We start from the raw sequence: 115,343 nt of genomic DNA on the forward strand, positions 1-115,343 counted from the left end.
GCACGTTGCGGGCGTCGTTGCCGTTTTCAAAGCCCTGGGTGGTGTAGAGGGTATAGTTTTGCACCATGCCAACTGCCACCGGCAGCGACAGCTGCAGGTTCTGGGTGACCGAGGAGTCGTCGCCGGCGGTAGACTGCAGCGCTTTGTCGACCGAGCTGACCTTGTTGGCGGCGGTCTTGACCGGCAGGTAGCCGGAGGAGACCGAGAACTCCAGATTGCGCTGGCTATCTGTAAACTATTTCAAAAACACGGTGCAGGCGTACTCGGTGGCCTCGTCGGATTTGGTGACCACCATGCCCGCCCCCTGCTGGACCGCGTATTTTTCACCGCCGGCAAACACCGGCGGCTCGAGGACCATAGCGTCGATGGGGTAGCTCTCGGTGTCGCTGGTGACCACCTGGCCGGGGAAGTAGGCGGCGCCGGAGGTGGAGCCCACCAGAGCGATGAGGTCGCCGGTCTTGGCGTCGTCGGAGCGAAAACGCCCCTTGGCGGCAAAATAACCGTGCACATAGGGGACATAGTAGCCGTCCCACAGCTTTTTGAGCACCTCTTTATCCAGGTCGAGCTTTACATTGCCGTTTTTGACCGAAAACAGCTCACAGCCCAGCTGTCTGGCGCCGATGAGCATGTAATTGGCCATTGCGTCGCGGCCAAAAAAGGCTTTGCCGCCGGAGTAGTCGTAGTACTTTTCGGCCACTTCGCACAGGCCCTCGACGGTGGAGAGCTGATCGACGGTGACCCCGGTGGCAGCCGAGAATTTGTCCCAATCGGTCTTGTTGAGCATCATCAGCTCGGTGGACTTGGCGGTGGGGAAGATCTTGAGCGGGTCGCCTTTGCCAAAGCGCCCCTCCTGGATGTAGGAGGCGACGTACTCATCGAGCTCGTCGCCGGTCAGGTACGGGTCGAGATCGGCCACCAGGCCCAGCTGGTCGATGGCGTAAGCGGTGTCGGTGTAGGCGGCGAAGATGTCGGGCACCTCGTCGGCGCCCACCTTTTTGTTGGCCGCATCGGTAACTTTTTGCATCAGGTCGTTGACGTTGCCCTGACTGACGGCATTGACGACGATGCCTTTCTCCTGGCCGACGGTCTCGTTGAATTCGGCCACCAGATCGTCGAAGGCGATTTTCTGCGGGCCGTTGTAGTAGTGCCAGATCTCGATCGAGACCGGCTTTTGCGGGTCGAGCAGTTTGTCGTACTTGCTGGAGGATTTGCCGTCTTTGCCGGTACAGCCGGTAAAGAGCATGACGCCGGCCAGAGCCAGAGCGGTCAACTTTTTCAGAGGTTTAAACATAAAAACCTCTCCTTTCGCAATAGACGACGGCCCACTGGCCGCCGCCAAAATATACCATGCGGTATCTATTAGACATTATGCCACAAAAATTTGCAAATTCCAAACAGAAAAATGCGAGAATCTGCTGACTTGTGACAGAGTTTTACAGGTAAAACTATTTGCTTTGCCAAGAGAGCGGTACTTTTCTACAAGTGGAGACGGCGCCGCAGCTCGGAGAGCATCTTCTCGCCCTCGAACACTGCCAGCGCAGTGAGGCTGAGCACGCTGCCGCCGGCGCACAGCAGGCTGGGCCAGCGCACACTGACCCAACCCAGAGCCAGGCTCAGGATGGGCAGGATGCCAAAGCCGCCGCAGACACACAGGTAGATGAGATAGTCGCTGATGGGCAGACGGATGACTTTGGCCACCACGGCCATGGCCGCCATAGCCAGCAGGCAGATAAAGGGGATAACGAAGGTAATGGACCAGGCCCGCCAGCCGGTACACAGATCCCACACCAGGGCCAGCAGCCCCAGCAGGATGACCTGATTGAGGATGCCCCGGGGCGGGTTGCGGCGGCGGTGCACCGCATCGGCCAAACTGATCCACAGACAGCCGGCGCCGCCGGCCACGAAGAACGACCACAGGCCGCTTTGGGGCAACAGGTAGTTGATGCCAAAGCACACCACCACCGCCGCCACGGTACAAAACACCAGCAGCCTGTAAAACAGATTGTACTTTTTATAGACCATGGGTACCGCCGGAAAGGCGCTGCGGTGTGCCGGTGCGCCCGGTTGCGGCGCGGTAGATACCGGGCCCTGACACAGCGGGCAGTGGGCGGCGTCGTCGGGCAGGTGGACCTTGCAGGCCTGACAGTAGCGCATCACGGGACCTCCTTTTCAGGGCCGGTGGGGGATGGGGGCAGCAGCCAGCTTTCGGGGGTGGAGCAGTCGAGCTGCACGGCGGCCCCCATGCCGGTGAGGATGCGGAAAAAATTTTTCTCGATCTCGGTGCTGGCAAAAGGGGAGGTAAAGCTGGCGGTGAGCGCGTCGCCGCAGGAGCACAGGCACACCTGTACCTTTTCGGTGCTGACGAACACCGAGAACAGGCGCACATAGGGCTGCAGCGCCGGCGGCAGCTTGACTTTGCCCACGTTGGAGATAGCCACCGTGTTTTTTTGACCGCTGGCCCAGCCGGCCAGGTGCAGGACCGGGTCTTTGAGCGAGAGCGGCACCAGCTTGATAAAGGGGTTGCGCTCCAGCGCGCCAAAGCTGTCCATGCGCTGTTCCAGCTTTTCACGGGTGAGCTCGCGGGCAAAGTCGGCCTTCAGGCTGGCGATGATGGCCGCGAGCTGGTCGCTGCCGTGCAGAAAGTCGTACCCCACGTTGATGACCCCGAAAAAGTTGCGGGCCGACTGGCTGTGGAAATACTGGCGCAGGTTGACCGGAACGCTGGCCACCACCGGCTTTTTGAGCGCCTTTTGCGGGATCTCCCAGCTGGTGGCCTGCAAAAATACGGCGGTGAGAAAGATGGTGAGCGTGCAGTCGTACTGGTGGGCGAGATCGAGCAGCTGCCGCACCGAGAGTACGCCTTCGGTGACCCGTATGCGGTTCTCGGCCAGGCGGGAACCGGATATCTGGCAGGCGTTGGGCTCTTTTTGGCGGGGGTGACGCCGGCCGCTGTAGTACTTGTAAAAGCTGTCGTCCATGCGCTGGGCCATCGAGGCGTCGTAGGGGATGGCTGCCCGCCCGTGGGGAAAGTCTTCCGGGTGGCGCAGGGCCAGATAGTGGCTGACCAGCAGCTGCAGCATGTTCATGGCACCGGTGCCGTCGGTCAGAGCGTGGTAGATCTCGAGATTGATGCGGCAGCGGTAGTAGGTCACCGCAAAGAGCAGATTTTTTTGCCCCTTGATATAGAGCGGCTGGCAGGGGGCGGCCAGCTCGGGCTGGACGGTGGCGGGCAGATCGCTCTGTTCGAAATAGTACCAGAAGAGCCCCCGTTTGAGCACCGCCCGGTACAGGGGAAAGCTCTCGAGCGTCGCCTCCAGCGCCGGCTGCAGGAGCACCGGGTCGACCGGTTCGGTGAGCTCGCAGCAGAAGCGAAACACCTTGGTATCGCGCTTGGTGCTGTTGGAGGGAAAGATCTTGGCGGCGTTATCCAGACGCTGCCAGCCGTTATTTTTTTTTAAAGACAAGTGCAGTTCACCTCGCAGAGATAGAGATGCGGTGTTACAGCGCCCCGGTATCGGAGAGGAACTCGCCGATGATGCGGTAGCAGTCTTTGACCATGGCAAAGCCCAACGGGAGCGAGAAAAAGCCGTGCAGTGCATCGGGGATGCGCTCGGTGCGCACCCGGGCGCCGAACTGGCTGAGCTTTTGCCCGTAGGCCTCCCCCTCATCGCGCAGAGGGTCGTATTCGGCGGTGATGATGAGCGTGTCGGGCTGGCGGCTCAGATCGCCGCACAAAAGCGGGGCAAAATAGGGGTTTTGAAAGTCGCCTGGCCGCCCGGCGTACAGCTGCAGGTAGTCGTCGACCCGCTTGGAGGTGAGCAGGTAGTCCTGCCCGTTTTCGCGGGTGGAGGCAAACGGAGAGCCCGCCCCGTGGGTGGGGTAGGTGGCCGGGTAGATGAGGATCTGCCGGCGGGGCAAAAACTCGCGCCGGTCGCGGGCCAGCAAGCTGACCGCCGCCGCCAGATTGCCGCCGGCGCTGTCGCCCACCAGCACGATCTCGTCGGGGCTGGTATCGAACAGGCTGTCGTCTAAAAAGATCTCGCGGGTGACCTGATAGCAGTCTTCCAGCCCGGCGGGGAAGGGGTACTCCGGCGCCAGGCGGTAGTCTACCGACACCACGATACAGTTGGTGAGCTGACACATGTCGCGGCAGACCCGGTCGTAACTGTCGATGTTGCCGGTGACCCAGCCGCCGCCGTGGAAAAACACCAGCACCCGGTGGCGGCCCACGGTGCGGGGGGTGAAGATGCGCACCGGTACCTGGTGGTCGCCGGCAAAGACCTGGTGGTCCCAGCTGGTGTAATAGGGGCTGGGCACCTTGAGCTTGGGCAGGCTCTTGAGCTGCCGCTCGATCTTATAGCTCTTTTTGATGTCGATATCGGGGTAAGACAGCGCCTTGAGCGCCGCCATCAGCACTTTGTTGATCGCCACGTGTTCTCCCTATACATACGTTATATATACGTCGTTTGGGTGCGCCGAGCTCTGTTCATGTCTCGGCGTACAGTGTATCGAGCCCGACCGGCGCGTGGTAGAGCGCCTGGATGCGGGCGGGGTCGCAGGTCTGCCCCAGTATCCACATCAGCTTGGTCACGGTGGCCTCCAGCGTCATGTCGTAGGATTCGAGCAGACCCAGCTGCCGCTTGGCCAGATGCCCCACCTGGTACACGGCCATATCGCTGCCCTCATAGGGGACCTGGGTGGTCATCACCACCGTTTTGCCCCGGCCGGTGAGCTGGGTGAGCGCAGCGGTGAAGTCGCAGCTGGGGTCGGCCGGCAGACCGCCGACGCCAAAGCTCTCGATGATGATGGCGTCGCAGCTGTCGGCCATGGCCAAAAGCAGCTGTGGGCCCATGCCGGGGATGAGTTTAAATAGGCCCACCCGGCAGCTGAGCTGGTTATAGAACACCGGCCCGCCATCGGGCACCGGCACGGTGAAAAAGCGGGTGATGCGGCCGTCTTGGATGGTGGCCAGGTAGGGGTAATTGATGCTGGAAAAGGCATTATAGCTCTTGGTGCGCTCTTTGCGGGCGCGGGTGCCCAGGATCACCTTGCCGTCGAAGACGATGACCACCCCGTGGGAGCGGCTGCTGCTGGCATAGCGCAGGCTGTCGAGCAGGTTGGTGCGGGCGTCGGTCACGTCGAGATCGATGGGCTTTTGGGCGCCGGTGACCACGATGGGTTTGGGGCTTTTTTGGATGAGATAGCTCAGTGCGGCGGCGGTATAGGCCATCGTGTCGGTGCCGTGGCAGACGACGAAGCCGTCGTAGCGCTGGTAGTGCTCGCGGATGGCGCCCACGATCTGCAGCCAGTGGTGCGGCTGCATGTTGGTGCTGTCGAGGTTTAATAGCGGCAGCGTGTCTACCCGGCAAAATTCGCGGTGGGCAGGGACGTAGCCCAGCAGGTCATCTGGCCCTATCTGCGGGGCCAGCCCCTGACTGGTCTTGACCGAGGCGATGGTGCCGCCGGTGGAGATGAGCAGGATGTTGCGCAAGATACCCCTCTTTTCTGTATACATACTGTGCCCATTGTAACACATTTGTCGGCGGCTGCAAACGGCGAAAAAGGTCAGCAAAAAGGCGGGGGCGGCCGTGACCGTCCCCGCCCGGTAGAGCGGGGGGCGCCCGAGGGGAGAAAAAGGGCACCGAAAAAGGGGCTTGAGCTGAGCGGCAAACGCCGGGAAACTAGTGTTTTTGGTACACCCACCGGCCCTCTTTGCAGGTGGCCAGCACCTGCAGGCGGCGCAGTTCATCGCCGGGCAGCTGCAGCGGGTCTTGGCTGAGGATGACCATATCGGCCAGTTTGCCCGGGGCCAGCGTGCCTTTTTGGCGCTCCTCAAAATACTGGTAGGCGGCGTTTTTGGTGATGCCCTCCAGCGCCTGGTAGGTGCTGAGCTTTTGGTCGGGGCCCAGCACGACGCCGGCACGGGTGGTGCGGTTGACCGCGCACCACAGGGTGTCTATCATGTCCGGCGGCAGCACCGGGGTATCCTGGTGAAAGGTGTAGACGACCCCGTTTTCGATGGCCGAGACGGCGGGGCTGATATGCCCGGCGCGGGCGGGCCCCAGGTTTTTCAGGTGCACGTCGCCCCAGTAATAGGTGTGGGCGGTGAAAAACGAGGCGATCATGCCCAGCGGGGCCATTTGGGCCAGCTGGTCGTCGCGCACCGTCTGGGCGTGGATCATCACCGGGCGGGTGGGGCAGGACTTTTGCCCCAGCACGGCCTGGAAGGCCTCGATATACTGCTGGGAGGCGGCGTCGCCGTTGCAGTGGCACAGCAGCTGACGGCCGTCGTCGAGACTTTTTTGCACCAGCCGGCGCACCTGCTCGTCGGTGTGGATGGGGTAGCCGCAGTAGTGCCCGTCCCCGCCCAGATAAGGGGCCGACAGCCAGGCGGTGCGGCCCTGGGGAGAGCCGTCTAAAAAGATCTTGTACCCGCCCAGGCGCAGGTGGTGGCGGTAGCCGCCGCTATAGGTGGGGGTCTGGGCCAATAAGTCGGGGAAATTTGCCAGGTCTACATAGCCCACCACGTCCAGTTTGAGCTGCTGCCTTTCGGCCAGCAGGCGCAGCAGCGCCAGTTCTTTTTGGCCGGTCATGCCGTCCTGGGCGGTGGTGATGCCGTTTTGCAGGTAGATCTCCTGCCCGCGCAGCAGGCTGCCCACCAGCAGGTCTGCCGCGGGCGGGGGGACGGCGGCGCCGGCGGCGGTAAAGGCGCGCTCCTCCATATAGCCGCTGAGCTGGCCGTCGGCGGTGCGCCCGTAGAGACCGCCTTCGGGGTCGGGTGTGGCGGCGGTGAGACCCATGGCGGCCAGCGCGGCGGAGTTGGCGGCCCCCATATGCCCGGAGGCGTGGGAGATGAGGACGGGCACTGTGTACGAGACCTGATCGAGCAGCTGACGGGTGGGGTGGGCCGCGCCCGGCAGCAGATTGTTGTCGTAGCCGAAGCCCACCACCCAGCCGCCGTCGGCCGGCGGGTGCTGCTGCAGAAAACGGCGCAGCCGATCGACGATCTCGCCGGGGCTGGTGCTGCCGGTCAGGTCGCAGGAGGTGAGGGCTGTGCCCAGCGTGGTGAAGTGGCTGTGGGGGTCGATAAAGCCGGGCAGCAGGCAGTGGCCCTGCAGGTCGATCTGCCGACAGTCGCCGGCGAGGACCGTGAGCTCCTCCAGACTGCCGACGGCCAATATCTTGCCGCCCTGCTCCAGCAGCGCCTGGCGGGGGACCGGGTCTTCCATCGTGAGGATCGGCCCGCCGAAATACAGTGTTTTTGTCGTGTTCTCTCTCAATCTGCTCACCTTTTTCTCGTCTTGGCAGGGGCAGCTCTGCGCCGCCTGTCGCCTGTTGCCTGTTGCATTTGTGAACTGGCCGGGGAGGCGCACCTTGCCCCCGGCGGTAGGGGATAACGGTCTACTGGCAGTTTCGCCGCTGAAAAAAGAGCGTATGCAACTGCCCGATAAATATAGTATACTATAATCATGCCGCCAAAAAAGCGGCGAAATGTGAACAGTGAACAGTGGACAAAACACCGGCGGGGGCAAACGCCGCCGGCGGAGCATAAAAGGAGCGACCCCATGATGAAGACCCGCGACCTGCCCGGCGTGCAGCTGAGCAAAAAAGGCACCCAGTGGGTGCAAAACGGTCACCCCTGGGTGTACGAGACCGAGGTGACCGCCACCACCGGCAGCTGTGTGGACGGTGAGCTGGCCGATGTATTCTCGGCCAAAGGCAGCTATTTGGGCACCGGATTTTATAACAGCCACTCGAAGATCAGGGTGCGCATCGTCTCGCGCAACCGCAACGACACCTTTGACGACGCCTTTTGGGCCCGGCGGCTGCGCTACTGCTGGGAGTACCGAAAGACGGTGATGGGGCACCAGGCGAGCTGCTGCCGGCTGATTTTTGGGGAGGCCGACCAGTTCCCCGGACTGACGATAGACCGCTTTGGCGACGTGCTGGTGTGTCAGGTGCTGAGTTTGGGTATCGAGCGCATCAAGCACCGGCTGCTGCCGCTGCTGGTGGAGGTGCTGCGCCAGGATGGACAGGTCATCCACGCGGTGTACGAGCGGGACGACGTGGCCATTCGCCAGTTGGAGGGGATGGAGCAAAAGACCGGCTACTTTCCCATCGACGGGGAGGTGCGGCCGCCGGATGACCGGGTGCAGATCGTGGAGAATGGGCTGCACTACACGGTGGATATTGCCGGCGGACAAAAGACCGGCTTTTTTTTAGACCAGAAGTTTAACCGCCAGGCGGTGGCCCGCTACGCAGCCGGCAAGCGGGTGCTGGACTGCTTTACCCACACCGGCTCGTTTGGCATGAACGCGGCCATGGGCGGGGCCTGCCACGTGACCTCGGTGGATATATCGCAGCAGGCAGTGGAGATGGCCAGAGAGAACGTGCATCAAAACGGGCTGGATGAGCGGGTGGACCTGGTGTGCGCCAACGTGTTTGACCTGCTCACCGAGCTGAGCGCCGTCAAGTGCCGCGACTACGATTTTGTGATCCTCGACCCGCCGGCGTTTACCAAGTCGCGCGCCACGGTAAAGCAGGCCTACCGGGGGTATAAGGATATCAACCTGCGGGCCATGAAGCTGCTGCCCCGGGGCGGATACCTGGCCACCTGCTCCTGTTCGCATTTTATGGGGGAGGGGCTGTTTCGCAAGATGCTCACCGAGGCTGCCCGCGACGCCGGGGTGAGCCTGCGACAGATCGAGTGCCGCCAGCAGTCGCCCGACCACCCCATCCTCTACGGGGTGCCGGAGACCGATTACCTGAAGTTCTTTATTTTCCAGGTGGTGTGAGCAGTGGGCGCGCCCCGAAGTGCCGGCCGGCCCAGCTGTTGTGACGGGGGTCGACCGGCGCTTGCTTTTTGAGCATATACTACAAAAAAATGCGGTGCAGCAGGGGGAAAATGCCGGTATTGCGCGCGGTATCTTTTCGGCGACCGGGGTGCAGTGGTATAGTAGAGATATGATAGGCATTTAAACTGCTAAACCAAAAAGAGGAGACTGTACATATGGACAAGATCGAACAAAAGATCATCGAGACCATCGAGCAGAACCGCGAGAAGATCGTGGAGTTCGGGCGGGACATCTGGCACCACGCCGAGCTGGGCTACCGCGAGTTCCGCACGGCAGAGAAATTTAACGCCCTGCTCAAAGAGCTGGGGATGCAGGTGGACGAGGAGCTGGCCATCACCGGCGCCAAGGGCTACTTAAAACCCAAGGGAAGCGAGGGCCCCACCGTGGCGGTCATCGGCGAGCTGGACGCGCTGCCCATCGCCAATCACAAGGACACCAACCCCGAGACCGGCGCCGCCCACTGCTGCGGCCACCACGCCCAGCTGACGGCCACCATCGGCGCGGCGCTGGCGCTGAGCGTGCCGGAGGTAAAAGAGGCGCTGGGGGGCAATGTGGTGTTCATGTCGGCCCCGTCGGAGGAGTTTGTGGACATCGACTACAAAAACGGCCTGCGCAAAGAGGGAAAAGCCCGCTACGGCGGCGGCAAATGCGAGCTCATCCGCATTGGCGCCTTTGAGGATATCGACGTGGCGCTGGGCCACCACAGCGATACCGACAATTCGAATGATGCCATCATCATGAACTGCTCGTCGAACGTGTTCGTCAACAAGACGGTGAAATTTAAGGGCAGAAAGGCCCATGCCGCCGGTTTCCCCCACAAAGGCGTAGACGCGCTCAACGCCGCCGAGCTGGCGCTGCACGGTATCGCCCTGCAGCGGGAGAGCTTCCGCGACGCCGACACGGTGCGCTGCCACGGCTATTACCTGAAAGGCGGCGACGCGGTGAACATCATCGCCGACGACGTGGTGCTGGAGTACTGCGTGCGCGCCAAGACCATGGAGGCAGTTATCGACGCCAACGCCAAGGTGGACCGCTGCTTTAAGGCCGGGGCCATCGCCACCGGCTGCGGGGTGGAGATCGAGACGCTGCCGGGCTACTTCTCGACCCAGCCCTGCCCGGACGTGTCGGCGCTGGAGGCGGCGCTGGCTGCTGCCGGCGAGAAAAAACCGCTGCGGGTAAAAGAGGTGCCGGCCAGCGCACATATCACCGGCTCCACCGATTTTGGCGATGTATCGGCCATCATGCCGCTGATCCAGTTTTACACCACCGGCCTGACCGGTGAGCTGCACAACAACAATGTGGAAGTGGTGGATGAGGATATCGCCTACATTTTGCCGGCCAAGCTGTTTGCCCTGACTGCCTACCACCTGCTCAAAGACGGCGCTGCCGGCGCCAAGCACCTGGTGGACATCTATGAGCCCAAGCTGACCCGCGAGACCTATGTGGATTACATGGAGAAGATGCTGGGCACCACCACCGTGGAGATGGACCCGCTGCCGATCTTAGAGGATTAGTTTTTACATCTGCAAGACACATAGAAGATAAATAGAGCGCCCCGACCAGCTGCTGGTCGGGGCGCTTTTATCGTGGGCAAAATATGTGGTGGGCAGCGGCATTTGTTGCCAGGGGCGCGGTCTTAGCGCGGGGGACCGCCGATCTCGCCCAGCAGGGCGGCGCTGCCCCAGCGGTAGAGGCGGCACTTATCGCCGATGGGAGAACCGGCGGGCAGCTGGTGGGGCGGCAGCTCTCGCGAGAGGTAGCGCTGGGTACAGCCGATGAGATCGTCCAGCACGCCGGCCGAGACGGGACAGCTGCCGTGGGCGGGGAGGACGGTATCGAAGCTGCCGGCCAGGTGATACAGCCGCTGCAGGCTGGACAGGTAGCGCCCCGGCTCGCGCCCGGGGCCGAAGAGATAGACCGGCTCGGTCTGCAGGGTGTCGCCGCTGATGAGAAAGCGCTTCTGGCGCTCGAGCAGAGCGATGCTGCCGGGTGTGTGTCCGGGCAGGTGGAGGACTTGAAAGCGATATTTACCGGCGGTGAGCGTATCCCCGTCTGACAGGAACGTCACGGTGAGCGACCGGGTAGACACACGGCTCTGAAAGCGGGGCAGGTCGCCGCGGTGTAAGAGGACCCGCTGGAAAGCGGCTGTGCCGCCGATATGATCGGGGTCGGCGTGGGTATGCACCACGGTGACCGGCAGCGGGGTGACCGCGCGCACCGCGGCGGCAATATCACCGCGGCCAAAACCGGTGTCGATGAGCAGTGCCCGCCGGGTATCGATGAGCAAAAAGCAGCGCACCCCCGGCTCTTGCAGCACAAAAAAGTCGTCGTACAGTTGGGTGATGGCAAAGCCGCCAACAGTCACCGAGAACACCTCCCAGTAAAGACAGTGACCGGCCGATGTCCGCCGGCCCGACGGGGGCAGACATCGGCGTCGCAAACAGCCGTTTATACAGTTTTATTATAGGCGCTTGGGGGCGTGGGCACAAGCGTTGGCGACTATATAGGGAGCGGCCGCCCGGCAAAAAAGACATAAAAAGAGCCGCCCCGTATGGCGGGGGCGGCCCGAAAGCGTTTTTTTGACAGGCAGGTGCTGCTACAGCACCCCGGGATGGAGCAGTTTGCCAAAAAAGTTGGCGATATGTACCAGCAGGCCGTAGGTGCCCAGCGTGGTGAACAGCCCGGACAGGATGACCCCGCCAAACAGTGCCCACAGGCTCTGCCGCCGGTCGAGCCCGGCCAGGTTGGCGATGAGACAGCCGGCCCAGATGCCGATGCCGGTAAAGGGCAGGGAGGTGATGAGCAGCAGTGCCAGCCAGCCGTGCTTGGCGAAAAATTGTTGATGGCTGTCTAAAAACTGGTCGATCTTGCGCATGGGACCGCTAAAAAAGCGGGAGTTGTGGGCCCAGACGCGTATTTTTTCGCCGCTGCCCAGCAAGAACGGCACCGGCAGGATGGCGCTGGCGCTGCTGGTAAAAAACGACAGATACCACTTTAGGTTCATCGTGGCGCCCAGCATGATAGAGCCCTTGTTCTCGCAAAACGGCGTCAGCGACACCAGAAATACAAACAGGTTGCGCCCCAGCGTACCCAGGCCCGAGACCAGCGATTCCACCATTGCACACACGCCTCCATCTACATCCGCGACCGCAGGTTGCTGCCGACTGGACAGGCTGCTGATCGTCGATGCATCATTATAGCACTTGTGCCGATATTTGTAAAGAAAAACTGTACAGGCCTCACAGTTTGTGACCAGCCTACAGACCAGCCTATAGACCGGCCTGCAGACTGGCCAGCTCGTCGGCCATCTGCTGCAAAAGGCGGGTGTGCGCCTCGGCCCCGTCTTCGGGCGGCCGAGTGTTTAAGAGAGTCTCGGCCCGGGCCAGGGGCTCGGCCCAGCTCTCGGGCTGGGGAGAGACGGCTCGCAGCGCCTTATAGCGCTCCTGCAGGGCAAAGTAGGCGTTCATCAGCTGGTGCTCGCGGCCGATCTCGCCGGCCAGGCGGCAGAGCGGCCAGCGCTGGTTTTGGGGCGTGACCACCGCCTTGAGGTCGACTTGCAGGTCGTGCTCGCGCATGGCCTGCAGCAGTTTGTCCATCCGCGGGCGCTCGAGCCCCTGCATCAGCATGAGCGGGGCGGCAGGCGGCACGGCGTCGTCGCCGGTGACTGCCACGCCGGGGGCGCCGGTGAACACCTGGGCCACTGTGCGGCCGAAATCATCGGCAGTGAGCTGCCGGCAGCTGATGCGCAGGCTCTGCAGCAGGCGGGGCAGTGGAGCGCCGGCAAAATCGTCGGCGCCGGTGTCGGGCAGATATAAAAGTACCAGTTCTCGCTGTGTTCTCGCACGCATAGGGTATCCCTCCACTTATCGATCTCTGCCTATCAGTATGCACCAAAAAAACCGGCGGTACAAGCCCGGGCGCCCAAAGCAGCACACTTTTTTTGACCGGGCGGCAGTTCTCGCGCCGGGGGAGATCACTGCCTGCCGCCCGCACGGGCGATACCGGCTTTTGGTGAGCCGGGGCGCGGCGGAGAGATATGCCCGACGGCACGAAAAAAGCGCAGCAATCGCTGCGCCGGAAGGTATGGGGAGCAGTGGGCCGGTGCTAATCGGCAAAGTCGTCGCCGGTGAGCAAAAACAGATTATACTGATACAGCCGCTGGGGATCCTGCAAAAAATTGTCGCGGATGCGCTGGGCCTGGGCCTTGGTGGGGGCAAAGATGGAGACGGCGAATAAATCGGTGCCGATATCCAGCACGCTGCAGCGCACCACATACCCGTCGGACACCTTGAGGATGCGCACATCGGTCTCGCTCTGGCGGCGCAAGAGCTCCATCTGCCGGCCCAGCAGCTCCTCGGCCTTTTCGCGCACCGAGAGCGGCACCTGGGCGGCCAGGAGCTCGGCCGAGTCGCGGGCGCCTTGGCCGAGCAGCAGCAGATCGCCCTGGACGCGCAGCTGCCCGCCATCGATGAGCGCACCGATGGCCGAGGTGAGCTCGAAGTAGTTGGCGATCCCCTCGACGGTGAGACTGTCGACCAGCAGCTTTTGCGGCACGCCGGTGGGGTGCTGGCCGCACAGGTGGCACAAGAGCACCTTGATCTCGGTGGTGGTGGTGAGTCCGCCGGGTTCGGTCCCGTGGATAAATGCACTGTTTTCCATGAAAGCATGGCTCCTTTGCTACGATAGTGCGGTGGGGGCGCTGGCGGTCACACCACCGAGCCCCGGCGCTTTTTCATCAGCCGCGCCAGCAAGAGCAGGCAGATGATGGCCAAAAAGCCGATAGAGAGCAGGATCTTGTAGCCCCAGTCCATGCCCAGGGCGGTGTTTACTTTGCCCATGCCCAGCTGCAAGAGACTGCTGACCATGGGGCAAATGGCCAGGATGGCCCCCGAGGCCACCCCCGAGTCGTCGCCGAACACCCGCAGTGCAGCGGCGATGAGGGTGGGCCAGAGCAGCGCCAGCGGCAGCCCCGAGATGGGGATGAGCCACACCCCGCTGCCGCCGATGATGAATGCGGCGGCGTGGATGAGCAGCGCGGCCACCACACAGCAGACCAGCGTGCGGATGTAGCCGACCTTTTCGATAAGGGAGCCCAGCAGCAGTCGTGAGGCTGAAAACAGCAAAAAGAACAGAGACAGGAAGGTGGCGCCGGTGGTGGTGGGATCGAACCCGTGCACATCTTGCAGGTAGAAGATGCCCCAGGAGGAGGGGGCCATCTCGATCATGGAGATAAAGCCCAGCGACAGCCCGAACAGCCAGACCATCGGCTCGCGCAGGGCCCCTTTGAGGGTCATGGCCGCTTTGGGCGGCGGCGCATCTTCACTGTTGACCGGCGGCGGTGGGGCGGCGGGCATTTTTAAAAAAAGCAGTGCGGCAAAGCTACCGAGCATCAGGGCCAGGATCACTAAAAACACCTGCCGCCAGCCCATACCCAGCGTCTGCATACAGAGCCTGGAAAACATGGGGCCAATGGTGGAGCCCAGCCCGTAAAAGCCGTGGAAGAGATTCATCATCACCGCCAGCTTGCCGGCGAAAATGACCGCCGACATAGCGTTGGAGCCCACGTTGTAAAAGCTGTAGCCCACCCGGTAGATCATAAACGACAGCGTGACGAACAGGAAACTGGGCGAAAAAAAGACCGAGACCATACAGGCGGCCATGAGCAGAAAGCTGGCGAGCACAGTGGCTTTGGGCCCGCGGCGGCCGACGAACATGCTGCCGCAAAAAGCCGCCCCCACCGAAGTGAGCGAGGTGAAGAACATGAACATGCCCTGCGCGCTGTAGTCGGTGCCGAACTCGGCTTTCATTAGGGGCATGGTGACGCTGCGCACGCTGTCTACCATGCCTAAAAAGCCCATCGAGATAAAGAGCAGGGCGACGAGCCCTACCCGATGCCACTTGCTTTTTGCCATATGTGATCCTCTCTCAAAAGCGGGCGGCCGCCCCGATCGCCGCAGGGGGCAGGCGCCCGGACCGACCCGCTCGCGCCGCGCGAAAGGGGTAAAAAACAGTCGAACGAACTATTTTCTATAGTACGATAGAAAACAGCAAAAGTAAAGATGGCAAATGCGTACAAAAAGCGGCAGACCTATCGGTGAGAATGCACGTGTCGGAAAAGGGACGGCGGCGGGCCCGGCAGCGCGGGAGAAAACCGCTTTTGGGGGACAGCGCCGACTGACCGATATACCATAAATTGGAAGTGCTTTGTGCGCAGAAGCAGCCGGATGAAGGAGGGGTCGGCTGGTTGACTGCTGCGGGGCGGCCCGGGCACGACACGGCAAGAGATGAGCAGATGGCTCAGGCGAGCCGGGGGTGCTATGTGTGCCAGGTGGGTCGGGTAGGTCGAGTGGGCGGGCGATCATCTAGAAAGACGGGTACAGCAGTTTGGCGGGGGAGAGAAAGCCCCGTTAAATAAAGACGGCCGAAAGCGACTGTGCGGCCTACGGAGAGCCGGACGGGGGAATACTGAATACCGGCGGACTGGTGGGACCGGGTCGCGCAGATCGGTGCTGGGCGGGGGCAGACGGTATGTATGCCAATAGCTGAGGATGGCAGAGCGAACAGCGAGCAGAGACGAAAAAGGAGGGAGCTTGTACCTTTTTGGCGGGTATAAAAAGGGCAGAACGGCGGACCTGCTGCCCATTTTTATAAAAGAGAAAAAGAACGGTCAAAACTGGGTGTGTACCTGCTTGAGACAGCCGGCGGGGGAGTAGCAGAACTGATCCATGTGGCTGCCGGTAAAATAGTAGCGCAATTTTTCCCGCGGGGCGGGTGCGGGGGAGAGCGTATCGATGATGATGAGTTTGATCTTCATCTTCTCGGGGATGATGCTCTTGATGTATACCGATACCCGGTCGCCCACCTGCACGTCGTCTTTGAGCTCGGCCAGACCGGCCAGATTGGGCCGCAGCTCGACGAATACGCCGTAGTTCTCGATCGAGCGCACCGTGCCGAATACCGTGTCGCCGGCGGAAAAATCGGCGGCGTTTTGCTCCCAGCTGCCCAGGAGCTCTTTGTGGGAGAGCGTGATGCGGCCCAGCTGGTCGCGGCCGGTGACCACCACCCGGATGTGCTGGCCGGGGTAAAAGCGATCTTTGGGGTGGGAGATGCGCGAGACCGAGATGCAGTCGATGGGCAGCAGCGAGACGATGCCGCAGCCGATATCGACGAACACGCCGAACGGCTCGAAGTGGGTGATGACGGCGTCGATGACGTCGCCGGGGACCAGCGCATCTAAAAACTCCTGCTGACAGCGCAGCTGTACCTGCCGCCGCGAGAGCAGCGCCCGGTACTGGCCGCCGGTAGTTTTTTGCAGCTCGGTGACGGCAAAGCAGACGCTGCGCCCCACCCGGGTGATGACCGATATCTCCCGCACGCGGCCGCAGTCGGCGCCGATGGCGCTCTCGGCGAAGGGCAGCACCCCCTGCGCGGCCCCCAGATCTAAAAGCAGGTTGTAGGCGCTGTCGCATTTGAGCACCGGGCCCTCGAAGATGGCGCCGGTATCGATGGCGTCGGTGATTTGGGAGAGGGAGGAAAAGGTGCCGACCTCGCGGGCGCCGGGCGTTCCCTCCGGTGAAAATCTATCCAATTTTTTCCCTCCTTGTAATTTTACTCTGACGTTGATGGCTCAAAAAAGGCGCCCACAGCGCCCGCCACGCGTTTAATCTATCTGTATGTGGGCGGCGGCTGCATTATGCGGCGCGGCGCCGGCGCCAGCGGCGGCAAAAGCGGGGCCCTGCCGGTTGCGCTGCGGCCAAAAAGCGGGTATAATATACCAGTTAGGCGGCCTGTTTTTGGCAGGTGCCGCCCAAGAGAGCATTGCCTTTGGGCAGAAAGGGGCAGTATAGGCGTGGACGTACAAGTGGGCGACAAGCTCATCATGAAAAAAAACCACCCCTGTGGCTGTAACGAGTTTTGGGTCCGCCGGGTGGGCATGGATTTTAAGATCGAGTGTGCCGGCTGCGGCCATCTGGTGATGGTACCCCGGGCCAAGGTTGAAAAGAACATCAAAAAGATCCTGCGGGAAGAGAGCCAGGACCACGAGTACTAGCTGCCGGCAACAGGTGGTGGCCCCACCTGTTGCCGCCCGCGAGAAGAGGGCCGGGCAGAGACTATGAGCCCCCGCCCGGCCGCGATATACGAGATGATCTTTACTGTGAGGAGACCCGGATGTTTGATAAATTAGAGGCCGCCCAGGAGCGGTATGAACAGATAAACGAGATGCTGATGGACCCGGCGGTCATCGGCGACCAGGACCGCTACCGCGACCTGATGAAAGAGTACAAAAACCTGACCCCAATCGTGGAGAAGTTCAAGGAGTACACCGCCGCCAAAAACGACCAGGAAGAGGCGCGGACCATGCTGGACGAGGGGGGGCTGGACGCCGACTTTAAAGAGATGGTGCAGGAGCAGCTGGAGGACGCCAAGGCGCGGCTGGCGGTGCTGTCGGAAGAGCTGCGGGTGCTGCTTTTACCCCGCGACCCCAACGACGACAAAAACGTCATCATCGAGATACGGGGCGGCGCCGGCGGCGACGAGGCGGCGCTGTTTGCCGGCAGCCTGTACCGCATGTATACCATGTACGCCGAGAGCCGCGGCTGGAAGACCGAGATCTTGTCGCAGAGCGAGACCGAGCTGGGCGGTTTTAAAGAGGTGAGCTTTCTCATCACCGGTGATGGGGCGTTTTCGCGCTTTAAATACGAGAGCGGCGTGCACCGGGTGCAGCGGGTGCCGGAGACCGAGACCCAGGGCCGCATCCACACCTCGACGGTGACGGTGGCGGTGCTGCCCGAGGCCGAGGAGGTGGACATCGATATAAACCCCACCGACCTGCAGATCGACACCTACCGCGCCAGCGGCGCCGGCGGCCAGCACGTAAACAAGACCGAGTCGGCCATCCGCATCACCCACCTGCCCACCGGGCTGGTGGTGGAGTGTCAGGACGAGCGCAGCCAGTTTAAAAATAAGGATAAGGCTATGAAGGTGCTGCGCTCGCGGCTGCTGGAGCAAAAGCAGCGCGCCCAGGAGGACGAGATCGCCGCCGAGCGCCGCAGCCAGGTGGGCACCGGCGACCGCTCGGAGCGCATCCGCACCTACAACTTCCCCCAGGGGCGGGTGACCGATCACCGCATCGGCCTGACGCTGTACAAGTTAGACAGCATTTTAAACGGTTCGCTGGATGAGCTGACCGACGCCCTGATCACCTACGACCAGGCCGAGAAGCTGAAATCTGCCGGTTGAGCGTGCAGACAGCGTGCATATAATAAAGAAGGCAGAGAGCTATGCAGCAAAAACACACGGTACATTTTACCGTAAACGACATAAGTACCGACCGGGCCGATCTCGAGGCTGCCGCTGACCTGCTGGCCGCCGGAGGGCTGGTGGCCATCCCCACCGAGACGGTGTACGGGCTGGGGGCCAGCATCTATTTTGACGATGCGGTGCGGGGCATTTTTGCCGCCAAGGGCCGTCCCCAGGACAACCCGCTCATCGTCCATGTGGACACGGTGGAGATGGCCAAAACGCTGTATGATGGCTGGCCGGCAGCGGCCCAGAAACTGGCCGACGCCTTTTGGCCCGGCCCGCTGACCATCATCTACAAAAAGAGCGATAGAGTCTCGTCCATCGTGAGCGGGGGGCTTTCCACGGTGGCGGTGCGCATGCCGGTGCACCCGGTGGCCCACGCGCTCATCAGCCTGTCGGGCCAACCCATCGCCGCGCCTTCGGCCAACCTGTCGGGTTCGCCCAGCCCCACCACCGCCCGCCACGTAGTGGTCGATTTAGAGGGCCGGGTGGACGGGATCGTCTTGTCGGGCGACTGCCAGGTGGGGGTGGAGTCGACGGTGGTATCCATCGATGGGCCGCGGCCCTGCCTGCTGCGGCCCGGCGCGGTGACCCCCCAGCAGCTGCGGCAGGTGCTGGGGGAGATCGATATCTCGCCGGCGGTGCTGTCGGCCCTAAAAGAGGGGCAGACGGCCCAGTCGCCGGGCATGAAGTATAAGCACTACGCCCCCAAGGCGCAGGTGTACATTTTAGCGGGCGGCTTTGACAGCTACTGCGACTTTGTGGCCGCCCACGCCGGTCCCGGCGTGTTTGCGCTGTGTTTTTCCGGCGAGGAGCAGCGGCTGCCGGTCCCCTGTGTGACCTATGGCGCGCAGGACGACCCCGACAGCCAGGCGGCGCGGCTGTTTACCGCCCTGCGGGAGCTGGACGAGCGCGGCGCTAAAACGGTATACGCCCGCGCCCCGCAAAAGGACGGCGTGTCGCTGGCGGTGTATAACCGGCTGCTGCGGGCGGCGGCTTTTCGGGTGCAGCAGCTTGGCTAGCGCCGGGCGGGCGGTCATCGGCCTGACCGGGCCCACCGGGGCGGGCAAGTCTACCTTGGCGGCGCATCTGCGGTCGGTCGGCTGCGCGGTGATCGACTGCGACCGCTTTGCCAGGCAGGTGATGGACGGCGACCCGGACTGCGTAGCGGCTATAGACGCTGCTTTTCCCGGCTGCGTGCAGGGGGGCGCCATTGACCGGCGGGCGCTGGGGGCCAAGGTGTTTGCCGACCCGGCGGCGCTGGCGGTGCTGGACAGCATCGTCAACCCGCGCATCGTGGCAGCGCTGCGGGCCGAGGTGGAGCGCGCCGATAAAGCGCTGTTTTTAGACGGCGCGACGCTGATCCAGAGCGGGGCAGTGGACCTGTGCGACCGGCTGCTGGTGCTGCTGGCGCCGGCTGGGACCCGCACCGGGCGCATTGCCGGGCGCGACGGGCTCACCGATACGGCGGCCGGCCAGCGAGTGGCCAGCCAGCCGGATGATCTCTACTACCTGCGCGCGGCCGACTTTGCCCTGTATAACGGCGGGACTCCGCGGCAGCTCTGTGCCGCCGCCGACGCGCTGCTGGCAGAGATACTGCCCGGCGGGTGCCGGTAAAAGACCTGCTTTTGTGCCGCACGGGCGGCTTTACACTGATTATAAATCGAGAGAACGCCCCATCATCTATGACAGAGGAGGTACCAGACATGAACGAGATGACAAATGGCCAGCTGTTGGCCAAAGAACTGCTGATACAGGAGAAAAATTGCGGTGAGGTGCTCAGCCAGGAAGAGCTGTACCAGGCCGACTTGTTCTGCGAGAGGTACAAAGACTTTTTGGATGTGGCCAAGACCGAGCGGGAGGCGGCCACCGCCGCGGTGGCGCTGCTGGCGGAAAACGGCTACCAGTCGTTCGTGCGGGGCGGCAGCTACGCCCCCGGCGACAAGGTGTATTTGTGCAACCGGGGCAAGGCGGTCATTGCGGCCACCATCGGCCGCCAGCCCCTGAACATGGGGGTACACATCGCCGCGGCGCACATCGACTCGCCCCGGCTGGACTTAAAGCCCCGGCCGCTCTATGAGTCGAGTGAGCTGGCGCTGTTCAAGACCCACTACTACGGCGGCATTAAAAAGTACCAGTGGACCGCTATCCCGCTGGCATTGCACGGCGTGATCGTGAAGGCCGGCGGCGAGGTGGTGCGGGTGAATATCGGCGAGCAGGAGGGGGACCCCATCTTCTGCGTCACCGACCTGCTGCCCCACCTGGCCGGCGAGCAACTCAAGCGCAACCTCAACGAGGGGATCAAGGGCGAGGAGCTCAATATCCTCATCGGCAGCCGCCCCTTTAAAGACGACAAGGCAGCGGAGAAGGTGAAGCTCAACATCATGCAGCTGCTGGCCCAGAAATACGGCGTAAAAGAGGCGGATTTTCTCTCGGCCGAGCTGGAGATGGTGCCGGCCTGGAAAGCCCGCGATGTGGGTTTTGACCGCAGCATGATCGGCGCTTACGGCCACGATGACCGGGTGTGCGCCTACACCGCTCTGCGGGCCGAGATAGACGCCAAAGACCCCACGTATACCACGGTGACCATTTTGGCCGACAAGGAAGAGGTGGGCAGCGACGGCAACACCGGCCTAAACTCCTCCTACCTGCGCTACTTTATTCAGGACCTGGCCGCCTGCTTTGGCCTGACCGGCCGCGAGGTGCTCTCGGCCTCTAAGTGCCTGTCGGCCGACGTGAACGCCGCCTTTGACCCCACCTTCCCCGACGTCAACGAGCCGCTGAACACCGCCTATATCGGCCGCGGGGTGGTGGTGACCAAGTACACCGGCGCCCGCGGTAAGGGGGGCACCTCCGACGCCTCGGCCGAATTTGTGGCCACTGTGCGGGATATGCTGGATAAAGACGAAGTGGTGTGGCAGATGGGCGAATTGGGCAAGGTGGACGCCGGCGGCGGCGGAACGGTGGCCATGTATATCGCCAACCTCAATGTGGACGTGGTAGATGTTGGGGTGCCGGTGCTGTCGATGCACGCGCCGCTGGAAGTGGTCGCTAAGACCGACGTGTATATGGCCTACCGGGCGTTTGAGTCGTTCTTTAAATAGAGGATAAGCGTACGCAGTCTGCCGCTGACCGGCCCGGTGTGTGTGACCGAGCGGGGCGAGGCGGGACCGCGACAAGAGAATAGAAGCAAAAAATGCGCTGTACACTGTACTGGATACTGGGTATTGGGCGCATTTTTTGTGGCGTGGCCGCCGACAGGATCTGACAGAGTCCGGCGGCGATAAGAGGAGGAGACCTTTTGAAGAAAAAAGCGAGTATCCCGCTGTTTTTGGCGCTGTTTAGCATATTGACCGCCTGTTCTAACTTTATCCATCCGGTGACTCCGGCTATGTTCCAGAGTTTGGGATATCCCGACTACATGTTCGGGGTGGCGTTTGCCGCCATGAGCTTTTCAAACTTTCTATTCTGCCCGGTATGGGGCGCCTTGGGTGACCGTATCGGCCATCTGAAGGTATTTGCCATCACCGGGGTGGGATATGCGCTGGCCCAGCTGCTGTTTGGCGTTGCCGATACGATACCGTTCACCATCGCCGCCCGGGTGATCGCCGGCGTGTTTGGCGGCGGCTGGCTGGTGGCGGCTATGGCCTACATCGTCAACAACAGCCCGGCGCACAAGCTGGCGTCGTACATGTCGGTATTTGCGGCGGTGAGCTCGGTGTCGATCGCCATCGGCTACCTGCTGGGCGGGGTCATCGGCCAGGCGTCGCTGTTTTGGGATTTTGCCTCGCAGGTCATCGGCATTATCGTCATCGCCCTGATCACGCTGCTGGTGGTGGGCGAAAAGCTGCCCGCGCCCGACCCGCAAAAGCCGCAGCAGAGCTTTAACCCCTTTAAGGCGTTTGGCTCGATGGCGGTGGGCATGACCAAACCGTTGGGCGTGTTTTTGCTGGCGGTGTTTTTTGCCAACTTTGCCACCTTCAATTACGATAACTCCTTTAACTACTACATCAAGGCAGAGCTGGGCTTTCCCCCGTCGTATAACGGCATCATCAAGGCGGTCATCGGCATTATCGGCCTGCTCATCAACCTGACGGTGAACGTGTGGCTGGCCAAAAAGACCGATATGCGCCGCAGTATCATCCCGGTATTTGGGCTGTGTACCGCCACGCTGATCGCGGTGTGCCTGGTCAGTGGCGACGCGGTGTTCATCGCCGCCAACGTGGTGTTTTACCTGTTCAACGTGATGTACATACCTATGCAGCAGACGCTGGTGACCAGCGACACCACCGCCGGCAAGACCAGCGGCGAGCTGTCGGGCATCTTCAACGCCGTCAAAGCGGTGGGCATGATCGGCGGATCGCTGTTTGCCGGGTTCATCTACACGGTGGACAGCAAGCTGCCGTTTTGGTTTGCGGCGCTTTCGTTTGGGCTGGCGGCGCTGGTGAGCGCAGTGAGCTACCGGGCGTATCGAGCTGTAGAGGGCGAGAAGGCCGAGCAACCGGTGCGGTGAGCCGTCTGTACCCATAGCACCGTAATACAGCCGAGCAGCTGGTGCACCGATAAAATGCGGGCATATAGATAGATGGTGTAGTGCCGCCCAGCCGGATGCCGGTAGTGGTGTGGACAGCCGACTGGACGCGGCGTGCCGATTGGCTTGTAAAGATCTGGAGCGGCACCGGAAGAAACTAAAAAATACGGCGAGATATTGCCTTTAAAGGGGCGGTCTGCGGTGGCGGACCGCTCTTTTTTATGGAAAAAACGGCATAGATAAGCGGTTTGCGGGCAGGCTAGTGAGGGGAGAGACAGACCGGGAAAATATTTGTAAAAAAGTGTTGACAACCTCTATACCGTTTGCTATAATAACATTCGTCGGGTGAGACCGGCGGACAAAACACGGGGCGTTAGCGCAGCTGGAAGCGCACCACACTGGCAGTGTGGGGGTCAGGGGTTCAAATCCCCTACGCTCCACCATAAAGAGACCGCATGAACATTGTGTTTATGTGGTTTTTATTTTTGCTTTGAACACACTTTTTAGCATACCTTTGGAATGAAAAGAGCGGCCCACTGTATTTGCGGGTCGCTCTTTTTTATTTTAGAATATCCTGAAAGACGATATCGAGATGACCCGCCGCCTTTTGCAGTTCGCCGTCGATCTGATGGCCATGTACTCCACAGGTATCCATGCTCTCACTGTGCACTATAGCCGATTTGAGCAACTTCTCCGGCACCTTGCTTTGGGTGTATGAGACGAAGCACATGCCGTAACGCGTACAGACCGCATGTAGGCCTGTGTTGCCTGTAATCGGTCTGCCATGTACGGTACATGCTCTTTTCGCCGCCCAGAGCCGCTGTTGGGGGAGGAGAATACTCATTTTGTGACGATGCTTAAAGACTTTATCAAGGCGGCTTGATCATCTCCTATACCTGGCGGTTTTTTGTCGCCAGATAAAAGGATCTATCCGCATTTGTGTTTAAACCACTGTGATCTCACCGCCCGCATTGATCGACCGGCTGATTTTCATGATAGCACCTTTTCTGTCTCGCTTATCCAACCCGTACATTTCACCCGCACCCGTCACCCGGGCGCATACCGGTCAACACTTGGAAGCGCCATGCATGGGGATATAGCGGCATTTATTTGGTCGCCCATACCCCCCGATACGGTCTTCTGTATACAAGATTTCAAGGCATTTGGCGGCAAGATCTTGCGGGTGCCAACAGGGGCGCCATCAGGGCTTTCTATTTTTGGATGTCCCACACGGTATCCGTTATGCCCGGCGCATTTGCAGAAAGCCGTTATGGACCTCGTATATTGGCTAAAGTTTTTTTAGATAGCCCCGCCTATATTGTGCGTCTACACATTGCGGCCATAATCTGTCTGTAACGGACAAAACCTCTTTATGGTGTCCCTAACACGGGGGGCAGGTAACAGCGCCCCACCTGCTCGTTTTTTTGGAGTTGGCAGTTTACTTCTGGCGGGTGTCGCCTTTCGATCTTTGCGGGGTATTAGGTGCAGATTTGCTCTACCGGCAGGCCTATCGTTTCGACGTGCCCGCTTCTTTACTTAGTTTGAGGGGCGGGGGTTATTTTGCGCGATCTGTATCTTTACCCCAAATATAGGAGTATAGTAGACTTGTGGGTAGTTAACGCTACTTACATCTCCTCGGGCCAGTCATCGGATGCAGCTGTTGGCTGACCTTTTTTCCATCAAATTTAGCGGGTGATCATGGCTGGTGGCTTTTTTAATAAATGGCTGCGTGACGTTGAATAGCTCGGTGAGCCCCCACGGTGCTACGACACCGGACCGAATAGCGATATCGAAATTCTCTTTGGCACCAGTTGGGCACTAGATGGGCTCTGGGCATTTGATAGCCCACCGATCTGCTTACACCTCGTGCCTTTCGATCGGGTCAAAAAAATTCCCATTTGCTTTTTATCAACAAAGACGCCGTCTTGTCAGAGTCGAAAAGAACATAACTTGTTTTAGTACGTACTTTATTCTGAAACTCTGTTTTTGGTAGATGCCGATCAAGAAGTACACCAAAACTGCTTATCATCCCCCTTAAATAACGAGTCTCTACCATTGATCTGAACGCTCTCGGGTATTTAGAGAACGATTTCAGGGAGTAAACCAAAAGCTCCGGCTGTCATTGAGAAAAGAGGTGGGCCCATGTCAACGACTAAAGAGCTATCTAAAATGCTTAGCGAGTACAGGAGCGCCCACGATTTAAGTCAGGTAGAGGTGGCAAAATTATGCGGCATATCTGCAGAGTAGTATCAGAGGATAGAAATACCCAGTAAAATCTAAAGTGGAATAGTCTCTGATTGCTGTTTTGCTGGTGCGAAGTATAAGCACACAGAGAATACCTGTTATGTTCGCACCGGTGTTTTACCTGTTTTGCCGCGCAGATCTACTGCATGGGTAATGGATATGTTGACAACATACGGCGATATGGCTACAATAAATATAAGCAGTCGGCTATCTTTTGGCAGTGATTGCTGTCACCACCCGTGTGGGTGGTGTGGATTGAAATCTTAGAAGCATTTACCCGAATGGCTGGGTCGTTTTGTCACCACCCGTGTGGGTGGTGTGGATTGAAATACCGGTACACTCGGATAATCGAAAAAATCCGTGGTCACCACCCGTGTGGGTGGTGTGGATTGAAATGGCTACATAGTAGGCCAACTGGCTGCGGTAGTATGTCACCACCCGTGTGGGTGGTGTGGATTGAAATGCCAGTACATAGGGGACGATGAGTATGAGAGAAGTGTCACCACCCGTGTGGGTGGTGTGGATTGAAATACCACTGTCGTACCCATGCCGCAACCAGTGTTCGTCACCACCCGTGTGGGTGGTGTGGATTGAAATCTCGCGACCCTGTTTTAAAAAGCATAGCAGCCACGTCACCACCCGTGTGGGTGGTGTGGATTGAAATAATGTTAATGAAATGTGGCTACGGACCGGAATGGGGTCACCACCCGTGTGGGTGGTGTGGATTGAAATAAGACAAATTGTCTTATTATTTAGACAGCAAGACAGTCACCACCCGTGTGGGTGGTGTGGATTGAAATAATTTCTACGATTCGTACACCCTGCTTATGAGCGGTCACCACCCGTGTGGGTGGTGTGGATTGAAATACTAAATCCACCCCCTTGATCGTCATAATTCCCGTGTCACCACCCGTGTGGGTGGTGTGGATTTGTAATATGTGTGTTATATCCACGCTTGTCAAGAGGTCTTGTCAAAGTGATGTTGCTCTGACTGGTTTTGAGCGTATAGAGATCGCTTTGGTAAGCTGTTTTTAAAGTGGGGCTTGTCTGTGTATTCATCATTGCTCGGGGCCAGATCCTCTACATTTCACTGGGAATAACCGCATAGGCGATGGCCTATGCGGCCTTTTGCTTTTATCGGGACTTTTTCACCTGCTATAAAAGAGCAGTCTGCGGTCAGACTGCTCTTTTTTGTGGCGCTCGATACAGCAGGATGTTCGCGGTGGGCGGTGGGAAGGTGAGGCAGGTGAGACGGGTGTGCACAAAATGTAGAGGAGATGGACGGGGGTGGGCGGCATGCTGCCGGCTGGTGGGGCGACCGGGCGTACGGGGGATGAGATATGGGAATGATCGGCTTTGCCCACTGTATGAGTTGAGCCCGGGAGCTGGGGGTGGTGGAGGGGCGGCAAAAACCCGAAAAGTATGCTTTACAGCGGTGGTATAATGGTAACAAAAACCATCAGACAAAAATGGAGGAAAGATCTATGTCCTATATCACCGAGGGGTTAAAGCCCGAGCTGGCCCTGCGCTACTTTGAGGATCTCTGTGCGATCCCACACAATTCTGGCGACGAGGCGGCAGTAGTTTCTTATCTGCAGCAGTTTGCCGAAGAGCACGGGCTGTGGTGCCGAGTGGATGAGGCGCGCAATGTGGTGATAAAAAAGCCGGCCACGCCTGGATATGAAAACAGCCCCACCGTTATGCTGCAGGGACATACAGACATGGTATGTGTGAAGCTGCCCGGCGTGGAGCACGACTTTGCCAAAGACCCGCTGACTTTACAGCTGAAAGACGGGGTGCTCACCGCGAGCGGCACCACGCTGGGCGCTGACGACGGCACGGCGGTGGCCCACATGTTGGCCCTGCTGAGCGACGACAGCTACGAGCACCCGGCGCTGGAGTGCGTATTTACCTCGATGGAGGAGATCGGCCTGATCGGTGCGATGAAGCTGGATACCGGCGATCTGCAGGCCCAGTATCTCATCGCTATGGACAGCGGCGCCGGCCGCGAAGACGTGACCACTGTATCCTGTGCCGGCGGGCTGGTGCTGGATATTCGCCGGCAGCCCCAGTGGGAGCCGGTAGACGGCGGCCTTTTGACGCTGACGATCGAGGGCCTGCTGGGCGGGCACTCGGCTATGGCTATCGACCGGCAGCGGGGCAACGCGATCAAGCTGATGGGCCGTATTTTACACGATATGGCGGCGGTGAGCCCACTGCGCATCGCGTCGCTGCGGGGCGGCTCGAAGATGAATGCTATCGCCGCCGACGCGGTGGCGGTGGTGTGTGCCGAGGACCCGGCAGCCGCCGGTGCGGCGGCCCGGGCGACTGCGGCGGCGATAAAAGAGGAGCTCTCGGCCAGCGACGCCGGTTTTACCTTTACCTGCACGGACGGCGGCGGGGAGCAGAAGGCGCTGACTGCGGGCTGCACGGCGGCGCTCATCGACCTTTTGTACCTGCTGCCCGACGGAGTGCGCGCCATGAGCATGGATATGCCCGGGCTGGTAGTGGCTTCCTCTAACGTGGGCGTACTGACGGTGGGCGAAGACGAGATACTGGTGCGCGACTTTGTGCGCAGCGCCGAGGACAGTTTGCGCGATCTTATCGGCGGCGAGATAGACCGGCTCTGCGCGCTGCTGGGCTTTGCGGTGACGGTAGACGCCAAATTCTCGGGCTGGAAATTCGACCCCAACTCGCGGCTGCGGGCGCTGGCTACCGACCTGTACCAGCGCACCTTTGCGCGGCAGATGGAGCTAAACGCCGTGCACGGCGGGATGGAGATCGGTGAATTCAAGGCCAAGATGCCCCACCTGGATATCGTGTCGTTTGCCCCCGATTGCGGCAACCCCCACACGCCGGAGGAGTACCTGAACATCCAGTCGTTTGACAACATCTACCGCTTTTTGCAGCTGCTGCTGACGGAGATCGCCCACCAGCATTAAAAGACCTGTCTACTGAAAAAACCGCCAAACTTTTAAGGGGCGGTTTGTGCCGGGTGCCATAAAAGAGGACGGATGTCCGCAATCGGTGCAAAGTAGATTGACAAGCCAAACTGCCTGTGAGTACAATGTAGCTGTATGAGGTGAAAAAACGGGAGCGCTGCGCTCTCGACAATAGAATTTGGGAGGTAAAAACAGTATGTCTATGTTTAAATCTCTGGATGGCAAAAAGCTGGCCATCGGTCTGGTCCATTTAAAACCCCTGCCCGGTACACCGCTGTACCAGGAAGGTGACCTGGAACTGTCGATCGAGAAGGCGCTCAAAGACACGGAAGCGCTGATCAAAGGCGGCGCCGACGGCTGCCTGGTGCAGTCGGTCGACAAGATCTACCCCTCCACCGACGATACCGATTACGCCCGGGTGGCGGGTATCGCACTGGTCACCAATGAGGTGCGCAAGCTGGCCGGCCCCGACTTTAAGATCGGCATCCAGCTGATGTGGAACTGCATCACCCCGTCGCTGGCGGTGGCCAAGGTCTGTAAGGCCGACTTTACCCGCTGCACCGCCATGCTGGGCACCACTTCCTCGAACTTTGGCACCATCGAGGCCAACCCCATGAAAGTACAGAGCTACCGCCGCTACATCGGCGCGCAGGATGTGGATATGATCGCCGAGATCTCGGGTTATCACTTCCACGCCGGCGAGTACGACAAGGGCCACATCCAGACTTTGGCTCAGAGCGCCATGACCGTGGGCGCCGATGCGGTGGAGATCATGAGCCGCGACGAGGAACTCAACAACCGCATGGTGGAGGATATCAAGGCTCTGCCGGGCAACATTCCAGTGGTATTGGGCGGCGGCACCAACCTGGAGAACGTAAAACGCCGTATGAAATACGCTGACGCGGCGCTGGTGGGCGCCTGCTTTGAGGGCAACAACTGGGGCGGCAACATCGACCCCGAGATCGTCAAGGAGTATGTGGGCCTGCTGCGCTCTATCTAGAGAGCGGGCGGCACAGTGCAGGGCGGGTCGAGAGGCCGGTCGTGCGCGGCGCCACAGAGCGTACAAGTAAAGAGGGGCACGGCTGTTTATGAGGGGCAGCTGTGCCCCTTTTTTATAGGGCGGATGTTTGGCGCGTCGGCCCAGGCGGCTGGGAGCACCGGACTGAATGGGCGGGAGAGCAGTGGCGGCAGTGGCGGTTTGTGGGGCAGGGGCCGCTGCCGGCCGTTTATTGCCTGACGGGGTGCAGTGCTGGAAAACGGGCCGGTATGGGCAGCAGCGGCGGATTGCGGGCGATAGGGTCGGCGGGGAGGACGGCGAGCAGGTCTGGGAGGTCGCTATGCGCAGGGGGCGCGGCAAAGCGGGCTGTTTGGTGAGGGGCGCGGGGATAGAGGTGTGCCGGGCGCTGATTGATCTGAGGAAGTGCTGGCGGGGAGCTGTGCCGATGGGGTGCGGGCTGTTTAGCTGGTAGCTGACCGGGCCGGTGGCGGGTAGCCGGGCGGCGGTTTGCGGGGCGGGGGCCGCTGCCGGCAGTTTGTTGCCTGCCGGGGTGCAGCGCTGGAAAACGGGCCGGTATGGGCGGCAGCGGCGGATTGCGGGCGATAGGGTCGGCGGGGAGGACGGCGAGCAGGTCTGGGAGGTCGCTATGCGCAGGGGGCGCGGCAAAGCGGGCTGTTCGGTGAGACCGCGGGGATGAAGGTGTGCCGGGGCAGCGCATGGGGCCTGGAAATAGGGCCGTTTGGCGCAGTATGATCGTATATATTACCGCTGATCGCCGCAAAAATAGCGCGGCGACACGGCAACAGGAGAGGAGCAGAGAGATGAGAGAGATCACCGTGCGGGCCGCACAGAGGAGAGATGCGGCTGAGTTGGCAGCGCTCAACCGGGCGTTTAACGGGGCGACAGGCACCTGCGGGGCCGACGAGATGGCGGCGCTGCTGGAAGAGCCGGCAGAACAGGTATTGGTGGCGGTGGTAGACGGTGCAGTGGCTGGCTTTATCTGCGGGCATGTATGGCGCTCTATCTGCTACTCCGATATACAGGGGGAGATAAAGGAGCTGTATATCGGCAGCGATTACCGGCGGCTGGGGTTGGGGCAGCGGCTGATGGCGGCTATGGAGCAGTATTTGCGGGGGCGGGGCGTGCGGGCAGTGACCCTGTTTACCGGGCTGCAAAACACGGCGGCACAGGCTTTTTACGAGCGCTGTGGGTATACCGACCAGCAGCAGATGGAGTACGAAAAAAAGCTGTAGGACCAGCCGCTGCCAAAGATGGAGGGAATACGGGCCAATTATGGACCGGTGCACCGCGCCGGCAGCACAGAGGCGGGACCGGCAGAGCAGCCGCGGTGGAGATAAGAAAGCTTGTGCCGGAGCGGGAACACCAGACCGCCAGACGGCATAACGGCTACTGGTACCGCGGCGGCCGGCAGCTTGAGCAGGTCGCGTTGGAGACGGCGGCACATCGGAAGATTTGGCGGCAAAATTGACGGACGTATTTTGTTGTTGTGGCCCTCTGCACCGCCGAAACTGCCGCTTTGTTTTGAATGGGCGAAAAGATAAATGCAGGGCGCGGCGTGAGCTGCGCCTTTTTTGCGGTGGGGTGGCAGCGCCGGTGAGGTTATTGGGGGATGGCGCGATCTGACGGCGATGGGGGAATAAAGGATATAGACGCGTAGGGGATATATGGCAGACCGGCGAAAAGACGGCAGCTTTGGGCGGGTATAGCAGTCTCTGGGCCCGGTGATGAGACGGAGGATGATCGGAGGGTTTGGAAGCTGCCTGTTCTTATTTGTGGCGGTGAAAAAGAGATCTGGGTTTGGCGGTGGCGCAGTGGAAAAATGGCCGGCGGTGGCTGATGGCGGGGACAAGAGCGGCGTTTTTTATTCTCCGCCCCCAATATTCTGGCTTACATGTATGATAAAAAGGGGAGATGTGTTTCGAGGTGGCCGGCGGTGTTGCTGCTTGGCGGCGCGGTGTGAGGGGTGACCGACGCAGTCTGGAGAGTGGGGGGATAAACTGCGGGCGGGGCAGCGGTGCGCCTTGGCGCAGCAGGCGGCGGAGTAGAGTTGCAGGGAGGTAAAAGCAGGGGCGGCGGGGAGACAAAAAAGGCGCCCGGCAGGTGGTGCCGGGCGCCTTTTGGTGTGTGCAAAACAGGTTCGATCAGTTGCTGATAAGGCCCATGACGAAGATGATGCCGATGAGTATCGGCGCCACCCAGCGAATGAGAAAGCTGTACGCCCGCCGGATGGCAAAGCGTTTGCCGCAGCGCTCTACCTCGCTGGTGACGTTGCCGACGCCCCAGATGTGGCCCACAAAGATACAGGTGGCCAGAGCCGCCAGCGGCATGAGGATCTTGTCGGTCAAAAAGCCCATCGCGTCGAACAGGTTCATGCCGCCGATGGTAAAGTCGGCGAGCGGGCCCATAGACAGGCTGGCAAAGACCCCGATGGCCGCCATGATACCGCCCATCACCAGCGTGGCGGTGCGGCGCTTCCAGTGGAAGGTGTCGATGAAGAACGAGGCCACCACCTCCAGCAGGGCGATAGCGCTGGTGAGCGCGGCGATGAACACCAGGAAGAAAAAGGCCAGCCCGAATATGCGCCCCAGGGGCATAGAGTCGAACACTGCCGGCAGCGTTTTAAAGATGAGGCCCGGGCCGCCGGTGGGCTCCATGCCAAAGCTGAACACCGCCGGCATGATGGCCATGCCCGAGAGCAGCGCCATGAGCGTATCCAGCCCCACCACGGTGCAGGTATCCTTGGTGATGTTGGTATCCTTTTTTAAATAGCTGCCGTAGGTGATGGCGATGCCCAGCCCCAGGCTGAGACTGAAGAACACCTGGCCCATGGCCAGCACCACGGCGTTTATGAGCGCCTTGGGGTCGGACAGCAGCGAGGTGTCGGGCACAAAGAGAAAGCGCAGGCCTGCGAAGGCGCCGGGGAGCGTGACCGCGCGCCCCACCCCCCCGATGAGCAGCACGAACAGCAGCGGCAGCAGCCTTTTGCTGCGGGTCTCGATGCTTTTTTGCCCCCCGCCGATGACCACCAGCACCGCCACGGCCATAAACAGCAGGTGCCACACCACCGGCTGCACCGGCGAAGCGACAAAGGTGTCGAAAGCGGCGGGGGCACTGACGCTGGCGCCGGGGAGATAGCTGCCGATGTACTTCATGACCCAGCCGCCCACCACGCTGTAGTAGGAGAGAATGATGAAGGCGCAGCTGATCTCGATCACGCCGACGAAGGACCACTTTTTGTTGATGCTGCGAAAGGCGCCGATGGCATTGAGCTGTGTGTTGCGGCCGACGGCCATCTCGGACAGCATGATGGGGATGCCCAGGATCAGGGCGAACACCAGGTAGAACACGATGAACAGGCCGCCGCCGGAGATGCCCGCCACGTAGGGGAACTTCCAGAGATTGCCCAGACCGATGGCCGACCCGGCGGCGGCCATGATGAAGCCCAGTGAGCCGGTGAAGTGGCCCCGGCTTGGTTTTTTCTTGTTGTCCATGATCGATAACACTCCTCTTTTGTTGGCGGTGCGACCGGCCCCGGCTGCCCATAGGGGGCGTTGGCGGCCGGTGCTGGTCGCTGCTGCTGATACTGTTTTTTTGATGCTGGCGGAATGTGCGGGGCAGTGCCGGCTGGGGCGCGCCAGAGATACACAAAAAATGGGCCTGCCCCCACGCGGTGTGCGAAGGGACAGGCCCAAGTAGCCTGCGGTACCACCCAACTTGGCGCGCGGCGGCGCGCCCAACTCGGCGGGATGCGGTGCATCCCCGGCGGATAACGGTGCCTGCCGGGAGGTGCTAGTGGGGGCAGAGGCCCGGTTCACATCTCCACTCAGGGGCGACGGCGGCCCACTCCGCCGGACGCCGTGCTCTCACCTGCTCACGGCTCTCTGTAGGGGCGGAAAAAAGGGGGCGCTCTCCCCGTCGGCGTTTTGCCAGCGGTATTTGCCGCCGGCCCGGTGCAGCAGCCCGCCCGGGCCGGCGAGATAGCCCCTATTATAGCAAGATGGGGGAGAATTTGTCAAATAGCGGTGCCGCCGGCGGCGGGCGGCGCAGATTTCCCGGGAAATTATGGAGGGGCGCGCCGGCCGGGGGGCGTGACCGGGGCTATCCAGCGCGGGGCGCATATGGGGGACACGGACGGGCCCCGGGCAGCTGCCGGGCTTTGCGGCAGTGGGGGCTGTGGTTGTGGTTGGGGCTGGAGTTGGGGCGGTGCTGCTTGTCAGAACGGGGCAAAAAAGGTATAATCTACTCCATGGACAGGCGGCACAAGGCAAAAAGTGACACTGCTGCCGGGAAAGGAATTTTAGATGATGGAAAAGATAAGAAAGCTCTTGCGATCTGACCGGCTGTGGGAGCTGTTTCGCTTTGGCGTGACCGGCGGCCTGAGCTTTGTGGTGGATTACGGCATCATGATCGCACTGACCGAGCTGGCCGGGGTGCACTACCTGCTGTCTTCCGGCATCAGCTTTACGGTGTCGGTGGTGGTAAACTACCTGCTGTGCGTGCTGTGGGTGTTTAAGACCGACAAAAAGCAGTCGGCCAAGGCGGTCATCGTGTTCGTTGGCTCCAGCATCGTGGGGCTGGGGCTCAACCAGCTCATCATGTGGCTGCTGGTGGATATCGGCCACATCATGTACCAGCTGTCAAAGATCGCCGCCACCGCCATCGTTATGGTGTGGAACTACATCGCCAAGCGCAAAGCGGTGGAGATGTGAGCGCTGCCGCACCTTTTTAAAAGAGACTTAGAGTTCCCGGCGGGGCGGGGGCACATACGGGCTGGCCCGGTGGGGCGCTGCTCGGGCGCTGCCGCGGGGCGGCGAGCCGGACGGAGCACAGGCGCTGCGCTGCCCGCCGGCAGCAGAGAAGGACCGCCCGCAAAAAGTATCGCCGGGCACGACACAGGAGGGGCATACCATGACTACACTGATAAAAAACGGCATCGTCATCACCGAGGACCCCGAGGATCGGGTATTTTTAAAGGGCTGGGTGCGCATCGACGGCGACCGGATCACCGGCCTGGGGGAGGGGGACCCCGGCGATGCGGTGACTGCCGACCGGGTGATAGACGCCACCGGCAAAGCGGTGCTGCCGGGCATCGTGGACGTGCACACCCATGTGTGCGGCTCGCTTTTTAAGGGCATGACCGAGGACCCGGAGGGGGCCTTTTACGGTCTGGCGCTGCCCATGGAGCGGCTGCTGACCCCCGAGAGCACCTACACCCTGAGCATGCTGGGCGCCGCCGAGTGCTTAAAGGGCGGGGTGACCTGCATAAACGACATCTACCACTACATGCGCGACACCGCCCGCGCCATCGACGAGATCGGCATGCGCGGTGTGCTGGCCCATAAGATCATCGAGACTGACCTGTCGACCATCCAGTATCACGACTACACCCGCATCCCCAAAGAGGGGGCGGCCCGGGTGGAGGAGAACTGCCGCCTCATCGAGGAGTACCACGGCAAAGACGGGCGCATCTTCTGCCGCTTTGGCCCCCACGCCACCGACACCGTATCGATAGAGCTGGCCCGTAAGATCGTGGAGCTGGGCCACCACTACCAGGTGGGCTTTCACATCCACGTGGCCCAGAAGGTGCAGGAGGTGAACTTTTTAAAGGAGACCTACGGTCTGACCCCGGTGGAGTACCTGTGCGAGACCGGGCTGATGGGGGAGGACCTGGTGGCCGCCCACTGCACCTACATCACCGACCGCGACATCCAGCTGCTAAAAGAGGGCGGGGCCACCATGGCTCACTGCGCCGAGATGTACGGCAAGCGCGGCAGCTTTCCCCCCATGGAGAAGATCTATGGGAGCGGGGTGCGGCTGGCCTACGGCACCGACTGGGTGACCATGGACCCCTGGACCAGCATGCGCATCGCGGTGATGGCCGCCCGCATGGCCGGCTGCAAGCTGGATGATCCCAGCGCCCACACCGCACTGCGGCTGTCGACCATCGTGCCGGCCAAGTCGCTGGGGCTGGGCGACCGCATCGGCTCGCTGGAGGTTGGCAAGCAGGCGGATATCCTGCTTTTGGATATGCAGAGCCCCAACCTGACCCCGGTGTTCGACGACCCGGTGGCCACCATCGTCTACAATGCCAACCGCCACGACGTGCACACGGTGCTGGTGGCCGGCAAGGTGCTGGTGGAGGACCGGCAGCTCAAGACGGTGGACGAGGCCCAGGTGCTGGCTGAGGGCCAGCGGGCGGCCACCGCCATCTACCGCGACTATAGGGCCGGAAAATAGCGGCCGGCCCGGCATCCGTTACCCGTTTGCAGAGGAGGACCCACGATGAAAAAGCTGATGAAAGAATTTAAGGAATTTGCCCTGCGGGGCAACGTGGTGGACCTGGCCGTTGGCGTGATCATCGGCGCCGCCTTTCAGGGCATCGTCAAGTCGCTGACCGACGACATCATCTCGCCGCTCATCGGCCTGTTTGCCAAGACCGATTTCAGCGACCTGAAGGTGGCGGTGCTGGGGGTGGACATCCGCTACGGCGCCTTTGTCACCGCGGTGATCAACTTCGTCATCATGGCCTTTTTGATCTTTTTGCTGGTAAAAGGCATGAACCGGCTGGCCGGACTGGGCAAAAAGAAAGAGTCGGCGCCGCCCCCGAAGGAAAAGCGGCGCTGCCCGTTTTGCTTTGGCGAGCTGGACGACCGGGCCACCCGCTGCCCCCACTGCACCTCGCAGCTGGCCGGGCCTGAGCCGGGACCCGAGACAGAGCCCGACCAGCAGGCCGACCCGGCGGTATAGCCGTTTTGCGGGGCCGGCCGGCAAGAGACGGCAGGATAGAGGAGAGGTGCGGCGGCACCTCTCTTTTTTTGCGACTTTATGTGACAAAAAGCGGTGCGGCTGGGGAAACGTACCGGTTTTAAACGGCGCCTATTTGCAGATACTAGAGGTAAATAACTGCAAATGGGTGATGACGTGAGAGAGATCGAGCCAAGAGTAAAAAAGAAGACGAGAGACGACGTAAAGGTCTTTTTGATCGGCTGCGTGGGCTACAGCGCGCTGGAGATCTTGTGGCGGGGCTTTACCCACTGGAGCATGGCCCTGACCGGCGGCGGGTGCATGGTGGCCATCTATGAGCTGAACTGCCGCCATCCCCAGCTGCCGCTTTGGAAGAAGTGCCTGGCCGGGGACGGCATTATCACCGCCGCCGAGCTGGCAGTGGGCTGTGTGGTGAACCTGTGGATGGATTGGCACGTGTGGGACTACTCGGACCTGCCGCTCAATTTTTTGGGGCAGATCAGTTTGCTGTATTCCTGCCTGTGGTTTTTGCTGTGTATGCCCCTGTGCGGCATGAGCCGCAAGCTGCAGCAGGTTTTTGCCGGCGCCCGCGGCGGACGGCAGGCGGCGTCGCGGCTGGAGGGGCAGAGCCATTCGTAACAGCGGGTGGGTGACCGGCAGATGGGGCGCGGCCCCGCGTACATAAGAGCGCCGGACCGGGTTTGGCGGGGCGGCAGGAGCGGGCGGAAACACGCGGTGTGAACGGCCGGCGGACGGACCGCAACTTTTTATAAAAATGGGGCTTGCATTTTCTGGGAGATATGCTATAATAACACTTGTCGATAGCGAGGGGCTAGCGCCCGGCAGCTTATTTTTTTGACACTTGGGGTTTTAGCTCAGTTGGTAGAGCGCTGCGTTCGCATCGCAGAGGTCAGGGGTTCGACTCCCCTAAGCTCCACCACATTTTCCTGGAGGCGTAGCTCAGCTGGTTAGAGTGTTCGGTTCACATCCGAAAGGTCGTGGGTTCGAGTCCCTCCGTCTCCACCAAAAACACTGCACAGACAAACCGTCTGTGCAGTGTTTTTTTGTTGTGATCCACTTCATAGCCTGCTATTTTCTTTGGGTGAGATCTGGTCGTGGGCGGCCGCCGATCTTTGCGCGCCGTGAGCGGGTCATCTGTTCACGCCGCGCTCCAGGGTCTGTTTGGGCGGAGGTTTTCGCTGCGGCCAGCTAGGTGTTGGTGCGCAAGCCGCTGCCGGTATCGATGGTCTGTGGCTGCTGTGTCTGAGGTCCAGAGGGACAAGAGAGCTGGCAGCTGGCCTATCGACAGCTATTATAGAGGTGCAGAGCATGCGTATGGGTGTGCAATATGAGCGCACGGAGGACTGCCGCTGCCTTCGCACCTGCTTTTTATTATATCGTATTTGTGGTGGAGACCTGCCGCATGAGTTCTCGACATGTCGATACCGGGCGGCGACATAGCTGCAGTGTTTACAAACGAGCGGCTGTTTTTTAGCCGTGATCGCGGTCACCGTTCGAGCGGGTGGTGTGGGCCGAAAGGACTGTTGGCTCTGCCAGCGGTCTTTTTGTCTGTTAAAGTGAGGTCTGACATGGGCGGCGTGGGGGTGCTGGAACTGCCTGCCGCGGCCGATGGGCGGTGGTGTAAACTGCTGCGGATAGCGGTGAACGTTATGGGCGGGCTCTCGGCGGGAAATACATCTTTCGGGAGGCGCGGCGCTGCGGCGCACCGGGGCGGTGGGCAGCGCTTTTTTGATAGCGCGGGAAGGACCGGCGTGGTTTTGGACTCTGTTTGGGGGCTTATTACAGGGAACTGCGGGTGGGGGACATGTTCGGTACAGGGCGGGCTGTGTGCACGTGCAGACGCTGTCAACTGGCTTTTTCAGGTACTGCTCGAGCAGGCTTTTGGTGGGCGGGGGCGCCGTTTTATGTATGGCCCGACCCTGGCGCCCGGCAGTCGGCAAAGGCGGCGGGGGCACAGTGGGCAGAGAGCCGCCGACAGCGCCGGCGGGTTTGCCGCCGGGGCGGGACTGGGGGCGCAGTTTGGCGCGGCGGAGCGGCAGCGGCCCTCTGTGCTGCGCACCCGATTGACAAACTGCTGTGCGGGGCGATAAGATAGAAGAAGCGAATACATACAGGAGACATCTTACAGGCCGCGGCGCCGGGCTCCGACCGGGGACGGCGGGCGGCGAAAAAGGAGACGTGTGTTATGAGACAGTATGACCTGGACGAGATCATCGACCGCAAAGGGACTTTTTGCTCGAAGTGGGAGTTTATGCCCGGAGACGACCCCTCTGCGCTGCCCCTGTGGGTGGCGGACATGGATTTTGCCTGTGCCGCCCCCATCATCGAGGCGCTGCACGCGCGCATCGCCCGCAAGATCTTCGGCTACCCCGTGTACAACACCCCCGCCTATAAAGAGGCGGTCACCGGCTGGTTTCGGCGCCGCCACGGCTGGGAGGTAAAGGCTGACGACGTGTTTTTCTCGCCCGGGGTGGTGCCGGCCATCTGCTACCTGATCCAGGCGCTGTCACAGGTGGGGGACGGCATTGTCATCCAGCGGCCGGTCTACTACCCGTTCACCAACAGCATCGTAGGCAACGGCCGCAAAGTGGTCAACAACCCCCTGCGGTACGAAAACGGCCGCTACACCATGGACTATGCCGACCTGGATAAAAAGCTGGCCGACCCCGGCGTGAAGGGGATGATCCTCTGCAGCCCGCACAACCCGGTGGGCCGGGTGTGGTCGCTCGACGAGCTCAAAAAAGTGGTGGAGATCGCCAAGAAGTACGACAAGTGGATCATCTCGGACGAGATCCATTTCGATCTGGTGCGAAAAGGGATCGAACACACCCCGCTGCTCAAGGCTTGCCCCGAGTACAGAGACCGCATCGTCGTCTGCACCGCCCCCAGCAAGACCTTTAACCTGGCCGGTATGCAGCTGTCGAACATCGTGATCGAGAACCCCGAGTATCAGAAAAAGTGGCTGCACGTCATCGGCGACCAGAACTCGGTGGGCTTTGCCAACCCGTTTGGCATCACCGCCATGATCGCCGCCTACAACGAGAGCGAGGACTGGCTGGACCAGGTGAACGCCTATATCGACGGCAACATTGCCATGTGCAGAGAATTTGTGGCCGAACACCTGCCCCGGGCCACGATGGTGGACTGTGAGGGAACCTACCTGGTGTGGCTGGACCTGCGGGCCTACTGTGCGGACAAAGAGGAGCTGGAGGAGATGATGCTCCGCCGCGCCAAAGTGGCCCTGGATGAGGGCTACATGTTCGGCGAGGAAGGCATCGGATTTGAGCGCATCAATGTGGCTTGCCCGCGTTCGATCGTTCGGCAGTGCCTGGAGCGGATGGCCCAGGTGCTGGAGGGAAAATAGAGAAGAGTTACCTCTGTGCGGCGAGAGCCGGGCAGCCGGGGAGACCGGCCGCCCGGCTCTTTTTTTACCGCCGGCCGGGCTGTGGAGCAGATGGAGGTGGTAGGAGAGCGGAGAGAACGGCTGCGGGACGGCGGCCTTATGCCGGTAGATGACCAGCGGCGGCATGGGTTGAGCATGGGTTGGGCATGGGTTGGGCATGGGTTGGGCATGAACCAGGCGTGTAGTGGAGAAGATGCCGCCGCGGAGTGGGAGCGGTGTGAGACCTGCCGCCGGCTGAGGGGGGCGCGGCGGGGGCGATCTGCGGAAAAGCGGGGCGCATTGAGCGCGGAAAGGCGGGACTACAGGCGCCTATAAGAGGCAGCCGGCGGTATACGGGGGAAGCGGCCGTTGGGGCTGCCGCTGTGATCGCGACCTCCGCCGCTGTTGACGAAACTGCGGCTTTGGGTGTTGGTGGGGCGGGGTTTGACTGTGTGCCCGAGATAAGCGGGAGCTATATAGAGCGCGGCGGGGCGGGCGGTAGAGCACTGTGTTGGGGAGAGGTGGCCGGCTGTGGCTGCGCAGTCTTGTTGTAGCTTTCGACGCTGTTTGAGACCCGGGGTGAAGATGGGGAGCGCACCGGAGTTGCCCAAGGCCCGGCGGCGGGAGCATCTCGTAACAGAAGACGGAGCGCGGGAGCGGGGCGACCAGCTGTAGGGGCGCGCGGACAGCGGCGCCACGGCAGGCGCATGGTGAAAAGGTGGGATATAGTGGACTTGGCGGAGAGGCGTTCTTTTTTTGGGCGTTCTGCCCGGCGGCGGTTTGGCGCTGAGCAGGCAGAGCGCGGTGGTCGCCAGGGATCTGAGGGAGAAGATCTTGCGGGCAGCGGGAGGAGCAGTGTTTTTTAGATGTAACATAATGTGTATGTTTACTTAATAATTCTGGTATATATGTGCGCGCAAATTTGAGATAGAAAGAGGATCATAGAAAAAACAGCCGAATGAAATAGCGTTTGCTAACTTCGTATCAAAAAGAATACGATAGGACCTTGATGGCGGACATATAAGACATAAAATCTCTACATAGGAGGGATTTTATGGAAATTTTAGAAGCGTTTATCCGCCAGATGCGCGAGCATCGAGAGGCCCGACACTGGACTCAGGAAAGAGCAGCTTTTGAGTGTGCTGTTTCGGTGGAACACTACAAAAAAGTGGAGCGGGGCGTATCGACGCCCAGCTTGACCATCGCCGTGCGCATGGCCAGAGTGCTGGATATCGATCTAAACGCGCTCAAAAAATTAAAAGATGACAAGAGTGAAGAGACGCGATAGCCGGCTGTCGCGGTCGTAGGGCTGCCGGCCGGTACCGGCGGCGCCAGCGGCGATGCGTAGAGCGCAGAGCGGCGGGGCGAGAAAGCCCTGCCGCCGGCACAGTAGAGCTGCAGGGGGCTACCCACTACCCGGCACTGCGTGGAGCGGGGTGAGGTGGCCTGTTTGGCATACAGAGATATAACTTACTGGCAGGTCCTTTTGCCCGGCAGATCAAGGGGGCCGGCTGCCCATACTTTAAAAAGAGCGGAATATATGCAGCATGCATGCTGCGGCTGCCTGTCGCAGTTTAGCTGCCACCCTTGATGTGTCCGAAACGGATGAGCGCATTTTTACTGATAGTACAGCATTTGATCGGCGGCAGAAAATCTGCCCTGAACAGAGAAAATAGCGATTGGTGGTGAGCGCGGTGACAGATATACGAGAGCTGTTTTTACCAAATAGGACGTGCGACAGCAGGGATGAGCTACTGCGGTGTAAAATCGTCCCCCATGTTTCCCCCATGCCCCCACCGCCATAATGAGCACGGCGTGCGAAGGCGGCGACCACCCAATAAAAAAGCCCCCGGCTGTTTCACTGTGAAACAGCCGGGGGCTTTTTTTGCGGTATGCGGCGGGCGCGGCGCTACCGGTCCGGCTCGCGCTCCTGTTCTTGTTGGAGTTCCTGCTCCTGCTGGAGCTTTTGGCGCATAAAGCGGGCCATGTTTAAGAGCACCTCTTTGTCGTGGGCGGTGAGCTGGCGGCTCTCGTGCAAAAAGGCGTAGGTGAAGTCGTCCAGGGTGACGTCGCCGTCGGCGGGCGCGGCGGCGACATCGGGCCCGGTCTTGCCCAGCAGGTAGTCGGTGGTGACGCCAAAGTAGTCCGACAGTTTGGACAGCGTCTCGGCCGAGGGGAGCACCTCCAGACCTTCCTCCCACTTTTTCTTCCAGTTGGAGACCGCCGACTTGGGCACCCCGGCCTGCACCCCCACCGCCGACGGCTTTACCCCCGCCTGCTGGCACAACTGTACGTATCGGTCATAAAACATGGCAGCACACCTCGTAAAACTGGCAAAACAGAGAAGTTCTAAATATAAAACGAAAACCACTTGAATAGTTCTATAAAATGAACTATCATAGAGATACAGAGTTCATCAAAATGAACTTCTGACAACACCGGCGCGGACGAGCTCCGGCGCTGACACACAAATACAGTATAACACACCCAAAGCGTTAGTTCAATATACTGAACAGAGAGGGAAGAGCGATGCCGGCACAGTGGACGGGGGACGTGGTGCGGCGCATGCATCTGGCTGGCGTGCGCAGAAAGGAGCTGGCCCGGGCGCTGGGCTACAGCCAGGAGTATTTGGGGAAGATCCTAAACGGCCGCCGGGCGCCCCGCGGCGCGCAGCAGACCATCGAGCGGGCGCTGGATGCGCTGCTGGCCGGGCGCGGCGGTCTCGGCGCGGCAGAGGGGGCAGAGAGGGGAGAGAGACATGCTTGATCGGGTAGTGGGCGCCTTGGCGCTGGCGGGACTGGTGGCGGCGATACGGCTGTGTGCCAGCCAAACGCTGCCGCCGGCCCAGGCGCTGTTTTTGGGCCTTGTTAGCCTGGCGGGGCTGGTGGTGGCGGTGGAACACCGCTGGTACTGCCGCCTGCTGGGGCGGCAAAAACGGCGGCCGGCAAAGAGAGACCGGCCCATGATGTGAATTTTTGAGGAGGAGGTAAGGCGAAGTGGAGGAGCGCACAGCGGTGCTGTTAGAGCGCATTTTACTGATGAGCGACCTGCTGGCCGACCGGGTGCTGGCCGACCGGCCCTGCTGCGTGCTGGTGGATACCATCCAGGACGCAGCCCGAGAGATCCAGCTGGTGCAGGAAGACGGCGATGTGTGACCTCTGCCGCCGCAGCCCCTGCCACCCGCGCTGCCCCGGGTCTGGCGCGCGCTACTGCCCGCCCCGGTGCGCGGTGTGCGGCGAGCCGGCCAGCCAGCTGCAGGGCGGCACCGCCTACTGCGGCGTGTGCGGCGACTGGGCGGTGTACCGCGCCGCCGGCCGGTGCGACCGGGACGACTACCTGCACCACTGCGGGGCGCAGTACCGCTCGTTTGCGGCGGCGCGGGGAGAGGACTGCCGCGGCACAGCCGCCCAGGCGGCTTTTATAGAGGGGGACCTGGACGACTTTGCCCGCTGGATGTACCAAAACGGCCGGGCACAGCCGCCGCAGCGTTTCGAGTAAAAAAGTGAGAGACCCACAAAACAGGAGGATAAGACCTATGGCAGAGTGCAAAAGAACGCCCTGGAGCGACGCCCAGCTGGAACAGCGGTTGCGGGAATGTGTGGCGGAGATGCAGCTGGAGCGGATGCCCAGCTGCAGAGAGCTCAACGCGCATACCGGCAGCGGCGGGTTTTCGGCGCGGCTGGTGGCGGCGGGCGGGATGTACAGCTGGGCCCGGCGGCTGGGGCTGCCGCTGAAACAGAGCGCCACCGAGATCGGCCGGCAGGGGGAGGAGTACGCCGCGCTGTGGCTGCAGGCGCGGGGCTACACGGTGGAGCGAATGAGCGCCCGCCACCCCTACGACCTGCTCATCGACCGGGCGGTAAAGGCAGACGTGAAGTTTGCCCACCTGGGCGGCCGCCGACAGACGGGGAGGTATTCCTTTGAGCTGCGCAAGATATACCCCACCTGCGACATCTATCTGCTGGTGACCGAGGCCGAGGAGGGCTGCCGGGCAGTGTATGTGCTGCCGGCCCAAAACGCCATGCACCGCATGCTGAGCATGGGGTCGATCACCAGTAAATATCAAAAATACCGGGGCCGCACCGACATTATCGACCGTCTGCTGCGCGCCTTTGCCGAAGTGGGGTGAAAAGATGCCGAACCGCATCATTAAAGAGAGCATCTGTACCAGCGACACCGTCGACGAGCTGAACTGGTTCGAGGAAGTGGTGTTTTACCGCCTGATGGTCAACTGCGACGACTACGGGCGCATGGACGGGCGGCCGGCCATCATCAAGAGCCGGCTGTTCCCGCTAAAAAGCAGCGTGACCGAACACAGCGTGTGCGAGGCGCTCGAGCGGCTGGCGGCGGTGGGCCTGGTGCTCATGTACGCCTGCAGTGGCCGACCGTACCTGCAGCTGGTGACCTGGGAGCGGCACCAGCGCATCCGCAACCAAAAGAGCAAGTACCCCGCCCCCGGCGCGGCGCCGTCGGCCCCCGGCGAGCTGCGGACCACTGACAGCGGCTGTCAGCCGACGGCGGTCGGCTGCGGGCCCAATCCAATCCGGATCTAAATCCGAATCCGAATCTAAATCTAAATCTAAATCCATATCCGAATCCGGATCTCTATCCAATGCCGAGGGGGAGAGCGGAGCGGATGCGTGCAGCTGTGCGGCAGAGGAGGCGGGGTTTGCGCAGTTTTGGCAGATCTACCCCAAACAGCACGATGAGGCGGGAGCGCGGCGGGCATGGGCCAGACTGGCGCCGGATGCGGCGCTGACCGCCCGCATTTTGGCAGCGGTGCGCCGCCAGAGCCACAGCAAACAGTGGACCAAGGAGGACGGCCTGTATGTGCCCCACCCGGTGCGATACTTGGACGAGCAGCGCTTTAAGAGCGTGCGGCTGCCCGCCAGCGGCAGCTTTGACGCCGCAGTGCTGGATGACTGGGAGAACCGCTATCCGCTGCCCGCCGCCCCGCAGGAGCAGGTCGGGGCTGCCGGCAGCTGACCCGGCGGCCGGGGCGTGGAAGAGCGGGGCAGCAAAACAGCGGGTAACGGACGCGGTATTTGGCCGGTGCGTTGCCCCGGCGGCGCAGCGCTTGGGACTTGTGCCGCGCAGATGAGCGGAGCTCTGCGGCGGTGGTATGGCCGTGTTGTGGTGGGGCTGTTGTGGGGCTGTGGTGGCTGCACCTGTTGAGCGGGCCGAGCTGCAGCCGCTGGGCCTGCGGTGCTGTTGGACTGTTGTGCTGTTGCGGCGCGGGCAGCGCAATGAACGCAGAGCAGCCCGACGGCTGGGGCGATAGCGGTGGAAAGATTTAGAGGAAAGGTGCTTGGCTTTACAGCGGCTGCCCGGTGCAGTGCGGCGGGAGTGGATAACGGGGGAGGTCTGCGGTGTGGGTGAGCCGGCAACAGGGCTATCTGCGGGGTGTCGCGATGCGGCGCGGCGCTATTGGGCGACCGGCCTGTACACCCAAAGCGGTGGCGCTGGAAGGTGGGGTCTACCGTGCGGGGGCCGCATAGGGCCATTTTGGAGATATGCAGGCCGCGGCAGTCGACCTGGCCGGCCGGGCACACAGCAGGCGGTAGTTGGGCTGTGGTTGGGCAGTAGTTGGGCTATGGTTGGGTAGTGATTGGGTTGTGGTGGACGGTCGCGGCGGGGGTGACCGGGTCAGCACGGACAGCGGGCAGTCGGGCAGGACTGAACGGGGCTGCTCGGGGTGGGACCTTCGGTCAAAAGCGGACGCAAAGCTGGTGCGGCCCGATGTGGCTCGGTGCTGTCTGGTGCTGTTTGGTGCGACCCAATGCGGCCCGGCGCCCCGACTGGCTGTGAACGGCGATGCGGGGCATGTGGCTGGGCGGCGGTGCGGCAGCTGGTGGGGCTTTGCGGGCACCTGGTGGGGCTGTACCGGGTGGACACGGCGTGTGCTGTCTCTGGCGGGGCTTGGCTGGCCTTTGGGCGGCCCGGGTGCGGTGGTGGAGCGGCGACACATGCAGGCAACAGGTCGCCACCGCGTGTAGCCGGGGCAGTAGGTAGCGGCTAGAGGACAGAGGAGAGAGAACAGCGCGGTGCGAGCAGCGGGGGCAGGCGGGGTGCAGCGCGGCTCGGTGCTGTCTGGTGCTGTCTGGTGCGACCCAATGCGGCCCGGCGGCCCGACTGGCCATGAGCGGCGATGCGGGGCATGTGGCTGAGCGGCGGCGCGGCACCTGGTGGGGCTGTACCGGGTGGACACGGCGTGTGCTGTCTCTGGCGGGTCTTGGCGGGACCTCGGCGGCCCGGGCGCGGTGGTGGAGCGGCGATACATGCAGGCAACAGGTCGCCACCGCGTGTAGCCGGGGCAGGAGGTAGCGGGTAGAGGACAGAGGAGAGAGAACAGCGCGGTGCGAGCAGCGGGGGCAGGCGGGGTGCAGCGCGGCCCGGTGATGTCTGGTGCTGTTTGGTGCGACCCAATGCGGCCCGGCGCCCCGACTGGCTGTGAACGGCGATGCGAGGCATGCGGCTGGGCGGCGGCGCGGCACCTTGTGGGCTTTGCGGGCACCTGGTGGGGCTGTATCGGGTGGACACGGCGTGTGCCGTCTCTGGCGGGTCTTGGCGGGACCTCGGCGGCCCGGGCGCGGTGGTGGAGCGGCGATACATGCAGGCAACAGGTCACCACCGCGTGTAGCCGGGGCAGGAGGTAGCGGGTAGAGGACAGAGGAGAGAGAACAGCGCGGTGCGAGCAGCGGGGGCAGGCGGGGTGCAGTGTGGCTCGGTGCGGCCCGGTGTGGCTCAGTGCTGTTTGGTGCGACCCAATGCAGCCCAGTGCTCCGACTGGCTGTGAACGGCGATGCGGGGCATGTGGCTGGGTGGCGGTACCTGACGAGCGGTGTCTGTAAGAGCGGACCGCCCTGCGCCAGCTTGGGGGGCGGGCGGCAGCGGTGCGGTGTGATACCGGCCGCACAGTGTACAGTGGCAGACGTATGGACAGGCAGCCAAGCTACATGGCCCGATCTAGCGGCGGTTATTGTGCGCGCCATGAGCGATAAGCAGTGAGCAGTGAACAGCGGACCGACGCAGCGGGATGGAGCTGCGCACCGGCGGCGTCCAGGCGCCGAAACCTGCGGGATACAGACACGGGCCGCAGGCGCTCTCCGTCAGGACCAGGCAGAGGTCGGCCGGCTGGCCGACTGGCTGCGCCGCCACCGCACGGCATAGAGCGGTACAGAGAAGTGCCGAACAGATACCGGCGCCGCCGATGCACAGCGCCCGAAAACAGCTGTAAAGGGATAAGACTTGTAAGGTGAGAGATGTATACCGGGGCCGGGCGGGCAGGCACCACCGCGACCCGGCCGAGAAACAGAGGGGGAGCATATGTTGCGTTTACAGGAGCTGCTACAGATACACCGCACCCGGGCGGCGGCGGGAAACGCCACCGAGCGCCGGGTGGCTCTGGAGACCATTCGCGCGCTGGAGGAGCTGCGCGCCTATCGGCAAAAAGAGCCGCCGGGGGCCCACCTTGCTCGCTGAATTGGCGGCGCTGGTGCTGGCGGCGGCCGCGGCGGCACTGCCCCCGGCCGGCAGCTTTACCGTGTACGCCTACTGCACCGAGCGCTACCCCCACATCTGCGGCGGCAGCGCTTACACCTATTCCGGCGAGCCGGTACAGGCCGGGCACACGGTAGCGGTGGACCCCGCGGTGATCCCGCTGGGCAGTTGGCTGTATATCGAGGGGCTGGGCTGGCGGCAGGCGGCCGATACCGGCAGCGCCATAGACGGCCGCCGGCTGGACCTGGCGGTGTGCACACACGAGGAGGCCCTGACCTGGGGCGTACAGCACCGGCAGGTGTGGATATGGGAGGGAGATACATGTTTACAGCGGCCGACCAATTGAGCCAGCTGCCCCATCTGCGGCGGGAGATCGGGCAGCTGCAGCGGCGCATCGAGACGCTCAGAGACCAGGCGGTGTACACCGCCGACCGGGTGCAGAGCTCGCAGCGGCAGTTTCCCTACCGGGCGGGCACCGTGCGCATAGTGGGGCTGGATATGCAGCACAGCGAGAGCCGCCGCTACCAGCAGCAGATCGCCGGGCTGTTGGCGGTGCTGCGCCAGCGCCAGCGGCGGCTGCTGCAGCTGGCCGCGGCGCTGGAAAAACAGATCGCCGCGCTGCCCGACAGCCGACACCGGCAGGTGCTCACACTGCGCTTTATCGAGGGGCTGACCGCAGCCCAGACGGCCCAGGTGATGGACTACAGCCACCGGCAGGTCGACCGGCTGCAAAAGGAGGCCGCCGCCCAGCTGCGCCGGTAGCGCGGCCGCAGACACGGCGCAGATCGCCGCGGGGACCTGATGCGTGATGAGACGTGGGCGCAGCCACCTGCCGGGCGGGCTGTTGGGCCGCCATCTGTGCCGCCGTGTGCGCCGGCGGCGCGCGGAGCAACGGCCGGGTCCCTTTACAGCCAGTGTTTTCCCCCTGTGCCGCCAACAGGGCCTGGACCGCCGGCCCGGCCCATCCCCCAGGGGCGCTGACCATCTGGTAAAAGAGTTGCCCGATACCCGACCGCTGTAGGCTGAGCGCTGTTTTTTATGGTATCGGTGCGGCAGTGCGGGTGTAAGCAGTGCCGCGCCAAACCGCAAATGGGGCGTCGGCGGCCACTGCGGCTACGCTGCCGCCATTTTGTCCGCCGGGCATGTTATAGATGCTGTTTTGTCAGCGGCAGGAGATATCTTTTGCCTGCGCGGCGGCCGGACCGGGGCCTGTGCACGCTTTGGCGTAGGGGGAAGCTGCGGCGGGGCTGCTGCAGCTGTTTTAGCAGCTCGCACTGGGCGCAGGTGTCGGCGATCGCCGCCGACGAGAAACAGGCGCAGGGCCAACAGATACAGGGCAAAAGCGCCGATCTCCTGTGCGTCCCGCCGCAAAAGGCGCCTGTTTTGGTGCGGCACAAAACAGCCGGGGCTGCAGGAGGGGAATACCGGCTCTAAAAATAGAGACCGCGGCCGCGGCCAAGCCCGCAGTGTGTCCCCACCGCCAGCCACCAGCCACCAGCCACCGGCCACCGCGGCCTGATGGTTGCCCCGCGTTTAAGAGAGAGGAGGACCTGTATGGATTTTGACCCCCAATTTTGGGTGCAGATACTCATCTACGCCGTGTCGTTCGGCGTGGTGTACGGGCAGATCACCACCCGTATCAAGTATCTCGAGCAAAAAGTGGACAAGCACAACGAGGTGGTGGAGCGCATGGCGATGGCCGAGCGCGACATCAAGAGCGCCCACCGCCGCATCGACGAGATGAGGGAGGAATTGCCGTGAAGATCAACTGGAGAGTACGGCTCAAAAATCCGGTGTTTTGGGCGCAACTGGCGGCGGCTATCGTGCTGCCTATCCTGGCCTATCTGGGCCTCGCCTGGGGCGATATGACCAGCTGGGCGGCGCTGGGCGGCATTTTGGTGCAGGCGGTAAAAAACCCGGTGATCCTGGTGTCGGTGGTGGTGTCGGTGTGGGGCATTGTAAACGACCCCACCACCGCCGGCCTGGGCGACAGCAAAAAGGCGCTGGGTTACCAGCGCCCCAAACAGGAGGAACAGTGATATGGCTCAGCAGCTCATCCAACCGGTAAACGATATGACCGTTACCGCCAGCTACCGGTGGGGCGGGGCCTACCGCGCCCGCTTTGGCAGCGACCACTACGGCCAAGACGTGGTGGGCAGTTCCACCGTGTACGCCCAGGGCAGCGGCCGGGTGCTGTTTGCCGGCTGTGACCGTGTGTGCGGCTACGTGGTGGGCATCCTCTACGACGAGGTGCAAAACCACTTTGACGGCGGCAGCTGCCCGGTGGTGGGGCGCTACTTTCACCTGGCCGGCGTGCAGGTGCAGCCCGGCCAGCGGGTAGACAAAGATACCGTCATCGGCATCATGGGCAGCACCGGCGCGCTGACCACCGGCCGGCACCTGCACATCGAGCTGGACCGCGACACCGCCTACCCGGCCTACACCCCCACCCTGACCGGCGATTCGAACATCCTAAAGGCCGGACTGCGCGGTACGAAAGACACCACCCTCGACCCCATGCGCCTGACCCACTGCAAGACCTCTGGTCCTGATAACCAGCGCTGCGCGGTGGGGGACGGTATCGCCTGGGTCGACCCCCGCGACGGCGCTATCCCCCGCATTCAGTAGCGGGGGAGCGGGCCGATAAGTAAATGAGGTAGATAAGCAGCAGAGGAACGTATTTAGAGGACGTTCCTCTGCTGTTATGTGTATATGTTGTAGGCGTATTTAATAAAAAAGTGATAAAACATTGATTTTTATTAAGATATTTGCTATGATCAAATGCGAGGAACAAATTGTATAAAATAACATTACTTAGAATGGAGAATTGTCATGCCGATCATGTTGACCTTTTCACGTGCTGTATATCAGTATAGGAAAGCACATCATTTATCACAGGAAAAAATGGCCGAGCGATGTGGTATATCTGTTGCACACTATAAAAGATTTGAAAAAGGGGAGACAAATGTAGGACTGGATATCGCACTGCGTATTGCTGAAGTATCGGAGGTCCGCCTGGATGGGCTGAATAAGAGAGAAGTAGGGACGATAGAGACGTGATTTTATTTGACGTCTCGGCTACGTTGTGTGTATAGTGTAAGGTACAGTACCGATAGCGCATATCGCAATATTTTTTGACGCCTGGTAAAAAAGGCGTACTGGATTGAAATGAAGTTCTGTTTTTTTAGAGACCCGTGTCGCCGGGTTCGTCGCCCCCGTATAGGCGGCGTGGATTTTTGGCTATCGGTACAACAAAACAGGGCGGTCACTGCAGTGACCGCCCTGTTTTGTTGTCTCTACGCCCGTCCACCAAGTCTGCCTGGCAGCAGCATCTGCCCGGCTCGTACCTGACAGCCGCCACCCCGCCCGGGAATAGCTGGGCGGGGCCTTTTGCGGTGCGGCGGCTGGGGGAGCCGGTGCCCGGGGCCGCGACACGCCCGGCTGGGGCACCTTCTGCCGCTGTTTTAGAGCCCGGTCGCCGCCCCTTACCGCCCGCATCTCTGCCCCGCAAAGAGGGCCTGCCCGCCGCCGCTCAAAAAAAGGCGGGCCGCCCCGCCGGGCAGCTCGCCGCAGATCGCCGAGGGATATAGGGGCCGGAGCTCATACCCGCCAGCGGTTGCCGCAGGTCTGGCACACGGCGTAACCGCGGGTGACCGACCGCTGGCCCCGCAGCAGGCAAAACAGCGCGATCCAGCCGACGATGGGGATAAACAGTAAAATGATATACAGCAGCACCGTAAAACAGCCCCGCCGCCGTGTCTCGGCCACCGCCTGCACCTGTACGTTTAAACTGCCGCACCGCCCACACTGCATAAAAAAGCCTCCCGGTAACAGGCTGCCGCCGCCCCGGCGCCCACAGCCCACTAAAGATCATATCTCTATCATACAGGATATGCCCGCCCGGCGCAACCGGTCCCGTCCGCCCGTCAAACGATCCCTCCCACCCCCACACACCACACACCGCCCCGCCGCTCTGTCCCGCCCCGGTGTATGCCGCCCCGCTGCCGCTGGATTAGGCACTGCCGCCGCGGCAGAGCACATCAGCAGCACCAGTAGCACGGGCGCTGCTGGTCTCAACTAGACGAAAATAGAGAGTCTCAGCCGTCCCGATGATCGGTGGGGGCAGATGATTCGGTTTCAGTGTGTGGGTATCGGTGCATATGGCGGGTGAGGCAGTCATGTCGCTACCTATCCGCACCGGTCAGTGCCAAAGCGGGCAACAGCAGCGGTCTCTTATCGGCGGGGGAGGAGCATAGCGAGCCGTCACCCGTTCGGCGCAGACGGTACCCCACCTTTGCCCCCACAAGCAGCTATGGCAGCAGTGTCCGCCCGATTATCGGAAGCTGCTCCGGGCGCTCTGGTCGTCATGGCGGTGTGCCCATCCGGGGCGGTGGGCTATCCCTCTGCACCGCCCCAGCACCTCGCTCCCCCAAAGGTGACGGCCGGCTTATCGCACTGCCTGGTAGTCGCCTGCGCCCCGCTGCGGCGTTAAACCGCCCCACTGCTCATAGGGCTGCTTGTCCACTTTTTGCCCGCCTGGACGATATGCCTGCAGATCGCGATCGTGCTCGTGCTGTGAAAGAGTTACAGAACATTGACAAATGTATACAAAATAGTAAAAAATGTTCTGTATTACTGTCAGATATGTTAGGATGTTTCTTGTAAGAGTACAGACTATATAGCAGAGAATGTAAATTTTCGACAGAAGCCTTGCCGGGTGCTGTGCCCCATGTTTGCCCCGGAAACAGTTTTACAGTGGCGGCCCGGCGAAGTCGCAGAGAGGAAGGTGCAGCTGCCATGACCAGAGGTAAGAAGATACGACAGCGGGTGTTACAGGAGATCAAAAAGGCGGTGGTGGGCAAAGAGGAGATCGTCGATAAGATCCTCATGGCCATGACCGCCGGCGGCCATGTGCTGCTCGACGATATCCCCGGCGTGGGCAAAACTACCATGGCTCTGGCTTTTTCGCGGGCGCTGTCGCTGGAGTATAAGCGCCTGCAGTTCACCCCCGATGTGACCCCGTCTGATGTGACCGGGTTTATGATGTATAACAGAGCTACCAGCCGGTTCGAGTACAATCCCGGGGCTATCCTCTGCAACCTGTTTTTGGCCGACGAGATCAATCGCACCAGCGCCAAGACCCAATCGGCGCTGCTGGAAGTGATGGAGGAGGGCCGGTTCACCATCGAGGGAGAGACTCGCCAGGTGCCGCAGCCCTTCACTGTTATCGCCACCCAGAATCCCATCGGCTCTATCGGCACCCAACAGCTGCCCGAGAGCCAGCTCGACCGCTTTATGATCTGCCTGTCCATGGGGTATCCGGCCTTAGAAGAAGAGTCGCTCATCATGAAACAGCGCCACACGCAAAATCCGCTGGATACGATCTGCCCCGTGCTCACGCAGCAGGATATCCTCACCATGCGCGCCGAGGCGGCCGCCACCGCAGTGCACGATGCGGTGTATGACTATGTCTCGGCCCTGGCCGCCAAGACCCGCGCCTGCGAGATGGTCTCTCTGGGTATCTCGCCCCGCGGCTCGATGGCCCTGATCCGCATGGCCAAGGCCCGTGCCTACTTGGATGGGCGCGCCTTTGTCATCCCCGACGACGTGCAGGGCTGCCTGTTCGATGTGGGCTGTCACCGTCTGCTGTTGGGCACTAAGGCCAAAGTGGGGGGGATCACCGCCCGCCAGGTATTGCAGGATATCTTAAAGCAGGTCGAGGTGCCGCAGATCAGCGAAGAGCTGCTGGGTGACGAACCGACAGATCGAGGTGAAAAAGCATGCGCAAAAGCCGCATCTTATACGGGATAGTCTGCCTGGGGGCACTGGTGTTCGCCGGCGTTTACTGGGATTACCTGTCTTTTCTCATTTTTGTCAGCTGTCTGTTGCTGCCGCTGTTTTTGTACCTGCAGCTGCGGCTGACAGCAAAAAAGGTGGCGGTGGAGCTGCAAGTCTCGCCGCCGGCACTGCCCAAAAAAGACCCGCTGCAGCTCACTTTTGCAGTGCACAACCGCTCTTTTATACCGGTGGCCCAGCTGCGCATCGACTACCAGCTGCGAAATGTGCTCTACCCACAGGTCACCGGCCATCGGGTATATCTGCTGGCGCCGGGCAAAAATACCCAGCGGGTGACGGTGAACATGCGTCCCCAGCATATGGGCACGCACCAGATAACGGTGCAGCGGGTGCTGCTCTACGATTTTTTGCACCTGTTCTGTGTGGCCGTACCCTGCAAAAATGACAGCTGTACCGTTGCCGTACAGCCCCGCTTTTTAAACAGCAGTCTGCAGCTGAGCGACCAGCACTACTACCGAGCCGACGAGAGCGAGCTGTTTTCCCCCACCCGGGTGGGCAGCGACCCGTCCGAGATCCTGCGGCTGCGGCCCTACCAGCCCGGCGACCGTCTCAGCCGTATCCACTGGAAATTGTCGGCCAAAGAAGGGGAGCTGGTCGTCAAAGACCCCAGCCAGCCCATCCATAGCGAGACGTATATACTGCTGGAGCTGTACGCCCCCTGGGGCCGGCAAAAAGCGGATATCGACGGGGTGGTGGAGTCGGCCTGCATGCTCTCAATGCTGTTTTTAAAAGAGGGGGTGCCCCACACCGTATTCTGGTATGACCGCCCCCAAAAAGCGCTGCTGCACCAGCCGGTCGCCGACATGACCGACCTGTACCTGCTGGTCGAAAAACTGCTCGGCACCAGCCCTTACGGCGACGACGTGCAGGCCCTGAGAGCGTACAGAGACCAGTTCGCAGCCGTATTTGCCCCCTGTGGCCGAGTGCTCTATGTCACCTCCCGGCTGCAGCAGCGGGATATCGATCGCCTGGGCGCGCCGCACCGGCGCAAGATGACCGCCTTTTTGGTGGGGGATTTCAGCCGCCAGAGCATACCCGATCTCGGGCGTGACGAGCTGCCGCTCCACTTTGTCGACAGCCAAGACCCGGCGGCCGCCTTTAACGAGATGATTTTATAGACCGGGGACAGGAGGGGTCCGCCTTGAAACACCCGATCAGTTTGCCATCCTGGCTTAAAAAACGCCTGTCGCACCGGGCCGCCCCCCAAGACCGGGCCCCGCTGCTGCAAAACGAGGATTTCGTGCTGGATGAAGAGCCCTGCGACATCAGTGAGAAAAAGCTGCCCCGGTGGCGCTTTTTCATGGCGCTGGCGCTGTATCTGTACTGTGCGGCCAGCTTTCTGTGCACCTTTTTTTCACTTTACGATATCGCCGACTGGCGTCTGCCGCCGCAGTGGCTGGCCGCCGCCACCGCCGGGGCAGCGCTGCCGTTTTGCCTGCCGGTGGTGCGCCGCCACCCCCACATCACCGGCGCAGTGGTGATACTGGCCGCTGGCGGCGCCACCTGGTATTTTGGTGCCGGCACCCAGACGGCCCGCTGGGGCCTGTATGCCATAGTCAACGATGTGATCGACCGCATCAATCTCTCTACCACCCGCTTTATAGCTCCGCTGCGGCTGCCGGCCCAGCACGACACGCTGGAAAACATCCACGTCTGCCTGTTCTACCTGCTCGCGCTCTGCCTGCTGTTTACCGCCTTTGCGGTGCTGTGTCGGCCCAATATCTTTTTCTTTGCGCTGCCCACCGGCGCCTGCCTGATGGTGGGTATGTCTTACGATATGCAGCCCAACTACATCGCCTTCGTGGCGCTGATCATCGGCTGGGTCCTGGTGGGCTTTTTGCAGATCTCGGTGCACGGCAGCCGCCGCCGCGCCCAGTTTTGCACGCGCCTAAAAAAGGGCGGCACCTATTCTTCGCTGTTTGTCAGCCGCTTTGTGCAGGAGGAGGTCCGCTACGGGGCGGGTCTTACCTGCTGTGTGTTTCTCACGGCGCTGTTTGCGCTCTCGGTGGTGGCCGGCCTGGCGGTGTTCTCGCCGCCGGTGTACCAGAGCGCCCCGGTGCTGGCAGTTCGGCAGCGGCTGGGCAAAGCGCTGGTGCCCAGAAAGGCGGGCCAGCGGGCCTGCGACCTGTATAATGGCCAGGTGGCCATGACCACCAGTTATACCTCTATGCTGTACATGCAGGAGCCGCGCGACCTGCGGCTGCGCGCGGCCAATACGGGGCAGACACAATACTTCAAGGGCTTTGTGGGCGCCGCGTACCTGGGTGACCGGTGGCAGAGCTTGGCCGAGGACCGCGCTGCCAGCGAGGGCCGTCAGTTTTCGAGCAGCGGCCGCCACGTGCAGAACATCCCCGCCGACTACCTGGCCCTAAACGGCCCGGTCATCAAAAACCCGGCACTCGATACCGTGTACCGCGGCCAGACCGATATTTTGCTGCTGGACGTGATGGAATTGGCTACCCGCCGCTTTACCTATATCCCGTACCACGCCAGCTACCGCGACACCACTACCCTCGATATGGGCCGCGACAAGATCACCGGTGAAAACGTGTATATCGACGTGCCCACCGAGGTGGACCCAGACGCCACCATGTTTCCCCGCACCGACCGCTACGCCGGCAGCTACTCTTTTGATTACTGGGCCACGCCGTCGCTGCTAGACTGCGATATGCTGGGCCCGCTGCAGGCGGCGGCAGAGCAAAATAGCAGTGCTGCGGTACTGCTGGCAGACGAGAGCTGCTACCGCGATTTCGTATACGACTACTACACCCGCCTGCCCGAAAACAGCCTCTGGCAGATCCGGTCCACTTACACCCCGCAGGCGCGCCAGCAGGCCGGCAGTCTCTCTGGCTTTGTGGAGCGGGTACGCGCCGATCTGGCGGCTACCGCCACCTTTTCGCTCATTGAAAATCCGCGCCCGCCCCAGGGGCAGGATTATATCGAGCACTTTTTATACACGACCAAACAGGGACATTCCGCCCATTTTGCCTCGGCGGCCACCGCCATGTTTCGCGCTGCTGGTATCCCCGCCCGCTATGTAGAGGGCTATCGAGCTGACCCCGACGACCTGCAGGCCGGCACCGCCGACTTTGTCACCCAGCTCGCCGCCGCCGACGGCAGTCAACTGCCGGCACAGGGCTACACCTGCACGCTCACCGAAAAAAATCACCACGCCTGGGTAGAACTCTATATCGATGGTTTTGGCTGGGTACCGGTAGAGGTGTCGCCGGGTTTTGTGCAAAAGACCGATTTTGATCCCTCGCTGTACACGGGCCAGCCACTGACCGTCAAAGAGAGCGCCGGCACTCAGCCTCAACAGGTACAGCAGCAGGCCGAGAGCGCCGCCGGCCCCAGCATCGGCCAGGCACTCAAAAAATACGGCACCTTCTCCTCCCGGGTGTATAACCTCAGCTTTCTAACCATCGGCTGGGCGCTCATCTATCTGCTGGTGCTGGCGCTGGCCTGCTGGCTGCTGTATCTGGGCCTGCGCCGCTATGTGCGGCTGCACCGGGAAAAACGGTGCTTTTACACCGGCGATGCCCGCCGCGACGCGGTGGCTCTGTACCGCTACACCCGCCGGGTACTGGCCTGCGCGGGGGTACAGGTGGCGGCTGGGGCCTCCTACCAGGCCTACTACCAGGCGCTGGCCCGGGCGCTGCCGCCCCAGAGTGACCGCCAGCGGGAGGATTTTGCCCAGCTGCTGCAGCGGGTGCTGGCCGTTGGCTTTGGCGCACAGCCGCTCACCGCTCAACAGATGGCCGACTGCCTGGAAAAGACCCAGGGCCTCGTCGAAGCGCTGTATCGCACATTGGGCCCCATCAGGCGACTGCGGCTGCGCCTCATACAGGCGCTGTGGTAAAAAGGGGGGAAGTACCGTGAAAAAACTGCTGGCTGTGCTGCTGGCACTGGGGGTGGCGGCCGGCCTTCTCAACGGCTGCAGCGAAACCCACAGCATCGGCTGGGTACCGCCGCACATCACCACCTCGCTCGAGCAGCGCACCCCACTGCTCATCGATAGCGACGGCAATATAGCCGACTTTTATGCTCTGGGCTATGTACACACCTGCGACAAGCTCGACCTGCGGGCCATCACCGTCACCCACGGGGTAGTCGGCCTGGAACAGGCGGGGGTCAACCTGCTCTCGGCGGCTGATCTCTACGAATTTTCCTGCCCGGTGGCCCTGGGGGAGAGGCGGCCGCTCGACCAGTATGCGGTGCTGCAGGATGGGGCCGACGGCGAAAATGGACTGGGCGAAGTGGTGCTGCCTACTCCCGCCAAAGATCTTGACCCCCGCCCCGCCTGGCAGGTGATGTACGAGATAGCCAAAGAGGAAGGAGGGCGGCTGCAGATCGTGTGTATGGGACCTCTTACCAACGTGGCCAAGGCCCTCGACACCTACCCCGACTTTGCCCACTTGGTGGCCGGTATCACCACCACTGCCGGCTTTGGCAATTACGACCAGATGCCCGAGCGCGACGGCTGGATCACCGCCTCTATCATGCGCGGCGAGCCGGACCTCTTTAACGATCAGGCCGCTTTTACAAAGGTGCTCGGCAGCGGTATCCCCATCACCAGTATCGGCGCCTCGGGCGCCGAGCAGTACCGGCTCGGTTACGTCCCGCAAAAGGGAAAAAAGAACTCGCTGGATTCCTGGCTGTCCCCCGACAGCGTCTACAGCGACGTGTTTCGCCTGGTGCGCCAGCAGTATAAGGCTTCGGGCAAGTACCGCGACCGGGCCACGTTCCCCAGCGTGATGGCCCTGCTCAGCCTGATCGATGACCGGCTGCTCACCTACCAGACGCTGCATATCCAGCAGATCGCGTTCGATATGGGCAGCGTGGCGGTGCAGCGCGCCTACAGCGGCGAAAATGCCATGGGCAGCGTGCGCCGCGTCACCGGCTTTGCCGACTATCGGGGCTACGACGACGCATTTTTCTACATGCCCCGCTACTACCGCAAGTACAAATAGGAGGCCCCACCATGAAACTGCTCAAAAAGCCGCACTCGCCCCGACGGGTGCTCATCCAGTGTATCGCGGTCGCCTTGGCGCTGGGCGCTATGCTGGCCGGCGGTGCCTGGCTGGCAGTACAAAAGGTGCGCGCTGTGCCCGAATACGCCTCCAGCGCCGGTGTGCTGCACGTAGAAGGGGTGTTTGTATCGCCTCGGGGCCGGGCTTATGCCGTGGTGCGGCGCAGCTACCAAAACCCGTTTTTACAGAGCTTTGACGAGATGGAACTGGCCTCTATGCAGCTGGAGGCGGCCGACAGCCAGCTCACTGCCACCGCCTGGGTGGAGGGGGTCCCGTTCACCGCCTCCAGCGCCGGCTACCCCACCTTTTACAGCGGTCAAAACGGGGTGTTTCACACCTATTACACGCTGGCTTTTAAGGAGCAGCTGCCCCCCGGCGCCACCGAGGTGCAGTTGGCCATAGACGGCCATCGCCAAAAGCCGTTTGCCCTGCAGCGGCTGCAGACTCGGCAGGCGGTGAACAAGAGCTGGCAGTTGCCCGACGGCGCAGTCCAGGTGTCGGCCTGGTCGCTGAGCGACGAACGCCGCGAGATACTGGTGTACTGCCAGAGCGACAGCGCCGCTGAGCTGCCCAGCCCCAGTCTCAGCCGGGTACAGCTGGGCGGAGAGGACACGAGCCGCCAAGCGGTGTATGAGCAGGTGCTCGAGAGCGGGCCCGACTACACTCTGGTGCTCTACCGACAACAGCTAAAAAAGACCAGCCGCGCGCCGTTTGAGCACTATCCCGAAATCGGCGACCTGGTCTATCAGGGGCTCGAGTTCTCGTACTACCTGGACCCCCCGGCCCAGATCGAGTTTCCCATCCTGCGCGAGCAGGGCAGACAGGTATCGCTGGAGCGCCAGCTGGACCTCTCACCCACGCTGAGCGCCACTGGCCTGGGCGCGGTGCGCAACGAGCAGGGCTTTTTCTTCACCCTGCACCTGCCGGCGCTGTCGGAGCACCTGAGCCTGTGCACGCTGGAGTACCGGGCCCCCGGCAAAAAAAGCACCGAGAAGCTGGACTTCAGCGACCCGCTGCTGGACCTGCACCAGTCAGATGTGGCGATCTCCTGCGCCGTCGAGCGGGATAAAGAGACCAGCATTATCGAGATCCACCGCCTCTCTTACTTCTATCCGGTCATCGGCTGGGCATTCCGTCCGGATACCTGATATCCGCCGACACCGTTCGCCCCGTTTTTACACCGTTTATGGATGGACACTTCTTATAGAATATGGTACACTGATAAGGCTTTTGGGCGGCCGCCATACGGCGGTGCGCCCGCTGCCGCCCCCGGCGAGGCGCCCGTCTCAAACAGGCCCCAATAAGGCCCAAACAAGGCCCGCCCGCGCGGCGGCAGCACCTGTTTTAAGCTGTATACCGCCGCTGTCTGCCGGTCTCGGGCCATCTTTTGGCCCGGCCGGCCCCGGCGGCTTTTTACCCGCATAAAGTCACAAAAAAGAGGTGCCCCATGAACGAAAAAGAGATCGCCGAGATCCGCCGCCGCTTTCGGCCCGAAAAGTCCAACATCAGCCACATCCGCGGCTGCTACGTCAACGAGAAGCGGGAGGTCATCTCCCAGTTTGACCAGCCGCTGTCGATGATGAGCGAGGAGGACGCCGAGAAGATCCTCTCCATCCTCAAAAAAACGCTGTCGGGCACGCTGGGCAAAAACCTGATGGATATCGAGTTCATGACCCAGCAGGTGCTAGACGGCCCCGAGCACAAGCAGCTCATGACCCTGCGCAGCAGCGCGCTCAAAGACGAAGAGGCGGTGCAGGCCTTTTTCGACACCGCCATCCAGTCGCTGGATATCGAGGGCAACTACCTCATCATGCTGGCCTACGACGTGTACGACGTGCCGTACCGCTCCGCCGACGGCCAGCGGCTGGAAGACGCCGCCTCCGACACCTTCTCCTACATACTGTGCAGCGTGTGCCCGGTAAAGCTGACCAAGCCCGCGCTGAGCTACTACGTGCAGGACAGCCAGTTCCACAGCCGCGAGCCCGACTGGGTGCTCGCCGCGCCCGAACTGGGCTTTATGTTCCCCGCCTTCGACGACCGCAGCGCCAACATCTACAGCGCGCTCTACTATACCCGCAGCGCCGCCGAGGTGCACGACGGTTTTGTCGACGCGGTGTTCTGCTGCCAGCCGCCTATGCCCGCCGCCGCCCAAAAAGAGACCTTTGGCGCCGTGCTGGGCGAGACGCTGGCCGAGGACTGCAGCTTTGAGGTGGTGCAGGCGGTGAGCGACGAGCTGTGCCAGATGATCGAGACCCACAAGGTGAACAAAGAGGAGGAGCCGCTGCGCATCTCCAAATACACCGTCAAGCGGGTGCTGGAGGGCTGTGGTCTGCCGCCCGAGCGCACCCAGGCCTTTGTGCAGCAGTACGACGAGGCGTTTGGCAAAGACGCCGACCTGAGTCCCAAAAACATCGTCGACGTCAAGCAGTTCGAGATCCGCACCCCCAACGTGGTGGTGCGCACCGCCCCTGCCTGCAGCCACCTGGTCGAGACCCGGGTGATCGACGGCAGCAAATATATCCTCATCCGCGCCGAGGACGGGGTGGAGGTAAACGGCGTCAACATCACCCTACATGGCGGCCCCGCCGAGCAGTGACCGGCAGCCGCCCCCCAAAAAAGGAGGACCGGCCATGATCTTATCCGACAGAACCATCCGCCAGCTGCTGCGGCAAAAAACGCTGGGCATCCAGCCGCTCGACGACGGCCAGATACAGCCGGCCAGCGTCGACATCCGCCTGGGCGACACCTACAGCATCGCCGAGGAGACCAGCGCCGGCATCGTCTACCTCGACAGCGAGGTGCGCTACCGCACCATCCGCGCCCAGAGCTACCTGCTGCTGCCGGGCCAGTTCGTGCTGGCCACCACCATGGAGTACTTTCGCCTGCCAAACGATCTCACCGCCTTTGTAGAGGGCCGCAGCTCCATCGGCCGGCTGGGCCTGTTCATCCAAAACGCCGGCTGGGTCGACCCCGGCTTTGAGGGCGAGATCACGCTGGAGCTGTATAACGCCAGCCGCAGCGCCATCGAGCTGCGCGCCGGCCGCCGGGTGGGGCAGCTGGTGTTCGCCCGCATGGACGCCCCCGCCCAAAACCCCTACCGCGGCAAGTATCAGGGCCAGCGGGGGGCCACCGGCTCCCGCATCGCGCAGGATCTGGAGCTGCAAAAGTAGTACTGCCCCAAAATTTCCCAAAACTGCTCAAAAACTGCCCGCGAACTGCCAAAACTCGCTCAAAACCGCTCAAAACCGCCCCCAAACTCTCCTCGATCTGTCCTCAAATCGCCCCTAAATTGTCCCCCTCAACTGGCGCCGCCCGATTATTTTGGGCGGCGCATATCTTTTCCCCCCCGATCGTGGTACTATGAAAAAAAGGGCTGCCGTACGGCACCGGCCCGGCGCACCCGCCGAGCGCGGCCGGCTCCCGGGGGAGGGGCGCGCAATGAAACACAAAAAGAGCATGCTGCTGCGGACCAATCTGCTGGTCTGCCTGGTCATTCTGGTGGGGTTCGCCGTCACCGCGGCGCTCAGCTACCGCACCAACTACGGCGCCTCGATCCAGCACATCGAGCAGGTCTCCGACCTGACCAGCGAGGATATCTACCACCAGCTCTCCACCGCCTTTACCAAGCCGGTGCACGTGTCGCTGACTATGGCTGGCGACCGCCTGCTGCAAGATTTTTTGACCCGGGAGCCCGATCACCTGCAAGACCCCGCCTTTACCGAGACGCTGCGCCGCTACCTCGACGCCTACCGCCAAAAATACAGCTACGACTCGGTGTTTTTAGTCTCCACCGCCACCGGCCGCTACTATAACTTTGAGGGCCTCGACCGGGTGCTGGCGCCCGGCGACCCCGAGAACGACTGGTACTACCAGCTGCTGGCAAGCGGCGACGACTACGCCATGAACGTCGACAACGACGAGGCCGCCCAAAACGAGATCACGGTGTTCGTGAACTGCAAGATCAGCGACGGGCAGGGCCAGGTGCTGGGCATCGTGGGGGTGGGGGTGCGCATCGAGGGGCTGCAGGCGCTGCTGCGCAGCTACCAGGAGACCTTTGGCGTCAGCGCCTACCTGATCGACGACAGCGGCGACATCCAGCTCTCCACCGCCTATACCGGCTACCAGAAGCAGTCGTTTTTTGCCCTCTGTCCCTACAGCGCCGGCGTGCGGCGGCAGCTGCTCGGCTGGCGCGAGGAAGGGGAGGCCCTCAGCCTGTGGAGCGATACGAAAACAGACCGCGACTACCTGGTCGCCCGCTACCTGCCCGAGCTGAGCTGGCACCTGGTGGTGCAGCGCAACACCGGCTCGCTCATGCAGGGCCTGCAGCGGCAGGTGGGGCAGACGGCGGCCATCATCGCGGTGATCATCGGCCTTATCCTGCTGGTCATTACGCTGGTGATACGCAGCTACAACCGCCGCATCGTCGAGCTGCTGCAAAAAAACGAGCAGGAGCGGCGCTCGGTGTTCCAAAAGGCCACCGAGCAGCTGTTTGAAAACATCTACGAGCTGGATATCACCGGCGACCGCCCGGCCAACCAGGCCACCGCCGACTACTTTGCCAGCCTGGGCGCGCCGGCGGGCACCCCCTTCAGCCAGGCGCTGCGCATCGTGACCCAAAAGCAGATCAAAGAGGAGTTCAGACAGGGCTATATCGACACCTTTTCGCCGCAAAACGTGCTGGACTGCTACCGCGCCGGCCGCGACACGCTGCAGTACGAGTTCATGATCTCCACCGGCGGCGACTACTACTGGATGCGCATCACCGCCCGCCTCATCGAAAACCCCGGCGACGGCGCGGTGCACATGCTCACCTACCGCCAGAATATCGACGCCGAAAAGCGCCGCCAGCGCCGCATGCAGCGGCTGGCCCACACCGACGAGATGACCGGCCTGTACACCAAGACCGCCACCCAGCACGAGATGCAGCAGCGGCTGGCCCGCAGTGCCGACGGCCCCTTTGGCTTTTTCATCCTCGATATCGACAACTTTAAAAACGCCAACGACAGCTTGGGCCACGAGTTCGGCGATACCGTCATCCAGAGCTTCGCCCATAAGCTGGTGGAGCACTTTGGCCCCGAGGCGGTGGTGGGCCGTATCGGCGGCGACGAGTTCGCCGCGCTGGTGCCAAACTGCGACTATCAGCGGGCGGTCCAGCTGGCCGGCGAGCTGGTGCAGGCGCTCAGCTATCAGCACCGCACCGCCAGCGGCAGCTGGCAGGTGTCGGCCAGCGTGGGGGTGTCGCTGGCCCCGGCCGACGGCAGCGACTTTTTAAGACTCTACCGCCGGGCCGACGCCGCCCTCTATGAGGTCAAAAAGCAGGGCAAATGCGGCTTTGCTCTCACCGGAGAGCCGCCGGCATAGCCGCCACCCATAAAAGAGCAGAGCAGGGGACCGCCTGATCGAGTAAGGTCCCCCTGCTCTGCTCTTTTGCGGACCGGGGCAGACCAAGACAGACCGGGGCAGGGGCCCGTATGCCTGTGTAGGGTGTAGGGCCTGTATAGAGCTTGTATAGAGCTGTATGGGGTCATATGGGCTATATGACCTGGGTGGTCGGGCGCGGTCTTATACGCGACCTCGACGGTCCGCCGCGCGATCTCACCGGCCGCGCGAGCGGCGGCAGACGAGCCGCCTGCCCGCCGGGAGAAGCGGCAAAACAGGGGGCGCTGCCGGCGGACAGCGCCGCCGACTTCCACTGTTCACCGCCCACCGCCCACCGCCATCACCGGCGCCCCCACAGAATGAGCCGCCGCACAAAAAGTTCCATCACCGCAAGCATGGTCCGCGGCCGGCGCCGCTTTGGCCGCCTTTCGGCCACCGCCGCCCAACCGCCGACCGGCCGCCGAGCAGCGTTTGCCGCCGCATCTAACCGCGTGCAGCCCGCCGCCGCTGTTATTCGGATAAAATTTCTCTAATTCTCTTGACAAAACAAACTGTAACCAGTATGATTACAGTAATGAAAAAAAGGAGGTGTGCCCCATGCAGCAGGTAAAGATCGCCGCTGTGGTGCTGCTTGCCGCGCTGGTACTGTGCAGCTGCGGCGCCGGCAGCCAGCCGTCCGCCGGCGGCAGCGCCCCGGACGGCCAGAGCTCGAGCGGCGAGAGCGCCCAACCCGCCGGCACCTATCAAAAGATCACCCCCCAGCAGGGCCGGGAGATGATCGACGCCGGCGGCGTCACGCTGGTCGACGTGCGCACCGCCGGGGAGTACGCCCAGGGCCACATCCCCGGGGCGATCCTGGTCCCAAACGACATTATCGCCAGCCGCCCGCCCGAAAAGCTGCCCGACAAGTCGGCCCCCATCATCCTCTACTGCCGCAGCGGGTCGCGCAGCAAACAGGCGGCCGACAAGCTGCTGGCCATCGGCTACCGGCAGGTATACGATATGGGCGGCATCATCGACTGGCCCTACGACACCGTCACCGGGGGCGAGAGCGCCCCCCAGTAAATACTGCAAACAGCGAGGTATCAGCACTTTGAACGGAGATCTCTCACTGGCCGTACACGCGCTGGTGTTTTTAGACCACAAAAACTGCACCCAGTCCAGCGAGCAGCTGGCCCAAAACATCTGCACCCATCCGGTGCGGGTGCGGCGGGTGCTGGCCAAGCTGGCCCGCGCCGGGCTGGTGCGCACCCGTGAGGGCGGCGCGGGCGGCTACCTGCTGGCCCGCCCGGCCGCCGACATAACGCTCTGCCAGGTGGCGGCGGCGCTGTCGGTACGCTTTGTCGAGGTCAGCTGGCGCAGCGGCGACGTGGATATGGACTGTCTGGTCGCCTCGGGCATGGGCGCCGTCATGGACGGCATCTACCGCGAGCTCGACGAGCTGTGCCAAAAGCGGCTGCAGAGCATCGCCATCGGCGACCTCACCGCACAGATATTCGGCGGCCCCGCCGCCTGACGAACAGAAAGAAGGCTTTTCTTTTGAAACGATACGACGATATCATCATCGGCTTTGGCAAAGGCGGCAAAACGCTGGCCGGCGCGCTGGCCGGGTCCGGCCGCCGGGTGGCGCTCATCGAGCAGTCTGCGCAGATGTACGGCGGCACCTGCATCAACGTGGCCTGCATCCCCAGCAAATCGCTGGAGCACAGCGCCCGCATGTCCGCCGCCCAGGGCGGCAGTTTTGCCGACCGGGCCGCCCGCTACGCGCAGGCCGTCGCCAAAAAGCGCCGGCTCACCGCGGCGCTGCGGCAAAAAAATCTGGCCAAGCTCCAATCCGCCGGGGTCGAGGTGATCCTGGGCCGGGCCGCCTTCACCGGCCCCCAAACGCTGTCGGTGGCGCTGCCCGACGGCGGCACCCAGCAGCTGCAGGGCGGCCACATCTTTATAAATACCGGCGCCCAGCCCAACCTGCCCGCCATCCCCGGGCTAAAAGAGAGCCGCTATACCTACACCAGCCAAACGCTGATGGAGCTGGATGCGCTGCCGGCCGAGCTGGTCATCATCGGCGGCGGCTACATCGGGCTGGAGTTCGCCTCCTACTACCAGAATTTCGGCGCCCGGGTCACGGTGGTGCAGAACACCGGCGACTTTATGCCCCGCGAGGACGCCGAGGTGGCCGCCGCCGTGCGCCAGAGCCTGCAGGACCGCGGCGTACAGCTGCTGTTTGGCGCCCAGGTGCAGCGGGTGGAGGACGGCCCCGACGCCGCCACCGTGTACCTGCAGCAGGCCGGCGAGCGCCGTGCGCTCAGCGCCCAGGCAGTGCTGGTGGCCGTGGGCCGCCACCCCAACACCGAGGGCCTTGGCTGCGAGCGGGCCGGGGTGGCCCTCACCGACCGCGGCGCCGTACAGGTAGACGAGCAGCTGCGCACCACCGCCCCCGGCGTTTGGGCCATGGGCGATGTGGCCGGCGGCCTGCAATTCACCTACATCTCACTGGATGACAGCCGCATCGTGAAGTCGCAGCTGCTGGGCGACGGCGGCCGCACCACCCAAAACCGCGGCGCCGTGCCCTACAGCGTGTTTTTAGACCCGCCCATGGCCCGGGTGGGTCTCACCGAGCAAGAGGCCAAAGACCGGGGCCTGTCTGTGCAGGTGGCCCGGCTGCCGGTGGCGGCCATCCCCAAAGCCCAGGTCCTGGGCCAGACTACCGGCCTGTTCAAGGTGGTCATCGAGGCCGCCAGCGGCCGCATTCTGGGCGCGCACCTGTTCGGGGCCGAAGCCCACGAGCTGATAAACATCTTTAAGCTGGCTATCGATATCGGCGTGCCGTACACGGTGCTGCGCGACAATATCTACACCCACCCCACCATGGCCGAAGGCATCGGCGACCTGCTGGCCGCCGTCCGGTAGATGCCACCTCGGCAGCACCTGCACCCGGCGGGGGCAATTTGGAGCAGTTTAGGATAGTTTAGGGCAGTTTGAGGCGGTGTGATACCGCTCTATATCCGCCGGCACAAAATGTAACAGCCCGCGCCCCGCCCCAGCTGCCTGCCGGTGCGGGGCGCGGTGTGTGCCGCCCTTAAAACAGCGCCGCCACCGGCTGAAAAGGCCCACCGCCCGGTGATATCAAAAAAGGAGAGAAGAGACAACGCGGTGGATATCTATCAGCAGATCAAAGAGGAGTGCCTGCGCTCCACCGAGACTAGCCCTATAAAGCATCTCTGCCAGATGATGCAAAAGGACTATGTGCATATGCACGGCCCCGAGCACCACGTCCTCGACGGCGCCTGCTTTTTGTCGGCGCTGCACAGCGCGGGGGTGGATTTCGATCTCGATGCGGCGCTGGACGAGATGATCCGCCGCGGCCGGCAGATGCCCGGGGCCACCTGCGGGCAGTGGGGCGTCTGCGGCTCGGCGTCCTCGGTCGGCGCGGCGCTCTCCATCCTGCACGGCACCGGTCCGCTCAGCAGTGACCAGTACTACAGCGACAATCTCAGCTTTGTCTCGCAGGCGCTGCAGGCGATCGCCGCAGTAGGGGGGCCCCGCTGCTGTAAGCGCAACGCCTTTTTGTCGCTGTCGGTGGCGATCGACTTTGTCGACCGGCAGTACGGCATCAAGCTGCCCAAAAGTAAGCCCCGCTGCACCTTTTCGCCCCAAAACCAGCAGTGTCTCGGCGCCGACTGCCCCTTTTTTGGGGGGTGAACCGCCGGGCCACCGCCCACTTACGCCGCCGCCCACTGCCGCATAACAAAGGCCCCCGGTCTCTGCCGGGGGCCTTATTTTGCGCTGTGGGCCGTGGCTGCGTCTGTCCTGTGCCGGGCGGCATCGGGAGCCGCCGCCCGGCATAGTCAGGCGCTTTTTGCCCGCGCCCACCTGCTATAGGCCCCAGCCGCCGCGCCCGAATAGCCCGTTTACTCCGCACCTCCCTATAGAGACAGCTTTTCTGTGCTCTCCCAGCTCTCACCACCCAGACTGCCCGCCCGCCGCCGCGCTGGGCAGGGGAGGGCCGCTGCTACGCCGTCTGTCACCCACCGGCACCCCCGCCGCGCCCACCTGGCCCTACCGCCGCGCCTGGATGACCCACCTATCCCGCACCTCCCCACAGACGGCTTCTCCGCGCTCTCCCAGCTCCCGCCGTCCAGACTGCCCACCCTCCGCCCCCCAAAACAGCAAAAGAGAGCAGCGCGCGGTAACTGCTACCGCGCGCCGCGCGCTCTCTCTATTTTGCCGGGCGCCGGCCCGCCCGCAGGGGACACAGGCCGAAAATACGCCGCTCTTTAGCCGATGTACGCCTTGCCGCCCATGTACATGCGCAGCGGCTCGGGGATGGCGATGCGCCCGTCTTGCTGGGGCAAACAGCCCGGCCCGCTGTCTTTCTAGCTGATTAGCTGGCGCCCCCGCGGCGGCCATCTTCACACCTCACTACAAAAAGCGGCGCGCAGAGCAGTTCTGCACGCCGCTTTTCTATTTTTGCCCACCGGGCCCGCCCGGAGCAGGTTTAGAGCATGCTTAGAGCGCGTTTCGGGTTTGTCTCAGGCATGTTTTGATCGCGTTTGAAACGCGCTGAAAGTATGGCCGGAACCCACCGGCCCGCCAGCACGTTAGCCCACCGGCCCGCCAGCCCACCGGCGCTCAGCGCTCGGCCCCGACAGGCTCCGTTTTTGCACCGGACCTTTTAGCCGATGTACGCCTTGCCGCCCATGTACATGCGCAGCGGCTCGGGGATGGCGATGCGGCCGTCGGCCTGCAGGTTGTTTTCCAAAAAGGCGATGAGCATGCGCGGCGGCGCCACCACCGTGTTGTTCAGGGTGTGGGCGAAGTAGTTGCCGCCCTCCTTGCGCTTTACGCGAATGCCCAGCCGGCGGGCTTGGGCGTCGCCCAGGTTGGAGCAGCTGCCCACCTCGAAGTACTTTTTCTGGCGGGGGGACCAGGCCTCCACATCGATGCTCTTGACCTTTAAGTCGGCCAGATCGCCCGAGCAGCACTCCAGCGTGCGCACCGGGATATCCATCGAGCGGAAGAAGTCCACCGTGTTCTGGTACAGCTTTTTAAACCAGTCGGCGCTGTCCTCGGGGCGGCACACCACCACCATCTCCTGCTTTTCAAACTGGTGGATGCGGTACACCCCCCGCTCCTCGATGCCGTGGGCCCCCACCTCTTTGCGGAAGCAGGGCGAGTAGCTGGTCAGCGCCTGGGGCAGCTGGTCCTCGGTGAGCATGGTGTCGATGAATTTGCCGATCATCGAGTGCTCGCTGGTGCCGATGAGGTACAGGTCTTCGCCCTCGATCTTGTACATCATGTTTTCCATCTCGCTAAAGCTCATCACGCCGGTGACCACATTGCTGCGGATCATGTAGGGGGGGATGTAGTAGGTAAAGCCGCGGTCGATCATAAAGTCGCGGGCGTACGACAAAATGGCCGAGTGCAGCCGGGCGATGTCGCCGCACAGGTAGTAAAAGCCGTTGCCGCTGGTCTTGCGGGCGCTGTCCAGGTCGATGCCGCTCAGCCGCTCCATGATATCCACATGGTAGGGGACCTCAAAATCGGGCACCGCCGGCTCGCCAAAGCGCTCCACCTCCACGTTCTCGCTGTCGTCTTTGCCAATGGGCACCGACTCGTCGATGATCTGGGGGATCACCAGCATCCGCTGGCGGATCTGGGCGCTCAGCTCGGTCTCTTTTTCGTCCAGCTCAGCCAGCTCTTTGGCGATGGCGGCCACCTGAGCCTTGGTGGCCTCGGCCTCCTCTTTTTTGCCCTGACCCATCAGCGCGCCGATCTGCTTGCTGATGGAGTTGCGCTGGCTGCGCAGCTCGTCACAGCGCGATTTTACCGTGCGAAATTCCCGGTCCAGCGCCACCACTTCGTCCACCAGCACCAGCTTTTCATCCTGAAATTTTTTCTTGATGTTCTCCTTCACCAGTTCCGGGTCGGTGCGCAACAGTTTGATATCCAGCATCGTATCTGCCTCCTCAATATACTTCTGGGCGGGGCGGAAAACGCTCTTTTGCGCGCTGCGGGCCACAAAAAAAGCCTCCCACCCCTGTTTTTACACATGGGACGGAAGACGTTCCGCGTTGCCACCCAAATTGCCGGCAGTCACTTTGCCGGCCACTCGTCTGGTACGATAGAGGGTACCGTCCTTCGGCTCGTCGCCGAGAGCTCCGGGAGCGGACCGGCCCGCCCCTCTCTGCCGGCTCTCAGCTGCCGCCGGTTCTCTGTAAAAGAGGGGAGTAACGCGTACAGGCCATCTTTCCCATCGTCGCCCAGTCGGCACGGCAGACCGCGCCGCGCCACATAACATGTTTTTATTATAACCACTTTTGCGCCCACATGCAAGTAAAACCTACCGCCCGGCCTGCCACCTGCCGCCCGCACGTCGGTTTTGCCCCGCCAAAAAGCTGCGCGCAGCCCCGGTACACGCCCCGCCGACCGGTGACGCATCTGCCGCCGGCCGGTTGCATTTTTTCCGCCGGCGTGTTACAGTACAAAATTGTCGTATCTAAAAACAAAAATACAGAAGATAGAGAGGTTACAAGCCATGCCGTCAGATCAGTCCACACAGCTGCAGCGCTACAGCGTCATCCCCGGCCACCACGCCCGCGAGCTGGTGCTGCTCAAAGGCGGCCCCTGCGCCTGGGGCCGCTGTGCCTTTTGCGACTATATCCGCGACAACTCCACCGACGAGCTGCTCTGCGACCGGGTCAACGCGTCGGTGCTGGCCCGGGTCACCGGCCAGACCGGCCAGCTGGAGGTCATCAACTCCGGCAGCGTGTTCGAGCTCACCCCCGGCACAATGGCCGCCCTGCGCCGGGTCGTCGAGCAAAAGCAGATCAAAAAGTTGTATTTTGAGTGCCACTGGTCCTACCGCCACCGCCTGCAGGAGGTGCGGGACTACTTCGGTGTCCCCATCGTATTCAAGTGCGGTATCGAGACCTTCGACGACGATTTTCGCAACCGGGTGCTCAAAAAGGGGATCGTCTACGACGACCTGCAGGAGGTCCGCCGCTACTTCGACTCGGTGTGTCTGCTGGTGGGCATCCAGGGCCAGACCAAAGAGATGCTCGACCGCGACGTGAAGATACTGCTCGAGCATTTTCCCCTGGGCTGTATCAACGTGTTTTGTGAAAACAGCACCGATGTGCGCGCCGACGCTCAGCTGGCCCAGTGGTTCTGCCAAAAATACGCCCACCTGCAAAACGACCCCCGCATCGACTTCCTGACCGACAACACCGATTTCGGCGTGGGCTAAAGCCCCGCCAGGCGTGCAGTCCGTGAAAAACAGGCCGCTTTACCCCGCTTTCCGACAGCGAGGTAGGGCGGCCTGTTTTACTTTTGAGCCACCGCCGGTCTCCAGCCCACCAGTCTACCGGCCCACCAGTCCACCAGTCCACTGCCCGGATATTGAGCGTGGCGCTCTCTTTTCACCGTTCACCGTATGCCGCCCCGCTGTGTACTCTACTTTATCGCCCCTGTGCCCCTGCTGCAACGGCTCCCACCGCTCATGCTCTGTGCCAACGGGCCGTTTTTTGCCTGTGTTTTGCGGTATCACTGTCCGCCTCCGTCCCGCTATCGGCAGGGGGGTTCGCGCCGCCCTGTGGGGGCTCGCCCCAGTACACCATTTGTCGTCGTCGGGGCAGCTCTGTCCGTGCCCGGACCAGCCGGTGTTCCCCGGTTTACAGCACCGCCGGCTGTTTGCCCGGTCGGCGGCCGTACCATCGGCTTTTGGGGCCGCTGTTTTTGCGCGCCCGCAGGTGTCGGCGCACCCCCGCCATCGGTCCAGGGGGGAGAGTCTCAAAGTCTCTCTGCCGCCCCGCCCGCCAGTTTTTTGCTGGGAAAATGTAGAAAATTGCGTTCGGCGCCCGGCGGTGCCCACGACCGCCATATTTGGCCGCTCACAGCACCTTTTTTGGCAAAATCTTCTTAAAAGTGAGTATAGCACAGCAGAACGATTAAGTCTGCTTTATCGGTCGTTGCCGCCCTGCGCGGCAAGCAGCGGCCCGCCCGAACGTGTTCTCCCGCCCGCCGCCCCCGTGCGGCCCCGGACACGCGGGGGCCGCTGCCGGCCTGGGCGGGCGGGAGAGCGGAGCCCGCTGCCGGTCAGTGCACCCCAAGGCGCCAACAGGAGGAGATAGATGTTTCATGAGATCTGCCGCTAAAGACCAGCCGGGGCTGCTCGCCTACCTGGCGCAGAGGGCCGGCTATCTGTACATATCCGACCTGCGGTACCGCGTCGACCGCGATGCCGACCTGCAGCAGGCCCTGCAGGAGGTGCGCCCCGCCGCCTACAGCCGCGCCGAGTGTATCGATGCCGTCACCTATATCACCGGCCGCACGCACAGCTTTTACACCGCCGCCCAGGCGCTGCAGTACCTGAAGCGCTACCTGGCCGCCGGCCGCCCCGAGAGCGACCGCGACATTCGCTAGGCCCGGCAGCCGCCCCGCTGCTATCTGCTGCCCCACCGTCCCGGCAACAGATGAAAGAGACCCCCTCAATACGCCCCAGCACCCCAAAAAAACATCCCAGAGAGCACCCGCCCGGGTGCTCTTTTTTTACCGCAAACGCGCACCGCCCCGCATTTAGCCGCCGGCGGCGGGCGCACGCTCCACGTACAGCGCCGCCACAGCCATGCCGCAGGCCACTGGTATCGGCCCGCCCCACCGGCGCAAAAAAGGCGCGCAGCCCAAAACAGCTGTGCGCCTTTTTTATCACGGTAGGGAAGAGCCTCCCAACTCATCACACGTGCAAAAATTTTTCCACCAGGTGCGACAGCCCGGCAAACAGCCCGGCGGCCAGCAGTCCGCCGGCGAGCGCCGCCACCGCGATGGGCAGCGTCAGCGCCGACATGGAAAACAGCGGCCCCAGCAGCAGCGATCCCGCCAAAAAGGCGGCCACGATGAAGATGAGCAGCGCCGCCCGCAGCCAGTCGAAGGGGAGACACAGCACCGCGATGAGCGAAAAGCCGACCACGGCGGTGAAGAACACGCACAGCGTCGATACCTGCGCCGCGGTAAAGCCCAGCAGCGGCCCCAGCAGCGCGGTGGCCACCACCATCAGCACTGTGGAAAAGCCGCCCGGCAGCGCCCGGTACAGCACGTTCTTCAAAAAGTCGCCCTGCACCCGCTCGTGGTTGGGCTCCAGCGCCAGCACGAAAGAGGGGATGCCGATAGCCAGCGCGCTGATGAGGGTCAGGTGGATGGGGGCAAACGGGTAGGGCCGGTGCAGCAGCAAAAACAGCGCCACCAGCAAGATCGAGTAGATGGTCTTGACGATGAAGATGGCCGCCGAGCGCTGCAGGTTGTTGATGCTGCGCCGCCCCTCGGCCACCACCCGCGGCATGGACGAGAAGTCGTTATCCAAAAGCACCAGGTGCGACACGTTGCGCGCCGCCTGCGCGCCCGAGGCCATCGCCACGCTGCAGTCGGCCTGCCGCAGCGCCAGCACGTCGTTGACCCCGTCGCCGGTCATAGCCACCGTGCGCCCCTGCCGCTGCAGGGCCGCCACCATCTTCTGCTTCTGCTCCGGCGACACGCGGCCAAATACCGTGTACTGCTGTACCGCGGCGGCGATGTCGCCGTCGCTTTGCAGGGTGGTGGCGTCTACATAGCGCTCGGCCCCCGGCAGCTGCACCCGCTGGGCGATAGCCGCCACCGTCTGTGCGTCGTCGCCCGATATCACCTTCAGCGCCACCCCCTGCTCGGCAAAGTAGCGCAGCGTGTCGGCGGCCTGGGGGCGCACCACGTCCTGCACCAGCACCGCCGCTACCGGCCGCAGTGCAGCCGGCAGCGCGTCGCCGGTCAGGGGCTGTGCGCTTTGGCACAACAGCAGCGTGCGGCTGTGGCGCGGCCGGTCGGCCAGCCGGCCGCCAAAGGCGGTGTCCAGCGCCCCGGGCAGCACGATCTCCGGCGCGCCCAGCACCAGGCTACCCCAGCTGTCAAACTGCACCGCCGAGTACTTGCGCTCCGACGAAAACGGCACCACCGCCGCCGGGTCGACCGCCAGCTGCCGGTTGCAGTGCACCGCGGCGATCGCGTCCAGGGTGGGGCTGTCGCCGGCCATCACTCCGCAAAAGTCCGCCAGCATCTTTGCCGCCCGGTCGCTGTCCTGCCCGTCGGCGCACACCAGCTCCTCCAGTTTCATCTGCCCCTGGGTGATGGTGCCGGTCTTATCCAGGCACAGCACGTCCACCCGCGCCAGCTGTTCGATGCACACCAGCTCCTGCACCATCACCCGGTGCCGCGCCAGCCTGATCACCCCCACCGCCAGCACCGAGGTGGTCAGCAGCACCAGCCCCTCGGGGATCATGCCCACCAGCGCCGCCGCGGTCGAGACGATGGCCTGCTGCACCGTGGCCCCGTCGATCGAGAGCTGACTGTACAAAAACAGGGCCCCCACCGGCACGATAGCCACCGAGACCGCCTTGATGATGCGCCGCACCGAGCCGTATATCTGCGACTGGGGGCGCTCGGTGCGGGTTTGGTGCCCCGATATGCGCGCCGCGTAGCCCGCTTGGCCCACCTCGGTCACCAGCGCCCGGCCGCCGCCGCTCACCAAAAAGCTGCCCGACAGCAGCGTGTCGCCCGGCTTTTTGTGCACCGGGTCACTCTCGCCGGTGAGCATCGCCTCGCTCACCTCGCAGGCGCCGGTCAGCAGCTGGCAGTCGGCCACGATCTGGTCGCCCCGGCACAGCTCCATCACGTCTCCCAGCACCACCTGCTCGCGGCCCACCGGCTTTACTGCGCCGCCGCGCACCACCTGTACGCGCGCCGCCGACAGGATCGACAGCCGGTCCATCACCCGCTTGGTGCGCACCTCCTGCACGATGCCCACCAGCGTGTTGACCACCATTATACCCATAAACAGCGCGTTTTTGTACGAGCCCACCGCCAAAATGGCCCCGCCCAGCACCAGAATGACCAGGTTAAACAGGGTAAAGGTGTTGTCCAGTACGATGCGCCCGATGCTCTTGGTGGGCGGGGTGGCGTCTTTGTTCAGTAGTCCCTGACGGGCGCGCTCGGCGGCGCTCTCTTCACTCAGGCCCTCACGGGCCAGCAGGTCGGTATCGGCTCGGCTGCTCGGCATCTGTCTGTTTCCTCTCTTTTTGTAGTCTGTAAAGTAGACTACCACCCCGGCCGCCGCTTGACAAGGCAGCGGCCGAAAGCGTCATAAATCTTTCACTTTTTGGTAAGAATTGCGCCGCTGCACCGCCTGTTTGGCCCGCTGGTCAGGGGCGGTCGCACACCGCGCACAAAAGTGCCGCCGCCGGGGCGATCTTCTCGGGCGGCAGCGCGCAAAAGCCCAGCAGCAGCCGCGGCCGCTGACCGCTCTTTACCGGCACCGCCTGGCAGATAAGGCCGGCCTGCCGGCAGCGGGACTCTATTTCCGCGCCGGGCCGGGGGCAGTCTATCTCCACCAGCAGCTGCAGCCCGCTGTCAAAAGGCAGCACCTTTATCCGGCGGCCAAAAGCGCTGCGCAGCGCCTCTTTTAACAGGCGGCTCTTCTGCCCGTACAGCCGCCGCAGCCGCCCGATGTGCCGGTACAGGTGCCCGTCGGCGATAAAGCCGCTCAGCGCCAGCTGCTCGGTGGAGGAGCAGGTCTGGTTGTAGGCCCGGCCCAGCGCCCGGTAGTCCGGCAGCAGCGTCGGCGGCAGCACCAGGTAGCTCACGCGGATGCTGGGCAGCAGCAGCCGCGAAAACGAGCCCATGTAGATCACCTGGCCGTTTTGCGGCCGCATCCCCTGTAGGGCGGGTATGGGCCGCTGCAGGTAGCGAAATTCGCCGGCGTAGTCGTCCTCCAGCAAAAAGCACTGCCGGGCGTCGCAGTGGCGCAGCAGGGCCAGCTTCTCCGCCGCGCCAAAGTGTCCGGCGTGGCCGGGGTTCTGCGGGTCGCAGTAGAGCATGGCCACCGGCGGCAGCGCCCCGGCCAAAAGCTGGTCCAACTCGTACTCACACACCGCAAAGCCGTGGTCGCAGAGTACCTGCCGAGCCTGCAAAAAGCCCGGTTTCTCCAGCCCCACAGCCAGCGGGGTGCCGTCCCCGCGCGCGGCGCGGCGGCGAAATACGGCGCACAGCAGCGCCAGCAGGCTCTGCACGCCGGCCCCCACCACGATCTGTTGGGGGCTGCACACCACCCCCCGCGAGCGGTAGCTGTAAGCCGCCAGCTGCTGCCGTAGCGGGTACTCGCCCTGCGCGTCACCGTAGCCGCCGGCCGGCGGCGCGTCGGTCAGCGCCCGGCCCAGGTAGCGCTTCCACACCGCGGTGGGGAAGCTCTGCGGGTCGATGGTGCTGCCGCTCATGTCGTAGGTCACCGGCGGCCCGTCCCCACCCTCGGCCGCCGCAGCTGCCACCGCCGCGGTGGGGGGCAGCGCCTGCAAGCTGGCGGTGCGGTGGCCGCTGCCCGGCCGGCTCACGATGTAGCCCTCGGCCAGCAGCTGGGCGTAGGCGCTCTCCACTGTGGTCTTGCTCACCCCCAGCATGGCCGCCAGCCCCCTGATCGAGGGCAGCGGGCTGTCACCCGGCAGCGCCCCGCTCAAAAGTGCCTGCTGCACCTGCTGGCACAGCTGGGCCTGCAGCGGCAGGTCCCGGCTGCGGTCTATCTGAAACATGTAGTTGAACATAAAACTGTCCTTATCAAGAATATAAAAATTGTATATTTCTATACGTACACTCCTGTTGTACCATACTTTCATACCCAGCGCAACCGGCAGCTGACGGTCCGCTGTATCCAAGGCCCCGCGCCCGCCGCCCGATCAGCGGCCCGGCGCTCATGGGCCGGCTGTACTGTCACCGGCGCTGTGCGCCAGAAAGGAAGATCACCGTGGACGACAGAAGCACACTCAACCGCAATCTGGCCCAAATGCTCAAGGGCGGGGTCATTATGGACGTCACCGATGCCGAGCAGGCCAAGATCGCCCAGGAGGCGGGCGCCGTGGCCGTTATGGCCCTGGAGCGCGTCCCCGCCGACATCCGCCGCCAAGGCGGAGTGGCCCGCATGAGCGACCCCAAAATGATCAAAGAGATACAGGCCGCCGTCACCATCCCGGTCATGGCCAAGGCCCGCATCGGCCACATCGCCGAGGCCCGGGTGCTGCAGGCGCTGGGCATCGATTTTATCGACGAGAGCGAGGTGCTCACCCCCGCCGACGACCGCTACCACCTGGATAAGCACCAGTTCGCGGTGCCGTTTGTCTGCGGTGCCCGCGATCTGGGCGAGGCGCTGCGCCGCATCGGCGAAGGCGCGGCCATGATCCGCACCAAAGGCGAGGCGGGCACCGGCAACATCGTCGAGGCGGTGCGCCACCAGCGGCAGATGCAGGCCGATATCCGCCGCCTGCAAAACCTGCCGCCCGAGGAGCGCATGACCTTTTCAAAAGAGATCGCCGCCCCCTACGATCTGGTATGTCAGGTGGCGCAGAGCGGCAAGCTGCCGGTGGTCAACTTCGCCGCCGGCGGCGTGGCCACCCCCGCCGACGCGGCGCTGATGATGCTCCTGGGCAGTGAAGGGGTGTTCGTCGGCTCGGGCATCTTCAAGTCTAAAGACCCCGCCCGCCGCGCCAGGGCCATCGTTCAGGCCACCACTTACTATAACGACCCGGAGGTGGTGGCCCGGGTGTCCGAGGGGCTGGGTGAGGCTATGACCGGCATCGAGCTGCGCGACATCCCCGACAGCCAGAAAATGGCCGATCGGGGCTGGTAGCGTGGGCGGCAGGATACCGGTCGGCGTGCTGGCGCTGCAGGGCTCTTTTGCCGAGCACCTGCAGGCGCTGGGCCGCCAGCCGGGGATAGAGCCGGTCGCCGTCAAGACCGCCGGCCAGCTGCAGCGAGTGGCGGCCATCATCCTCCCCGGCGGCGAGAGCACCACCCTGCGCCGCCTGCTGGATGAAGCCGGCCTTACCGATCTGTTAAAAGCGCGCATACAGGCCGGGCTGCCGGTGTGGGGCACCTGTGCCGGGGCCATCCTGCTGGCCGCCCGGATAGCGGGGGAAACGCCCCACCTGGGGGTGATGGATATCACCGTTTGCCGCAACGCCTACGGCCGCCAGATCGACAGCTTCAGCGCCGCGGCCACCATCCCGCCGGTATCGCCCGACCCGGTGCCGCTGGTCTTTATCCGCGCCCCCGTCATCGAGGGGGTGGGCCCCGGCGTGCAGGTGCTCTGCCAGTTGGACGGCCGTATCGTGGCCGCGCGGCAAGAACACATGCTGGCCACCTCTTTTCACCCCGAACTCACCGATGACGACAGCTTTTACCGCTATTTTCTCAGCTTTCTCGGCTAGAGCGGGCCGCTGCCGCCCGGCCGATAGCAAAAAAGCGCTCTGCCTCTGCGGCAGCGCGCTTTTTTTATTACAGCTGGTCCAAAATCGCCAGATCTTGGGTGCACCGGCACAGCTGGCAGCAGCCAGCTGCCGGCGCTTTCAAAAATATCCTGTATGGGACCAGACCCCCACAGAGAGCGTTCGCAAGGCAGCGCAAGCGGCCCTTGCCGGGGGAACTGGGGCGGCCCCCCATGCAGATCTCCCCGGTATTCGCAGGGATGAAAAACGGGAAAATCGCAAAGTGCACACCACTTTGCCCTGCTCGCCACTACTGAAAACGGCCAAGGAGGAAATACGTCTTATACCGAGAAAGCGTATTGGATCAGCCCGACAAGTATTAGTTTGTGTGTTTAATTTTTCTTATCAAGTACGCCCCAAATAGCGATGGCAAGACCAATAACTGCTAAGCCGCAAAAAATATATATAATTGGCATAAGACCATATTGCTGAATATTCCACCATGAAGAAAATCGTCCATTTACCGTCCATTCATTCGCCATTGAACCAGCTAAAACCAAAGCAACAGAAATTGCTCCTGACAAAAACATTATGGAACCTAAAATTACTTTTTTCACGTATCTGTCTCCCTGCAAATTTAACTTTGTGAGTATATTTTCTTTGCCCAAGCTTTGCCCAAGGCACACAAACTTATAGCTGCCTTTTTCACTGCCGCCGGCGGTAGCCGGTGCTCGCATTCATGAAAAAATATTCTGTGGGAGCCAGAGCCCCCACAGAGAGTGGCGTCAGCCGCGCTCAGGCGCCAAGCGGCTGTTTTTTTATGTGCCCGGCAGGGGAGAGAGCCCCCTTCACAGCACCCGCACGTAGTATAGCTTTACCGCTACCGCCACCACCAGCTGTATCAGCGCCGCCCCGATGAGCGTCATGAAAACCACCGCATTGAAGTACCCGGCCACCACACCGGCTACCACCATGCCCAGCGAGGTCACCATCAAAATAGGCATGCCCGCCTTTTGGCGGATCAGCCGCATGCGCTCGTCGTGTTCGCGGTTGTAGAGCAGCTGCAGGTGGCGCTCGTCGCCCAGCGCCCGGTTGTAGCGGATGATCATCACCGCCAACAGAATACACAGCGTCGACATCAGCCCGCCCTGAAATTCGCGCACCGCCGCCACCGGGTGGCCCGGCAGCTGCACCAGCTCAAACTGGTGGTTGAGCAAAAACAAAAGCCCCACCAGCATTACCGCCCGCAGCAGCCACATGCGCCGCCGCAACACCTTTTTAAAGTCTTCCATCGGTCGTTACCTCCCTTTTTCGTCGATCTCCCCAAAGTCGAACACCTCTTCGATCTGCCGCCCAAAGTAGTGGGCGATCTTGTAAGCCAGCACCAGCGAGGCAGTGTAGCGCTCCACCTCGATGGAAGTGATGGTCTGGCGGGTGGTGCCCACAGCCAGGGCCAGCTCCTCCTGCGAGAGCTTGCGCTCCTTGCGCAGCTGGCGGATGTTGTTTTTCACCAGGTCCCTCCTCACCGCCGATAAATGTACAGTTTGCTTTGCAAATTTAGTATAGTTTGCTTTGCATAAAATGTCAAGCTCGCTTAGCAAAAAAACTGTCTGTCGGCTCTTGCATTTTGTCCCCATATCTCCCATACTGTAAGGGATGATACCCACCGGCGCCGCGCCTTGCGGCACCCAGCATGCAGAGGGAGGTCCCGCCATGCCCGCCTATACGGTCCGCTATCTCTATCACAGCAGCTTTCTGCTCGAAACAGCCAGCCACTACCTCATTTTCGACTACTACCGCAACAGCCCCCACGGCCGGGGGCTAAATAGCGGCGTTATCGATCCGGCCGCGCTCACCGGCAAACCGGTGCTGGTGTTTGCCTCCCACAGCCACGGCGACCACTACGACCCGGTCATCTTCCGCTGGCGGGGACAGCTGCCCGGTATCCAGTACATCTTATCGAGCGATATCGCCGCCCCCGCCGCGGCCGACACCCACTTCATCGGGCCCGATGCCTCGCGGCGGGTAGGTGGCGCCGCGGTGCGCACGCTCCCCTCTACCGACCTGGGGGTGGCCTTTGTCATCGAGGTCGACGGGCTGCGCATCTACCACGCCGGCGACCTCAACTGGTGGCACTGGGAGGGGGAGCCCGACAGCGACAACCGCGATATGGCCCGCGCCTACTGCGCCCAGATCGACCGCCTGCAGGGCGAGCATTTCGATGTCGCCTTCGTCCCCCTCGACCCGCGCCTGGGCCGGCCCGGCTATCTGCTGGGGCTCGATTACTTCGCCGCCCACACCGACGCGGCGGTGATCTTTCCCATGCATTTCGGCAGTGACCGGCGGGTGTTCGACTGGCTGGCACAGGACCGCCGGGCAGATGACTACCGCCCGCGGGTAGCGCGTATCGAACACCGCGGCCAGCAGTTTTCTGGCCCTCTGTCCCGCTAGCACCCGCCCGCCTTACCGCCCTGACCGGCGCATATGCCAAAACGGCCCCATCCCTCTGCCACCGGCCGGGGCCTCGTTCTTCACAGCCGCTATAATAAGCGGGGAGCAGACCATTTTTGTAGTCTGCTCCCCGCTCTTTTTCTGCCCGTATATCACCACCATAAAACGGCGTTTTTTCGAGTCTTGTTCCGGCCGGCCAGCGGGTGGATAGGTATATACAGTAGCAGGAAGTGCTTTATGAACGATGTCACAGAGTCACAGAGCGAGCGAACAGACCTGCCGCCGGGCATACTGCTGACCGCCCAGGATCTGCCGACAGCTGCGACAGATCACCCACGCCGCCGGGCGTACCGCCCACTATGGACTCAGCCGCACCCGCCCGCAGATGCCCGGCCTGCTAAAGTGCCGCACCCGGGCTCTGCGCAACACCGGCCGTCTCGAGCTGTGCGGCAGCGCGTTCATCGCGCCCATGGCCCGGCAGTATAACGGGCCTGCCGTCGGCCCTCTGCCGTACCTGACCGACCGCCTGCTGGCACTATACCGCGGCGGGGCTTGCAGCCTGGGGTGATGCCGCTGCCCATACCTACGGCAGTGAAGGGAGCCCCTTCGCACACAGTGACCTGACGGCGGCCCACCAGCAACAGGTACCGCCCGGCGGTTCGGCTGTCGTAGGGTTGGGCCAGCTGGCGCCGCTCAATTCGCTGCGCTACACGTTCAGTTTGGCCCCGCTCCAAAGCGACTCCAAAGCGATCTGTGGGCGCAGTACCGGCCGGGCCAGCGGCCCATCGCCCCAGCTGTCGCCGCGAACCGGGCACTATAGCGGCAGCTGTGTGGCAGCGCGCCGCCGGTACCGTGTTGGGCACGCACCGATACGCTGGCCGGTATGGGCCGCTATTATGCCGCCTGCGGCCGGCGCTACCTCACCCACCGCCGGCCGATATCGACTATCAGCTGCTGTTGCCGGTGCCGAAAACGTCGGTCGGCGTCCGCCGCCTGGCCCGGCTCACAGTCGGGCGGGCCTTTTTGTCGGCGCTAGATCCCGCCGCCCTACACCGGCCGCTGGCCCACTGCAGACCCCACTGCCCACAGGCGCTTATAGGCGGAGGTAGCGCCGCCGCCCCGGTCCCCCCCTGCGCCGCCGGGCTCCCGCTTTCGGGGCAAAACACACCCCGCCGGCCCTGGGCTGGAGGGCAGGGGAGCCCCCAAAAAAATGAGCGCCGCGCTTTAAAGCCCGCACAAAAAAGCAGAGGACAGCTCCGGCCGATCGGCCTGCTGTCCTCTGCTTTTTTGCGGTGTTTTGGCCGGCGCTGGTGGTCCAGTGGCCTAGTGGTCCAGTATCTCGATCCAGTAGCCGTCGGGGTCGTTTATGAAGTAGAGACCCATATCGGTGTTCTCAAAGCAGATACAGCCCATCTGCGCGTGCAGCTGGTGGGCGGCGTCCCGGTCGGGCACGCGCACCGCCAGGTGTATCTCGTTGTCGCCCAGGTCAAAGGGTCTTGTGCGGTCGTGGTAGTGGGTCAGCTCCAGCAGATGATCGGTGTTGCCGTCGCCCAAAAAAACGATGGTAAAGCCGTCTCCCTCTATGCGGCGCACCTCGGTAAGACCCAGCGCCTGGCGGTAAAAATCCAGGCTCTTTTGCAGGTCTAGTACAGTCAGGTTGGTGTGTAAAAAGCTACAGGTCATAAAACAGGTCCTCCCAGCATCACAAATGCGTGTACAGGTCCTATTCTACCACAGCGCACCGGCGTTTGTACAGCGCGGGAGGTGCTAGTCGATCACGGTAGAGGTGCGGCCGATGCCCACCACCGCGTTGGTGATGCGCCGCCAGGTATTGCAGCCGCAAATGCCGTCGGCGCTCAGGCCGTTGGCCCGCTGAAAAGCTACCAGCGCATTGGTGGTGTTGCCGCCAAAGTAGCCGTCCAGGGTACGGGTGGTGTAGCCCAGCGCGTTCAGGGCGTCCTGTAAAACCAGCACGTAAACGCCCACCGAGCCGTTTCTGATCAGCGGGTACCCGGCCGAGCAGGCGGGGCTGCCGTAGCGCTTGTCAAAATGCACCCAGCTGGGGGTCATGCTGATGGGCTCCACATAGGTCCACACCCCCAGCGACTGGCACAGCTGGTGAAAGCGGCGGCGGGTGGCGGAGGTCTGGTTTTGCATCGTGTCAAAGCTGGTGCCGGCGTAGTGCTGGCTCTGCAGGCCGTGGCCGCCCTCCCAAATGCGTTTGTAGGCGTAGCCCACGTAAATACCGCTGCCCCAGTTGCGGCGGGTGATGTTCCAGGACTCCATCGCCGTAGTGGTGGTCCACATTACCGACGATCTGGAAGATCCCCGGAACTCGCGTACCAGCAGCGTTCTGCCGTACGAGTAGGGCATCGGGTCTGTCTCTGCCCGGGTGTAGCGCTCCATTCTATTGGTGTATAAGTTATAGACGAGTATCGTAGCCATAATCGATCCATGCCTTTCTGGAAAGTATTACAAATAAAGGGGTATCACCACATTGTATGCACCGGCACCAGTTCGGTGCCTGCCACCCGCCGCTCCTCTGTTTCCTCCCCCAAAAAATCCCTATGCACACCCCGCCCCACATCCCGCCGCCGCTCCTCTTTACCATGCATCACGACCGGCCACCCCGGCCAATCCCCAGTCCACACCGCTCCCCGGCGCCCCCAGCATCTCGCCAGGCGCCGCCAGCCCCCTCTGTTACCTCACCCCAAGTGCCTATGCGCACCCCGCCCCGCGCGCCACCACCCGCCCTACATCCCGCCACTGCCCCTCTTCACCATGCATCACAATCGGCTGCCCCAGCCAATCCCCAGTCCACACCGCCCCCCGGCGCCCCCAGCATTTCGCCAAGCGCCGCCAGCCCCCTCTGTTACCTCACCCCAAGTACCTATGCGCACCCCGCCCCGTGCGTCACCACCCGCCCCACATCCCGCCGCCGCTCCTCTTCACCAGCCACCAGCCACCACAGCCGCCATCCGTCCCATCCATCTATATAGATCCTGTATAAGCCCTGCCCGTTCTCCACCCATCCCAACCATCCCGCCCACGGCCCCGCACTCGGGCACCCCCCTATCGCCGGCTCACCACTCTACCTATACCCGGCTTGGGCCCGTCCATCCCCTGCACAAATTGCACAATCTGCGCTGTCGCATTTTAGCGGATATCGTGCACACTATAGAAACTGACCAAAAGTCATTTTTTAAAGTTGACGATTGGTCAGTTTTGCAATATACTGTGGGTGTCAAACAAAATGACGAACAGTCATTTTTGATAAACTGCCAGCCGTCACCGGCTCCTAATGCGAGGTGTACACCATGCTCATCGGCAAGATAGAACAGAAAAAAAAGAAGAAAGAGCAGGCCATCGAACAGGCCGCTTTCGAGCTGTTCGATGAAAAGGGGATAGCCGGCGTGTCCATCGATATGATCGCCCGCCGGGCCGGCATCGCCAAAGGCACCTTCTACCTCTATTTTAAAGACAAAGATGCCGTGCTGGCCCACGTGGTGTTCCGCCGCGGGGCCCAGGTGCTCGCCCAGGCCATGCAGCAGGCCATGCAGCAGAACATCGAGGACCCCATCGAGCGCATCATCTACGTCACCGACTACGCCATCGATCTGCTCAAGAACGATCCGGCCGTACTGCGGGTCATCCGCAAAAACCTGTCCTGGAGCCTTATGCAGAGCGGCCTGCAAAGTGCCGACGACACCGGGGCCGACAGTGAAGTCACCCAGCTTTTGCGCCAGTACCTCAGCCAGCTCGAGAGCTGGGGCTACACCGCCGAGGAGGCGTTTCAGCTGGTATTTATGGTGGTGGAGCTCATCGGCTCCACCTGCTACTGCTCCATCGTGCTGGGCCAGCTGCCCGATATCGACACGGTAAAGCCCATGCTCTTTACCGCAATCCGCAAAATGCTGCGCCCCAGCTGAGGGGCGCGCCCATAAAAAAACAAAACACGGCGTACGATGCCCGCCCGCCAGCTACCGAGCGGGGCGGGGGAGAGACGCTGTTTTTTGCGCCCAAAACCCCGCCCGGCCCGCTCTTTTACAGCTAAAATAGCGGCCGGCGCCCGGGCTGGGGCCCACACATGCAACACCAAATCACAGAAAAGAGGTCATGCACATGAACCGGTCCGAAAAGATGGCCCGCTTTATCGTCAAAAAGCGGATACCCATCCTCATCTTGGCCGTGCTGCTGCTCATCCCGTCGGTCTTGGGGTACGTATCCACCTTTGTCAATTACGATATCCTCTCCTACCTGCCGGCCGACGTCGAGTCGATGATCGGCCAGAAATACCTGGAGGACGACTTCTCCATGGGCTCCACCGCCATGCTCGTCGTCGAGGGGATGGACACCCACCAGGTCTCGCAGCTCAAAGAGAAGATCGCCGCCATCGACGGCGTCAAATCGGCCCTCTGGGCCGACGATATCTTCGACGACGGTTTCCCCCAAGAGATGATGCCCAAAGATGTCCAGCAGCTGTTTTACAGCGATAAGGGCTCCACCATGATGGTCATCAGCTTTGAGGAGTCCACCGCCGCCAACCGCACCGTCAAGGCCATCCGGCAGATCAAGTCGACAGCTGGCAAGCAGTGCTTTTTGGGCGGTATGGCCGCCATCGTCGAGGACACCCAGACTTTGGTCGGCCAGGAGATGCCCCTCTACGTGCTGGTGGCGGTGGTGCTCTCCATCGTCGTGCTGGGGCTGGGGCTGCGCAGCTGGCTGGCTCCGGTGGTGCTCATGCTGGGTATCGCTTTCCCCATCGTCTACAACTTCGGCACCAACGTGTTTTTGGGGCAGATCAGCTATATTACCCAGGCGCTGGCGGCGGTGCTGCAGCTGGCGGTAACCATGGACTTCTCCATCTTCCTCCTGCACCGCTTTTCAGAGGAGGAAGCCCACTGTGCCAGCAAGGAGGAAGCCATGGCCAAAGCCATCACCGCCACCATGTCCTCCATCACCGGCAGCTCGCTGACCACCATCGCCGGCTTTCTGGCGCTGTGTACCATGCGCCTCACGCTGGGCCGCGATATCGGCCTGGTCATGGCCAAAGGCGTGCTGCTGGGGGTCATCTGCACGGTGGTCATCCTGCCCTCACTCATCATGGCTTTCGATAAGCCGCTGCAGCGCTGGCAGCACCGGGCCATCATCGTCGAGCCCAAGCACCTGCCCAGCTTTGTCCTCAAACACTATAAAGGCATTCTGGTGGCCTTCGTGGCGCTGTTTATCCCGTTTGCCGTCGCCCAGGCCAAAGCGCCGGTGTACTACGCGCTGGACCAAACGCTGCCTCAGGACCTGACTTCCATCATCGGCACCAACAAGCTAAAAGATGATTTCAACATGACCAGCACCCATTTTCTCATCCTCGACGACAGTCTGCCCGCCTACCAGTACCAGCAGATCGGCGACGAGATACAGGCCCTCGACGGCATCGATCTGGTGCTCTCCTACGACAAGTACGTGGGCGGCGGTATCCCCGCCGAGGTGGTGCCCGACAGCGTCAAACAGATCATCCAAAACGGCGGTAAAAAAATGATGATGGTCAACTCCACCTACCGCGCCGCCAGCGACGAGGAGAACGCCCAGATAGACCAGATAAACACCATCCTCAAAAAGTACGACAAGAACGCCGTGGTGGCCGGTGAGGGAGCGCTCACCAAAGACCTCATCGAGGTGGCCGACGTCGACTTTAAAAGCGTCAACATCACCTCGGTGCTGGCCATCCTGCTCATCGTCGGCATCTGCTTCAAGTCCTTTAGCCTGCCGGTGCTGCTGGTGCTGGCCATCGAGTTCGCCATCAGTCTCAACATGGGGCTGCCGTACTTCACCGGTACGCAGCTGCCGTTCGTGGCCGGCATCGTCATCGGCACCATCCAGCTGGGGGCCACCGTCGACTATGCCATCCTCATGACCACCCGCTTTCGCGAGGAGCGCCGGGCCGGTCGCACGGTGCATGACTCGGTCTACACCGCCGTGCAGAAATGCGCCCCCTCCATCATCACCAGCGGGCTCACCTTCTTCGCCGCCAACATCGGCGTGGTCTGCATCTCCCGCATGGATCTCATCAAGAGCCTGTGCACGCTGCTGGCCCGCGGCGCCGTCATCAGCATGTTCTCCATCCTGCTGGTGCTGCCGGCCATCCTGCTGGTCTGCGACAAGCTCATCTGCAAGACCACCAAAGGTTTTTTGCGGCCGGCGGCCGGCAGTGTGCCGCGCCCCCACCCGGTAAACGAGCCCCAACACTAGAGAAAGAAGGTCTTTACACATGAAGCACCCCAAAACCTTTGCCCGCCGGGCCGTGTGCGGCCTGCTGGCGCTGTCACTGGCCGCCGCCCCCAGCCTGTCCGGCGCGGTGCTGGCCAGCGATAACAGCGCCATCACCAAACAGGAGACCGTCTACATGTTTTTGGCCGCCGACGGCAGCTTAAAGAGCACCACCGTCAGCAGCTGGCTGCACGCTGACAGCGGTGTGCGCGGCGTTAGCGAGCCCACCTCGCTGGCCGATATCAAAAATGTCAAGTCCGAGACCGCCCCCACCCTAAAAGACGGGGTCCTCTCCTGGGATATGGACGGTAATGACGCCTACTATCAGGGCGCCAGCGACGCCACCCCGCCCATCGCCGTGTCCATCACCTACAAGCTCGACGGCAAAGATATCGCCCCGGCAGATCTGGCCGGCAAGAGCGGCAAAGTCGAGATCACCGTCGCCTTTAAAAACAACTGCCGCTCCTCGGCCACCGTCGGCGGCGTCAGCCGCGAGATCTACACCCCGTTTGCCACCACCGCTGTGCTCGACCTGCCCACCGACACCTTCCAAAACGTCAAGTGCTCTGGCGGTTCGGTGCTCTCAGAGGGCACCAATCAGGTGGTCACCATCCTGGCCGTGCCCGGCTTAAAAGACAGCCTGGGCAAAGATGCCGACACCTTAAAGCAGATCAGCGACTTCTCGCTGCAGGACACCTTCACCGTCACCGCCGAGGCCAAAAACTTCAAACTGGGCTCGGTGGTCATCGCCGCCACCCCCAGCCTGCCGCTGGATAAACTCAAGGGCGATATCTCGCTGGGCGAGCTCTCCAGCGGCCTGAGCCAGCTGCAGTCGGCCACCGAGCAGCTGGCCAGCGGCACCCAGCAGCTGTCCGAGGCGCTGGCAACCTACAGCGGCAAGATGGAGGAACTCGACAGCGGCATTTCCGATCTCAGCGCCGGCGCCGGCGACCTGCTGGCCGGCGTCACCCAGTACACCGACGGGGTGCAGCAGCTCTTTGACGAGATAGACCAGCTGCTCCCCGGGCTGGAGGCACAGATGGGCCAGAGCGGTCAGACCATCGCCCAGGATCTGCAAAACCTGGCCGGTAAGGGGCAGACCGCCTCGCAGGAGATGCAGGACATCACCCAGCAGATGGGCGCTCTGTACCAGCAGATCCTGGCCATCAAGCAGGCCGACCCCAGCGCCGATATCACCGCCCTGCTGGGGGCTTTCGGCGCCCTCAAGCAGCAGCTGGAGGAGCACGGCGCCACCCTGACCGCACTGGGCCAAGATATGCAGACGCTGGCCACCGACGCCGGCAGCATGCAGACTGACCTGGCCACCGGCCTGCAGACGGCCAAAGAGCAGCTGGCCCAGGCCGAGGCGCAGCTGCGTCAGGGCAGCACCGATCTGCGTCAGGGAGCCAAGGACCTGTCCGACGGCGCCGCCGGGGCCAAAGACGCCACCGGCCAGCTCTCCGGCGCGGCCAGGACCATCAGCGAAAAGAGCGGCGAGCTCGATCAGGGGATGAACACCTACAAGACCACCGGTATCGACCCGGCCAAGGGCCAGATAGACGAGCTGGTGGGCAACGCCGACAACCTGCTGGCCCTCAAAGACGCCCTCATCGCCCAGAGTGAGTCGTACCAGAGCTTTGCCGGCTCTCCCGAAGGCTGCGACACCACCACCGCCTTCGTCATGAAGACCGACGAGATCTCCGCCCCCAAGACCGAGAAAAAAGGCGGGGAGAGCAAAAAGGCCGAAAAAAAGACCGGCCTGTGGGACCGCATCAAAGGCCTTTTCAGCTGATCGGGCCGGTGCCGCACCAAACTTTCAGTTGACAAATAAGACCTGTGTGTTTATCATGATACACATGGGAGAGAGGCGACGGGCGCTCTGCCCGCCGCCTCTTTTTATCGCCGCCTCTCTCGGGGCGGCACAGCAACACGGGGGCTACCACCATGCCAAACCACATCGCCGTTTTCTTTTTTAGCTTTATCAGCCTGGGCCTGTTTTTTAGCGGGTTCGGGTTTATCTGGCGTGAAAAGAGAATAGGCCGGTCTGGGGCTGTGGCAACCGCCATGTGATACGTGTATTTTTCTGTGGGCACCCCGACGGCTCGTCGGGGTGCCCCTTTTTTGTCGGCCGCGGCCGCCCCGGCGGCCGGCCGGTGCCGCAGCGGTAAAAACAGGAGGAGTAAAAACATGATCGTCATTTTAAAACCCGGCGTCTCCAGAGAAAAGGTACAGCAGTTCACCCAGTGGATCGAGTCGCAAAACGTCTCGGTCAACGCCGTCTACGGCACCCAGACCACCATCCTGGGCCTGGTGGGCGACACCTCGGTCATCGATATCGACGCGGTGCGCTCCCAGGATATCGTCGAGAACGTCAAGCGGGTGCAGGAGCCGTACAAAAACGCCAACCGCAAGTTCCACCCTGACGACACCGTCATCGACCTGGCCCCCGGCCTCACCATCGGCGCAAAACAGGTGCCCATCATGGCCGGCCCCTGCTCGGTCGAGAGCGAGGAGCAGATCTTGGAAGTCGCCCGCCGGGTCAAAGAGAGCGGCGCCACCGTGCTGCGGGGCGGCGCCTTCAAACCCCGCACCAGCCCCTACGCCTTCCAGGGCCTAAAGGCCGAGGGGCTGGAGCTGTTGCGCCTGGCCCGCAAAGAGACCGGCCTGCCCATCGTCACCGAGATCATGTCGCTGGCGCACATCGACCTGTTTAGCGACGTGGACATCATCCAGGTCGGCGCCCGCAACATGCAGAATTTCGAGCTGCTCAAAGAGCTGGGCCACTGCCAAAAGCCCATCCTGCTCAAGCGCGGGCTGGCCAACACCATCGAGGAGTTCCTCATGAGCGCCGAGTACATCATGGCCGGCGGCAACCACCGGGTCATCCTCTGTGAGCGGGGCATCCGCACCTTCGAGACCTTCACCCGCAACACGCTGGATATCTCGGCGGTGCCGGTGCTCAAAAAGATCTCCCACCTGCCGGTGGTGGTCGACCCCTCCCACGCCACCGGCATCACCTGGCTGGTGGAGCCGCTGGCCAAAGCGGCCATCGTCGCCGGGGCCGACGGCCTCATCATCGAGGTGCACAATGACCCCGCCCACGCGCTGTCCGACGGCGCCCAGTCGCTGACCCCCGACCAGTTCGGCGGCGTCATGTCCACCGTCCGCCGCACCCTCGAGTTCGAGGGCCGCACTCTGTGAGCGGCCAGAGAGAGCCGCTGTCGGCGCTCATCCAAACAGCCGGCGTCCAGCTGCCCCCGGCGCCGGCGGCGGTGGCCGCCCAGGGGGTGCCCGGGGCCTACTCCCACCGGGCCTGTACCCAGCTGTGGCCCCAGTGCCGCCCCCAGTTCTACCGCCAGTTCGACGACGTGTTCACCGCCGTCGAGAGCGGCCGGGCCACGGTGGGGGTGCTGCCCATCGAGAACTCCACCGAGGGCTCGGTGCTGCCGGTGTACCGGCTGCTGGGTCAGCACCGGCTCTACATCGTAGACACCACCCAGGTGGCCGTGGAGCACTGCCTGCTGGGCCTGCCCGGCGCCGCGCTCGACGCGGTGGGCGAGGTCTACTCCCACCCCCAGGCGCTGGGCCAGTGCCGCCGCTTTTTCGAGGAGCACCCCCACCTGCGCCCACACGAGTACTCCAACACCGCCGCCGCCGCCGAGATGGTGGCCGCCAGCGGCGACCAGAGCATAGCCGCCATCGCCTCGGAGGTCTGCGCCGAGCTGTACGGCCTGTCGGTGCTGCGCCGCGGCGTGCAGGATCAGGGCCGCAACCGCACCCGCTTTATCGCCGTCATGGCCCAGCCGGTCATCGCCCCGACGGCCGACCGGGTCAGCGTCTGCGCGGTGCTGCCCCACGTGCAGGGCTCGCTGTTTCGATTTCTGGCCCAGTTCGAGAGCCAGGGCCTCAACCTGCAAAAGATCGAGTCGCGCCCCATCCCCGACCGGGATTTCGAGTTCCTCTTTTACCTCGATTTTTCCGGCAACCTGCGCCAGTCTGGCCTGGCCGACTTTCTCGACCAGCTGCAGAAGAGCTGTGAGTACCTGCAATTTTTGGGCAACTACCCCGACCGGGGCCGCCCCCTCTAAACGGCCCCGCCGCGATCTATAAAAAGGAGACGATACCGTGAAAAAAGGCGAAAGACTTCCCTTTACCCGCACCCAAAAGTGGTGGGAGCTGGGCAGCATCACCGTGCTGGTGTTCTGGGCGGCCTACCTGCTGCGGGTGTGGGATCAAATTCCCGCCACCGTGCCCACCCACTTTGGCCTTACCGGCCAAATAAACAGCTACGGCGGCAAAGAGAGCCTGCTGGTGCTGCCGGCGGTGGCGCTGCTGCTGTACGCGCTGCTGCTGGCCGCCGAGCTGCTGCCGGCGCTCTACACCATGCCCGGCCGCTGGTCGGGCCGCAGCCAGATCTTTGCCGCCCAGTGCCTGCGCACCGGCCTGTGCGCCCTCAAATTTTTGCTGGTGCTGCTGTTTTGCTATCTGGATTTCTGCGCCGCCACCTACCAGCCGCTGGGGGCCTGGTTTTTGCCGGCGGCCGCCGGTGTGCTGCTGCTGCCGGTGCTCGTCACCGCCCTGCGCATCTATCGCGGGGTAAAAAGGCGGGAGGCCGAGCGCCATGACGCCTAGCCCTGTCAAAACGCGAACCGCCCCCGGCGTCAAAACAGCCGCCCTGCGCGCCGCCTGGCCCAAAACGCTGCCGGTGCTGGCCGGCTACCTGTTTATCGGTATGGCCTTTGGGGTGCTGCTCACCAGCGCCGGCTGGCACCCGCTCTGGGCGGTGGTGATGAGCGTGTTCATCTACGCCGGCAGCATGCAGTTTGTCACCGTGGGCATGCTGGCCGCCGGGGCCGGTCTGCCCACCGCCGCGGCCATGACGGCCATGGTCAACCTGCGCCACCTGTTTTACGGCCTGCCCATGCTGCGGCGCTTTGCCGCCGCCGGCGCCAAAAAGATCTACCTGGCGCTGGGCCTCACCGACGAGACCTTTTCGCTCCTGTGCGGCACCCGGGCGCCGGATGGGGTAGACCCCGGCTGGTACGACTTTTTCATCACCCTGCTCGACCAATGCTACTGGGTGTTGGGCAGCGCGCTGGGGGCGGTGGCCGGGTCGCTCTTGCCGTTCGACACCACCGGTATCGACTTTGCCATGACCGCCCTGTTCGTGGTGGTGTTTATCGACCAGCTGCGCGAACGGCAAAACCGGCTGCCGGCGGTCATCGGCCTGGCCGGCTCGGCGGCCTGCCTGCTCCTCTTTGGGGCCGACGGCTTTCTCTTGCCGGCCATGGCGCTGATGGTGCTGCTCCTGTGCTTTTTGCGGGGCCGGGCCATCGCCGATAGAGGGGAGGAACACGCACCGTGAGCCAAAATAATCTGTACACGCTGTCGGTGGTGGGGGTGGTGGCCATCGTCACCTGGGCGCTGCGGGCGCTGCCGTTTTTGGTGTTTCGCGCCGGGCGGCCGGTGCCCCGCACCATCACCTACCTGGGGCGGGTGCTGCCGCCGGCCATCATGGGCATGCTCATCATCTACTGCCTCAAGGCTATCACCCCCACTGCCTACCCCTTTGGCCTGCCCGAACTCATCGCCGTGGCCATCACCGCCGGGCTGCACCTCTTTAAGCGCAACACGATGCTCTCCATCTTCGGCGGCACCGCCGCCTATATGGTGCTGGTGCAGCTGGTGTTCGCCTAGCGGCAGCCCCGCTAAAACGCAGGATTTTCTATTAAAAACTGGCAGCTGGCCCCACTGCGGGTCGGGCTGCTTTTTTACTGCACGCCACAAGGTCCGCCGCCAACACCGGGCAGTATTTAGCAGTCTTCAGCGGTCGCCCACCGGCGCTGACGGCAGCTCTGTGCGCCCTGCTGCTGATAGCCCTCCAGATATTCTCCGCGTCCTGCCCATTTGCCCGCGCTCACGGCCCACTGCCAGCATCTCTTTCGCGTGCCCCGCTGCCCGCCAATAACCTGATGGGCGTCCGTGTGTTCTGTCCCGCCACCCGTTAGTAATCCCCCAAATATCCCCGCGCCCGCTCATCCGCCCGCGCTTACAGCCCACCGCCGCCTGTCCTAGTCGGCTATTCGACCTCTGCCGCCCCTTTTTTGCGCCCCCATATTGACCCCGGCGAAAAACCGTGGTAAACTGTCGGTAGTCTACTAACACACTTTAAAGCACAAAATTGCTTTTGAGCACATTTTTTATGAGGTGAGTTTATGCAATACACGCTGGTGACCGGCGGTAACATCGTCGACATCGAAAACAAAAAGGTATTCCCCGGCCAGATCCTCATCGAGGACGGCATCATCAAAGAGGTGGGCGAAAAGGTCGTCGCCCCCGAAGGCTGTCAGATCATCGATGTAGCCGGCAACACCGTGCTGCCGGGTCTCTTTAACTGCCATGAGCACATGACCATGGCCCCCGATCCCAACCCCGAGGCGGTGGCCGATACCGACGCCCAGATGACCATGAAGGCGCTGCACCACCTGGAGCAGTACATAGAGACCGGCGTTACCTACGTGCGCGACGTGGGCTCTTCAAACTTTATCGATATCGATATCCGCGACGCGGTCAAGTCTGGCCTTGTCAAAAAGGCGCCCGACATGCAGGTCTCGGGCCAATGCATCTGCATGACCGGCGGCCACGGCTGGAGCGCCGGCGGCCGGCAGGCCGACGGGGTAGACGAGCTGCGCAAAGCCGCCCGCGAGCAGCTGCGCGCCGGCGCCGACTGGCTCAAGATCATGGCCACCGGCGGCGTTATGACCCGCGGCGTCGAGCCCGGCAGCCCCCAGCTCACCGAGGAGGAGATGCGCGCCGCCATCGAGGAGGGCCACAAGGTCGGCGCCAAAAGCGCCACCCACGCCCAGGGCACTATCGGTATCAAAAACGCCATCCGCGCCGGTATCGACTCGGTGGAGCACGGCTGCTATCTGGATGATGAGGCAGTCGAGCTGATGCTCAAAAACGGCACCTGGCTGGTGGCCACCCTCTGCGCGCCGTACTACATCAAAAAGTACGGAGTGGAAAACGGCATCCCCGAGTACGCCGTGCGCAAAGTCGATGTGATCATCAGCCACCACTACGCCTCGTTCATCAAGGCCTACCGCGCCGGCGTCAAATGCGCGCTGGGCACCGACAGCGGCACCCCCTTTAATTCCCACGCCGGCACCGGCAACGAGCTGGTGCTGTCGGTAGGGGAGGGGCTCACCCCGCTGGAGGCCATCGAGCTGGCCACCATCAACTCGGCCACCATGCTGGGCGTCGAAAAAGAGCTGGGCAGCATCGTCCCGGGCAAAAAGGCCCATCTGGCCGTGTTTGCCGGCAACCCCGCCGAGAACATCCAGGACATTTTAAACTGCGTTATGACCATCAAAAACGGCGAGGTACTGTACAGCAAGCTGTAGCCGCCGGTCGCGGGCTCTCCCAGCCGTTGGCGGCGGGTCAGTCTCCGCAGGTCTCTATCTGCCGTTTTCACACATAAAAAAGGCGAGCTGCCGGTCCCCCCGGCCGCCCGCCTTTTTTGTTTTCTCACTTGCAACTGCCGCACCGCGGTCACCGACCGTGTCCGGCCCATAGCGGCAACTGCCGCTTTAAGTCTCCGCGCCGTCCCGCCATGCCGTCGCCCGGTGCCGTACAGGCCCCCGCCGCGGCCTGCTGGTCAGCGGCCCGGCGGGGGAGGTGGGTCCCCCTGCAAAAACGACACGATCATCGCCTGTTCCCCCTCGGTGAGCAGGTGCATGTGGCCGCGACCAGTCAGCTGGTAGGTGCGGCAGCAGGGCAGGATCTTCGGTGCCCGCCGCAGCACCTTGCGCGCCGGGAACAGGCAGTCCCGTTCGCCGGCCAGTACCAGCGTAGGCGCATGGCAGCGCCGCATGCGCCGCGCCCCCACATTGGTGGGCATGCCCACCTTGGTCTTTACGTGGTCAAAGCTGTTTCGCAGCGTCTCGATGGTATCGCCGTCTAAAACGTCTTCGGTCATCGCCATGTACAGCGCCGTCTGCCGCAGATAGCGCTCGTCTCCGCTACGGCGGTAGCGCAGCAGCGGCACCAGCATTTTTACCGCCCCAACAGGCAGCGCGTTGCCAATGCCCGCCGGCACCACCAGCACGCTCTTTTCCACCTTTTCCGGCGCCACACACATCAGCTTGGCCAGCACCCCGCCGCCAAACGAGCCGCCAAAACAGCGCATGCGCGCAAAACCCAGCGCGTCGATCACCTGGCTGGCCCAGCGCCCATAGGCATAGCCGTAAGGCGGAAGACAGCGCTGGTCGCTCTTGCCTGGGTGGCCGATGATATCCACCGCGTACAGGTGAAAATGGGGCAGCAAAAAACGGCACAGCAGCAGGTTGTAGGCGGTGGTCGAGTTGCCGCCGTGAAACACCAGCACCGCCGGGCCGGCAAAGTTGCCGGTCTCCACCAGGTGGGTGCGGCCAAAAGCGGTGTCTACATACCGGTCGCGCCAGTGGCACCCCAGCGATCTGAGCTGCCGGTCGTACAGCGCCAGCGTCTGGCGGCGGCTGTCCGGCGTCTTATAAATGGTCCCCATCTCTATCAGGCCCCTTTGCGCTCTATTTTCCCCATTCTAACACCGCCCGCCCCTGCTGTCCATCGCCTCCGCGCTTGCGTTTCACATTTTAAGCTTTAAAATGTGTCCCCCAATATGCTAAACGGTCCTGGGGCGCGGCATTTGCGCCCACCGCCGTCCAACTTATCTAAAGTAGGAGCGTCTGCGCTGCCGCCACAGACTGCATCAGGGCAAAAAAGTGCTCCGGCGCCCCGGTGCTAAAATAGGTATACCAGGCGGCGAGCGTATCGGCTTCAAAAACGCCTAAATATGAAAGGATCTGCCGGGCCCACAGCAGTGCGCCGGTACAGCTGGCCGTAAAAAGACCGCCATCCGCTACAGACGGCGCATCTACATAAAAGCGCTGTCCCCTGTAGCCGGGCACTGCCGCCTCCAAAAATCCCGGCCCGTTGCTGGTGTGGGGCCGGTCGTCCAGCAGCCCCGCGCCGGCCAGCGCGGCAGTGGCCCCGCAGATAGCGCCCACCGCCGCGCCCGCAGCTAAAAATTCGCCGGCTTTTTCGATGATAGCGCCGTGTCTAGGGTCGCTCCACGTGTTTGCGCCCGGCAACAGCAACACGCTCTTTTCACCGGTGGCAATATCGCCTACCGCGCAGTCGGGCACAACGGTCAGCCCGCCCATCGTGCGCACCGGCTCCCGGCAATAACCGACTGTTTTCAGTTCCAGGTGCGGGGCATCCTTTTTAAAAAAGCGCCGCAACTGCAACTCGGCGGTGATATGTCCCAGTTCCCAGTCAGCCAAAGTGTCCGGCAGGTAAATATAGATGGTAAACATGTATTTTCCCCCAATTCTGTCTCGCCCCTGGCAGAGGGGCAGATTGATTTGTTTGCCTTTTCATTGTACGATAAGATCGTTGACAACGGTGTGGCCACGATTGGCAGTAAATAGTTAAAGGCGGTATTCTATGAAAGTAGACAGGCTGGTCAGCATGATCCTGGTCCTCCTCGAAAAAGAGCGCGTCGGCGCACAGGAGCTGGCGGATATGTTCGAGGTCTCGCCCCGCACGATCTACCGCGATATAGACGCCATCAACATGGCCGGCGTCCCCGTCCGGGGGGTGCCGGGCGCCGGCGGCGGCTTCGAGATCATGCGGGGGTACAAGATCGATAACAAGGTCTTTTCAGCCGCCGATCTCTCCGCGCTCCTGACGGCGCTCTCCGGCCTTTTCAGCATGGTAGGGGGGAGCGAGCTGGCCACCGTCCTCGCCAAAGTCAAGAGCTTCATCCCCGCCGACAGAGCAGACGACATCCTCAAAAAAGCCGGTCAGATCTGTATCGATCCGGCCCCCTGGACGGCGGACAGAGCCGTACACCCCTGTCTGGAAACGGTGCGAACAGCGCTGCGGGAGAGCAGGCTGCTCCAGTTTGGGTACATGGCCCACCGCGGGGTAAAGACCCGGCGAACGGTCGAGCCGTATCAGCTGGTGTTAAAAAACAGCCAGTGGTATTTACAGGGGTACTGCCGCACAAAAAACGACTTTCGGCTATTCAAGCTGTCCCGCACCTTCGATCTGCAGCTGCAACAAACGTCTTTTGTGCCCCGCGATCAGCAGAGACCGGTTTTAGATTTTACCGATATTTTAAAGTCCATGCAGATCGAGATCGAGCTCCGCATCCACCGCTCTATCGCCGATATCGTCCTCGCCTATTGCCCCTACGAGCACTTTTCACCAGATGGCGACACGCATTACCGCGTGCGGTTTCCCTTTGTAGAAAACGAGTACCACTACAACCTCCTCTTTCATTTCGGCGACAAATGTGAGTGTCTTGGGCCGCCGCATGTCCGCGCAGAGGTAAAGCGCAGGGCCCAAAGGATAGCCGCCATCTACGGGGGCTCATAGTAAACTGGCACAGAAAATAGCCGCTCCCGGCCACATGCGGCCCAAGTGACCTCACTTCGGCGGGCCACCTGAAAAAGCCATAAAAAAGGCGCGCCGGCACTCCTCAAAAAGGGATGTGCCGGCGCGCCGCCGTCTTATCGGTAAAGACCGGGTCCCGCTACACGGCGGTGGCCCGTCTGGTCATTCCATGCCCAGTATGGCGATGCCGATCACCGCCAGGCCAATGACCGCGTAGTACTTCCAGTTGAGTTTCTCTTTTAAAAACAGCCGGCTCCACAGCACGCTGAACACACAGTAGCTGCTGATGAGCGGGGCCGCCACCACCGCATTGGCGCCGATGGCAAAAATGTAGGTGAACTGGCCGGCAGTCTCCACCAGCGCCGCCGCCATCTTGGGCTTTTCGTCCCACAGGCGGATCTTCTGCTTTTTAATGATCACCACGTAGATAAAGGCGCAGATAGCCATAAACAAAAAGGTGAACTCATAGGCGATGTTGGCCTGCTCCTCGGCAATGGCCACATCTAAAAGCATTGCGTCGGCAAAGGTGCCCAGCCCGTCTATCAGGCAGTATAAGATGGGGAACAATATGGCGATAAAGCTCTTTTGGTACTTTACGTTGGCCACCTGCTGGCGCAGCTGCCGCGCCGCGTCGTCCTGCCTTTTTTCCAGCAGGCTCAAAAGCAGCACCGCCAGGCAGATGAGCCCCACCGCCAGCAGCTGCAGGCCGGTCATGGCCTGCTTTAAAAATATAAAGCACAAGAGTGCCGCCACCGCACCAGACGAGTTGCAGATAGGGCTCGAGACCGACAGCTCGATGTACCGCAGCCCCACATAGCCCAGTACCATAGCTAAAATATACAGCAGCGAGGCGGGCAGGTAGGTGATGATGTCCCCCAGGTGAAACGGGGTGCCGGTGGCCACCATGTAAATGCCGTGCAGACCCATCACCAGGCCCACCGCCATCACCATCTTCCAGTGGCTGTAGGTGTCGTCGGGCTTCGAGCCCATTTTGGAAAATAAATCCGAGCCGCTCCAGAATAAGATCGAGAGCAGCGAAAAAATAAACCAGGTCATAAGTAGATAGCGTCCTTTTCTCTATTTGATCTTCCCCTAATAAAAGCCGCAGATGAAAGCGGGGAGCGCGCATCCAGCTGCCGTGTGTGGTGCAGCTGCGCGCGCGGGGGCGGACGCCGGGGGAACCGGTGCGCTACGCTGTCCCAGCAGTGGCACGGTATATGGGGCGCAGTGGTGGTCGTGTGGCGCACAGGTCCTCCTCCTCTCGGTGCAAAATAGCGGGCCCGGCCCGCAACATCTCAAAAAACAATTTATTCTAGCACATATCGCCCCCGCTGGCAAGAAAAAACAGTTTTCTCCCACCCCCGGTACCGCCAACGCCCCACTCGCGCTGCCTTTCACGCTCATCTCGCTTTTTTCTGTGTACATGCCCGTCCCCACACCGGGCGCACCGCCGGCACCTCAGCCACCCATCTCGCTCAAGCCCCGCCGCCCATCACCCCCCAGCACCTCCCACCGTACATTTTCCCATCCGTCCCGCTATCCCCGCTACTATCCCCACCACCAACCGTGCCCCCCGGCCCACCATAGCGCCCCATACCCAGCCACCCGACTGCCTTTTCTACCCTATTTCATCAGCGACATTCCCAGTGTCTCACTCACCGGCAATATACCCCCACCTATAACACTCCATCCCACCCCAGCACCCCCGCAAAATCCCCAGCACCTCCTACCACATATTTTCCTGTCCGTCCCGCTACCCCCGATACTATCCCCACCACCAACCGCGCCCCCAGCCCACCATAGCGCCCCATACCCAGCCATCCGGCTGCCTTTTCTGCTCTATTTCATCGGCGACATTCCCAGTGTCCCACTACCGGCAATATACCCCCATCTATAACGTTCCATCCCACCCCAGCACCCCCGCAAAATTTCCAGCACCTCCCACCGTGCATGTTCCTGCCCGTCCCTCTACCCCCGATACTATCCCCGCCACCAACCGCGCCCCCAGCCCACCATAGCGCCCCATACCCAGTCGACCAGCTGCCTTTCTTGCACCGCCTCAGTAGTACCACTATCCGTGCCCCACCCATCGGCAACATCCTCACCGATAACATTCCCAGCCCACCAAAGCCCACCAAAGCCACCCACAGTACACCCATAAACCACCTCAGCTACTCCCACCGCGCAGTTTTTCTGCCAACTCCTGCGCCGAAAATATCCCCACTATCTACCGTTCCGCCACCCCACGCCCAACCAATTCTCTTTCGTCAACACTCAAAGCCCCACCACCCGGCTCTGCGATCGCCACCCACCGCCCACGGTACGCAAAAAGGCCGGGGCGCTGCACCGCGCTCCGGCCTTTTTGTCGTAGTATGTCGTTTAAATAAATTTCATATTGGGGTATACTTCTTTTAAGTAGTCGTCGGGGTAGGTCTGGTCTAAAAATACGGCAAAGCCCCCCTCTGGCGCCACCCCCTGCCGCCGCTGGCCGCTGCGCCACACCGCCGCCGCCGAGAGGACCATGTCCACCGCTAAAAATATCGCCACCACCGAGGTCAGCGGCACCGCCCAGCGGGTGGGTATGTGCCGTATCAGGTCACAAAACCAGGGGTAGATGGCCCGCAAAAACACCAGCCCCAGCAGCCCCCAAAATATGGCGTACTTTATGTTGGTGCGGCCGCCCAGGTTCAGCGGCGAGCCGGTATAATCCCACGAGACCGAGCCGAACACCAGCTCCTGCACCAGCGAGCACACAAACTCAAACACGGCGCCGAACACGGCGCTCACCCCAAATATCACCAAGTTGTGGCAGCGCTCAAAACGACCCAATATCGCGCTCAGCGCCGCTGCCCCCAGCCCGTATATCTGCGAAAAGGGGCCGTATAAAAGCCCCTGCCGGCTCTCAAAACTGCCGTGGCGCACAAAATAAAAAAGCATCTCCACCACATAGCCCAAAATGCTGGCGATCACAAATATCCAAAACAGCTGGTACAGGCTGGGGGCGTCGGGATGGCGCCGGGTGGCAGCCGCCTTCTGTTGGGTCTGGCCGTCGATGGGGGCAGAGCTAGCTTGCATAGTCAGGTACCTCGTTTCCGTTATGCTCTACGTGTAAAAAACAGAGTATACACCCCAGTATAAGACGATCTGTCTTTAAATGCCACCGGTTTTCGGGTCATCGGGGCAGGTTTAAGAAATTTGTCATTTTTTCTGGTATTTGATTTTTTTGTTACCGTCTCGGGTCAAGCCGGTGAACTGTCCTCAGGCCGGCAGCTGATGTTCGCGCAGAACTTGTGCGGCACCGGCAGGGGCGAGTGCCCCGTCCGCCAGTTCAGCCATGCACCAGTCCGCCACTCCACCCAGCCGCCGCAGCGCATACGGCACCCCTCTTCTATTTCACCGGGGCCGGGCAGGTGCCCGGGCGTTCACTATAGTCTGTCCGCGCTATGCCCTGCCCATGCCCCCTATCCGCCCAAACATGCCAAATCGTGCTCAAACAGCGCCCAATACCTACTAATTTACAATTTCGTAACAATTTCCAGGCGCTACATTTGCCGCCATACCGCCGTTTTCTCGTTTCTCAGCTGCCTGGGGCACCAAAAAACGGACCGCCCCTTTTTGGTGGGCGGCCCGCGTCAAGATCGCACTGGCTAAACCGTGTCTTAGTGGATGTGCAGGATGGTGGTGGCCAAAACAAAGTAGATCATCAGCGACACCGCATCCACGATGGTGGTGATCAGCGGGCTGGCCATAATGGCCGGGTCCATTTTCAGCTTCTGGGCAATAATGGGCAGCAGTCCGCCGCAGATCTTGGCGATGATCACGGTGCAAAACAGGCTGGCGCAGATGGTCACGGCCACCAGCACCCCCACCCGGTCAAAGAGCAGCAGCTTGCCAAAGTTCACCACCGCCAGCACCGAGCCGGTCAGCAGGCTCACGGCAAATTCCTTGCGCAGCACCACAAGGGCGTCTTTGGGGGCGATATCGCCCAGGGCCAAGCTGCGTATCACCATGGTCGCCGACTGGCTGCCGGCGTTGCCGCCGGTGTCCATCAGCTGGGGGATGTAGGCCGCCAGCAGCACCATAGAAGAGAGTACTTCGTCAAAGCGGCGGATGATGGCCCCGGTGATTGAGGCCGAGATCATCAGCACCAGCAGCCACACGATGCGGTGCTTGGCCAGAGTCAGGGCACTGGTCTTCAGGTAGCTGTCGTCGGCAGGGGAGACGGCGTTCATCTTGTAGATGTCCTCGGTGGCCTGCTCCTCCATCACATCAACCACGTCGTCCAGGGTGATCACGCCCACCAACCGGTCCTCCCGGTCTACAACGGGCAGCGTGTACAGGTCGTATTTCTTAAATACCTCTACCACCTGTTCCTCGTCGTCCAGCGTGCCCACCTTGCAGATCTCGGGGTCGGCCAGCTCAATGATCTTGGTGCTGTCGTCGGCCAGCAGAATGTCCTGCAGAGCCACCGACCCCTCCAGCAGCTTGGTGGGGGAGGTGACAAAGCAGGTCTCGATGGTCTCTTTTTTATCGCGGCTGCCGCGGATGTCGGCAATGGCCTCGGCCACCGTCTCGTCCCGCCGCAGCTCCATAAACTCCAGCGTCATCAGGCTGCCGGCCGACCCCTCGGGGTACTGCAGCAGCTGATTGATCTGGCTGCGGGTAGCCGAGTCGGTGGCCGCCAGCACCCGCTTTACGATGCCGGCCGGCATCTCTTCGATAAAGTCGATGGTATCGTCAAAAAACAACTCGTCAACGATGGTGGCGAGCTCTTTGTCGGTGATGCCCTCAACGATGCGCTGCTGTACGTCGCTGTCCAGGTGCGAGAACACCTCGGCCGCCACCTCTTTGGGCAGCACGCGAAACAACAGCACCAGCGCGGCGTCGGGCAGCTCAGAAAACAGCTCCGCCACATCGGCAGGGTTGCAGGCCAGCAAAAAGGCGCGGGCCGCGGCAAACTGCTTTTCCTCCACCAACTGGCACAGCGCGTCGATGGTGATGAATTTGCTCATAATATTTTCCCTCCTCGCGGTAAATTTGGGCAACAAAAAAGACCACAAGTCTCTCGCTGCGGTCTAGTACAGGTGCCGAATATTACCGGGAGAAAGCGCACACATCCCCCGCGGGGGCAAACGCGCGCCCTACAGGGAAGTGCCGGGTGACAAAGAGAGCGGAACAGACATCTCCTCCCGCTGCGGCACGTCGCCTGCGCATTCAGCCCGGGTATTCGCACCTCTACTACTGCCAGCGTCCATTGTCTGTCCACCTCCTAAAAAGTCAAATCTGTGAGTCTTTTACACAGCCCCGGGCAGCGCACACGCCGCCTTTTGGGCCACACCCATTGTATAGCCCACCCCCCAAAAAGTCAAGCAAAATCGCCCGCCTGCCGCCGGGCCGCAACGCCCCGGGCCCGGACCGGTCAGCTCCTGGCCTGCGGCGGCTTAACGGTGGGCAGTGCCAGCCGAAAACGCATGCACAAAAGGCGGGTGAAAAAGGTCAGCGCAATACAGATGTAGGCCGCCACCTGCAGGTCGATGAGCTGGCGCAAAAACCAAAAGCATACGCTGCCGCCCACCGCCGCCACCGCGTAGATCTCCCGCGGGCGCAAAATGTGGGGGATCTCGCGGGCGAACAGGTCGCGGATGATGCCGCCGCCCACCGCCGTGATGAACGATACAAAGCAGAAGGTGATAAAGTTGAGCTCCATCGAGATAGCGGTGATGCCCGCCTCGATGGCAAAGGTAGCCAGCCCCAGCGCGTCAAAAATATCCAGCGCAAAGCTCCAGCGTATCTGCCCCTTGGTCAGTATCACAAAGGCGGTGGTCAGCAGGATGAGCAAACTGTACTCGTAGCGCTCAAAAAATATGGGCAGCGAGTCGCGGCGGATGATGATGTCCCGTATCACGCCACCGCCAATAGCCGTCACCCCAGCCATGATGAGAATGCCCAGGTAGTCCATCCGCTTTTTAATGGCCGTGCTGGCCCCCGAAATAGCAAACGCCACGATGCCGATATAGTCCAAATAGTCGATGATCCCCACAGCTCGTCCCTCATTCCTGTCCACTGCCGTCCAGAGCGGCCCTCTTTTGCCCCATTATACGGGAAAACACCGTGCAGTTCAATAAAAACAGCGTTGACAACCCAGCCCAAAAGAGCTATCTTTTAAAGTATTCTAACTGCTGTGTTTTTCGCCTGACAGTGGGAAAAAATAACAGCTGGGGCCCACCGGGCAGATCACTTTCCCGGCAGGCTCCGCGCGCCGGACAAAATACCGGCAGAGGGGAGCACACCAATGAAAAAAATACTATCTCTAGCGCTGGCAGCGTTGCTGGTACTTTCTGTATTTGCCGGCTGCGGCGACAAAAAGGGGACCGATAGCGGCAGCAGTAGTGGCGCCAGCTCTAAGCAGGGCGCCGATGTGCGCATAGCCGGTGTCAAGTCTCCGGCCGGTATCAGCTTGGCTAAGCTCATGAAAGACAGCGGCGACAAAAAGACCGCCAATCAATATACCGCGACGCTGTACGGCGATGCCGCCACCGCCGCCGAAAAGCTGTCTGCGGGCGAGGTGGATATCGCCGTGCTGCCCACCGACGTAGCCGCCGCTCTGTACGCCCAAAACAGCGGCAGTGTACAGCTGCTGGCCGCCAATGTGCTGGGGGCCCTCACTGTAGTCGACACCACCGGCGAGATAAAAAATCTCTACGGGCTCATGGGCCAAACAGTCTACGCCGCCGGTCAGGGGACCACGTCTGAATATCTGCTCAACTACGTGCTCGATCACAGTGGTCTCACCGTGGGTACCGATGTGCGCATAGAATATGTCGACAGTTACGACCAGCTGGTCGATATGGTCGCCGACGGGCGGGCGCCGCTGGCAGTGATGCCCGAACCCTATCTCTCGTCTGCACTGGCCAAAAACGGCAGTGCCAAGGCGGCCGTCGATCTCGGCGGTGAGTGGGACCGGGTCTCGGATGGCAAGGAGCTGCTGTTGGGCGCCGCAGTGGCCCGCACCGACTTCGTCAAAGAAAACGGACAGGCGGTAAAAGACTTTTTGCAGGACTTCCAGAACTCGGTCGAGTTTGCCGCTGGCAACACTGAAGAGACAGCTGCGCTGGCTCAAAAATACGATATCATGAAAGCCGAGATCGCCGAGCGGGCCATTCCCAATCTCGGCATCGCCTACCGCGACGGCGAGTCGATGAAAGCGTCGGTCTCCTCACTGCTGCAGATTTTGTTCGAGGCCAATGCGCAGTCTGTCGGCGGCTCGCTGCCGGGAGATGACTTCTATTACGCCAAAGCGTAGAGTGCCCGCTGCCATCCTGGCCGGCAGTCCCCCACAAAAGATGATCTGCGATCCGTCTTTACAAGCCGAATAAAATCGTGTATGCTGATGCAGGCGCAAAAAAAGCCCCCACGCTATCGTCGGGGCTTTTTTTGTGCCGTAAAAGAGGAAGAAAAACAGGAGAGAGGAAGATATTATGGGAGAAACTGCCAACCTGACCACCTCCAAAAAAGTGGTGTTGGGCGTCCAGCACCTGTTTGCCATGTTCGGCGCCACCGTGCTGGTGCCGTCGCTCACCGGCCTCAACGTGTCGGTGGCGCTGATCTGCGCCGGCCTGGGCACGTTGCTTTTCCACTTGGTCACCAGCCACAAGGTGCCGGTGTTCTTGGGTTCCAGCTTTGCCTACATCGGCGCGCTGCAGATCGTCATCGGCGGCAACAGCAAAAACATCCCCAAAGCCCAGTCGGGCATCATCGCCGCCGGGCTCATCTACATACTGGTGGCCCTCATCGTCAAATACGTGGGGGTCGATGTCATCCGTAAGACCTTCCCGCCGGTGGTCACCGGCCCGGTCATCGTGGTCATCGGCCTGACACTGGCCCCCACCGGCATCTCGATGGCGCAGGTGAACTGGCCGGTAGCGCTGTTCACGCTGGCGGTCATCATAGCCGTGTCGGTTTTTACCAAAGGCTTTTTCAAGCTGGTGCCCATCCTCATCGGCCTCGTCAGCGGGTACCTGCTCTGCGTGGGCCTCGATCTGAGCGGGGTGCTGGGGGCTAAACTCATCGATACCAGCCTCATCACCGGCGCCCCCTGGATCAGCCCCTTTTGGGACTTTGGCGGCAAGTTTTTCACGCTGCCCCAGTTTGACCTGCACGCCATAACCCTCATCGCCCCGGTGGCGCTGGTCACCTTTATGGAACACATCGGCGACATCACCACCAACGGCTCGGTCATCGGCAAAGACCTGCTCAAAGATCCCGGCCTGCACCGCACGCTGCTGGGCGATGGGCTGGCCACCTCACTGGCCGGCCTGCTGGGCGGCCCGGCCAACACCACCTATTCTGAAAATACCGGCGTGCTGGCTGTCACCAAGGTGTACGATACCGGCGTGCTGAAGATCGCCGGCTGCTTTGCCATCTTTTTGGGGGTGTTCGGCAAGTTCGGCGGTGTGCTGGCCAGCATCCCCGACCCGGTCAAAGGCGGCATGTCCATCATGCTCTTTGGCATGATCGCCGCCGTCGGCCTGCGCACCATCGCCGAGGCCCAGCTCGACTTTTCCCACAGCCGCAACCTCATCACCGTGGGGCTGATCCTGGTGTTCGGTCTGGGCATGTCGGCGGGCATCCAGATCGGCGAGTTCACCGTCTCCGGCCTGTTCATCGCCGTGGTGGTGGGCGTGCTGACCAACAAGATCCTGCCGCAAAACGTCTAAAAGAGCGTCCAGATGGGCATAAAGAGAGAGCCGCGCTGCCAACATGCAGCGCGGCTCTCTCACTGTCCGCCGGCGGTCTTATACGGTGTGAACAGCTGGCAAAATGCCGGCTTTTGGGTGGTAAAAGAGCGGCCCCGCAGGTAGTCCAGTGGCCCGCCCTCCGCCGGCCAGTCAAACTGTACCCGGTACGAGCACAGTGCCTGGCTCTTCATGCGGTAGCGGCGGTTGACGCTGTTTTCACCGTATTTGCTGTCGCCCAACAGCGGGTGCCCGCTGGCGGCAAACTGGGCCCGTATCTGGTGGGTGCGCCCGGTCAGCAGCTGGGCTTCGACCAAGCTCAGCTGGGGCGTTTTTTGCAGTACCTGCCAATGGGTAATGGCCCGTTTGGCGCCGGGCTGCGGGTTTTGGCGCACATATACCCGGCTCTGGCGGGCGTCTTTAAACAGGTAGTTGTCAAATTTGCCGCGCGCTGCCGGCATGTGCCCCACTACTGCACACAGGTAGCTCTTGTGGATCTGCCGCTGACGAATGCGCAGCAGCAGCTCCTGTTCGGCGGCGGCCGTTTTGGCCGCCAGCACGATGCCGCTGGTGCCGCGGTCGATGCGGTTGCACACCGCCGGGGCAAAGTCCTGCCCCGGCCGGTATCCGCCCTGCTCTTGCAGGTAGTGGCGCAGCTGATTTTGCAGGTTGTTCTGCTCGCCGTTTTGGCCCGGTAAAACCAGCAGCCCGGCCGGCTTGTCGGCCAGCAGTACATGGTCGTCCTCGTACACCACGGCAAAGGTGGGCCCGGCCGGTACGGGGGCGGGAACGCCGCCGCTCTCGGCCGCCCCCGGCAGGTACTGGGGCTCCAGGTACAGCCGCAGCGTATCGCCGGCCTGCACCCGGTACGAGATCTCGCGGCGGCGGCCATTTATCTTGATGTTGCCCCGCTTGAGCGCCCGGTAAAAGGCACTGCCGGGCAGATCGGGGCAGATAGAAAATACCAGTTTATCCAGTCGCTGACCGGCCTGTTTGGCCCCTATCTGACAGATGTACATCGCTACTCCTCCCGGGTGCCGCGGGCCGAATAATGGCCCACCGCTATTTTGCCCCCGTATTGTAACACGATTTGGCAAAAAGGTAAATTACTGCCGGTCAAAAGGTGCATACTGTCTAAAACTGTGCTATACTAATACCGGTAAGCAAACGGTAAAAAACGGGGCTGTATAGCGGTCGATAGCGCCTGTGCCGGCGGGCTTTGGGCCCTGCCGTCAGCGGGTCGGCCGCCGCCCTGAAAATATAGTCAGAGGAGCGTTTACTTTGGAGATTTTAGAGCCAGCGCGCTACGGCGAGTACGAGGAATTCGTGCTGCACCACCAAAATGGCACCTTTACCCAGTCCACCCACTGGCCCCAGGTCAAAGAGGGGTGGGGCCACGGGGTCATCGTCTCCCGCGGGGCCGACGGCACCATCCGCGGCGGCATGGTGGTGCTCACCAAAAAGGTGCCCGGCCTCAACCGCAACTTTCTGTACGCCCCCCGCGGCCCCATCTGCGACTACCGCGACGAGGAGACCTTTGTCGATCTGGTCGAGGGTGCCAAGGCTTTTGCCAAAAAGGTGCGCGGCTTCACCTTTAAGATGGACCCCATGGTAGGGGCCGACGACCGCACCTTTATCGAGATGGCCAAAAAGTACGGCTTTACCTATAAAGAGGACCAGACCGACGACGACACCATCCAGCGGCGCAACAACTACATGCTCGACCTCACCGGAAAGACCGCCGACGAGCTGCTGGCCAGCTTTCACCAGAAGTGGCGCTACAACATCCGCCTGGCCGCCCGCAAAGGGGTCGAGGTGCGGGTGTGCGGCAAGGAGTCGCTGCCCGATTTCATGAAGATCTATCAGGTCACCGGGGCCCGCGACGGCTTCAACACCCGCCCCCAGGCGTATTTCGAGCGCATGCTCGACGCCTTTGGCGAGCACATCCGGCTGTATATCTGCTACTACCAGGGTCAGCCGGTCTCGGGGGCCATCACCACCAACTTTGCCGGCAAGACCTGCTATGTGTACGGCGCATCCGACAACAACTTCCGCAATGTAATGCCCAACCACGCCATGCAGTGGGCCATGATCCAGTGGGCGATCGAGACCGGCTGTACCACCTACGACTTTCAGGGCATCCCGCTCGATCTCTCGGGCGAGGATCACATGCACGGGGTATACCTGTTTAAAAAGGGCTTTAACGGCCAGGTGGTCACCTTTACCGGCGAGTACGATATGGTTTTTGCCCCCTGGGTGCAAAAGTTCGTAGATACCTCAGAAAAGGTGCTGCTCAAGCTGCGCCGAACAGGGAAGAAATAGCCGCTTTGGCAGTGGGTGCCCCGGCGCGGCAGCCGGTGCAGGACGCTGCCCTGCCGTCTGGCGGCATGCCGGGCGCATCGTGTGAGGAGGATGAGATTTATGTTGGCACTGTATATCCTATTGGCGCTTTTGTTGTTGCTGGTGCTCGTTTTGGTGGTCAATACGCTGCGCTGCGGCACCAAGACCGGGGGCGGCCAGCCCGGTGCGCTGCCGCCGCGCGAGAAGGTCGATCACTACGCCGACACGCTGTCGCAGATGATCGCCTGCAATACCGTCACGGTGCAGCCCGGCGGCGATATGTCGCCCATCTACGCCATGCACCAAAAGCTGGAGGAACTCTTCCCCCTCATCCACCAAAAGTTAGAAAAGCACGATATAGACGGGGCGCTGCTCTTTAAGTGGGCCGGCAAAGACCCATCCCGCCCGCCCATCCTGCTCATGTCCCACATGGATGTAGTGCCGGCCACCGGCGACTGGAAGTACCCGCCTTTTGCCGGCACCATCGCCGAGGGCAAGATCTGGGGCCGCGGTGCGGTAGACACCAAGGGTTCGCTGTGCGGCATCTTAAACGCGGTGGAGGAGCTGTTGGGCGAGGATTTTGCCCCCGCCGGCGACGTGTACATAGCTTCCTCCTGCAACGAGGAGATCAGCGGCTATGGCGCCCCCAAAACAGTGGCCTACCTCAAAGAACAGGGAGTGCATCTGGGCCTGGTGATGGATGAGGGGGGCGCGGTGGTCGATCCGCCGCTGCCGGGCATACAGAACAAGTTCTGTATGCTGGGGCTGATGGAAAAAGGTATGGCCAACCTGCGCTTTACTGCCCGTTCCCACGGCGGCCACGCCAGCACTCCGCCCAAAAACACCCCCCTGGCCCGGCTGGCGGCCATGGTGGACTACGTCGAGAAAAAAGAGCCTTTTACCAAGAGGTTCACCCCACCGGTCGAGGGGATGTTCCGCGAGATGGCCCCCTATATGCCGTTTGGCTACAAGCTGATCTTTGCAAACCTCTGGCTGTTTCGGCCGCTGTTGCTCAAAATATTGCCCAGAGCCAGCGCCCAGGCCGGGGCCATGCTACAGACCACCTGCGCCTTTACCATGGCCAGTGGCTCCGATGCGCCCAACGTCATCCCCGAAACGGCCGGCATAACCGCCAATTTGCGCTACATGTCCCACGAGCCAGAGGCGCTGGCCATCAAAAAGGCACGGGACTTTGCCGCCAAGTTCGACTGTGAGGCCGAGGTGCTCACCTCCAGCGACTGCTCCGGCACCGCCGATATAAACAGCCCCTATTACGCCCATGTGTGCGACACGCTGCACACCGTGTTTCCCGAGGCGGGGGGGGCCCCCTACGTGATGCTGCAGGGCAGCGACAGCCGCCATTACGAGGCGATCTGCGACTGTGTGCTGCGCTTTGCCCCGCTGGATATCTCCAAACAGCAGTTGGGTAGCATCCACGGGCTGGATGAAAACCTGGATGTAGAGGCGCTGGCCCGGGCGGTGGCGTTTTATCGCACCCTGATCGAGACCTGCCGCTAAGACCCGGCGCGCTGTGCACTGGATGCGCCGCAGCGGTACCGGGGCCCACTGCCGGGCCTTCAAAAAAACGAAGAGCCCCTCACTTTATCTCACCGGGCAGTACCTGCCGCAAGAGGGGGGCCAAAGACCACACGGCAGCATGTTTGCAGCACGTTTAAAGGAAATACAGGTATATGAAAAAGCTCTTAAAATTTTTGCTCAGCCGGGTGGTGATCGTGGGCCTGCTGATCTTGTTGCAGGCGGTATTTTTCGTGGTGGCGCTGTGGATGCTCAACGAGAAATTTGCCTACCTGTACCCGTTCATGCTGGCGCTGAGCATCATCTGCGTCATCTGGATCGTAGGCAAGCAGTCAAACCCCGCCTACAAGATCCCCTGGATCATCATTATTTTGGCGCTGCCGATCTTCGGCGGTCTGTTTTACGTGTTTTTCGGCAACAACAAAGTCCCCAAGGCACTGCGGGGCCAAGTCGAGGTGATCTACGAAAAGACCGGCGACTTTCTGGTGTCCAACCAGGCAGTCACCCGCGAGATACAGGCCCAGAGCAAGCACACCGCCAAGCAGTCGCGCTATATCAGCACCCACTCCTACTACCCGGTATATAAAAACACCCAGACTACCTACCTCTCGCCGGGGGAAGAGCTCTTTGCCGCACTGGTGGAGGAGCTCAAAAAAGCCGAACACTTTATTTTTATGGAGTACTTCATCATCGAAGAAGGCGTGATGTTCGACACGGTGATGGATATCCTGGAGGAGAAGGCCCGTGCCGGGGTAGACGTGCGGATGATCTACGACGATGTGGGCTCGCTGATGACGGTGCCCAGCGGCTACTACAAAAAGATCCGCAGCCGCGGTATCAAGTGCTATGTGTTCAACGAGTTCAGGCCCCGGCTGCAGATGCAGCTAAACAACCGCGACCACCGCAAGATCACCGTGATCGACGGCCATGTGGGCTTTACCGGCGGCATTAACCTGGCCGATGAGTACATCAACGAAAAAGAGCGTTTTGGCCACTGGAAAGACGCCTCTATCATGCTAAAAGGCGATGCAGTGTGGAACCTGTCGGTGATGTTTTTACAGTTCTGGCAGTACTGCTCCAAACAGACCGAAGACTTCGAGAAGTTTCGCCCCGACTACTATCAGCACCGCGACTACGGCTTTGACGGCTACGTGCAGCCCTACGCCGACAGCCCGCTGGACGCCGAGATCGTGGGCGAGAACGTGTACCTCAACATCATCTCCAACGCCACCGAATACGTGTATATCAACACCCCCTACCTGATCGTAGACAACGAGACGCTGCAGGCGCTGAGCCTGGCGGCCAAGAGCGGTATCGACGTGCGCATCGTCACCCCGCACATCCCCGACAAGTGGTACGTGCACATGGTCACCCGCTCCTACTACCGCACGCTCATCGAGGCGGGGGTCAAGATCTACGAGTACACGCCGGGCTTTATTCACTCCAAAACCTTTGTGGCCGACGACGCGGTGGCGGTGGTGGGCACCACCAACCTCGACTTCCGCAGCCTGTACCTGCACTTTGAGTGCGGGGTGTGGATGTACAAGTCGCGGGCGGTGAGCCAGCTCAAGGCGGACTATCTGGCCACCCTCAAAAAGTGCGAGCAGATGACCTTGCAAAAGTGCGACAGCGAGCCACTGCCCAAACGCATGCTCACCAGCGTGCTCAAGGTGTTTTCACCGCTGATGTAGCCCGTTTACACCTATATCTCAGCACAAGAAAAAGAGCCGGCGCAGCCCTGGGAACAGATCATCTGTTCCCGGCTGCGCCGGCTCTTTTAAGTGTACCATGCAGTGCCCGGCTGTTGGCTGACGAGGGTAGAGCCCGCCTTTTGCCGGTCCTGGGTGCCAGATGAACAGACTGCCCCAACAGTCCCGATAGCCGCCCATTTGGGTGGGGCTTTTAAACAGGCCCGGCCCCGCTGTCGCAGGCGCTCATCAGCGCTTGGGATCGGCTGTACTGGAATGTAAAGATCAGGATTGGCCTGTGCCAGACGACTCTCTGCCACAGACGTTGGCGAACACCGAATTCGAAAACTCAGTAAGACCGGCACGAGTCAGAGCAGGGAGAACGGGGACACGCGGCAGGCGCTGGGGTGCGTTTTTTTGTGGTTCTGGATACACGCTGCCGCGTGCTTTTTCGCTCTGGCAATGGCCGCGATGCCGGCGGCGTCCATGTCTGTCAGCGGCAGGGCAACATGTACAGCACAACACGCTGTCCTGCGTTGTGCCCAGGGAACTGAGCACCTGGGGCGGCGGTTTTCTACCATGGCCGCAAAATACGCGTGGCTCGCTCTCCCGTCGTCATCGGTGCCCAGGGCCCCGGGGGCAGACAGCTGCCCGAGACCGGTCGTCACTTCTGCTTTTTGACGTCCTCCCACACCGCCTGCAGGTGGCTGTCAGACTGGCTGGCGAGCTCTTGCGGGGTGATCTTGACCGCGATATCAGGGGTCAGCGCCGCCGCGTCCGAGTCGGCAAAGCGGGTGATCTTCTGGTGCGAGATACGGTAGCAGATGCCCGAATTTTTGAGTTGCCCGCTCACCGGTGCGCCGTAGCCGGTAGAGGCGGCGGCCGTATCGCTGCCCACCAGCTTGGCCGCGCCGCTGTCGTGCAGGGCGATGGCCAGATCATTGGCCGTACCGTATACCCCTTCATCGATCAGGCAGTATACTTGGCCGGTAAACAACAGATCGCTCTGCCGCTCATTTTTTTGCAGCCCGATATCGGTGAGCGCACTGCCGGTGGTAAGACGGTACCCCAACTGGGCGGCGGCCAGATTGCTGTAACGGGTGACGGTGTTTGAAAATTGTTTGACGTTGTCCACATCGATGTAGGGCATCAGCAGAGCAGTCATGTCGCTGCCGCTGCCGCCGTTTTGCCGCAGGTCTACCACCAGCGTGTGTACCTTTTGCTGTTTGATGGCGCCAAAGGCCTCTTTTAAAAAGCTTGCCGCCTCTTTGCCGCTGTCGCAATAGGGCAGCACCAGCTGGCACACCCCGCTCTCGATGGTGTAAGAAAAACTCGCCGCCGCCGGGTCGGCCAGCGGGGCGGTGCAGGTCACCTGCTGTCCGCCGCGCTGTACTGCCACCGCCACCGTGCCGCTCGAGGTGTCTACCCCGGCGGCGTACAGGGTGCTCTCGCGCAGCAGGTCGTTTTCACAGGCCCGGTAGAACAGGCCGCTGTTTTTCACGGTGCCGCTGTCACTGCGGCCGGTCTCGGTGGGGGTAATGACTTTGAGCCGGCCGGTTATGCGGCTTATCGGCACACCGCCGATCGACACCAGCTCATCTCCCGGCTGCAGCTGACCGCCGTCGGCAGCGGCACTTTCGCCGCCGTCCTCTTCGTCTGTGGCGGGCTCGGCCTCCTCCTCATTTTCAGATCCCTCGCCGTTTTCGGCGGGCTGGGCCGGCTGTGGTGGGCTGTAGCTCTTTACATACAGCTTGTCCTCGATATAGCGCAGCTGGGCGGGTATCTGCCGGTCAGACAGGCGAACCGCGGCGGTGTGCCCGTCCTGCAAAGTGGCGGCCACCTGGTTTAAGATGGTGGTGAACTCCGATACCTTTTTGGGCGACTTTACCGACTTTTTGGCCTGCTCCAGCGCCGCCTTGGTCTCGTCGCTAAAACCGCCGGCAGTGGCCGGGTGTACCTGGGCCAGCTGTTTTTCAAAAGTGGCCAGGTCCTCTTTCATCTGGGCGGGGGTCAGCTGGGTCGCCAGCGGCAGCTCCTCCTTGGGGACAAAGGGCTTGCCCACCCGCAGGTCGCGGTGCTGGTAACTGCTGTAGATAAAAATACCTGTCGCCAGCCCAACGAGCACCAGCGATGCCAACAGCTGCCGTCCGGCGTGATTTTTGCGTTTTGGCTTTTTCATAGCTTCTCGTGCTCCATATCGTAAAAATAGGTGGTGCCGCCGGTACCCGAGCACCGCCGACATATACTGACAATATACCACAAAACCTATGTGCTGGTAAACTGCCGGCCCGGCGGGAGATTTGCGGGTAGCATTTTTGCCCTGTTTCTATTATAATCAAAGCAGGTATAAAATGTGGTTCGGCGGGCCCTGCGGCGCCGCCGACCTTTGCGCTAGCAGACAGGGGGCAACACAATGCAACAGACCACCATCATCGGTATCGCCGGCGGCACCGGTTCGGGTAAGACCACGCTGGCCAAAAAGTTAAAGACCGCCTTCAGCGACGAGGACGTCATCATTCTCTGCCACGACTACTACTACCACGCCCACGACGAGCTGAGCTACGAGGAGCGCACCCGCCTGGACTACGATCACCCCGATGCCTTCGAGACCACTCTGCTCATCGACCACCTGAAAAAGTTGCGGCAGGGTAAGACCATCTACCGCCCGGTGTACTCGTTTTCCGACTACAACCGCACCGGCGACGTAGTGGAGGTGAAGCCGGCGCGGGTCATCATCCTCGAGGGCATCATGATCTTCGAGGATCGGGCGCTGCGCGAGCTGATGGATATGAAAGTATTTGTAGACACCGACGCCGACGTGCGCATCCTGCGCCGGCTGGTGCGCGATGTAAAAGAGCGCGGCCGCAGTCTCGACTCGGTGGTGCGCCAGTACCTCGAGACGGTAAAACCCATGCACGAGCAGTTCGTAGAGCCCAGCAAAAAGCACGCCGATATTATCATTCCCCGGGGCGGTCACAATCAGGTGGCGCTGAATATGCTCATCAATCGGGTGCGCAGCCTGCTGGACGAGTAGCCCCGCGCATTAAAAAAAGGAGAGATCATTTTGAATACACTGCTACAGGAAGCAAAAGAACTAGAACAGCAGCTCATCGCCGACCGGCGCTATCTGCACCAAAACCCCGAGCTGGGTTTTGAGCTGCCCATCACCACCGCCTATGTAAAAAAACGCCTGGGCGAGATGGGCTACCAGATAAAAGATATCTGCCCCTGCGGCTTTACCGCCACCATCGGCGACCCCGCCGGCAAAACCATTCTGCTGCGGGCCGACATGGACGCGCTGCCGGTAAAAGAGGAGACCGACGAGCCCTTTAAAAGCGAAAACGGCAACATGCACGCCTGCGGCCACGACACCCACACCGCCATGCAGCTGGGCGCGGCGCAGCTCTTAAAAGATCATGAAAAAGAGCTTAAGGGTCAGGTAGTGCTGTGTTTTCAGCCGGCTGAGGAGCCCATAAAAGGCGCCATCGCCATGATTGAAAACGGGGTGCTCGAGGGGGTGGACGCGGTGTTCGGCCTGCACACCTCCATCCCCCTGAAGGCCGGCAGTGTGCGGCTGCTGGCCGGGCCTATGCTGGCCTCCAGCGATATCTTTAAAATAGATATCCAGGGCAAAGGCGCCCACGGGGCGCTGCCCGAGACCGGTATCGACCCGGTGAACGTGGCCTCCCACATCAATATCGCCCTGCAGACTATCCTCACCCGCGAGGTATCGGCGCTGCAGCCGGTGGTGCTCACCTTCGGCTCTATCTGCGCCGGCGAGGCGGCCAACGTCATCCCCGAGAGCTGCCAGATGCAGGGCACTCTGCGCTGCTTTGACCCCGAGACCCGCCAGTTTGCCAAACAGCGCATGGAGGAGATCATCCATTCCACCGCCGCCACCTTCCGCGCCACCGCCACCGTCTCCTACCTGGCCGAGACGCCCCCCACCTATAACGACCCCACCTTTGCCCGGGAAATGCAGGGCTACATCCGCCAGACTATCGGCGAGGAAGATACCATCACCGAGGGGCCGCGCATCATGGGCAGCGACGACTTCTCGTATTACTCTGACCTGCGCACCGGGGCGATGTTCCACATCGGCATGGGCAGCCGCGAAGAGGGCTATACCTACGGTCTGCACAACCCCAAAGCAGTGTTTTCTGAAAAGTCGCTGGCAGTGGGAGCGGCGGTATTTGCCGCCTGCAGCATAGAGTGGCTGCGGGCCCACCGCGATGACTGAGGGCCGCGAGATGGACTATAAAGAGGAATTTATCCGCATCTTTAAAGAGCAGGTGACCCGCCCGGGGGCCGACCGGCTGCTCAGCTGGTTGGAAAAAACCGACTTTTTCACCGCCCCGGCCTCGACGCGCTTTCACTGTGCCTGCCAGCAGGGGCTGGTGCGCCACAGTTTGAGCGTATACCAGGTGCTGATGGAAAAGCACTTTGTCGAGGGGGAGGACAACCCCGAGAGCTTTGCCATCTGCGGCCTGCTGCACGACCTGTGTAAGGCCCAATTTTACAAGGTGAGCACCCGCAACGTGAAAAACGAACAGACCGGCCAGTGGGAGAAGGTGCCTTTTTACCAAGTGGAGGACGTGTTCCCCTACGGCCACGGCGAAAAGTCGGTGTTTCTTATCGAGCGCTTTATGCGGCTCAAAACAGCCGAAGCTATGGCTATTCGCTGGCATATGGGCGGTTTCGACGAGAGCGTAAAGGGCGGCAGTTTTGCCATGTCGGGCGCCTTTCGGGCATATCCGCTGGCAGTAAAGATGCACCTGGCCGACTTAGAGAGCACTTACATCCGCGAGCGCGAC

At 61.9% G+C, this 115,343-nt stretch carries 98 protein-coding genes, 3 tRNA genes and 1 CRISPR repeat array (2 of these 102 only partly in view); of the genes, 69 read left to right on the forward strand and 32 right to left on the reverse strand.

Annotated elements, in window-relative coordinates; genetic code table 11:
* The 7 genes from C6Y32_RS15805 to C6Y32_RS05280 form a co-directional block, all read right to left on the reverse strand.
* Positions 1-67: the 5' portion of a hypothetical protein gene (locus tag C6Y32_RS15805; protein WP_306418966.1), read on the reverse strand. 173 nt of this gene lie to the left of the window's left edge; the window shows 67 of its 240 coding nt (coding positions 1-67); the start codon lies at positions 65-67; the stop codon falls past the left edge of the window.
* A 168-nt stretch (positions 68-235) separates the two neighbouring features.
* Positions 236-1,291, reverse strand: coding sequence for an ABC transporter substrate-binding protein (locus C6Y32_RS05255; RefSeq protein ID WP_306418967.1), 1,056 nt, complete (start codon positions 1,289-1,291; stop codon positions 236-238).
* Between the two features lie 185 nt (positions 1,292-1,476).
* Positions 1,477-2,154, reverse strand: coding sequence for a DUF6320 domain-containing protein (locus C6Y32_RS05260; protein WP_105204298.1), 678 nt, complete (start codon positions 2,152-2,154; stop codon positions 1,477-1,479).
* Positions 2,154-3,464, reverse strand: coding sequence for a hypothetical protein (locus C6Y32_RS05265; protein WP_207204809.1), 1,311 nt, complete (start codon positions 3,462-3,464; stop codon positions 2,154-2,156). Before C6Y32_RS05265 ends, C6Y32_RS05260 begins: the two co-directional genes overlap by 1 nt.
* A gap of 34 nt (positions 3,465-3,498) precedes the next feature.
* Positions 3,499-4,431, reverse strand: a complete 933-nt coding sequence (locus C6Y32_RS05270) for an alpha/beta hydrolase (protein WP_243562550.1) — start codon at positions 4,429-4,431, stop codon at positions 3,499-3,501.
* Between the two features lie 55 nt (positions 4,432-4,486).
* The gene (locus C6Y32_RS05275) at positions 4,487-5,491 is read right to left on the reverse strand and encodes an asparaginase (protein ID WP_105204299.1); all 1,005 of its coding nucleotides are present in this window, start codon (positions 5,489-5,491) and stop codon (positions 4,487-4,489) included.
* Positions 5,492-5,681: 190 nt separating this feature from the next.
* Complete coding sequence (locus C6Y32_RS05280; RefSeq protein ID WP_243562553.1) at positions 5,682-7,289, reverse strand: amidohydrolase; 1,608 nt, start codon at positions 7,287-7,289, stop codon at positions 5,682-5,684.
* A gap of 276 nt (positions 7,290-7,565) precedes the next feature.
* On the opposite strand from C6Y32_RS05280, the gene C6Y32_RS05285 reads away from it, so the two are divergent.
* Together C6Y32_RS05285 and C6Y32_RS05290 are read left to right on the forward strand one after the other, a co-directional pair.
* Entirely contained in the window at positions 7,566-8,795 is a 1,230-nt protein-coding gene (locus C6Y32_RS05285) for a class I SAM-dependent rRNA methyltransferase (RefSeq protein WP_105204300.1), read from the forward strand.
* Between the two features lie 215 nt (positions 8,796-9,010).
* On the forward strand, positions 9,011-10,369 hold the full coding sequence (locus C6Y32_RS05290; RefSeq protein WP_105204301.1) for an amidohydrolase: 1,359 nt from the start codon (positions 9,011-9,013) through the stop codon (positions 10,367-10,369).
* A 122-nt stretch (positions 10,370-10,491) separates the two neighbouring features.
* Here C6Y32_RS05290 and C6Y32_RS05295 read toward each other — a convergent pair whose 3' ends face one another.
* The 6 genes from C6Y32_RS05295 to C6Y32_RS05320 form a co-directional block, all read right to left on the reverse strand.
* Positions 10,492-11,220: an MBL fold metallo-hydrolase gene (locus C6Y32_RS05295; protein WP_164998141.1), complete on the reverse strand. Its 729-nt coding sequence runs from the start codon at positions 11,218-11,220 to the stop codon at positions 10,492-10,494.
* 231 nt (positions 11,221-11,451) lie between these two features.
* Positions 11,452-11,973 carry a COG2426 family protein gene (locus C6Y32_RS05300; RefSeq protein ID WP_105204303.1) on the reverse strand — a complete coding sequence of 174 codons (522 nt, stop codon included), beginning with the start codon at positions 11,971-11,973 and terminating at the stop codon, positions 11,452-11,454.
* 151 nt (positions 11,974-12,124) lie between these two features.
* Positions 12,125-12,703: a DUF3783 domain-containing protein gene (locus C6Y32_RS05305; protein ID WP_105204304.1), complete on the reverse strand. Its 579-nt coding sequence runs from the start codon at positions 12,701-12,703 to the stop codon at positions 12,125-12,127.
* Between the two features lie 256 nt (positions 12,704-12,959).
* Positions 12,960-13,514: a DUF4364 family protein gene (locus C6Y32_RS05310; protein WP_105204305.1), complete on the reverse strand. Its 555-nt coding sequence runs from the start codon at positions 13,512-13,514 to the stop codon at positions 12,960-12,962.
* Between the two features lie 47 nt (positions 13,515-13,561).
* Positions 13,562-14,767 (reverse strand): MFS transporter, encoded by a 1,206-nt coding sequence (locus C6Y32_RS05315; RefSeq protein WP_105204306.1) that lies wholly within the window; start codon positions 14,765-14,767, stop codon positions 13,562-13,564.
* Positions 14,768-15,522: 755 nt separating this feature from the next.
* Entirely contained in the window at positions 15,523-16,443 is a 921-nt protein-coding gene (locus C6Y32_RS05320; protein WP_105204307.1) for a S1 RNA-binding domain-containing protein, read from the reverse strand.
* Positions 16,444-16,704: 261 nt separating this feature from the next.
* Between C6Y32_RS05320 and C6Y32_RS05325 the strand changes: the two genes are divergently transcribed.
* The 10 genes from C6Y32_RS05325 to C6Y32_RS05375 all read left to right on the forward strand — a co-directional run bounded on the left by C6Y32_RS05325 (position 16,705) and on the right by C6Y32_RS05375 (position 30,125).
* A complete protein-coding gene (locus C6Y32_RS05325) occupies positions 16,705-16,905 on the forward strand; it encodes a DUF951 domain-containing protein (RefSeq protein ID WP_105204308.1) in 201 nt (66 codons plus the stop codon).
* Positions 16,906-17,024: 119 nt separating this feature from the next.
* On the forward strand, positions 17,025-18,095 hold the full coding sequence (gene prfA, locus C6Y32_RS05330) for a peptide chain release factor 1 (protein WP_105204309.1): 1,071 nt from the start codon (positions 17,025-17,027) through the stop codon (positions 18,093-18,095).
* Between the two features lie 41 nt (positions 18,096-18,136).
* Entirely contained in the window at positions 18,137-19,180 is a 1,044-nt protein-coding gene (locus tag C6Y32_RS05335) for an L-threonylcarbamoyladenylate synthase (RefSeq protein ID WP_105204310.1), read from the forward strand.
* Positions 19,173-19,775: a dephospho-CoA kinase gene (gene coaE, locus C6Y32_RS05340; RefSeq protein WP_105204311.1), complete on the forward strand. Its 603-nt coding sequence runs from the start codon at positions 19,173-19,175 to the stop codon at positions 19,773-19,775. Before C6Y32_RS05335 ends, coaE begins: the two co-directional genes overlap by 8 nt.
* An 89-nt stretch (positions 19,776-19,864) precedes the next feature.
* Positions 19,865-21,262 carry an aminopeptidase gene (locus C6Y32_RS05345; protein WP_105204312.1) on the forward strand — a complete coding sequence of 466 codons (1,398 nt, stop codon included), beginning with the start codon at positions 19,865-19,867 and terminating at the stop codon, positions 21,260-21,262.
* 197 nt (positions 21,263-21,459) lie between these two features.
* Positions 21,460-22,671 (forward strand): MFS transporter, encoded by a 1,212-nt coding sequence (locus C6Y32_RS05350; RefSeq protein WP_164998142.1) that lies wholly within the window; start codon positions 21,460-21,462, stop codon positions 22,669-22,671.
* A 385-nt stretch (positions 22,672-23,056) separates the two neighbouring features.
* Positions 23,057-23,132: transfer RNA gene (locus C6Y32_RS05355), tRNA-Ala, on the forward strand.
* 2,030 nt (positions 23,133-25,162) lie between these two features.
* A CRISPR array of direct repeats spans positions 25,163-25,868; the repeat unit is 33 nt; unit sequence GTCACCACCCGTGTGGGTGGTGTGGATTGAAAT.
* 549 nt (positions 25,869-26,417) lie between these two features.
* On the forward strand, positions 26,418-27,875 hold the full coding sequence (gene pepD / locus C6Y32_RS05360) for a beta-Ala-His dipeptidase (protein WP_164998143.1): 1,458 nt from the start codon (positions 26,418-26,420) through the stop codon (positions 27,873-27,875).
* A gap of 196 nt (positions 27,876-28,071) precedes the next feature.
* Positions 28,072-28,875, forward strand: coding sequence for a BtpA/SgcQ family protein (locus C6Y32_RS05365; protein WP_243206184.1), 804 nt, complete (start codon positions 28,072-28,074; stop codon positions 28,873-28,875).
* 818 nt (positions 28,876-29,693) lie between these two features.
* The gene (locus C6Y32_RS05375) at positions 29,694-30,125 is read left to right on the forward strand and encodes a GNAT family N-acetyltransferase (RefSeq protein ID WP_164998144.1); all 432 of its coding nucleotides are present in this window, start codon (positions 29,694-29,696) and stop codon (positions 30,123-30,125) included.
* A 909-nt stretch (positions 30,126-31,034) separates the two neighbouring features.
* Here C6Y32_RS05375 and C6Y32_RS05380 read toward each other — a convergent pair.
* On the reverse strand, positions 31,035-32,384 hold the full coding sequence (locus tag C6Y32_RS05380; RefSeq protein ID WP_105204317.1) for a sodium-dependent transporter: 1,350 nt from the start codon (positions 32,382-32,384) through the stop codon (positions 31,035-31,037).
* 813 nt (positions 32,385-33,197) lie between these two features.
* Here C6Y32_RS05380 and C6Y32_RS05385 point away from each other — a divergent pair.
* The 8 genes from C6Y32_RS05385 (at position 33,198) to C6Y32_RS05430 (ending at position 40,328) form a co-directional block, all read left to right on the forward strand.
* Entirely contained in the window at positions 33,198-33,602 is a 405-nt protein-coding gene (locus C6Y32_RS05385; RefSeq protein ID WP_178089659.1) for a GtrA family protein, read from the forward strand.
* A gap of 199 nt (positions 33,603-33,801) precedes the next feature.
* Positions 33,802-35,130: an amidohydrolase family protein gene (locus C6Y32_RS05390; protein ID WP_105204318.1), complete on the forward strand. Its 1,329-nt coding sequence runs from the start codon at positions 33,802-33,804 to the stop codon at positions 35,128-35,130.
* Positions 35,131-35,175: 45 nt separating this feature from the next.
* A complete protein-coding gene (gene mscL / locus C6Y32_RS05395; RefSeq protein ID WP_105204319.1) occupies positions 35,176-35,640 on the forward strand; it encodes a large conductance mechanosensitive channel protein MscL in 465 nt (154 codons plus the stop codon).
* A gap of 162 nt (positions 35,641-35,802) precedes the next feature.
* Positions 35,803-36,276, forward strand: coding sequence for a putative ABC transporter permease (locus C6Y32_RS05400; RefSeq protein WP_105204320.1), 474 nt, complete (start codon positions 35,803-35,805; stop codon positions 36,274-36,276).
* Positions 36,277-36,501: 225 nt separating this feature from the next.
* A tRNA-Ala gene (locus C6Y32_RS05405) sits at positions 36,502-36,577 on the forward strand.
* A gap of 9 nt (positions 36,578-36,586) precedes the next feature.
* Positions 36,587-36,663, forward strand: a tRNA-Val gene (locus tag C6Y32_RS05410).
* 1,180 nt (positions 36,664-37,843) lie between these two features.
* Positions 37,844-39,022 (forward strand): MalY/PatB family protein, encoded by a 1,179-nt coding sequence (locus C6Y32_RS05420; RefSeq protein ID WP_105204322.1) that lies wholly within the window; start codon positions 37,844-37,846, stop codon positions 39,020-39,022.
* Positions 39,023-40,094: 1,072 nt separating this feature from the next.
* Positions 40,095-40,328: a helix-turn-helix domain-containing protein gene (locus C6Y32_RS05430; RefSeq protein WP_105204324.1), complete on the forward strand. Its 234-nt coding sequence runs from the start codon at positions 40,095-40,097 to the stop codon at positions 40,326-40,328.
* A 621-nt stretch (positions 40,329-40,949) separates the two neighbouring features.
* Here the strand turns inward: C6Y32_RS05430 and C6Y32_RS05435 are convergent.
* A complete protein-coding gene (locus tag C6Y32_RS05435; RefSeq protein WP_105204325.1) occupies positions 40,950-41,351 on the reverse strand; it encodes a helix-turn-helix domain-containing protein in 402 nt (133 codons plus the stop codon).
* Between the two features lie 218 nt (positions 41,352-41,569).
* Here C6Y32_RS05435 and C6Y32_RS05440 point away from each other — a divergent pair, with 218 nt between their 5' ends.
* The 14 genes from C6Y32_RS05440 to C6Y32_RS05495 all read left to right on the forward strand — a co-directional run bounded on the left by C6Y32_RS05440 (position 41,570) and on the right by C6Y32_RS05495 (position 49,600).
* Positions 41,570-41,806, forward strand: a complete 237-nt coding sequence (locus C6Y32_RS05440) for a helix-turn-helix domain-containing protein (RefSeq protein ID WP_105204326.1) — start codon at positions 41,570-41,572, stop codon at positions 41,804-41,806.
* Positions 41,799-42,011 carry a hypothetical protein gene (locus tag C6Y32_RS05445; RefSeq protein WP_105204327.1) on the forward strand — a complete coding sequence of 71 codons (213 nt, stop codon included), beginning with the start codon at positions 41,799-41,801 and terminating at the stop codon, positions 42,009-42,011. Before C6Y32_RS05440 ends, C6Y32_RS05445 begins: the two co-directional genes overlap by 8 nt.
* A 25-nt stretch (positions 42,012-42,036) precedes the next feature.
* Positions 42,037-42,195, forward strand: a complete 159-nt coding sequence (locus tag C6Y32_RS15285; RefSeq protein WP_164998145.1) for a hypothetical protein — start codon at positions 42,037-42,039, stop codon at positions 42,193-42,195.
* Positions 42,188-42,538 carry a hypothetical protein gene (locus tag C6Y32_RS05450; protein WP_105204328.1) on the forward strand — a complete coding sequence of 117 codons (351 nt, stop codon included), beginning with the start codon at positions 42,188-42,190 and terminating at the stop codon, positions 42,536-42,538. The genes C6Y32_RS15285 and C6Y32_RS05450 overlap by 8 nt, the downstream gene beginning before the upstream one ends.
* Before the next feature lie 37 nt (positions 42,539-42,575).
* Positions 42,576-43,169 carry a PDDEXK family nuclease gene (locus tag C6Y32_RS05455; RefSeq protein WP_105204329.1) on the forward strand — a complete coding sequence of 198 codons (594 nt, stop codon included), beginning with the start codon at positions 42,576-42,578 and terminating at the stop codon, positions 43,167-43,169.
* Positions 43,170-43,173: 4 nt separating this feature from the next.
* Positions 43,174-43,593, forward strand: a complete 420-nt coding sequence (locus C6Y32_RS05460; RefSeq protein WP_105204330.1) for a hypothetical protein — start codon at positions 43,174-43,176, stop codon at positions 43,591-43,593.
* Positions 43,594-43,810: 217 nt separating this feature from the next.
* Positions 43,811-44,026, forward strand: coding sequence for a hypothetical protein (locus C6Y32_RS15105; RefSeq protein WP_129589392.1), 216 nt, complete (start codon positions 43,811-43,813; stop codon positions 44,024-44,026).
* 2,340 nt (positions 44,027-46,366) lie between these two features.
* A complete protein-coding gene (locus tag C6Y32_RS15290; RefSeq protein ID WP_164998136.1) occupies positions 46,367-46,522 on the forward strand; it encodes a hypothetical protein in 156 nt (51 codons plus the stop codon).
* The gene (locus C6Y32_RS05465; protein ID WP_207204810.1) at positions 46,512-46,886 is read left to right on the forward strand and encodes a 3D domain-containing protein; all 375 of its coding nucleotides are present in this window, start codon (positions 46,512-46,514) and stop codon (positions 46,884-46,886) included. The genes C6Y32_RS15290 and C6Y32_RS05465 overlap by 11 nt, the downstream gene beginning before the upstream one ends.
* Positions 46,862-47,302 carry a sigma factor-like helix-turn-helix DNA-binding protein gene (locus tag C6Y32_RS05470; protein ID WP_164998146.1) on the forward strand — a complete coding sequence of 147 codons (441 nt, stop codon included), beginning with the start codon at positions 46,862-46,864 and terminating at the stop codon, positions 47,300-47,302. The genes C6Y32_RS05465 and C6Y32_RS05470 overlap by 25 nt, the downstream gene beginning before the upstream one ends.
* Before the next feature lie 792 nt (positions 47,303-48,094).
* Entirely contained in the window at positions 48,095-48,301 is a 207-nt protein-coding gene (locus C6Y32_RS05480; protein ID WP_105204333.1) for a hypothetical protein, read from the forward strand.
* Positions 48,298-48,579: a phage holin gene (locus C6Y32_RS05485; protein WP_186487759.1), complete on the forward strand. Its 282-nt coding sequence runs from the start codon at positions 48,298-48,300 to the stop codon at positions 48,577-48,579. The genes C6Y32_RS05480 and C6Y32_RS05485 overlap by 4 nt, the downstream gene beginning before the upstream one ends.
* Before the next feature lies 1 nt (position 48,580).
* Complete coding sequence (locus C6Y32_RS05490; protein ID WP_105204334.1) at positions 48,581-49,168, forward strand: M23 family metallopeptidase; 588 nt, start codon at positions 48,581-48,583, stop codon at positions 49,166-49,168.
* Between the two features lie 204 nt (positions 49,169-49,372).
* Positions 49,373-49,600, forward strand: a complete 228-nt coding sequence (locus C6Y32_RS05495; RefSeq protein WP_105204335.1) for a helix-turn-helix domain-containing protein — start codon at positions 49,373-49,375, stop codon at positions 49,598-49,600.
* Between the two features lie 540 nt (positions 49,601-50,140).
* Here the strand turns inward: C6Y32_RS05495 and C6Y32_RS05500 are convergent.
* Entirely contained in the window at positions 50,141-50,353 is a 213-nt protein-coding gene (locus C6Y32_RS05500) for a hypothetical protein (protein WP_129589394.1), read from the reverse strand.
* A gap of 984 nt (positions 50,354-51,337) precedes the next feature.
* On the opposite strand from C6Y32_RS05500, the gene C6Y32_RS05505 reads away from it, so the two are divergent.
* The 12 genes from C6Y32_RS05505 to C6Y32_RS05570 all read left to right on the forward strand — a co-directional run bounded on the left by C6Y32_RS05505 (position 51,338) and on the right by C6Y32_RS05570 (position 66,507).
* The gene (locus tag C6Y32_RS05505; protein WP_105204337.1) at positions 51,338-52,351 is read left to right on the forward strand and encodes an AAA family ATPase; all 1,014 of its coding nucleotides are present in this window, start codon (positions 51,338-51,340) and stop codon (positions 52,349-52,351) included.
* A complete protein-coding gene (locus tag C6Y32_RS05510; protein ID WP_105204338.1) occupies positions 52,321-53,514 on the forward strand; it encodes a DUF58 domain-containing protein in 1,194 nt (397 codons plus the stop codon). Before C6Y32_RS05505 ends, C6Y32_RS05510 begins: the two co-directional genes overlap by 31 nt.
* Positions 53,515-53,537: 23 nt before the next feature.
* Positions 53,538-56,255, forward strand: a complete 2,718-nt coding sequence (locus C6Y32_RS05515; RefSeq protein ID WP_105204339.1) for a transglutaminase-like domain-containing protein — start codon at positions 53,538-53,540, stop codon at positions 56,253-56,255.
* 16 nt (positions 56,256-56,271) lie between these two features.
* Positions 56,272-57,366, forward strand: a complete 1,095-nt coding sequence (locus tag C6Y32_RS05520) for a nucleoside hydrolase (protein ID WP_164998147.1) — start codon at positions 56,272-56,274, stop codon at positions 57,364-57,366.
* Positions 57,367-57,377: 11 nt separating this feature from the next.
* Entirely contained in the window at positions 57,378-58,574 is a 1,197-nt protein-coding gene (locus C6Y32_RS05525) for a hypothetical protein (RefSeq protein WP_105204341.1), read from the forward strand.
* A gap of 299 nt (positions 58,575-58,873) precedes the next feature.
* Positions 58,874-60,022: a DUF4317 domain-containing protein gene (locus tag C6Y32_RS05535; RefSeq protein WP_105204343.1), complete on the forward strand. Its 1,149-nt coding sequence runs from the start codon at positions 58,874-58,876 to the stop codon at positions 60,020-60,022.
* A 34-nt stretch (positions 60,023-60,056) separates the two neighbouring features.
* Positions 60,057-60,596: a dCTP deaminase gene (dcd, locus tag C6Y32_RS05540; RefSeq protein WP_105204344.1), complete on the forward strand. Its 540-nt coding sequence runs from the start codon at positions 60,057-60,059 to the stop codon at positions 60,594-60,596.
* 268 nt (positions 60,597-60,864) lie between these two features.
* Positions 60,865-62,787 (forward strand): sensor domain-containing diguanylate cyclase, encoded by a 1,923-nt coding sequence (locus C6Y32_RS05545; protein WP_105204345.1) that lies wholly within the window; start codon positions 60,865-60,867, stop codon positions 62,785-62,787.
* A gap of 615 nt (positions 62,788-63,402) precedes the next feature.
* Positions 63,403-63,870 (forward strand): rhodanese-like domain-containing protein, encoded by a 468-nt coding sequence (locus tag C6Y32_RS05555; protein ID WP_105204347.1) that lies wholly within the window; start codon positions 63,403-63,405, stop codon positions 63,868-63,870.
* Between the two features lie 28 nt (positions 63,871-63,898).
* Complete coding sequence (locus tag C6Y32_RS05560) at positions 63,899-64,321, forward strand: RrF2 family transcriptional regulator (RefSeq protein ID WP_105204348.1); 423 nt, start codon at positions 63,899-63,901, stop codon at positions 64,319-64,321.
* Positions 64,322-64,344: 23 nt separating this feature from the next.
* The gene (locus C6Y32_RS05565; RefSeq protein WP_105204349.1) at positions 64,345-65,715 is read left to right on the forward strand and encodes an FAD-dependent oxidoreductase; all 1,371 of its coding nucleotides are present in this window, start codon (positions 64,345-64,347) and stop codon (positions 65,713-65,715) included.
* Between the two features lie 243 nt (positions 65,716-65,958).
* On the forward strand, positions 65,959-66,507 hold the full coding sequence (locus C6Y32_RS05570) for a DUF5714 domain-containing protein (protein WP_105204350.1): 549 nt from the start codon (positions 65,959-65,961) through the stop codon (positions 66,505-66,507).
* 973 nt (positions 66,508-67,480) lie between these two features.
* On the opposite strand, the gene serS is transcribed toward C6Y32_RS05570, so the two are convergent.
* Complete coding sequence (gene serS, locus C6Y32_RS05575; protein WP_105204438.1) at positions 67,481-68,761, reverse strand: serine--tRNA ligase; 1,281 nt, start codon at positions 68,759-68,761, stop codon at positions 67,481-67,483.
* 606 nt (positions 68,762-69,367) lie between these two features.
* Here serS and C6Y32_RS05580 point away from each other — a divergent pair.
* Together C6Y32_RS05580 and C6Y32_RS05585 are read left to right on the forward strand one after the other, a co-directional pair.
* On the forward strand, positions 69,368-70,054 hold the full coding sequence (locus C6Y32_RS05580; RefSeq protein ID WP_105204439.1) for a radical SAM protein: 687 nt from the start codon (positions 69,368-69,370) through the stop codon (positions 70,052-70,054).
* An 890-nt stretch (positions 70,055-70,944) separates the two neighbouring features.
* Positions 70,945-71,229, forward strand: coding sequence for a hypothetical protein (locus tag C6Y32_RS05585; protein WP_105204351.1), 285 nt, complete (start codon positions 70,945-70,947; stop codon positions 71,227-71,229).
* Positions 71,230-71,539: 310 nt separating this feature from the next.
* Here C6Y32_RS05585 and C6Y32_RS05590 read toward each other — a convergent pair whose 3' ends face one another.
* Positions 71,540-73,885: an HAD-IC family P-type ATPase gene (locus tag C6Y32_RS05590; RefSeq protein ID WP_129589395.1), complete on the reverse strand. Its 2,346-nt coding sequence runs from the start codon at positions 73,883-73,885 to the stop codon at positions 71,540-71,542.
* Between the two features lie 142 nt (positions 73,886-74,027).
* Positions 74,028-75,419 (reverse strand): MocR-like pyridoxine biosynthesis transcription factor PdxR, encoded by a 1,392-nt coding sequence (pdxR, locus tag C6Y32_RS05595; protein ID WP_164998148.1) that lies wholly within the window; start codon positions 75,417-75,419, stop codon positions 74,028-74,030.
* A gap of 200 nt (positions 75,420-75,619) precedes the next feature.
* Between pdxR and pdxS the strand changes: the two genes are divergently transcribed.
* Positions 75,620-76,498, forward strand: a complete 879-nt coding sequence (gene pdxS / locus C6Y32_RS05600; protein ID WP_105204440.1) for a pyridoxal 5'-phosphate synthase lyase subunit PdxS — start codon at positions 75,620-75,622, stop codon at positions 76,496-76,498.
* A 1-nt stretch (position 76,499) separates the two neighbouring features.
* Positions 76,500-77,078 carry a pyridoxal 5'-phosphate synthase glutaminase subunit PdxT gene (gene pdxT / locus C6Y32_RS05605; RefSeq protein WP_243562556.1) on the forward strand — a complete coding sequence of 193 codons (579 nt, stop codon included), beginning with the start codon at positions 76,500-76,502 and terminating at the stop codon, positions 77,076-77,078.
* Between the two features lie 389 nt (positions 77,079-77,467).
* On the opposite strand, the gene C6Y32_RS15110 is transcribed toward pdxT, so the two are convergent.
* The 3 genes from C6Y32_RS15110 to C6Y32_RS05615 form a co-directional block, all read right to left on the reverse strand.
* Positions 77,468-77,692, reverse strand: a complete 225-nt coding sequence (locus C6Y32_RS15110) for a hypothetical protein (protein WP_129589396.1) — start codon at positions 77,690-77,692, stop codon at positions 77,468-77,470.
* 231 nt (positions 77,693-77,923) lie between these two features.
* Entirely contained in the window at positions 77,924-78,367 is a 444-nt protein-coding gene (locus C6Y32_RS05610) for a hypothetical protein (RefSeq protein WP_105204354.1), read from the reverse strand.
* Between the two features lie 6 nt (positions 78,368-78,373).
* Positions 78,374-78,586: a helix-turn-helix transcriptional regulator gene (locus C6Y32_RS05615; protein ID WP_105204355.1), complete on the reverse strand. Its 213-nt coding sequence runs from the start codon at positions 78,584-78,586 to the stop codon at positions 78,374-78,376.
* A gap of 202 nt (positions 78,587-78,788) precedes the next feature.
* Here C6Y32_RS05615 and C6Y32_RS05620 point away from each other — a divergent pair, with 202 nt between their 5' ends.
* A complete protein-coding gene (locus C6Y32_RS05620; RefSeq protein ID WP_105204356.1) occupies positions 78,789-79,526 on the forward strand; it encodes an MBL fold metallo-hydrolase in 738 nt (245 codons plus the stop codon).
* 1,323 nt (positions 79,527-80,849) lie between these two features.
* Here the strand turns inward: C6Y32_RS05620 and C6Y32_RS05630 are convergent.
* Positions 80,850-81,209: a VOC family protein gene (locus C6Y32_RS05630; protein ID WP_105204358.1), complete on the reverse strand. Its 360-nt coding sequence runs from the start codon at positions 81,207-81,209 to the stop codon at positions 80,850-80,852.
* Between the two features lie 84 nt (positions 81,210-81,293).
* Positions 81,294-81,971, reverse strand: a complete 678-nt coding sequence (locus tag C6Y32_RS05635; protein ID WP_105204359.1) for a peptidoglycan-binding domain-containing protein — start codon at positions 81,969-81,971, stop codon at positions 81,294-81,296.
* Positions 81,972-82,843: 872 nt separating this feature from the next.
* On the opposite strand from C6Y32_RS05635, the gene C6Y32_RS05640 reads away from it, so the two are divergent.
* From C6Y32_RS05640 to C6Y32_RS05685, 9 genes are all read left to right on the forward strand, one after another.
* Positions 82,844-83,455 carry a TetR/AcrR family transcriptional regulator gene (locus C6Y32_RS05640; protein WP_105204360.1) on the forward strand — a complete coding sequence of 204 codons (612 nt, stop codon included), beginning with the start codon at positions 82,844-82,846 and terminating at the stop codon, positions 83,453-83,455.
* Between the two features lie 193 nt (positions 83,456-83,648).
* The gene (locus C6Y32_RS05645) at positions 83,649-85,772 is read left to right on the forward strand and encodes an efflux RND transporter permease subunit (protein WP_105204361.1); all 2,124 of its coding nucleotides are present in this window, start codon (positions 83,649-83,651) and stop codon (positions 85,770-85,772) included.
* A gap of 19 nt (positions 85,773-85,791) precedes the next feature.
* Complete coding sequence (locus C6Y32_RS05650) at positions 85,792-87,582, forward strand: hypothetical protein (protein ID WP_105204362.1); 1,791 nt, start codon at positions 85,792-85,794, stop codon at positions 87,580-87,582.
* A 395-nt stretch (positions 87,583-87,977) separates the two neighbouring features.
* The gene (gene aroF / locus C6Y32_RS05660; protein WP_105204364.1) at positions 87,978-88,991 is read left to right on the forward strand and encodes a 3-deoxy-7-phosphoheptulonate synthase; all 1,014 of its coding nucleotides are present in this window, start codon (positions 87,978-87,980) and stop codon (positions 88,989-88,991) included.
* The gene (locus C6Y32_RS05665) at positions 88,988-89,878 is read left to right on the forward strand and encodes a prephenate dehydratase (protein ID WP_105204365.1); all 891 of its coding nucleotides are present in this window, start codon (positions 88,988-88,990) and stop codon (positions 89,876-89,878) included. Before aroF ends, C6Y32_RS05665 begins: the two co-directional genes overlap by 4 nt.
* 37 nt (positions 89,879-89,915) lie before the next feature.
* Positions 89,916-90,422 carry a DUF1648 domain-containing protein gene (locus tag C6Y32_RS05670; RefSeq protein ID WP_105204366.1) on the forward strand — a complete coding sequence of 169 codons (507 nt, stop codon included), beginning with the start codon at positions 89,916-89,918 and terminating at the stop codon, positions 90,420-90,422.
* Positions 90,412-91,155: an AzlC family ABC transporter permease gene (locus tag C6Y32_RS05675; RefSeq protein ID WP_105204367.1), complete on the forward strand. Its 744-nt coding sequence runs from the start codon at positions 90,412-90,414 to the stop codon at positions 91,153-91,155. The genes C6Y32_RS05670 and C6Y32_RS05675 overlap by 11 nt, the downstream gene beginning before the upstream one ends.
* Complete coding sequence (locus tag C6Y32_RS05680) at positions 91,152-91,487, forward strand: branched-chain amino acid transporter permease (RefSeq protein ID WP_105204368.1); 336 nt, start codon at positions 91,152-91,154, stop codon at positions 91,485-91,487. The genes C6Y32_RS05675 and C6Y32_RS05680 overlap by 4 nt, the downstream gene beginning before the upstream one ends.
* 518 nt (positions 91,488-92,005) lie before the next feature.
* Positions 92,006-93,193: a metal-dependent hydrolase family protein gene (locus tag C6Y32_RS05685; protein WP_105204369.1), complete on the forward strand. Its 1,188-nt coding sequence runs from the start codon at positions 92,006-92,008 to the stop codon at positions 93,191-93,193.
* A 254-nt stretch (positions 93,194-93,447) separates the two neighbouring features.
* Here C6Y32_RS05685 and C6Y32_RS05690 read toward each other — a convergent pair whose 3' ends face one another.
* Positions 93,448-94,335 carry an alpha/beta fold hydrolase gene (locus tag C6Y32_RS05690; RefSeq protein WP_105204370.1) on the reverse strand — a complete coding sequence of 296 codons (888 nt, stop codon included), beginning with the start codon at positions 94,333-94,335 and terminating at the stop codon, positions 93,448-93,450.
* Positions 94,336-94,501: 166 nt separating this feature from the next.
* The gene (locus C6Y32_RS05695; protein ID WP_105204371.1) at positions 94,502-95,146 is read right to left on the reverse strand and encodes a DJ-1/PfpI family protein; all 645 of its coding nucleotides are present in this window, start codon (positions 95,144-95,146) and stop codon (positions 94,502-94,504) included.
* Positions 95,147-95,276: 130 nt separating this feature from the next.
* Here C6Y32_RS05695 and C6Y32_RS05700 point away from each other — a divergent pair, with 130 nt between their 5' ends.
* Complete coding sequence (locus tag C6Y32_RS05700) at positions 95,277-96,212, forward strand: helix-turn-helix transcriptional regulator (protein ID WP_105204372.1); 936 nt, start codon at positions 95,277-95,279, stop codon at positions 96,210-96,212.
* A gap of 180 nt (positions 96,213-96,392) precedes the next feature.
* On the opposite strand, the gene C6Y32_RS05705 is transcribed toward C6Y32_RS05700, so the two are convergent.
* The 4 genes from C6Y32_RS05705 to C6Y32_RS05720 form a co-directional block, all read right to left on the reverse strand.
* On the reverse strand, positions 96,393-97,286 hold the full coding sequence (locus C6Y32_RS05705) for an EamA family transporter (RefSeq protein WP_105204373.1): 894 nt from the start codon (positions 97,284-97,286) through the stop codon (positions 96,393-96,395).
* A 1,323-nt stretch (positions 97,287-98,609) separates the two neighbouring features.
* Positions 98,610-99,305: a putative ABC transporter permease gene (locus tag C6Y32_RS05710; protein WP_105204374.1), complete on the reverse strand. Its 696-nt coding sequence runs from the start codon at positions 99,303-99,305 to the stop codon at positions 98,610-98,612.
* 584 nt (positions 99,306-99,889) lie between these two features.
* On the reverse strand, positions 99,890-101,242 hold the full coding sequence (mgtE, locus tag C6Y32_RS05715; RefSeq protein ID WP_105204375.1) for a magnesium transporter: 1,353 nt from the start codon (positions 101,240-101,242) through the stop codon (positions 99,890-99,892).
* A 407-nt stretch (positions 101,243-101,649) separates the two neighbouring features.
* Complete coding sequence (locus C6Y32_RS05720) at positions 101,650-102,270, reverse strand: trimeric intracellular cation channel family protein (RefSeq protein ID WP_164998149.1); 621 nt, start codon at positions 102,268-102,270, stop codon at positions 101,650-101,652.
* Positions 102,271-102,522: 252 nt separating this feature from the next.
* Between C6Y32_RS05720 and C6Y32_RS05725 the strand changes: the two genes are divergently transcribed.
* Both C6Y32_RS05725 and C6Y32_RS05730 read left to right on the forward strand, forming a co-directional pair.
* The gene (locus C6Y32_RS05725; protein WP_105204377.1) at positions 102,523-103,533 is read left to right on the forward strand and encodes an ABC transporter substrate-binding protein; all 1,011 of its coding nucleotides are present in this window, start codon (positions 102,523-102,525) and stop codon (positions 103,531-103,533) included.
* A 175-nt stretch (positions 103,534-103,708) separates the two neighbouring features.
* Positions 103,709-104,947, forward strand: coding sequence for a uracil-xanthine permease family protein (locus C6Y32_RS05730; protein WP_105204378.1), 1,239 nt, complete (start codon positions 103,709-103,711; stop codon positions 104,945-104,947).
* 59 nt (positions 104,948-105,006) lie between these two features.
* Here the strand turns inward: C6Y32_RS05730 and C6Y32_RS05735 are convergent, their stop codons facing one another.
* A complete protein-coding gene (locus C6Y32_RS05735) occupies positions 105,007-105,984 on the reverse strand; it encodes an RluA family pseudouridine synthase (RefSeq protein ID WP_105204379.1) in 978 nt (325 codons plus the stop codon).
* A 262-nt stretch (positions 105,985-106,246) separates the two neighbouring features.
* Between C6Y32_RS05735 and C6Y32_RS05740 the strand changes: the two genes are divergently transcribed.
* From C6Y32_RS05740 to cls, 3 genes are all read left to right on the forward strand, one after another.
* Complete coding sequence (locus C6Y32_RS05740; protein WP_164998150.1) at positions 106,247-107,287, forward strand: lipid II:glycine glycyltransferase FemX; 1,041 nt, start codon at positions 106,247-106,249, stop codon at positions 107,285-107,287.
* A 99-nt stretch (positions 107,288-107,386) separates the two neighbouring features.
* Positions 107,387-108,823 carry a M20/M25/M40 family metallo-hydrolase gene (locus C6Y32_RS05745; RefSeq protein WP_164998151.1) on the forward strand — a complete coding sequence of 479 codons (1,437 nt, stop codon included), beginning with the start codon at positions 107,387-107,389 and terminating at the stop codon, positions 108,821-108,823.
* A 173-nt stretch (positions 108,824-108,996) separates the two neighbouring features.
* Positions 108,997-110,532, forward strand: coding sequence for a cardiolipin synthase (cls, locus tag C6Y32_RS05750; protein ID WP_105204382.1), 1,536 nt, complete (start codon positions 108,997-108,999; stop codon positions 110,530-110,532).
* A gap of 661 nt (positions 110,533-111,193) precedes the next feature.
* Here the strand turns inward: cls and C6Y32_RS05760 are convergent.
* Positions 111,194-112,708, reverse strand: a complete 1,515-nt coding sequence (locus C6Y32_RS05760; RefSeq protein WP_164998152.1) for a S41 family peptidase — start codon at positions 112,706-112,708, stop codon at positions 111,194-111,196.
* Between the two features lie 234 nt (positions 112,709-112,942).
* Between C6Y32_RS05760 and udk the strand changes: the two genes are divergently transcribed.
* The 3 genes in view from udk to C6Y32_RS05775 are tightly spaced (at most 30 nt apart) and all read left to right on the forward strand, a layout consistent with a single transcriptional unit that may run on beyond the window.
* Positions 112,943-113,563, forward strand: a complete 621-nt coding sequence (gene udk / locus C6Y32_RS05765) for a uridine kinase (RefSeq protein ID WP_105204385.1) — start codon at positions 112,943-112,945, stop codon at positions 113,561-113,563.
* Between the two features lie 30 nt (positions 113,564-113,593).
* Positions 113,594-114,769, forward strand: a complete 1,176-nt coding sequence (locus C6Y32_RS05770) for a M20 metallopeptidase family protein (RefSeq protein ID WP_164998153.1) — start codon at positions 113,594-113,596, stop codon at positions 114,767-114,769.
* A gap of 10 nt (positions 114,770-114,779) precedes the next feature.
* On the forward strand, positions 114,780-115,343 hold the 5' portion of the coding sequence (locus C6Y32_RS05775) for an HD domain-containing protein (protein WP_105204442.1). Its footprint extends 30 nt past the window's final position; 564 of the gene's 594 nt are visible here — the first part of the coding sequence; the start codon lies at positions 114,780-114,782; its stop codon lies off the right edge, out of view.

Origin of the sequence: Neobittarella massiliensis (ex Bilen et al. 2018), assembly GCF_900289145.1 — a bacterium.
Classification (GTDB): Bacteria; Bacillota; Clostridia; order Oscillospirales; family Ruminococcaceae; genus Neobittarella; species Neobittarella massiliensis.

Excerpts from the sequence above, each read along its gene's own strand:
- mscL (WP_105204319.1), top strand. The coding sequence starts at position 35,176 with ATGAAAAAGCTGATGAAAGAATTTAAGGAATTTGCCCTGCGGGGCAAC.
- serS (WP_105204438.1), bottom strand. The coding sequence starts at position 68,761 with ATGCTGGATATCAAACTGTTGCGCACCGACCCGGAACTGGTGAAGGAG.
- C6Y32_RS05710 (WP_105204374.1), bottom strand. The coding sequence starts at position 99,305 with ATGCAAGCTAGCTCTGCCCCCATCGACGGCCAGACCCAACAGAAGGCG.
- C6Y32_RS05700 (WP_105204372.1), top strand. The coding sequence starts at position 95,277 with ATGAAAGTAGACAGGCTGGTCAGCATGATCCTGGTCCTCCTCGAAAAA.
- C6Y32_RS05650 (WP_105204362.1), top strand. The coding sequence starts at position 85,792 with ATGAAGCACCCCAAAACCTTTGCCCGCCGGGCCGTGTGCGGCCTGCTG.
- C6Y32_RS05490 (WP_105204334.1), top strand. The coding sequence starts at position 48,581 with ATGGCTCAGCAGCTCATCCAACCGGTAAACGATATGACCGTTACCGCC.
- prfA (WP_105204309.1), top strand. The coding sequence starts at position 17,025 with ATGTTTGATAAATTAGAGGCCGCCCAGGAGCGGTATGAACAGATAAAC.
- mgtE (WP_105204375.1), bottom strand. The coding sequence starts at position 101,242 with ATGAGCAAATTCATCACCATCGACGCGCTGTGCCAGTTGGTGGAGGAA.
- C6Y32_RS05745 (WP_164998151.1), top strand. The coding sequence starts at position 107,387 with ATGTTGGCACTGTATATCCTATTGGCGCTTTTGTTGTTGCTGGTGCTC.
- C6Y32_RS05725 (WP_105204377.1), top strand. The coding sequence starts at position 102,523 with ATGAAAAAAATACTATCTCTAGCGCTGGCAGCGTTGCTGGTACTTTCT.
- C6Y32_RS05685 (WP_105204369.1), top strand. The coding sequence starts at position 92,006 with ATGCAATACACGCTGGTGACCGGCGGTAACATCGTCGACATCGAAAAC.
- C6Y32_RS05635 (WP_105204359.1), bottom strand. The coding sequence starts at position 81,971 with ATGGCTACGATACTCGTCTATAACTTATACACCAATAGAATGGAGCGC.
- C6Y32_RS05675 (WP_105204367.1), top strand. The coding sequence starts at position 90,412 with ATGACGCCTAGCCCTGTCAAAACGCGAACCGCCCCCGGCGTCAAAACA.
- cls (WP_105204382.1), top strand. The coding sequence starts at position 108,997 with ATGAAAAAGCTCTTAAAATTTTTGCTCAGCCGGGTGGTGATCGTGGGC.
- C6Y32_RS05260 (WP_105204298.1), bottom strand. The coding sequence starts at position 2,154 with ATGCGCTACTGTCAGGCCTGCAAGGTCCACCTGCCCGACGACGCCGCC.
- C6Y32_RS05420 (WP_105204322.1), top strand. The coding sequence starts at position 37,844 with ATGAGACAGTATGACCTGGACGAGATCATCGACCGCAAAGGGACTTTT.
- C6Y32_RS05290 (WP_105204301.1), top strand. The coding sequence starts at position 9,011 with ATGGACAAGATCGAACAAAAGATCATCGAGACCATCGAGCAGAACCGC.
- C6Y32_RS05460 (WP_105204330.1), top strand. The coding sequence starts at position 43,174 with ATGCCGAACCGCATCATTAAAGAGAGCATCTGTACCAGCGACACCGTC.
- pepD (WP_164998143.1), top strand. The coding sequence starts at position 26,418 with ATGTCCTATATCACCGAGGGGTTAAAGCCCGAGCTGGCCCTGCGCTAC.
- C6Y32_RS05470 (WP_164998146.1), top strand. The coding sequence starts at position 46,862 with ATGTTTACAGCGGCCGACCAATTGAGCCAGCTGCCCCATCTGCGGCGG.
- dcd (WP_105204344.1), top strand. The coding sequence starts at position 60,057 with ATGATCTTATCCGACAGAACCATCCGCCAGCTGCTGCGGCAAAAAACG.
- C6Y32_RS05620 (WP_105204356.1), top strand. The coding sequence starts at position 78,789 with ATGCCCGCCTATACGGTCCGCTATCTCTATCACAGCAGCTTTCTGCTC.
- C6Y32_RS05525 (WP_105204341.1), top strand. The coding sequence starts at position 57,378 with ATGAAACTGCTCAAAAAGCCGCACTCGCCCCGACGGGTGCTCATCCAG.
- C6Y32_RS05760 (WP_164998152.1), bottom strand. The coding sequence starts at position 112,708 with ATGAAAAAGCCAAAACGCAAAAATCACGCCGGACGGCAGCTGTTGGCA.
- C6Y32_RS05375 (WP_164998144.1), top strand. The coding sequence starts at position 29,694 with ATGAGAGAGATCACCGTGCGGGCCGCACAGAGGAGAGATGCGGCTGAG.
- C6Y32_RS05300 (WP_105204303.1), bottom strand. The coding sequence starts at position 11,973 with ATGGTGGAATCGCTGGTCTCGGGCCTGGGTACGCTGGGGCGCAACCTG.
- C6Y32_RS05315 (WP_105204306.1), bottom strand. The coding sequence starts at position 14,767 with ATGGCAAAAAGCAAGTGGCATCGGGTAGGGCTCGTCGCCCTGCTCTTT.
- C6Y32_RS05335 (WP_105204310.1), top strand. The coding sequence starts at position 18,137 with ATGCAGCAAAAACACACGGTACATTTTACCGTAAACGACATAAGTACC.
- C6Y32_RS05305 (WP_105204304.1), bottom strand. The coding sequence starts at position 12,703 with ATGCGTGCGAGAACACAGCGAGAACTGGTACTTTTATATCTGCCCGAC.
- C6Y32_RS05585 (WP_105204351.1), top strand. The coding sequence starts at position 70,945 with ATGAGATCTGCCGCTAAAGACCAGCCGGGGCTGCTCGCCTACCTGGCG.
- C6Y32_RS05380 (WP_105204317.1), bottom strand. The coding sequence starts at position 32,384 with ATGGACAACAAGAAAAAACCAAGCCGGGGCCACTTCACCGGCTCACTG.
- C6Y32_RS05610 (WP_105204354.1), bottom strand. The coding sequence starts at position 78,367 with ATGGAAGACTTTAAAAAGGTGTTGCGGCGGCGCATGTGGCTGCTGCGG.
- C6Y32_RS05440 (WP_105204326.1), top strand. The coding sequence starts at position 41,570 with ATGCCGGCACAGTGGACGGGGGACGTGGTGCGGCGCATGCATCTGGCT.
- C6Y32_RS05455 (WP_105204329.1), top strand. The coding sequence starts at position 42,576 with ATGGCAGAGTGCAAAAGAACGCCCTGGAGCGACGCCCAGCTGGAACAG.
- C6Y32_RS05735 (WP_105204379.1), bottom strand. The coding sequence starts at position 105,984 with ATGTACATCTGTCAGATAGGGGCCAAACAGGCCGGTCAGCGACTGGAT.
- C6Y32_RS05630 (WP_105204358.1), bottom strand. The coding sequence starts at position 81,209 with ATGACCTGTAGCTTTTTACACACCAACCTGACTGTACTAGACCTGCAA.
- C6Y32_RS05505 (WP_105204337.1), top strand. The coding sequence starts at position 51,338 with ATGACCAGAGGTAAGAAGATACGACAGCGGGTGTTACAGGAGATCAAA.
- C6Y32_RS05400 (WP_105204320.1), top strand. The coding sequence starts at position 35,803 with ATGGGTGATGACGTGAGAGAGATCGAGCCAAGAGTAAAAAAGAAGACG.
- C6Y32_RS05690 (WP_105204370.1), bottom strand. The coding sequence starts at position 94,335 with ATGGGGACCATTTATAAGACGCCGGACAGCCGCCGCCAGACGCTGGCG.
- C6Y32_RS05590 (WP_129589395.1), bottom strand. The coding sequence starts at position 73,885 with ATGCCGAGCAGCCGAGCCGATACCGACCTGCTGGCCCGTGAGGGCCTG.
- C6Y32_RS05445 (WP_105204327.1), top strand. The coding sequence starts at position 41,799 with ATGCTTGATCGGGTAGTGGGCGCCTTGGCGCTGGCGGGACTGGTGGCG.
- C6Y32_RS05695 (WP_105204371.1), bottom strand. The coding sequence starts at position 95,146 with ATGTTTACCATCTATATTTACCTGCCGGACACTTTGGCTGACTGGGAA.
- C6Y32_RS05450 (WP_105204328.1), top strand. The coding sequence starts at position 42,188 with ATGTGTGACCTCTGCCGCCGCAGCCCCTGCCACCCGCGCTGCCCCGGG.
- pdxR (WP_164998148.1), bottom strand. The coding sequence starts at position 75,419 with ATGTTCAACTACATGTTTCAGATAGACCGCAGCCGGGACCTGCCGCTG.
- C6Y32_RS05430 (WP_105204324.1), top strand. The coding sequence starts at position 40,095 with ATGGAAATTTTAGAAGCGTTTATCCGCCAGATGCGCGAGCATCGAGAG.
- udk (WP_105204385.1), top strand. The coding sequence starts at position 112,943 with ATGCAACAGACCACCATCATCGGTATCGCCGGCGGCACCGGTTCGGGT.
- C6Y32_RS05310 (WP_105204305.1), bottom strand. The coding sequence starts at position 13,514 with ATGGAAAACAGTGCATTTATCCACGGGACCGAACCCGGCGGACTCACC.
- C6Y32_RS05510 (WP_105204338.1), top strand. The coding sequence starts at position 52,321 with ATGCGCAAAAGCCGCATCTTATACGGGATAGTCTGCCTGGGGGCACTG.
- C6Y32_RS05730 (WP_105204378.1), top strand. The coding sequence starts at position 103,709 with ATGGGAGAAACTGCCAACCTGACCACCTCCAAAAAAGTGGTGTTGGGC.
- C6Y32_RS05345 (WP_105204312.1), top strand. The coding sequence starts at position 19,865 with ATGAACGAGATGACAAATGGCCAGCTGTTGGCCAAAGAACTGCTGATA.
- C6Y32_RS05705 (WP_105204373.1), bottom strand. The coding sequence starts at position 97,286 with ATGACCTGGTTTATTTTTTCGCTGCTCTCGATCTTATTCTGGAGCGGC.
- C6Y32_RS05500 (WP_129589394.1), bottom strand. The coding sequence starts at position 50,353 with ATGCAGTGTGGGCGGTGCGGCAGTTTAAACGTACAGGTGCAGGCGGTG.
- C6Y32_RS05385 (WP_178089659.1), top strand. The coding sequence starts at position 33,198 with ATGGAAAAGATAAGAAAGCTCTTGCGATCTGACCGGCTGTGGGAGCTG.
- C6Y32_RS05480 (WP_105204333.1), top strand. The coding sequence starts at position 48,095 with ATGGATTTTGACCCCCAATTTTGGGTGCAGATACTCATCTACGCCGTG.
- C6Y32_RS05495 (WP_105204335.1), top strand. The coding sequence starts at position 49,373 with ATGCCGATCATGTTGACCTTTTCACGTGCTGTATATCAGTATAGGAAA.
- C6Y32_RS05545 (WP_105204345.1), top strand. The coding sequence starts at position 60,865 with ATGAAACACAAAAAGAGCATGCTGCTGCGGACCAATCTGCTGGTCTGC.
- C6Y32_RS05435 (WP_105204325.1), bottom strand. The coding sequence starts at position 41,351 with ATGTTTTATGACCGATACGTACAGTTGTGCCAGCAGGCGGGGGTAAAG.
- C6Y32_RS05535 (WP_105204343.1), top strand. The coding sequence starts at position 58,874 with ATGAACGAAAAAGAGATCGCCGAGATCCGCCGCCGCTTTCGGCCCGAA.
- C6Y32_RS05255 (WP_306418967.1), bottom strand. The coding sequence starts at position 1,291 with ATGTTTAAACCTCTGAAAAAGTTGACCGCTCTGGCTCTGGCCGGCGTC.
- C6Y32_RS05645 (WP_105204361.1), top strand. The coding sequence starts at position 83,649 with ATGAACCGGTCCGAAAAGATGGCCCGCTTTATCGTCAAAAAGCGGATA.
- C6Y32_RS05365 (WP_243206184.1), top strand. The coding sequence starts at position 28,072 with ATGTCTATGTTTAAATCTCTGGATGGCAAAAAGCTGGCCATCGGTCTG.
- C6Y32_RS05640 (WP_105204360.1), top strand. The coding sequence starts at position 82,844 with ATGCTCATCGGCAAGATAGAACAGAAAAAAAAGAAGAAAGAGCAGGCC.
- aroF (WP_105204364.1), top strand. The coding sequence starts at position 87,978 with ATGATCGTCATTTTAAAACCCGGCGTCTCCAGAGAAAAGGTACAGCAG.
- C6Y32_RS15290 (WP_164998136.1), top strand. The coding sequence starts at position 46,367 with ATGTTGCGTTTACAGGAGCTGCTACAGATACACCGCACCCGGGCGGCG.
- C6Y32_RS05285 (WP_105204300.1), top strand. The coding sequence starts at position 7,566 with ATGATGAAGACCCGCGACCTGCCCGGCGTGCAGCTGAGCAAAAAAGGC.
- C6Y32_RS05390 (WP_105204318.1), top strand. The coding sequence starts at position 33,802 with ATGACTACACTGATAAAAAACGGCATCGTCATCACCGAGGACCCCGAG.
- C6Y32_RS05555 (WP_105204347.1), top strand. The coding sequence starts at position 63,403 with ATGCAGCAGGTAAAGATCGCCGCTGTGGTGCTGCTTGCCGCGCTGGTA.